This window comes from Streptomyces sp. NPDC007205, from assembly GCF_040634095.1.
GTDB lineage: Bacteria > Actinomycetota > Actinomycetes > Streptomycetales > Streptomycetaceae > Streptomyces.
The window spans coordinates 1-111693 of sequence record NZ_JBEYEW010000023.1 but is presented as its reverse complement, the minus strand read 5'-3'; the positions used below and the strand labels follow the sequence as shown (position 1 = coordinate 111693).

The window sequence follows — 111693 nt, the reverse complement described above, 5'->3', positions numbered from 1 at the left end:
GGCGGTGCACGAGCAGTTCCCGGGGTTCGTCTTCCGTCCGCTCGGCGCGGTGGACGGACACCACGACACCGCGCGCTTCGGCTGGGAGCTGGTGAACGAGGCCGAGGGATCGGCGCCGGTGGCGGGGTTCGACGTCGTCACGCTGGACGGGGAGGGCCGGATCCGGCAGGTCCTGGGCTTCCTGGACCGGGTCCCGGCGGGCGCCTGACACCGCCCGGCAGAGCCGGGTCTCCGGCATCCGCGGCACGGTCGACGGGGCGGAGAGGGGGCGGCCCTTCGCCGAGCATTCCGCAGCCCCGTCGAGCCTGCCCGGCGAGACAACTGTCGCCGGGCAGGCCGGCGTCCACTGCTGGAACACCGGCGTCAGCCTCCGCGGAAACCGAACGAACGCACCTCGCTCCCCGGACCCGGCTCAAGAGCATCCAGGTCCGTCCGGGACGGTTTCCGGGCGGGCCGGAGCCGGGGACCCGACTTCGGGGTGTTCAGGGGTTGACGATCGCGTCGATCCGGGCCAGTTCCCCGGCATCGAAGTCCAGGTTGCGGATCGTGCCGACGCTGTCCTCGACCTGCTGGGGGCTGCTCGCGCCGACCAGTGCCGAGGTGACCCGGCCGCCGCGCAGCACCCAGGCCAGGGCCAGCTGGGCCAGGGTCTGGCCGCGGGACTTGGCGATCTCGTCGAGGGCGCGCAGCCGGGCCACCAGGTCCTCGGTGACCGCGTCCGAGTTCAGGAAGGGGCTGTCGCTCGCCGCCCGGGAGTCCTCCGGGATGCCGTCGAGGTAACGGCCGGTGAGCAGGCCCTGCTCCAGCGGGGAGTAGACGATGGAGCCGACCTGCAGTTCGTCCAGGGCGTCGAGCAGTCCCTCGTCCTCGGGGCGCCGGTCGAGCATCGAGTAGCGCGGCTGGTGGATGAGGAGCGGGGTGCCGAGGCCGGCGAGGATACGGGCGGCCTCGCGGGTCTGCTCCGCCGAGTAGTTGGAGACGCCGACGTAGAGGGCCTTGCCCTGCTGCACCGCGGTGTGCAGCGCGCCCATCGTCTCCTCCAGCGGGGTGTCCGGGTCGGGGCGGTGCGAGTAGAAGATGTCGACGTGGTCCAGGCCCATCCGGGTCAGGCTCTGGTCGAGCGAGGAGAGCAGGTACTTGCGCGAGCCCCATTCGCCGTAGGGGCCGGGCCACATCAGGTAGCCGGCCTTGGTGGAGATCACCAGCTCGTCGCGGTACGGCGCGAAGTCGGCCTTGAGTGCCTCGCCGAGCGCGGACTCGGCGGCGCCGGGCGGTGGGCCGTAGTTGTTGGCGAGGTCGAAGTGGGTGACGCCCAGGTCGAAGGCGCGGCGCAGAATGGCCCGCTGCGTCTCGACGGGCCGGTCCGGGCCGAAGTTGTGCCACAGACCGAGGGACAGCGCGGGGAGTTTCAGCCCGCTGCGTCCGGTGCGCCGGTGCGGCATGTCGGCGTAGCGGTCGGGGTGTGCGGTGTACAACGCGGCTCCAGAGGGGTTGGCACACGGTCACGGTCGTCCCGGCTCCCGGAAGCCTGCGCTCCGGGCAACCGCTTCCCACTCTTCCCCGCCCGCCGGGCAGCGGTCCAACAGAAGAATCCGATGGAATTCAGCGGCTAGGCTTCTCAATCATGGAACTGCGCCATCTCCAGCACTTCGCCGCCGTCGCCGAGGACCGGCATTTCACCCGGGCTGCCGAACGCCTGATGGTGTCGCAGTCAGGGCTGTCGGCGTCCATCAGGGCGCTGGAGCGGGAGCTGCGGGCGCCGCTGTTCGTGCGCACCACCCGCCGGGTGACGCTCACCGAGGCGGGGCGGGCGCTGCTGGTGGAGGCCGAGCGGATCCTGGCGCAGGTGCGGGCGGCGCACGAGGCGGTGGCGGCGGTGCAGGGTGTGGTGCGCGGCACGCTGGCGCTGGGCACCGAGCAGTGCATCGCCGGGGTGCAGGTGGCCCCGCTGCTGGCCGCGTTCCGGGGCCGGCATCCGGACGTGGAGATCCGGCTGCGGCAGGCCGGTTCGGGCGCGCTGGCCGAGGAGGTCGGGGCCGGCCGGCTCGACCTGGCCTTCGCCTACCGCACCCAGGCGGACACCGACCGGCTGCGCTCGGTGTCGCTGACCAGTGAGCCGATGACCGTGCTGTGCCATCCCGGCCACCGGCTGGCCTCGGCCGGCGCGGTGCCGGCCCCGGACGACCTGGCCGGTGAGGTGTTCGTGGACTTCCACCCGGACTGGGGCCCGCGCCGCGCCACCGACGCCGCGTTCACCGCGGCCGGTGTCCGGCGCACGGTCGCGCTGGAGGTCAACGACGTGCACAGCCTGCTGGACCTGGTGGACGAGAACCTGGGGATCGCGGTCGTACCCCGGCACTTCCGGCACAAGCGGCCCTCGCTCACGGCGCTGCCGCTGAAGGGCACGCGGGAGGCGGAGTACGAGACCGTGGCCCTGCTGCCGCCGGAACGGGCCACCAGCCCCGCGGCCCGCGCGCTGGTCACGCTGCTCGAAACAGAGGACCTGGCACCGCCCCAGGGGCCCCGGGCCACCTCCTGATTCCGGCCGTCCGCCGTCGCAGACTCAACTCACGGCCGCCCGCCACGATCTGCTGCGCGGCACCACCGAGGTGCACCGGCTGCCGACGGGCCGAGGACGACGGGTATGCGGTCGCGTACGTCCACGACCCGGACCGGGGCGGGTGCCGCTCGGTTCCACGGCAGCTGGATTCCGGACGCGTGGGCGCCCGCTGTTTGGGATGGTGGACGGTATGCATGCAAAGGACATCCTCATCAACGGCTACGGCCGCATCCAGGAAGAAGTCCATGCCGCCCTCGACGGCCTCGGGCCGGAGGAGCTGCACCACCGCCCGGCCCCCGGCGCCAACTCCGTCGCCTGGCTGGTCTGGCATCTCACCCGGGTGCAGGACGACCACATCGCCGACGCCTTCGACCTCGACCAGGTGTGGCTGTCCCAGGGCTGGGAGAAGCGCTTCGGCCTCGACCTGCCCCGCCATGACACCGGCTACGGGCACAGTCCCGCGAAGGTCGCGAAGGTGCGGGTCGAGTCGGCCGGCCAGCTGACCGGGTACTACGACGCCGTGCACGAGCAGACGCTCGGCGCGCTGCGCTCGCTCGCCGCCAAGGATCTGGAGCGGATCGTGGACGAGCGCTGGGATCCCCCGGTCAGCCTGGGGGTGCGCCTGGTGAGCGTCCTGTCCGACGATCTTCAGCACGTCGGACAGGCCGCCTACCTCAGGGGGCTCGTTCAGAGCGCTGCCGCGTAACCCGGCAGGACCACGTCCTCGATGAGGGCCTTGCGCTCGTCGAACGGGAGGAACGCGCTCTTGAGGGCGTTCACCGTGACCGTGCGCAGGTCCTCGACGGTCCAGCCGGCCTCCTCGACCAGCAGGGACATCTCGCGGGTCATCGTCGTACCCGACACCAGACGGTTGTCGGTGTTGAGGGTGACCCGGAAGCCCAGGTCCTTCAGGGCCGTGATCGGGTGCTCGGCGATCGAGGTGGCACAGCCGGTCTGCAGGTTGGAGGTGGGGCACATCTCCAGGGCGATACGACGGTCGCGCACCCAGGAGGCGAGCCGGCCGAGCTTGCCGGCCGCGAGGTCGGGGATGTCCTCGGTGAGGCGCACGCCGTGGCCGATGCGCTGAGCGCCGCACACCTGCAGGGCCTGGTGGATGCTGGGCAGCCCGTGCGCCTCACCGGCGTGGATGGTGAAGGGCACGCTCTCGCGGCGCAGGTGCTCGAAGGCGGCCAGGTGGTCGGCGGGCGGGAAGCCGTCCTCGGCACCGGCGATGTCGAAGCCGACGACCCCGGCGTCGCGGTAGGCGACGGCCAGCTCGGCGGCCTCGCGGACCCGGTCGAACATCCGCATGCCGCACAGCAGGGTGCCGACCCGGACGGGGGTGCCCGCCGCGGCGGCCTTGGCCATACCGGCGGCCAGGCCCTCCTGCACGGTCTCCACGACCTCGCTCATCGTCAGCCCGCCCCTGGTGTTCAGTTCGGGGGCGTAGCGCACCTCGGCGTAGACGACACCGTCGGCGGCGAGGTCGAGGACGTACTCCTCGGCGGTGCGCAGCAGGCCCTCACGGGCCTGCATGACGGCGAGGGTGTGCTCGAAGGTGGCTATGTAGCGGACCAGGTCACCGGAGTTGGCGGCCTCGAAGTACCAGGCGGCCAGCTCGTCGGGGTCGGTGGTGGGCAGGGTGTGACCGATCTCCGCCGCGAGTTCGACGACGGTGGCGGGGCGCAGGCCGCCGTCGAGGTGGTCGTGCAGCACGGCCTTGGGGAGCCGGCGGAGGGTCTCGGTGTCGATGCGGGACGCGGTCATGGCAGGGCTTTCCTCAACAGGGGGTCGCAGGCGGTTCTCAAGGGGTCAGGCGGCGGGCTGGAGCAGGTCCCAGCGGTTGCCGTGGAGGTCCTGGAAGACGGCGACGGTGCCGTACGGCTCGTGGCGCGGCTCCTCCAGGAAGGTCACGCCGGCCGCGGTCATCCGGGCGTGGTCGCGGGCGAAGTCGTCGGTGTGCAGGAAGAACCCGACGCGTCCGCCGGTCTGGTCACCGATCCGGGCCCGCTGGTCCTCGCCCTTGGCACGGGCCAGGAGCAGACCGGTTCCGGCTCCGTCGCCGTCCGGCTCCACGACGACCCAGCGGGAGCCGTCGGGGCGCGGGGCGTCCTCGGCCAGCCGGAAGCCGAGGGCCTCGGTGTAGAAGCGGATGGCCTCGTCGTAGTCGTCGACGACGAGGGTGACCAGGGCGACGCGTCGCATCGGGACCTTCCGGTGGGGGTGGTTAGCGGGTGAGGTTATACGTAAAACCCCACGGACGCCAGTCCTGTTCTACGCGCGTTGTCATGGGGCGTTGCCGAGGCGCGGGCCGTAGGCCCTGTCGGCACATCCCCGCCTGCCCGGCGGCGGGGTCAGGGCGTCTCGTCGCCCTGGGCGATCTCGACCCGGTGGTGCACGTCGGCCATGCCGGCGGCCGAGGCCACACAGGAGACGGCGGTGCAGGCGATGAGGAGGCCGGCGATCGTCCGGCCGGCCCGGGGCACGAGCGGAGCGGCGAGCAGGGCCTGAACGCGCTGCGGGACGGGGCCGGTGGTCGCGGCGGCAGCGAAGCCGGGGCGCTCGGAGCGGGCGGCCTGTCCGGCGAGTGCCGCGCGGGCGATGGCGCGGGCGATCAGGCGCCGGTCGCCGACCCGGGCGGCGGCGGCCTCGTCGGCGGCGCGCTCGGCGGCGAGGCGGATGGTCTCGCGGACCGGGCGCAGCGCCGGATGACAGTGCGCGGCGAGTTCCGCGGCGGCGAGGAAGTAGTGGTGGCCGCCGTCGTTGTGCGCCCGCTCGTGCGCGAACAGCGCCTCCCGCTCGGGCCCGTCCAGGCTGCGGAGCATCGCGGTGGTGACGACGATGCGGTGCGGGCGGCCGGGCAGCGCGTAGGCGTCGGGGCGGGGCGAGTCCACCACGCACAGGTCGCCGGCCGCGGGGCCGCGCCCGGCCTCGGTCCGGGCCGCGCGGAAGGCGCGGCTCTGGTGCAGCACCGAGCGGACGAGGGTCCAGCCGCAGACGGCGAGCGCACCGACGGAGGTCGCGGCGGCCGGCAGCACGACGAGGTCCGAGGCGGTGCGCAGCGGGTGGATCAGCTCGCCGAGCGCGGCGAACAGCGGGATCTTGAGGAGGCCGGTCAGGACGAACGCGCCGAGAGCGGCCAGCGAGCAGCCGGCGAGGAGGACGGTACAGGCGGTGACGGCCCACAGCGCGGCGACCGGGACCAGCCGGTCCAGCGCCCGGCGGGCCAGGGCCGGCAGGGCGAACGGCAGCAGCAGGGGCAGCAGGAGCAGTACGGTCATCGGTCGCCGGGTTCGAGCAGGTCCCGCAGAATGCGTTCGTCGTCGGGACTGAGCTGGGCGACGAAGCGGGCGAGGACCGTCTCGCGGTCGCTGTCCCGGTCCAGTTCGCTGTGCATCCGGCGGGCGGTGAGGCCGTGGGCGTCCTGGACGTCCCGGACGGGGATGTAGGCATAGCCCCGGCCCTGGCGGTGGCGCTCGACGACGCCCTTGTCGTACAGGCGGGTGAGGATCGTGGTCACCGTCGTACGGGCCAGGTCCGTGCCGAGGCTCCGCTGTACCTCGCCGGGCGTCCGGGGGCTGCCCGCGGCCCAGAGCGCGGCCATGACGCTCGCTTCGAGTTCGCCCGCCGGCCGGCGCTCGTCCTTCGCCTCGGTCATGGAACGTTCCTCACCCCGTCCTCGTCTGCGGCCCGTACGACCGTCTACACGATGGTAGTCAATCGGACCTTCGTACGGCCGTGCCCGGGCACCCATTATGGGAGGGGCGACCGTCCGGACCGCCCCTCGGGGCCGGTCAGCCGGTGAAGGCGTCCAGCGCGTCCAGCCGCTTCCGTTCGTCCGCCGTGAGGCGCAGGGCGCCCGCGGCGACGTTCTCCACGAGGTGGTCCGGGTTGCCGGTGCCGGGGATGGCGAGGACGTGCGGACCCTGGTGCAGGGTCCATGCGATCCGGATCTGCGCGGGGCTCACGCCGTGGGCGCGGGCGATGTCGCGCACGGTGTCGTCGTGGGTGTCGGCCGCCGCGTGGGCTCCGGCCTCGCCGGCGACGGCGTAGAACGGCACGAAGGCGATGCCGTGTTCGCCGCAGAGGCGCAGCATCCCGGCGTCGGCGGGGTCGCGGCGGTCCAGGGCGTACCGGTTCTGCACGGACACCACCGGGGCGATCTCGAGTGCCTCGGCGAGGTGGCGGGGTTCGACGCCGGAGATGCCGAGGTGCCGGATCAGGCCGGCCTCGCGCAGTTCGGCGAGCGCGCCGAAGTGCTCGGCGATGGAGTCCTGGCGCATCCGCCGCAGGTAGACCACGTCGAGGTGGTCGCGTCCCAGCTGGCGCAGGTTCTCCTCGACGTGACCGCGCAGCTGGTCGGGGCGGGCCGAGGTGCCCCACTCGCCGTGGTAGTCACGGAAGGGGCCGACCTTGGCGGCGATGACCAGGTCGTCGGCGTACGGGGCGAGGGCGGTGTTGATCAGTTCGTTGGCCGAGCGCGTGGCGGAGAAGTAGAAGGCGGCGGTGTCGATGTGGTTCACGCCCAGTTCGACGGCCCGCCGCAGTACGGCCATGGAGCGTGCGCGGTCGCTGGGGGTGCCGAGGTGGAACGCGGCGCTGCCCGTCAGCCGCATGGCTCCGAAGCCGACGCGGTGGACGGGCAGGTCGCCCAGTGTGAAGGTGCCGGAGGCGTCCGCGGTGATCGTCTGAGCGGTCATTCGGCGGAGTGTCGCACATCTGGCGTGCCGCGCACGGCACTTCAGCTCAGCGGCTTCTCCAGGACCGCCTTGCGGTGGCTGAACGTCTCGATGGAGTAGTGGCCGTGGTAGCTGCCCATGCCGCTCTCCCCCACGCCGCCGAACGGCAGGTCGGAGACGGTGAGATGGGCGAGGGGCAGGCCGTGGCCCAGGCCGCCGGAAGAGGTCTCGGCGGCGATGCGCGCCCGGGTCTGCTGGGACTCGGTGAAGACGTACAGCGCGAGCGGCTTGTCGCGGTCGTTGATGAAGCCGATCGCCTCGTCCAGGCCGGACACGGTGACGATGGGCAGGATCGGGCCGAAGATCTCCTCCTGCATGACGGGCGACTTCGGGTCGACGTCCGCGAGGACGGTGGGCGCGATGTACCTGGCCGTACGGTCGCTCGTGCCGCCGACCGCGATCCGGCCGGCGCCGAGGAGGCCGGTGAGCCGGTCGAAGTGCCGCTCGTTGATGATCCGGCCGTACTCGGGCGAGGCCGCCGGGTCCGTGCCGTACAGCACGTCCACGGCCCGGACGAGCGCCGTCTCCAGGGCGGCGGCGGTCTCCGGGTCGGTCAGCACGTAGTCGGGGGCGACGCAGGTCTGCCCGGCGTTGAGGAACTTGCCGCGCGCCAGCCGGTCCGCGACCACGTCGAGATCGGCGTCGCGGTCCACGAACACCGGGGACTTGCCGCCGAGTTCGAGGGTGACCGGGGTGAGGTGCTCGGCGGCGGCGCGCATCACGATCCGGCCGACGGCACCGTTGCCTGTGTAGAAGATGTGGTCGAAGCGCTCGGCCAGCAGGGCGGTGGTCTCCGGGATGCCGCCCTCGACGACGGCGACCGCGTCGGTGTCGAGAAAGGCCGGGATCAGCTCGGCCAGCGCGGCCGAGGTGGCCGGGGCCAGCTCGCTCGGCTTGGCGACGACCGCGTTGCCGGAGGCCAGCGCGCCGACCACCGGGGCGAGCAGCAGCTGCGCCGGGTAGTTCCAGGGCGCGATGACGAGGACGACGCCGAGCGGGTCGTACTGCGTCCAGGCCCTGGCGTCGGCGCCGAGGTGGGCGGGGACCGGCGCGGGCTCGGGGCGCAGCCAGTCCGCGAGGTGGTCAAGGGTGTGGTCGATCTCGCGGACGGTGAAGTCGATCTCGGTGCGGTAGGCCTCGGTGCTGCTCTTGCCGAGGTCGGCGTGGAGGGCGGCGGCGAGGTCGGCGCCGCGCTCGGTGAGCATCGCGCGCAGGCGGCGCAGCTGGCCGGTGCGCCACTCGACGGGCCTGGTGCGGCCGGTGGCGAAGGTGGCGCGCAGCCGGGCCACGATGTCGGCGGGCTGCTCGGTGGCGGGGTGGTTCACGGGTGCCTCGCTGCTCGTGCACGGGCTGATTCGGCCCGCGCCTGGGTCTCGGTAGATGCATTTACCAACCTTTCAGGTCCTCAAGTTCATTCCGGCGCCTCAGGGTGACAGGGGTCACGTCTGCGTGGGGGCGGTCTCGCGTCGGCGTCGCTCCAGGTAGGCCCGCTCTGCCTCGCTTGCGGCCAGTTCGGCGGCCAGGCCGTATTCGGTCGCCGCCTCGGCGGTGCGGTCCAGGCGGCGCAGCAGGTGGGCGCGGACGGCGTGCAGCACGTGATAGCGGCCCAGGCCGAGGGCGTCGACCACGTCGAGCGCCGTGGCCGGGCCCTCGGTCTCGGCCAGGGCGACCGCGCGGTTCAGGGCCACGACCGGGGACGGCGCGACGGCCATGAGCTGGTCGTACAGACACAGGATCTGACGCCAGTCGGTGGCGGCGGCGCTGGATGCGTCGCTGTGCACGGCATTGATGGCCGCCTGGATCTGGTACGGCCCGGGCCGGTCGCGGCGCAGACAGCGCCGGACCAGGTCCTGGCCCTCGGCGATCAGTGCCCGGTCCCAGCGGGAGCGGTCCTGCTCGGGCAGCGGGACGAGAACGCCGTCCGCGTCCTGCCGGGCTGGCCGCCGGGACTCGGTGAGCAGCATCAGCGCGAGCAGGCCGGTGACCTCGGCCTCGTCCGGCATCAGGGCGGTGAGCAGCCGGCCGAGGCGGAGCGCCTCCGCGCAGAGGGCAGGGTCGCCGGTGCAGCCCTCGTTGAAGATCAGGTAGAGGACGGCGAGCACGCCGCCGAGCCGCTCGGGCAGATCGGCGTCGCGGGGCAGGCGGTAGGGGATGCCCGCGTCCCGGATCTTGGCCTTGGCCCGGACCAGCCTCTGGGCCAGCGTCGGCTCCTGCACCAGGAAGGCGCGGGCGATCTGGATGGTGCTCAGGCCGCCGAGCAGGCGCAGGGTCAGGGCGACACGCGCCTGGAGGGCGAGCGCGGGGTGACAGCAGGTGAAGATCAGGCGGAGCCGGTCGTCGCGCACGGGGCCCTCCTCGGGCGGTGCGTCGGGCGTGTACGGGTCGGGCGCGTACAGGTGGGGCGCGTACAGCCGGGCGGCCCCGGCGTGCCGGGCGCCCCGGGAGGACTCGCGGCGCAGCCGGTCGATCGCGCGGTTGCGTGCGGTGGTGATGATCCAGCCGGCCGGGCTCGGCGGCACGCCGGTCCCGGGCCAGGTGCGCACGGCGGTGGTGAAGGCGTCCTGCACCGCTTCCTCGGCGAGGTCGATGTCGCCGAGGAAGCGCACGAGGACGGAGACCGCGCGCCCGTACTCGGCGCGAAAGACGGCCTCGACGTCGGGGGCCCCGTACATGTCAGTGCTGGTCGACGAACGGCCGTACCTCGATGGGCAGGGTGGTGGCGAGGGCGGCCTTGCGGCCCCACTCCAGGGCCTCGTCCAGGTCGGCGGCCCTGATCAGGCAGAGTCCGCCCAGGTACTCCTTGCCCTCGGCATACGGACCGTCGGTGATGAGCACGTCGCCGTCCTTGGGGCGGAGCACGGTGGCGGTCTCCGGTCCGTGCAGACCGCCGGCGAACACCCACGCTCCGGCCGCGCGCAACTCGTCGTTGAAGGCCTCGACGTCCCGCATGATCGCGGCGAGCGCGTCGGGGGCGGGCGGGGTCACGCCGGTCGGCTGGACCACGCTGAGCAGGTACTGCTTCATGATGTCCTCCTCGGTGAGTTCAGGGTCTCTCTGATGCCTGTCACCTCCCACACGAACGACCGGCCCCCGGATCGACACGGCACCTGAGGAAATCTTCGACAGAATCCTCCGTATGACAGCCACCACGCCGCATCCGCTCCTCGGCCACGCCCACCGGCTCGCCACGGACCTGCTGATACCCGAGGCAGAGCGGGTCGACCAGGAGGGCGTGCCGGTGAGCCACATCGAGGCGGTGAAGAGGTCGGGGCTGCTCGGGGTGGGCGCTCCGGTCGCGTACGGCGGCTCGGGCGCCCCGCCGGACGTGGTCCGCCGGACCGCGGAGATCCTGGCCGGGGCCTGCTGTTCGACGTGGTTCGTGCAGGCCCAGCACCACACGCCCGTGCAGATTCTGGCACAGAGCGAACTCCCGGTCCGCGAGCGGCTGTTGGGCCCGCTGTCGCGGGGCGAGCTGATGTCCGGGGTGGCGTACGCGCATCTGCGGTCGTATCCGCGTGTCCCGGTACGCGTGCGCCGGGAGGGCGGCGGTTGGCGGTTCGACGGGACCGTGCCCTGGTACACCGGGTGGGGCCTGAACGACGTGATGCTGCTCGCCGGGGTGACCGACGCGGGCGAGGCGCTGCTCGCCTTCGCCGAGGCGCGCGTCCAGCCGGGGCTGCGGGCCTCGGAACCGATGCGCCTCGCGGCGCTCACCGCCGCGCGCACGGTGTCGCTGGAGCTGACCGGACTGTGGCTGCCGGAGGAGTCGGTTGCCCTGCGGACGCCGTACGAGCGGTTGGCGCCCCGGGACCGGGCCAGGACGCTGAACGCCAACCCGGCGGTCTTCGGCCTCACGGAGGCCGCCCTGTCCCTGCTGGACGCGGAGACGGCCGCTCCGCTCACGGCCCGGCTCGCCGATGTCCGCCGCCGCGCCTACGCCCTGGCCGACCATCCGGCACCGCTGGAGCGGGTCGCGGAGCGGCTGGCGTTGCGCGTGGAGTCGTACGAGGTGCTGCGGACGGCCACCACCGCGGCGGTGGTGGCCGGCGGCGGCCGGTCGATGACCCTGACGAGCCGCGCCCAGCGCCTGGCCCGGGAAGCGCTGTTCCTGCTGGTTCAGGGACAGACGGCCGAGTCCCGGGCAGCACATCTGCGAGCCCTGGGAGCCGCCTGAGCCGGTGATCGCCGTCCGCACCGACACCGTGCCCGGGGCTGAGAGCCACCGGTGCCGGGCTCCCTGGGCGTGCGGGCTCAGCAGCCAGGGCCGCCCTCAACGGCGACGCGGCTACGGGGCTACGGGGCTACGGGGCTACGGGGCTGGCCGAGCCTGAGCCAGGAGCCTTGCCGTCATCCTCGGCGCGGCTGCGGGCGGCTGTGATGCCGGAGCCGGCTCTTGACGCTAGAGCCGGCTCTTGATGCGTGAGCCGGGGCGCCCGGCGTCACCGCCGGCGTAGTAGGCCCTGGGCCAGTGCGTGGGTGCCGACCGCGGCCGTCGCGGCGAAGGCGAGGCCCTCGGCCAGTTGCCGCGGCCGGGTGGGGCGCAGGGCGCCGGAGCGGCGGAGTCGGCCGCGGGCCCACGCGGTGAAGGGGAGGACCACCAGGGGGGTCGTCGCGGAGCCCGGAGTGTAGCCGCGCATCGCGGCTGCCTGGGCCAGGTGGACCAGGCCGTGCAGGCCGAAGGCGTTGAGCGCCGTCTGATAGACGGCCGAGCGGCCCCCGGTCCGGTGGCCATCGGCCGCCGCGGCGGCCAGCACCACCGCCATGGCGGCGACAGCGGTGCTGAACTCCCGCGCGTCCACGGCCTCCAGCCGCCGCCACACCGTCTCCGGCACCCGGGGGAACTTCTTACGCAGCTCCGGTACATGAGTGCGCACCCAGCGCGGCACCATCACCACTTCCTCGGTGTCGTGCACGGCCCACGCGGCCAGCAGACCCCAAGTGACGGCTCCGGAGACGTCGTTCGGTTCTCGTGTCATGAACCCGTAGTCTGCCAGGGCCGTTTGGTCAGCTCGCGAACGGCACCTGGGCGCAGACGGCGGGCGTCGTACCGCCGGGATGCGTCCACAGCCCCTGCCCGGCGAGCCGGGGCAGCACGCCCTCGCCGAACCAGTACGCCTCCTCCAGGTGCGGATAGCCGGAGAGGACGAACTCGTCGATGCCGAGGGCGTGGTACTCCTTGATCCGCTCGGCGACCTCCTCGTGGCTGCCGACCAGGGCGGTGCCCGCGCCCCCGCGCACCAGGCCGATCCCGGCCCAGAGGTTGGGGTGGATCTCCAGGCTCTCGCGGCTGCCGCCGTGCAGGGCGAGCATGCGCTGCTGCCCCTCCGACTCGCTGCGGGCGAGGCCCGCCTGGACGGCCCGTACGGTCTCCGGGTCGAAGCCGTCGAGCAGCCGGCCGGCCTCCGCCCAGGCCTGCTCGGAGGTGTCCCGGGTGATCACGTGCAGCCGGATCCCGAAGCGCGGGGTACGGCCGTGTCCCGCGGCGAGCTTCCGGATCCAGGCGACCTTCTCGGCGACCTGCGCGGGCGGCTCGCCCCAGGTGAGGTACACGTCCGCGTACCGGGCCGCGACCTCGCCGGCGGCGGGCGAGGAGCCACCGAAGTACACCTCGGGCACCGGATCGGGCACCCGGCTGAGCTGTGCCTCCTCGACCTTGAGGTGTTCCCCGTGCAGGTCGACGCTCTTGCCGTCCCACAAGTCACGGACGATGTGCAGGAATTCGCCGGTACGGCGGTAGCGGGCGTCCTTGTCGAGGAAGTCGCCGTAGGCCCGCTGCTCGCGGCTCTCGCCGCCGGTGACGACGTTGAGCAGCAGCCGTCCGCCGGTGTGCCGCTGGAAGGTGGACGCCATCTGCGCGGCGAGCGTGGGCGAGACGGAGCCGGGCCGGAAGGCGACCAGGAACTTCAGCCGCTCGGAGTTCTGGCTGACCATCGCGGTGGTCAGCCACGCGTCCTCGCACCAGGCACCGGTCGGGGTGAGCGCGCCGACGAAGCCGAGGTCCTCGGCGGCCCGGGCGATCTGGCTCAGATAGGCGACCGTCGGGGGCCGGTCCCGGCCGGAGGCGGTGGCCGGGGTGCCGTGGCCGCCGCCGACGACATGACGGCTGTCGCCGTTGGTGGGCAGGAACCAGTGGAAGGTGAGGGACACAGGGGGTCTCCGATCGCGAGTGTCCGTGGGAGCAGACCGTGCCGGGGCGGCCGGGTTCCGTTCAGCACGTACCGGCCGATGTGCTGGATCCGCCGGCGGGGAGTTCAGCGCAGAGCGGGAGCGGCCCACGTCGTACAGAGGGCTCACGTCCACCGCGGCCTCGGCCGGTCATGGGGTCGGCTCGCCGCCGCCGGCACCGGGGCGCGGTCGAATTCAGGCGGTCCCGGAACGGAGCGGGGAGCGGCGGAGGAGGCGGGCGATCAGGCCGCGGCGCAACAGGAGGCACTGGAAACACGCGCGAGGTCGACATGGCGTCGCCGCGTGAGGTCCAGTCGCATCGTCATGCCGGTGATCGTGGCAGCCGCCGGGGATGACCGTCAAGGAAATCCCGACCGGTCTCGTATCGCGGATCATCGCATCGACCGCATGGTGCGCGTCGGCACGATCGCCTGCCGGCCGATCGACTACGACACCGCCCGGATGCTGCTGATGTTTCAGCGCCGGCGAGCGGAGTCGGTGCCGCGGGCGGTCCGGGACTGCACGCGGCCTTCGTACGCCGGACACGGGAACTGACGGCGGCCTGACGCCCGGAGCCCGGCTCAGGTGGCGGCCTGACGCCCGGGGCCCGGCTCAGGTCTGGCCGTCGTCGTCCTGCGCCTCGGCCAGGACGAGGAAGGCGTCGGAGTCCAGGTCCATCACCACGGTCACCCGCTCGCCTGCGGCACGGCGCGCGGCCGCGTACTCCTCCGCGGGCCAGGATCCGCGTGGGGCCCCGGCGGGGAACCGCTCCAGCACCTTCGCATCCATGACGGTCGGTCACCTCCGAGATCGCGAGCCGGACTGATCGTACGTCCCGTACTCCTTCGGCTGCCCTGTGTCAGTCCCGGCATGTCACCCGATGCGGGTCTACACATAAAGAATAAATAAGAGCAAACTGGGAACATACCGGGATATCCGCACACCGCACCAGTGGCGGTCTGGCCTGCGAAGTCAAAGGAGACGAGTCATGGCCAACCTGCACAGGGGTGATATGACAACCCACCCCGATGTCTCCGAAATGCGGGACCGCTACGCCCGCATGCTCGGCGGTCGTGATGTGGCGCTGGTGGACGGGCCGGTCTTCCTGCTCGGTCTCTACTGCGCGGCATCGCCGTGGATAGTCCACTACACGGCGAGCCAGCCCGCCCTCATGACCCACAACCTGATCATCGGTATCGCGATAGGGCTGCTGGCACTGGGATTCACCCGGGCCCCCGAGCGGATGTACGGCCTCAGCTGGGCCATGTGCGCCATGGGCATCTGGATGATCATCGCCCCCTGGATCGTGGGCAGCGGCCCGGACGCGGGCGTGATCATCAACAACGTCGTCATCGGCGCACTCGCGCTCGTGCTCGGACTCGTCTGTGCCGGTACGGCGGCGAGGAGCACCCCCAGGCCGTAGCCGGGGACGGCGAGGAAAGGAAGACACGGAAGACACGGAAGACACGCATGAGGTGAGGCCGGTCCGCCCGGGCGGACCGGCCTCCGCCGTGCCCACTCAGCGTCCCGGCACCAGCCAGGGCTCCTGCGGCAGCGTGCGGCCGGTCTCCAGCAGCGACTTACTTGCATGCCAAGGAGCCCCGCTGCGCACCGTCGGTCACGGCGAGCGAGAGCCACACGTCCGGGGGCAGCTCGGGCCGGTCCGGCACCGGCCGCAGCTCACGTGTCCAGGCCTCCGCGGCCAGCTCCCGGGCGACGCGCGGCCAGAAACGTACGGCGGCCGGGTTGGTGTCCTGGAAGGCGATCTCCCAGGTGCCGGGATGCCGGCGCAGCACGTCCTGCGCGAGGCGCGTGCCGACACCACGCCGCCGTGCGCCGCGCACGACGAAGAAGCTGTTCAGCACCCGCACCGGTCCGTCCAGCCCGCGCACGAACGCGAAGCCGGCCGGATGCTCGTCCTTCAGGAACAGGTACGGTGCCCAGCCCGGCCGGGTGAAGGCGTACTCGACGCGCTCGCTGCGGAAGGTGCCGTCCGGGCCCGGCAGGGTGCCCCCGAACTCGGACAGGTCGTGGCGGAACAACAGCCACAGCCGTTCGACGGTGGGCCGGTCCTCTGGGGTCGCGGGGCGGACGGTCACGTCCGCCGGGAATGTCCGGGTCATAAACGCAGCCTCCCCGGCGGACATGGAGTCCGGTCCGGGGAGGCTCACGAAGACTGCCGTAACTCTAGCTCATCTCAAGGGCCTTGTACTCCTCGGCGATCTCCCTTTCGCCGAACGGCCACACCTTCTCCAGCCACGCCCAGACGACGAAGGCCGCACAGCCGAGGGCCAGCCAGGCCAGCGACCACTCGATGGGGTGGCGGCCCGGGGAGTTCTTGTCGGCGTAGCCGTAGATCACGCACCAGCCGGCGAACGCGACGATGCTCGGCAGGGGGTAGAGCCACATCCGGTAGGGGCGGCGCAGGTCCGGCCGGCGCCGGCGCAGCACGCTGAGCGCCACGATCTGGGCGAGTGCCTGGACGATCACCATCACCGTGGTCAGCAGCTGGATCAGGGTGGCGAGGTCGGTGTGGCGGCCGATCAGGAAGCCGACCGCGGTGATCACGCCCATGGTCGCCAGGCCCAGCATGGGGAAGCGGTGCCGCGGGTGCAGCTTCTCGTACGGCCGGAAGAAGACGCGGTCACGGGCGGCGTCGTAGGGCACCCGGGAACCGCCGAGCAGGCCGGTGAAGACCGAGGCGAAGGCCGTGACCAGGATCAGTACCGTGACCGTGTCGGCGGCGCCCTTGCCCCAGGTCTTCTCCAGCACCGCCGAGGCGACCGAGGTGGAGGCGATGTCGTGCGGGTCGGTCATCCGCTGCCAGTCGACGACGCCGAGGGTGCCGATCTGCAGCAGCAGGTAGATCGCCATGATGCCGAGGGTGGAGAACAGGATCGAGCGCGGGAGCGTCCGGCCGGGGTCCTTGATCTCGGCGCCCATGTACGCGGTGGTGTTGTAGCCGAGGTAGTCGTAGATGCCGATGGTCAGGCCCGCGGCGAAGCCGAGCCAGAAGCGGTCGCCGGTCAGGTCGAAGGCGCCCGACGGGTAGGTGAAGGCCAGGTGCGGGCTGAAGTCGGTGGCCGCGGCGACGATCACCAGCAGCACCGAGGCGATCATCACGGCCCACATCACGGTGGTGATCCGGGCGATGTGCTCGATGCCGCGCCACAGCAGGAGCACGACCAGGGCGATGACGCCGAGGCCGGTCAGGTCGCCCGCCGTCCGCCCGAGTCCCGGGGCCAGGTAGCCCAGGTACTGCACGAAGCCGACCACGCCCGTGGACATGATCAGCGGGATGAAGAGCATCGCCGTCCACACGAACAGGAACGGCATCAGCCGGCCCGTGCGGTACTGGAAGGCCTGGCGCAGATAGACGTAACTGCCGCCGGAGCCGGGCATCGAGGCGCCGAGCTCGGCCCAGACCAGTCCGTCGCACAGCGCGAGGACGGCGCCCGCGACGAAGCCGATGACCGCCTGGGGGCCGCCGAAGGCGGTGACCATCAGCGGGATCGTGACGAACGGGCCGATGCCGCACATCTGGCTCATGTTGATGGCCGTGGCCTGGAACAGGCCGACACGGCGGACAAAACCACCCGTGGGTGGCGGACTACCGGACATGGGGACTCCTGACGCCACGGGCGGCCTCGGCGGCACCCGGCGGGCTGACTGGCCGATAAAGTTAAGGAGCCTTACTAGGGGCGTCAAGTATGCGCCGGGAATACCTGAGAATGGTCCGATGACCGCCAGTGACGTCGAAGAGCAACAGGAACAGCCCTGGAGCCGCCGGCGGCTGCGCAGTACCAACGAGCGGCTGCTGCTGAACCGGCTGCGCGCCCTCGGCGCCGCCTCGCGCGCCCAACTCGCCCGGGAGACCGGCCTGTCGAAGCCGACGGTCTCCAGCGCGCTTGCCTCGCTGGAGACGGCCGGCCTGGTGCACGAGGTCGGCACCCACGCCCCGGAGCGCGGACGCACCGCGGTGCTCTACGCCCCCGACCCGGCCGCCGGGTACGCGCTCGGCGTGGACATCGGCCGGGGCTGGCTGCGGGTGGCGGTGGCCGACCTGGACGGCACGGTCGTCGCCCGGTCCGACGTACGCAACCGGGCCCGCGCCTCCGCGGCGCTGGCCGACCTGGTCGTGGGCACCGCCCGCCAGGTGATCGCCAATTCGGGTGTGGACCCGGCCGAGGTGGTGCACGGAGTGGTCGGCACGCCCGGCGTCTACGACGCGGAGCAGCGGCGGGTGCGGTACGCGATGCATCTGCCCGGCTGGGGGCGGCCGGGGCTCGTCGACCGGCTGCGCGAGGAGCTGGGCGTACCGCTGGAGGTGCACAACGACGCCAATCTCGCCGCACTGGGCGAGTACACGTACGGCGTCGGCACGGGCAGCCGGCTGTTCGCGTACATCCTGATCGGCACCGGACTCGGCATGGGCGTCGTCAGCGAGGGGCGGCTGTTCACCGGGGCGCACGGACTGGCCGGCGAGATCGGCTTCCTGCCCTGGCCGGGCCGGCAGAAGCCGGAGCGGCTGGAGGACGCGGTGTCCGGGGTGGCCGTGGTGGAGGCGGCCCGGGAGTTCGGGATGAGCGGGCAGCTGACGGCGAAGGCGGTCTTCGACGCGGCCCGGCGGGGTCATCCGGCTGCCGCGCGGGCGGTGGAGCTGGAGGGCGAGCGGATCGCGCACACCGTGGCGGCGGCCGCCGCCGTGCTCGACCCGGACCTGGTGGTGCTCGGCGGTGGCGTCGGCCACAGCGTCGACCTGCTGCTGCGCCCGGTCCGGGAGCATGTGCGCGCCCTCACCCCGCTGCGCCCGCGGATCGCGCCGAGCCGGCTCGGTGAGGACGCGGTGCTGCTCGGCGCGGTCGCCACGGCCCTGGACACGACCCGCGACCTGGTGTTCGAGCGCCGGGCGGCCGGAAGCTGACCCCGTCAAGGCCTACCATGGCCACGGTCGTTGACACGGCCCGCGCGGCGTCCTAGCTTGAGGCGCGTTAGTAAAGTTTCCTAACTTTACGAGGCCGGTGCTGCTGCCATGTTCCCTCGCCCCGTCCCCGCCCGCCGGTACGCCGTCACCGCACTGGTCCTCGGCCTGCTCGGCTCCCTGACCAGCGGTGCCTGGGCCGGCGCCCGGCATCCGGCGCCGCCGCACGGGCCCGCCCCGGCCACCCGCGTCCCTTCGGCGGCCGGCACCGGCACCCCGCTCGGCGGATACGCCATCCAGTCCTCGGCGAAGGTGAGCGACTCACCGGCGGCCGTCTCCTCCCCCGGCTATCCGGCCAAGGGCTGGTTTCCGGCAGGCCCCCGTTCGACGGTCCTGGCCGCCCTGCTCACCGACGGCGTGTACGCCGATCCGTTCTACTCCACCAACCAGCAGAAGATCGCGAAGGCGGACTTCCAGGTCCCCTGGTGGTACCGCTCCGACTTCACCGTCGAGGACACCACCCGGCGCACCTTCCTCGACTTCAGCGGGGTGATCTCGGCGGCCGACGTCTATGTCAACGGCCACCGGGTGGCGAAGGCCGCGGACGTCACCGGCGCCTACCCGCGCCACGAGCTGGACGTCACCTCGCTGATCCGGTCCGGCACCAACACGGTCGCCTTCCGCGTCCAGCCCAACGACCCGACCAAGAACCTCACCATGGGCTGGATCGACTGGCTCCAGCCGCCGGCCGACCGGAACATGGGGATCGTCCGGGACGTCGTGGTCCGCAGAAGCGGCCCGGTGGCGTTGCGCGACGCGCATGTCGTGACCGAGCTGGCCGTGCCGTCGCTCGCGTCCGCCGACCTGACGGTGAAGGCGCAGGCCCGCAACGACACCGGCGCCGCGGTCACCGCCGAGGTCACCGGACGCATCGGCGCGACGACGTTCACCCGGCAGGTGCCGCTCGCCGCCCACGAGACGAAGACCGTCACCTTCTCCCCCGCCGACACCCCGGGCCTGCGTCTCACCTCGCCGAAGGTGTGGTGGCCGGCCGGGATGGGCGGGCAGCCGCTGTACGACCTCGACCTCACCGCGTCCGTCGCCGGTACGACCTCGGACACCGCGCACGAGACCTTCGGCATCCGTGACGTCCGGGCGCCCCTGAACGCCGACGGCGCACGCCAGTACCGGATCAACGGCCGCAAGCTGCTGATCAAGGGCGGCGGCTGGTCCCCGGACGAGTTCCTGCGCTGGGACCGCACCTATGTCGAGGACCGGCTGCGGTACGCCCTCGACCTGGGCCTGAACACGATCCGTCTGGAAGGACACCTGGAGCCGGACGAGTTCTTCGACCTGGCCGACCGCTACGGCCTGCTCACCCTTCCCGGCTGGGAGTGCTGCGACAAGTGGGAGGGCCAGGTCAACGGCGGCGAGACCGGGGACAAGTGGACCGACGCCGACTACCCCGTGGCGCAGGCGTCCATGGCCGCCGAGGCCGCCCGGCTGCGCGGCCACCCGAGCGTGATCTCCTTCCTGATCGGCAGCGACTTCGCCCCCGACGCGAGGATCGAGAAGACCTACCTGGACGTCCTGAAGGCCGCCGACTGGACCCTTCCGGTGGTCTCCGCCGCCTCCGAGAAGCCCTCGCCCCAGCTCGGCGGCTCTGGCATGAAGATGACCGGGCCGTACGACTGGGTACCGCCCGCCTACTGGTACGCCAAACGCGAGGGCGGGGCCACCGGTTTCAACTCCGAGACCAGCGCGGGCCCGAGCATCCCCACCCTCGACACCCTGCGCCGGATGATGACCCCCGCCGAACTGGACACCCTCTGGAAGGACCCGGACGCCAGGCAGTACCACCGCTCGCCGTCCCCGGTCTTCGGCACGCTCAAGATCTACGACGCCGCCCTCAGCGGCCGCTACGGCGCCCCCACGAGCCTCGCCGACTATGTGCGCAAGGCCCAGCTGGCCCAGTACGAGAACGTCCGCGCCCAGTTCGAGGCGTACGACCGCAACGCCACGGACTCCGCCAAGCCCTCGACCGGGGTCATCCACTGGATGTTCAACAGCGGCTGGACCTCCCTGCACTGGCAGCTGACGGACCGTTACCTGGATCAGGGCGGAGCCTACTTCGGCGCGAAGAAGGCGAACGAGCCGCTGCATGTCCAGTACTCCTACGACAACCGCTCGGTCGTCGTCGTCAACCATCGGCACACCGCGGCGAGCGGACTCACCGCGCGTGCCACGCTCTTCGATCCCGACGGCACGCAGAGGTACGACAAGACCGTCAGCGGGCTGAAGGTGAGCGGCGACGGGGCCCACGGCACCGCCCTCACCCTGCCGTCCTCGGTGAGCGGACTGTCGTCGACGTATCTGCTCCGGCTGGTCCTGACGGGCGCGGACGGCAAGGAGGTGAGCCGGAACGTGTACTGGCTCTCCACCCGGCCCGACACCCTCGACTGGAACGGCACCACCTGGTACTACACGCCGACGACGAGCTACGCCGACCTCAAGGGGCTCGCCTCGATGGCGCGGGTACCGGTGTCGGCGACAGCGGCCACCGAGTCGTCGGAGGGCACCTCGACCACGGCGGTCACCTTGCGGAACACGGGCAGCGGGAGGACTCCGGCGCTGCTGACGGACGTGCACCTCGTGGACGGGCAGGGCAAGCCGGTGCTGCCGGTGCGCTGGTCGGACAACGAGGTGAGCCTGTGGCCGGGCGAGTCGGTGACGCTGACCGCCACCTGTCGGACAGCCGATCTGCACGGCTCGGCGCCGGCTGTGCGGGTATCCGGCTGGAACACGCCGGAGCGGACCGTACCGGCGGCGTGACGGAACGGGGGCGGCCCCACGCGGCCCGCCCCCGGCCGGTTCAGCTGACGTCCAGCGCGGTGTCGTCCACGACGAACGAGGTCTGGTACTTGGAGCCCTCGGTGCCGGTGAACTTCAGGGTGACGGTCTGCCCGGCGTAGCCGCTGAGGTCGAAGCTGCCCTGGGTGTAGCCGGAGGCCGCGTTGAGGTTCGAGTACGTCGCCAGGGTGCCCAGGACCGTGCCGGAGCCGTTCAGCACCTGGACCTTGAGGGTGTCGTAGGCCGTGCTGGTCGTGGTCTCGGCCGTGTCGACGTGCAGAGAGAAGCTGAGCTTCGCCGACGTGCAGGCGGACGGAATCGTCACCGTCTGGGAGAGGGTGTCGGTGGTGGCGGTGCCGTTGCCGTCGAGCCAGGCGTAGTACGAGCCCGAACGGGCCGGCTCACCGGTGGAGTCGGTGATGACTCCGCTGGTGGCGCTCCACGTGCTGTTGCCCGACTCGAAGCCGCTGTTGCCGAGGAGCTGGGCGGCCGTGCAGCTGCCGGTGCCGCCGCCTCCGCCTCCGCCGCCGCTGCTGGTGCCCGAACCGGCCAGCCAGGCGGTGGCGTTGAGGGCGAGGGCCGCGTTGGTGGCGCCGGAGTCGTTCCAGCCGTCGTACAGGGTGTTGCCGGACTGGCCGGTGCCGTCGTCGATCGGGGAGCTGTCGCCCCAGAAGGCGACCCGGCCGCTGCCGAAGGTGCTGGTGAGGAAGAAGGCCCCGGTGCTGCCGGAGTAACCGCTGCGGTAGAGCAGGCCCTTGACGGAGGAGTTGTCGGCGGGCTTCAGGGTGGCGGTGGTGCCGTTGGCGATCAGGCTCTTGGTGACGGTGCCGAAGGAGCCGTGCAGGACCGGGTCGGTGCTGTCGCTGATCGCCGCCGGGTAGCCGGAGGTGATGTTCAGCGAGTCGATCGAGAAACCGAACGGGTCGGTGGAGTCGACGCTGTTGTTGGTCATCAGGTCGTTGAGGATCTTGACCGCGTCGGCTCCGTCGTTGTTGCGGTCGGAGCCGGTGTGGTCGGAGATCATGAACAGACCGCCGCCGTTCTTCACGAAGTTCATGATCGCCGTCTTCTCGGCGCTCGTGAACAGCGTGTTCGGCTCCGGCAGGACCAGCGTGTCGAAGTTCGACAGATCGGTCGAGGACGAGCCGCCGTAGCTGAGGCCGGAGCCCGAGGGCAGCGTCTTCAGGCTGTAGTCACCGGTCTTCTGCAGCGCCACGCCCCAGGAGGACAGGGCACCGGTCCAGTCCGTCTCGGCCGACGGGGAGGAGTCCTGGCCGAGCGGGTCGGGCTGGCTGGTGGAGATGATCCAGTCGGCGTTTCCGGCCGTCTCTGCGTGGGCGTTGTCGAACAGGATGCGGTGCGTGGTCGCCGCGTGGGCGGCGGTGCCGCTGCCGACCTGTACGGCGGCTCCGGTGAGGAGCAGCCCGAAACCGGCCAGGGCGGTGGTGAGTCTGTGGCGGGATCTCCTGGATCGAAGCATCCGGCGAACCTCCGTGAGGGGTGGGGAGAGGCGGTGCGGGCGCCAAGTCTGCGCGCGTAGAACCCGCTTGAGGGTTCTACACGCGTCGATTGATTGAAAGGTACATGGCATGAAGGCCGGATGAACAGAAAGTCCCGGCAATAAGCGGAGCGGACTGGCTCCGCCCACAGCGGGCAGATGATGAGCGGGAAGGACGATGAAAAGGGGTGGACATGGAGATCTCGGGCATCATCAGCGCCATCGTCATCGGGCTCGTCATCGGCGTGCTGGGGCGCCTGGTCGTCCCCGGACGCCAGCACATCGGCATTCTGTGGACCATCGTGGTCGGCATCGTGGCCGCGCTGCTGGGCTCGGCCATCGCCGCCGGGTTCGGCGTCGCCAACACCAAGGGGCCCGACTGGATCGAGTGGTTCATCCAGATCGCCCTGGCCGCGGTCGGCGTCGCGGCACTGGACCGGGCCCGGATACGCCACTGACGCCGGCATCAACTCCCGTACACGTAGGGGGTCGTGGTGCTCAGCGCGTGGAAGCCGAGGCGCTTGAGGACCGGGCGGCTCATGGGTGAGGCGTCGACCTGGAGGTAGCGGCAGCCGTGGGCGGCGGCGACGCGGGCACGGTGGGCGACCAGGGCTCGGTAGACGCCCCGGCCCCGGAAGGCCTCGACGGTGCCGCCGCCCCACAGCCCGGCGAACGGGGTGCCGGGCACCAGCTCCATCCGGGCGGCGCTGACGGGCTCGTCCCCGGCGAGGGCGACCACGGCGACGACCGTGCCGGGGTCGGCGGCCAGGCGGGCGAGCAGCCGGTGCCGCAGCCGGGTGCCGTCGGTGCCGAACGCTTTCTCGTGGACGCCCACGACGAGGTCGACGCCGGCCGGGTCGGTGACCCGCACGATCCGGATGCCCGGGGGCGGTTCGGCGTCCAGGGCGAGCCGGTCGGTCTCGCCGATCAGCAGCGTCTCCTCGGGCTCGGCCAGGAATCCGGCGGCGGCGAGCCGGGCGCCGAGATCCTCCGGCCGGTCGTGGCCGTAGAGCTTCCATTCGAAGTCGCGGCCGAGGCCGGTGAAGTGGGCGATCTGCTCCCGGATCACCCGGTCCGCACTCCTCCGGTCCAGGTCGGACCAGAGCACGCCGTTCCACCCGTACGGGTCCGCGACCTGGCGCACGACCGCACCGGCCCGCTCGATCCGGGCACCGGGGCCGTCGGGGGTCGCGTTCTCACGCATGTCACGGTCGTAGCGGGCGAGCACTGCCGAGTGATCCATGAACCCAGCTCAGCAGGGACACTCCGGCCGGGCAAGGCGATTACCGGGTGTCCGGCAGTACGGCGGCCAGGTAGGCGCTGAGCCGGTCGCGGTTGCGGGCCAGGCAGTCGATGCGGGACTGGATGCGCTGGATGTGCCTCTGGAGCAGAGCGGCCGTCTCGGGGGCCACGCACTCGGCGGGCGGGTGGAGTTCGCCGGGGCCGCAGAGGTACGGCAGGATCGCGCGGATCATCTCGGTGGTCAGGCCGGAGTCCAGCAGGCCGCGGATCTGCTGGACATCGGCGACCGCGGACTCCGGGTAGCTGCGATAGCCGTTGGCGGCACGTTCGGGGTGGAGGAGATCCTGTTCCCCGTAGTAGCGCAGCAGGCGGGTGGGGACACCCGTGCGGCGTGAGAGTTCACCGATCCGCATGTCTGCCTCCCCGTTCCCTGCTTGACCTTCACACTGATGTCAGGCTCCGACCATGGTCGCATGACCGTGTCCTCCACTTCTTCCCAGGTCAAGGGTGGTGCGCTGCCGTGGTCGGGGCTGCTGGCCCTGTCCTGCGCCGCGTTCACCGCCGTCCTCACGGAACTCCTGCCGGCGGGCCTGCTGCCCGTGATGGCAGCCCCGTTGGGGGTCGCCGAGTCCCGGATCGGTTTCCTGGTCACCGCCTATGCGGCGGCCTCCTTCCTGGCCGCGGTGCCGGTCACCGCGGCCCTGCGCGGGCTGCCACGGCGGCCGGTGCTGTGCGGCGCCCTGCTGGGTTTCGCCGTCAGCAACGCGCTGGTGGCGCTGTCGTCGTCGTACCCGCTCACGTTCGTGGCGCGGCTGCTGGCCGGTGCGATGGGCGGCACGCTGTGGGCGATGCTGGCCGGTTACGCGGCCCGGATGGTGCCGGCCGAGCGGCGCGGGCGGGCCATCGCGATCGTGCTCGCCGGCATCACCGTGGCCCTGGCCCTCGGAGTGCCCGCGGGGACCGCGCTCGCCGGGGCGGTGGGCTGGCGGGCGGCCTTCGGGACGCCGGCCGTGCTCGCCCTGTTGCTCGTGGCCTGGATACGGCTGCGGCTGCCCTGCTTCCCCGGCGAACCGGCACACGCGCGCGTGCCGCTCGTCCGGGTCGCGCTGCGCCCCGGGATCCGGCCGGTGCTGTCGGTGACCCTGTTCCTTCTGGTGGGACACCAGGTCATGTACACCTACGTCGCCCCGTTCGCCCGGCATGCCGGGTACGGGCGTACGGGCCTGCTGCTCGCGCTGTTCGGAGCGGCCACGGTGGCCGGGATCTGGGTGACCGGAGCGCTGATCGACCGGTATCCGCGCGTCACGCTGCTCGCTGCGCTCGCGCTGTTCGCCGGGGTGCTGCTGGTGCTGGGCCTGGGCGCGCGGGCGCGTGTGCTGCTGGCCGGGGCGGTGGCCCTGTGGGGCGTGGCCTTCGGTGGGGCGCCGACACTGATCCAGACCGCGCTGGTCCACGTCTCGGGGCCGGCCGAGTCCGATGTGGCGACCTCGTTGCAGACGACGGTCTACAACGCGGGCATCGCCGCCGGTTCCCTCACCGGCGGTGTGGCCTTGGACGCGCTGGGCGCCGGGGCCTTGCCGTGGACCGCGCTGGTACCGGCCGTCCTGGCGCTGGCGACGGTCGCGGCGGGCCGGCGGTATGCCTTCCCACCGCGGCGGCACGCCGTTGCCCCGGCGGAAGAGGCGCTGACCGAGCCGGTGCCGTAGCGCTCCGCTCGGCGGGCCGCGCTGTGCCGTCGGCCGTCCGCGGCGCCGTCGCGGCTGCTCGCTCCCCCATCGCGGCGGAGCCGTATGTCGAACGCGGCCCCGCCCCCGCGCGTCAGCCGAGTTCGAGCGTGGTGACGCCGAACACGCGGTCCTGGGCGTGCGGGCGGACGGGCCCGGTGTACATGCGGGCGGTCTCGAACGAGGCCCGGAATCCGGCCTGTTCGGCGAGCGCGACGCCGGCCGCGTTCGGCTCGGGCACGTCGATGGCGACCTCGCGTCCGGCGACGTCGGCCGTGAGGGCGGCGAAGAGGGCGCGGGCGTCGTCGGCGGTGTCCGCGAAGAGGGGTCCGACGCGCAGGGTGTCCCGGCCGGGGCGGAGCACGCCGTAGCCGGTGAGGCGGGCGCCGTCGTGGCGGACGAAGGCCCGGTGGCCGGGGCCGGTGAGCCACTCGGCGAGGAAGCGCGGACGGTCGGCCGGGGAGCAGGCGCTGTCGTAGGCGGTGATCGCGGCGAGGTCGGCGGGACCGGCCGGACGGACGCCCGCGGGTGTCTCGCCCCGCGGTGCGGTGCCGGTGAACCGGATGGTGCGGTACGCGAGTTCGAAGCCGGACTGGCGGTAGTTGTCCTGCTGGGCGACGACGCCGTCCAGGCCGACAATACGGTCGCCGGCGTGGGCGAGGGCGGTCTTCCAGGTGGTGAGGCCGTGGCCGTGGCCGCGCAGGTCGGGGCGGACGAGGTAGCAGCCCAGGAAGGCGTAGTCCGCGCCGTAGTTCACGACCGATATGGCCGAGACCGGCTCCCCGTCGATCCGGCCGAGGAAGAACCCGTAGGGGTCCTGCGCGAAGAACGCGGGTCCGTCGGACAGTCCGGGATTCCAGCCCTCCGCCGCCGCCCATCCGGCGATCACCGGCCAGTCGGTGAGGGTGGCCTGCGTGACGACGAGGTCGTGGGGGGCCGCAGAGGTCATCGGTGCGCTCCATTTCGTCGGGACCGGACTGCCGCACCGCATCCTTCCGGATCAACGGGGGCCGCGCCACGGCAAGATCAGCCGTTGGGCGGGCACGGCTTGACTTCGAGCACACTCCAATTCGTAGCGTTCGCGCATGAGCACTGCACAGCACAGGATCGGATCCGGTTTCGGCGCCACCAGCACCGCCGACGACGTCCTGCGGGGCATCGACCTGACCGGAAAGCTCGCCCTGGTCACGGGCGGTTACTCGGGCATCGGCCTGGAGACCACCCGCGCGCTCGCCAAGGCCGGCGCCCACGTGGTCGTGCCCGCCCGGCGCCCGGCCACTGCCGAACAGGCGCTGGCCGGCATCCCCGGGGTCGAACTGGACGAGCTGGACCTCGGCGACCTGGAGAGCGTGCGCGGCTTCGCCGAGCGGTTCCTCGCCTCCGGACGGAACATCGACATCGTGATCGACAGCGCCGGGATCATGGCGTGCCCGGAGACGCGGGTGGGGCCCGGCTGGGAGGCCCAGTTCGCCACCAACCACCTCGGTCACTTCGCCCTCGTCAACCGTCTGTGGCCCGCGATCGCGCCGGGCGGTGCCCGAGTCGTCTCCGTCTCCTCCCGTGGCCACCACTTCTCCGGCATCCGCTGGGACGACATCCACTGGCGGCAGGGCTACGACAAGTGGGAGGCCTACGGCCAGGCCAAGACCGCCAACGTCCTGTTCGCCGTTCAGCTCGACAAGCTAGGCCGCGACGCCGGCGTCCGCGCCTTCGCCCTGCACCCCGGCGGCATCATCACCCCGCTGCAACGGCACCTGCCCAAGGAGGAGATGATCGAGCGCGGGTGGATCGACGAGGACGGCAACGTGCTCAACCCCGAGGGCTTCAAGACCCCGCCGCAGGGTGCGGCCACCCAGGTGTGGGCGGCGACCTCGCCGCAGCTGGACGGGCTCGGTGGCGTCTATCTGGAGGACTGCGACATCGCCGAACTCACGCCGGAGGGCGACGAGCGCGTCGGCGTCAAGGACTGGGCGATCGACCCGGAGCAGGCGGCTCGGTTGTGGCAGCTGTCGGCGGAACTGACCGGCGTCGACGCGTTCGCCGCGTAGGACTTCCCGCCGGCCGAGGGCAGTGGTCACCTCGCGGCCGGGCGGAAGCACGGTGTGCACCGGACGGCTCAGGAGTGAGCGCATTCCGCAGGGGGAACGCCGTCGCGGCGGTGAACAGGCCCACCGGGAATCCGCCGGCGTACACCACGAGAGCCCGGCGCGCCGGGCGTGGCAGGGCGCCGTCGCTCGGGTATGCCGTCATGCCGTCCGTCACTTGAGCAAGTCAGCGCGCCTCTGTGGCACCGCTGGAAGGTGCGGACCCCACCGGGCCGGTGTCCGGTGGGGCCCGCCCTTTCCAGGGGTGGCGGGTCAGCTGGTGTGACCGGAGCGGAAGCGGCGGTAGAGGGCCGTGCCCGCGAGGAGGAGCGTGGCGCTGCCGGCGATGGCGGGGGCCGTCACGTCCATTCCCGTGTGGGCCAGCGCCGCCGACTGCGTGACGGGGTGTGCACGCGGGCTGGGACGGTGCTTCGTGGTGGCGGGTGGCTTCGGGGCCGGCGTGCGCGGACGGCGGGGGGTGCCGGGCGCCTCGCCGTTGACGGACTGGTTGCCCTCGGCGGGGTTGCCCACTCCGACCACGTTGACGCTGTTGCCGCTGACGTTGACCGGCAGGTCGACGGGGAGCTGGATGTCGTTGCCGGACAGCCCGCCGGGCGAGCCCTGCGCGCCACCGTGGGCGGACGCCCCGCGCGACGCGGACGACCCGCTCGTGCCGGTGCCGCGGTTCGCGCAGGCGTTGCCGGCGGCCGGATTGAGCAGCCCCAGCACGTTGGCGGTGTTGCCGCACACGTTGACCGGCACGTGTACCGGGAGCTGGATGCCGTTTCCGGAGATCAGCCCGGGCGAGCCGGCCGCGGAGCCGTCGGCGCCCGCGCCGTCGGCCGCGAAGGCGGCGGACACCGGCAGCGCCAGGGCCATCGCCCCGGAGGCGGCGGCGACGGCGATCACACCGTTTCGGGTAGCCCGTCTCATAGGTTCCCTGCTTTCCAGACGTCGTCGCGGGCACTCACCCGCATCTCATACAACGCAGGCGAACCATCCGAGTTATGGCTTATCGGTCTTTCACCCCGTCGAGCGACACTGTTATCGAACTGCATGTAAAGCCGCTCAATGATCGCCAACAGACGCGAAGGGTACGGCACCGGGCGCCGTCCCGCTCGTCCGGAGGCGGGCCCTGCGGAGCCCGCTTATGGTGAGTCGAGGGCGCCGGCCCCCGGTCCGCGACAGGCGTCCCGGGAGGCGATTCGATGCTGGCCAAGCTGTCCAGACGGCCCGCCGTGCGGCGTTGCGCGGGCGCCGGGGCCCTCGCCCTGGCACTCCTCGGAGCCGGGCTCCCCCGGGCCGGCACCGACCGGCCGCAGCCGCAGCCCGACCTGTCCCGGTTCTACCGGCAGAAGGTCACATGGGCGGCCTGCAAGGGCCCGGACATGCCGAAGGACCTCCAGTGCGGGAAGGTCACCGTGCCGCTCGACTACGCCCGCCCCCGCGCGGGCACCCTCGACCTGGCCCTGGCCCGCTATCGGGCGACCGGGAAGTCGCAGGGCTCGGTGCTGCTGAACTTCGGTGGTCCGGGCGGTGCGGGCATACCCGAACTCGCTTCCGGCGGCAAGGAGTACATGGACCTGACCAACGGCTACGACGTGGTCACCTTCGACCCGCGCGGCGTCGGCCGGTCCTCCCCCGTCAGCTGCGGCGAGGGCAGCGACGAGGCCGCGGCCGCGACGGGCGGCCACGCCGACCTCGCCCATCCGCGGGCGCTGCTCACGAAGTTGCGGAAGGCCGCCGACGAGTGCGCCCGGCACTCCGGCCCGGTGCTGCAGCACATCGGCACCGTGAACGCCTCCCGCGACCTGGACGTCATCCGCCAGGCCCTCGGCGACAAGAAGCTCAACTATCTCGGTTTCTCCTACGGCACGCGGCTCGGCGCGGTGTACGCGGCACAGTTCCCGGACAAGGTCGGCCGGCTCGTCCTGGACGGCGTGGACACCCTGACCGAGTCGCTGGCCGAGCAGGGGGTGGCCGGCGCGCAGGGGGAGCAGACCGCGCTGGACGATTTCCTGGACTGGTGTACGACGGACGTCGCCTGTCCGTTCGGCCAGGACCGGCGCGCGGCCGGAGACCAGGTGACCGGGCTGGTCCACTCGCTCGACGAGAACCCGGTCCCGATGGACTTCGGCGGCACGTTCTCAGGACAGGACCTGGTGGGCGCCATCGGCCAGGCCCTGTACAGCAAGGAGCTGTGGCCCGCCCTGGAGCGCGCCCTGGCCTCGCTGACGGAGGACGGTGACACGCGTGGCGTGCTGAACTTCGCCGACGGCGGCGCCGCTCCGCCCCGCGGCAAACACCCCGGTAAAGACCCCGGGAAACACGCGGAGAACGGCGGTCTCGTCGATCCGCAGAACGTTCCGTCCGACAACCTGGCGTCCGCGCTGATGGCGGTCGACTGCGCGGACGACCCCGACCGGCCCGACGCGGACCGGCTCACCCAGGACCTCAGGAACCTGGGGCCGGCGTACGAGGAGGCCTCGCCGGTCTTCGGCCGTTACCGGCTCGCCCAGCTGCTCATGTGTTACGGCCGGCCCAAGGGCACCGACTTCATCCGCGACCGGGTGAAGGACGTCCACTCGGCGAAGATGCTGCTCGTGGGCACGCGCGGCGACCCGGCGACGCCGTACCGGTGGACCGTGGAGACGGCCGCGCGGCTCGGCCCGTCGGCCGTGGTGCTCGACAACAAGGGCGACGGCCACACCGGGTACGGCTCGTCCAGGTGCGTCCACCGGAAGGTCGACGACTTCCTGCTCTACGGCACCCTGCCGCCGAGCGGCAGCTCCTGCCCGGCGAACGGCGGCGACTGGAGCAGCAGCGCGACCACCGCCAACTGATGACGGCGGCGACGCAACCGGGTAACAGGTGCGAATCCGGCACAACCTCTCCCGCATCCCGGCCGTCACACTGGGCAGGCGTGCTCAGGCCGCCGCATCCCGTACGTGACCACGACAGGGGGAGCCACCATGCGCATCCGCGCCGCCGTCGCCGTACCCGCCGCCTCCGCCGCCACGGCGGTCCTGCTGCTGACCGCGCCGCAGAGCCAGGCCGCCACGGACCCCGCCCGGCCCGTCCGCTGTGCCGACAAGTCGCTGGCGGTCCGGGCGAAGGCCGTGGCCGGCGACCCGACCGTGGTGCGCATGAGCGTCACCAACCGCGGCACCCGCGCGTGCGTCGTCGACCGCGTGCCCACGGTGACCTTCGGGGATCTGGACGGCGCCGCCCTGCCGACACCGAAGGGCGGCACCGGCGACTACCGGCTCGCGGCGGGCCGGACCGCCTACGCCGACGTCCGCACCATCGGCGACCCGGCGGACCCCGAGGCCCGCCGGGTGGACACCGTGACCGTGGCCGCCTCGGCCGCGCAGTGGGGCCGCTCCTTCACCGCCGCGCGGCTCGGCACCGGCAGGCAGGTTCTGGTGTGGGAGCCGGTGACGACGTGGTGGCTGGCCACGGCGGCGGCCGCGGACCGGGCCGTCGGCCTCAGCTGAGCGTCACCTCGGGGGTGTAGAGCTCCAGCCACTGTGCGAGGTCCAGGGCGCGCTCCAGGCCTCGCCGGGCCACCTGGGTGCTGACCGGCTCCTCGCGTTCGGCGGCCCGCCTGAGCCCGTCGCGGTCGACGAGGTCGAAGACCTGGTGGGAGGGCCGGGACAGCAGCTCCTTGGCCTGTTCCTGGAGGGCACGGGCGTACTGCGGGTCCTGTGTGGACGGGTAGGGGCTCTTGACCCGGTCGTACACCGAGCGCGGCAGGACGTCCGCGGCGGCTTCCCGGAGCAGGCTCTTCTCCCGGCCGTCGAAGGACTTGAGCGCCCAGGGGGCGTTGTAGACGTACTCGACCAGCCGGTGGTCGCAGAACGGCACCCGGACCTCCAGGCCGACGGCCATGCTCATCCGGTCCTTGCGGTCGAGCAGGGCGCGGACGAAGCGGGTGAGGTGCAGATGGCTCATCTGCCGCATCCGGTACTCGAAGTCGCTCTCGCCGTCCAGCCGGTCGATGGCGGCGACGGCGGTGCGGTAGCCGTCGGCGGCATACCCCTCCAGGTCCAGGGAGGTGCCGAGGTCGGCGCGCAGCACCTCGGCGTCGTCGCCCATGAGCCGGCGATTGCTCGCCAGCCAGGGGAAGGTGTCGGCGCGGCGCGCCTCCTCGTCGAAGAACTGCACGTAGCCGCCGAAGACTTCGTCGGCGGACTCGCCGGACAGGGCCACCGTGGACTTCTCGCGGACGGCGCGGAAGAGCAGCAGCAGCGAGGTGTCCATGTCGCCGAAGCCGGCCGGCAGGTCGCGGGCGCGGATCACCTGCTCGCGCACGGCGGGGTCGGCGAGGGACTGTGCGTCGAGGACGATGTCCTGGTGGTCGGTGCCCGCCAGTTCGGCCACGTCGTGCACGAAGGGCGTGTCGGGGGTGCGGCGCAGTTCGTCGGCGACGAAGTTGTCGGTCTGGCCGACGAAGTCGACGGCGAAGCTGCGCACCTTCTCGCCCTGCTCGCCGAGTTGCCGGGCGGCGATGGCGGTCATCGCGGAGGAGTCGAGGCCGCCGGAGAGCAGGGTGCAGCGTGGGACGTCGGCGACCAGCTGGCGGCGCACGATGTCGTCGAGCAGCGAGCGTACGGTGGCGACGGTGGTGTCGCGGTCGTCGGTGTGCGGACGGGTCTGGAGCCGCCAGTAGACGCGGGTGGAGAGGCCGGAGCGGCCGACGGTGACGACCGTGCCGGGTTCCACCTCGCGCATGCCGTCCCAGATCGCGTGTCCGGGCGTCTTGACCATGACGAACAGTTCCCGCAGCCCGTTCATCGCGACCCTCCGGCGGGCGAGCGGGTTGGCGAGGATCGCCTTGGGCTCGGAGCCGAACAGGACGCCGTCGGGGGTGGGGTAGTAGTAGAACGGCTTGATGCCCATGCGGTCGCGGATCATCACGAGCTTGCCGTGGCGGCCGTCCCAGACGGCGAACGCGTACATCCCGTTGAGCCGTTCGGCGACCGCGTCCCCCCATTCGAGGTAGCCGCGCAGCACGACCTCGGTGTCGGAGTCGGTGGTGAACCGGTGGCCGCGGCCCTCGAGTTCCCGGCGCAGCTCGGTGAAGTTGTACGCCTCTCCGGAGTACACCAGGGCGACGGCCCCCTCGGCGGTGTCGAGGGACATCGGCTGCCGGCCGCCGGGGAGGTCGATGATCGCGAGCCGGCGGTGTCCGAGGGCGGCCGGGCCCTGGACCCAGGTGCCGCGGTCGTCCGGGCCGCGGCAGGCCATCGTCTCGGTCATCGCATGCAATGTGGGGGCCTCGGTGGTGAGGTCACGGTCGAAGGAGACCCACCCGGTGATGCCGCACATGCGCTACCTCCTGCCTCCGGCGCGAGACCGACTCCCCCGCTCACCTCAGCTTTCCCAGGTGAACCAGGGACCGGCCCGCAAACCAGTTGTATCTAGCACCTATATGACCAGCCTCCGGCAGTTGCCCGAGGCAGTCAACGCGCCGGTAACACGGACAGCTTCCCCCGCCCTCATGAATTCGGCCGTTTTTTGCTCGCGCGAGATCCCGCGCGGCCCACACCACCGGGCCGGTGCCGCGCGGAACCGGCCACGGGCAAAAACTTCCTCAAACGCCGCAAGAAGTCAGACCTTGTCGGTCACGAATCGATCCAGTACGGCGGTCAGCTCGGCCGGCTTCTCCAGCGGCAGTTCATGGCCCGCGTCGAGGATGCGCACGACCGCGTCCGGGTAGGCCTTGGCCATCCGGAGCATCTGCCGCACCGGCAGCTGGACGTCGTGGTAGCCGTGCACCATCAGGGTGGGGGTGCGGATCTCGCCGGCCCGGTCCAGCACGTCGAAGGCACGCATCGCGCCGTACAGCGTCATCACGACCTCGCGGGGGGTCGCGGCGGAGGCGCGGAGGTGCGCGCGAATCTCCTCACGCGGATAGCCGGGCGCGAAGGCGCGCTGGATGTTGGCGGCGACGAACAGCCTGTACGGCACGAGGGTGGAGACGGCCATGAGCAGCCCCCGGCCGCGGCTGTACGCCATCCGGCCGATGGAGCCCACCAGCGCCATCCGCTCCACCCGCCCGGGCTGGGCCAGGGCGATGGTCTGCGCGATCATCCCGCCCATCGAGTGGCCGACCAGCACGAACCGTTCGACCTTCAGGTGATCGAGCAGGGCGAGGACGTCCTGCGCCAGCTCCGCGATGGTGCGCACCCCGGCCCCGGTGCTCTCGCCGTGCCCGCGCAGGTCCAGCCGGATCACCCGGCGCCCCGGCGAGAAGTGCGCGATCTGGTGATCCCAGCGGTGCCGGTCGGCGGTCCAGCCGTGGACGAACACGAGGGGCACCTCCAGTGCGTCACGGGGACCCTCGTCGTCGTACGTCAGGGCCGCTCCGTCGAGTTCGAGCTGCGGCATGTCAGGCCTCCGGGGTGCGCCGGGATTCGGTTACTGGCCGGTACGGTAACGGTCCGCAGGCAGTCGCGTCACCGTGGTGCGGCAGAGAGACCCGCGGACCTTCGTTCCGGATTACCCCGAATGCCGGACATGTGAATCGGACCTATCGTGCTGTCATGGAGCACGCACTGAGTCCCGCGACCCTCGCCGAACTCCGGCGCCCGCGTCCGTATCCGGCGGTGTCGGTGCTGACCCCGACACACCGCCGCGAACCCGAGAACGGCCAGGATCCCGTCCGGCTGCGCAATGTGGTCAGCGAGGCCCGCAGACGCCTGGAGTCCGACCCCGCCGTCACCCGTGAGCGGCGCAACGAGGTGGTGGCGCAGCTCGACCGGGCACTCGCGGAAGTGGATCTGGCACACGCCGAGGACGGCCTGGTGATCTTCGCCGCGCCGGGAGAGCACCAGGTGTGGTCCCTGGCCCGCACCGTCCCCGAGCGGGTGGTGCTCTCGGACACCTTCCTCACCCGCAACCTGGTCGCCGCACAGGCCGCCGGACGCCCCTTCTGGGTGCTGTCGGTCTCCGCGGACCACGTCACCCTGTGGAGCGGCGGCGACGACCGTGTGGTGCAGGACCGCTCGGGCGGCTTCCCGCTGGAGCGCCGACAGGAGAACTTCGACCCCGAGCGCCAGATGCGCACGGGCGGCCTGCCGAGCACCTTCAGCGACGAGGGCACCCGGCAGTTCCTGCGCGAGGCGGACACCGCCATGAACACGATCCTGCGCGACCAGCCCCGGCCGCTGTACGTCACCGGCGAACAGGCGGCGCTGTCCCTGCTGGACGAGGTCGGCAGCGTCGCCAAGTCCGCCGTCCACGTCCCGCACGGCGGCCTCGCGCACGCCGGTCCCGAGGCGGTGTGGCAGGCGCTGCGGCCGGTACTGGAGGCCGAGGCCCGCAAGGACACCACGGACGTGGTCCGGGAGCTGACCTCGGCCCGCGGTCACCGGACCTTCGCGGCGGGTCTGGACGAGCTGTGGCAGAGCGCCCGCGAGGGCCGGGTCCGGCTGCTCGCCGTGGAGGAGAACTTCCGGCCGAGCGTCCGCGGCCTCGGCGAGCATCTGGTGCCGGCCGAGCCCGGTGATCTGAACGCCCGCGAGGACATCGTGGACGAGCTCGTCGAGCAGTGCCTGGAGACCGGCGCGGACGTCCGCTTCGTACCCGACGGCATGCTGGGTGACGCGGACGGGATCGCGGGGGTCCTGCGGTACTGAGGCCCGCTGCGGCAACCGGTGCCCCGACGGGGCACCTTGAGGAAGCGCTCTCTCGTCGGCGTACGCCACCGCCGTCATCGCCGGCGAGGGGGAGCGCACATGGGCGACCTGCTGGGAGTGGCGGTGCTGGGCGCCGGCCACCTGGGGGCCGACCCTGTACGACGGCTCGACCAGGTGGTCAGCCGAGCCAGGGCCGCGGCGGTGGCCGACCCGATGCCGAGCGGGCCGAAGAGGCCACGGCCGGCCTCGCCGGGGTCACACCAGCCGCCGTGTGTCCAGGGCGGGATGACGATCACCGGGAACTCCCCGGCAGTTCCGGCGGGCGGCGCCGGCGGGGGCACGTGGTCGAAGTCCTTGGTCGCGGCAGCCGCCGCCGTCGTGCGTGGGCCGGCGCCGCACCCGCCGCCGCGGAGGCGCCGAGCCCTGCGAAGCCTCTTCTGCTGCTCGGGGTCATCGGCCCCGACCCCGTCACCGGAGTGGCCCTGCGGCACACCGCGCGCCAGGGTGCCCGTCTCACACCCCGCCGAACAGGGCGCTCAACCCCCGCTCCACCACCCCGGCCATGTCCTCCTGTCCGGCCGCCACCACCGTGTAGGTGCGCAGCAGGAAGAGGCGCAGCGCCGAGGCGGGGAACTGCAGCAGGGCCAGGCCCTGGGGCGAGTGGAACTCCACGACGGTCCGGGTGCGGCCGTACGGCCATATCTGCACGTCCCCATGGCCGGCCGGGGCCCGCAGCCCCTGGTCGAGCAGGGAGCGCGCGAAGATCCAGGTGACCTCCTCGCCCTCCAGCGCGGCATCGGCGGGGAAGTCCACATGGACGGCCAGGGGGTCTTCCGTGGTGTAGCGCAGTGTGGCCGGCACGGGGATCTCCAGGTCGTCGGCGGTGATGAGCCGGGCCTGGGCGGGCTGTTCGACTGTGATGGCGTCCATGCCCTTATGGAGTACTCGGGGGCGCCTCGCATGCCGCCAAATCCGGTCAGAGTTCGACGTGTACAAGACGATCGGACCATGTGCGAACACGCGAGCGACGAACACCCGACTGGGTGTCGGCGAAAAACGTCCGCAATGAGGCAAGTCCCGTAGCTTGTCTACGACTTGAACCGCCGGATGCGTACATCATTCGTGCGCCGGGATCACTCCGGGAAGACTCTGGCATATGCCGAAAGCACCACCGTATCGTGTGTTGCCAAATCCCTTACGGGGCGTCGCGGGCTGTGCGAGAGTCGTAACGGTCCCCCGTCTTCCCCGGCCGTACCGTCCCCCATCGGAGTGCGTCATGCCGTCCCCAGTCTCCGCGGACCACCCAGCCGCCCAGCCACCCGGACGCGGCTCGGTCGAGGCGTTGATCACGCAGACGCGACGGCTCAAGGGCGACGTGGACGCCGTACGGCGGGACACCCAGAACGACGGTGCGGACCCGGAGGAACGCTGGCAGCGCGCCCTGTACGACCTCGCACTGCACCAACTGGAGGACCTGGACGCCCACTTGGCCCAGCTGCGGGACGGCCCCGAGGCCGCGCCCGCCGCCCCTGCCGAACCGGTCGAGACGCCTGCCGACCCGGGCGGCTCGCTGCTCAGCCGGGTCGGCAGCGCGGAGTGGAACCTGCTCACGGACGAGGCGACCTGGTCCGGGGAGCTGTACCAGATCCTCGGCCTCGCCCCGGCCGCCCCCGCCCTCACCCTGGACGAACTGCCCTCACTGGTCCTGGAGGAGGACCGGCCGAAGGTGACCGCAATGGTCACGGACTGCCTGGTCGACGCCAAGCCGATCGACGGCGAGTTCCGGATCGTCCGGCCGGACACCTCCGTGCGGACCGTGCACATGATGGGCGAGCCCGTGCTCGGCACCGACGGCAGCACGACCTCCATGTGGGCCGTGCTGCGGGACGTCAGCGAACTGCGCCGCTGCAGGCGGACGGTGCACGAGACCAGTGACTCGCTGCAGCGCCACCGCCGGCAGGAGCAGACCGAGCACCGGATCGCGGCCGAGCTGCAGGAGGCCGTGCTACCGCCCTGGCGCGGCTCCCTGCGGCTCCCGCACCAGGGGCCACGCGCCCTCGACCTCGCCGCCCGCCGTCTGACCGCGACGGCGACCACGCCGCTCGGCGGTGACTGGTACGACGCACTGGAACTGTCCGACGGCGAGACCCTGCTCAGCGTCGGCGATCTCACCGGGCACGGGGTGGCCGTCGCCACCGGCATGGCGACGCTGCTCGGCGCCGTACGCGGCATGGCCCTGGCCGGCGCCCAGCCCGGTGAACTGCTCGGCATGCTCAACCAGTTACTGGATGCCACCGTGCAGCCCGCCCTCGGCAGCGCCGTCTGCTGCCGCTACCGGCCCGCCACCCGCACGCTGGTCTGGGCACAGGCAGGACACCCCGCCCCGCTGCTGTACCGCGACGGGACGGGGCGCATGCTGAACGCACCGGACGGCGTCCTGCTCGGCGCCACCTCGGGCGCCGTCTACGGGCAGGCCGAGGCGACCCTGAAACCCGGTGACCTCCTCCTGCTGCACACCGACGGGGTGGTGCCCGGGCACAGCTCGGCCGACGCCGTGGACCGCCTGCTCGGCCTCGCCCCGCGGTTCGACGCGGCGCGCAGCGCGCAGGACTGCGTACGGACGGTGGTCGAGGAGTTCGGCGGAGCCGGACGCGAGGACGACGCGTGCCTGCTCGTCGCCAAGGTCACCGCATGAGCTGAACGGTGCGGTGGGTGAGGTGGTAGGCAGACCGGCGCACAGGCCCCTGGCCCGTGCGCTCACACCTGTGCGCTGCTGCCGCCCTTGCCTCTCGGCTTCGGCAGGGCGAGCCGGATCTCCTCCCGCAGTTCGTGGATCTTCGGATAGCCGGCGTACTCCGCGGTCAGCCGGTACATCTGGCGCAGCCGGTCCCAGGTGCGCCGGGAGGAGTTCGAGCCCATCGACATCAGGGCCAGCCGTGCGTAGCGGGCGGCCTGTTCTGGATCGTCGGCGATGAAACAGGCCGAGGCCATGGACAGATGGTCGAAGATCTTGGACCGCTCCCGGCCGTCGACGCGCAGGGCCAGGGCCTTCTCCGCGTAGTGCTGGGCGTGCACGGCCGCGCCCGGGTCGAACTCGGCCAGTGTGCGGTAGGCGAGGGCCTGCATGCCGTAGAGGTCCTCGTCCTTGAAGGTCTGCATCCAGTCCGGTGTCCGCGCGTCCTGCCGGTCGGAGACGAAGAGGTCCTCCGCCTGGCCGAGGGTGCGGCGCATCGCCTGGCCCTTGCCCATCGACGCCTGCGCCCAGGCCTCGATGGTGTGGAACATCGCCTTCGTGCGCGGCTGCAGACCGTCGCCGGCGCCGGACTGGGCGAGCTTCATCAGGTCCAGTGCGTCATCGGGCCGGCCGAGGTGCACCATCTGCCGGGCCGCCCGGGACAGGGCCTCACCGGCGCGCGGCCGGTCCCCGCCCTCGCGGGCCGCGTGGGCGGCGATGACGAAGTACTTCTGTGCCGTGGGCTCCAGGCCGACGTCGTGCGACATCCAGCCCGCGAGGACGGCCAGGTTGGCGGCGACGCCCCACAGGCGTCGCTGGAGATGGGGTGGGTGGTGGTAGGCGAGCATGCCGCCCACCTCGTTGAGCTGGCCCACGACCGCCTTACGCTGAAGCCCGCCGCCACGGGCCGCGTCCCAGGCACGGAACACCTCGACCGAGCGCTCCAGTTCCTCGATCTCCTGTGACCCGATGGGGGCGGCCTCATAGCGGTCGAACCCAGCGGGGTCGGCGTGCAGGGGGTCGTCCAGGACGGGGGCGTCGGCCTTCAGGGCCGGGTCGGTGTGCAGCCAGTCGTACATGGCGCTGCTGAGTGTGGATCCCGCGGCGAGCGCGGCACCCGCGCCCACCAAGCCGCGTCGGTTGAGCATGAGGTCCATTCCCGTGAATTCGGTGAGGACCGCAGCGGTCCGTTCGGGCGCCCACGGCACGCCGTCGGGATGTTCCTCGATCCCGTCGCCCTGCCGTTTCCCCGCACGCCCGTGCCGCACCAGACCGAGGTCCTCGATGGTCACGACACGGCCGAGACGCTCGGTGAACAGAGCCGCCAGCACCCGCGGTACGGGATCGCGCGGGATCTCTCCCATGTCGATCCACCGACGGACCCGGGAGGTGTCGGTCGACAGCTGGGGGTGGCCCATGGCCGCCGCCTGCTTGTTGACCAGCCTCGCGAGTTCACCCTTGGACCAGCCGGCCAGGCCGAACAGGTCCGCAAGGCGGGTGTTGGGTTGTCCGCTCACGTCAAGCCCCCAGGTTCTCGGCTGAGTTGACAGTAGCCCGGTGGAGGTTGCCGGGCGACTATTCGCCAGGGTTCGCCAGGGTCCGCCAGATGGTGTGCCACGGGACATCGGGTGTCGAGTAGGAACGCGCCACCCCGACCCGGTCGCAGCTCGGCCTCGTCGGGCTGTCGGATGCACTCCCCAGGGTGCACCCGTGCGGCCGGGCCGGGCAGGCGCACGCTCGCAGTGCATGCGATCGGAGTACGGGCTCCTGGAGCGACCGGCCCCGCGCATGTGCGCCGAGCAAGGAACCACCAGGCAGGCACCGCAGGCACACGAAGGGATCTGTATCTCCCATGTACGCAGCATCGTCCTCCGTGTCCGCCCCGCCACGGCCGCTGCGCTCCCGCCCGGCGGGCGGCGGACCCTACCTCGACCCGGTGGCGCGACCGGGCGGACCCGTGCCGGTCGCGGGCCGGCCCCGGCGGGTGCCGGGCCAGCCCGGCACCCCACCGCTGAGCGGGAGAGTCGACTTGTCCGGCCCCCAGGGCGCGCAGCTGCGCACCGCGATCGCCTCGGTGCACCGGATCTGTCCGGAGTTCGCTCCGGTGCAGGTGCTGCGGCGCAGCGGACGGTCCGTCCTCCTCGTCGGGACGACGGGGCGCAGCACGGCCGTGGCCAAGTGTCTGCTGGACCACTCGCCGGCCTGGGCCGAGCGGTTCCGCCACGAGATAGCCGCATACCGCTCGTTCGTCCGGCACCGGCCACCGGTCCGTGTGCCCCGGCTGATCGCGGCGGATCCGGACAACTGCACACTGGTGATCGAGCGTTCGCCGGGCCGGGTGGCGGCGCTGCAACGGCATCCGGTCGAGGCGCCGCCCCGCGCGGACATCCGGGCCGCGCTCGGCGCGATCTGCCGGGTGAACGCCTGGCGGCCCCCGGCGGGCACGTTCGAGAGGCCGCTGGACTACGGCGTCCGGATCTCCCGGTATCACGAGCTGGGCCTGCTCACCGACCGGGACCTCGGCGACCTGCAGAAGCTGCTGCACGGCATCGCCCACGAGGTGGGCCGCCACGGCATGCTCCAGTTCAACCACGGCGACGCCCTGCTGTCGAACATCCTGCTGTCACCGGCCGGTCCAGTGCTGGTGGACTGGGAGCACGCGGGCTGGTATCTGCCGGGGTACGACCTGGCGACGCTGTGGCTGGTCCTCGGGGACGCGCCGGCGGCCCGGCGGCAGATCAGCCAGATCGCCCAGTCGGCGGGCCCGGCCTCCCGGGACGCCTTCCTGGTGAACCTGATGCTGCTGCTGACCCGGGAGATCCGTACGTACGAGACGGCCGTGCAGCGTTCGATGCACGACGCGGCCCCGGCGGCACACGGCCCGGCCCTCCCCGGTGCCGCGCCGTCCGGCGAGGAGCAGCGGCTGCTGCTGAGGCGGCTGCACGACGACTGCCAGATGGCCCGCAGGGCCGTCCGCGCGGCGGTCGGCACTCGCTGAGAAAGAAGCACGGAGGTCCGCGGTGCGCCAGAGCGGCGGCGCACCGCGGACCTTCGTGTGTCCGGGGCTGCGGGACGTCACTGGCGTACACCGGTGACGCCCCGCAGGCCCGCGCACCGCCACTGCGAAACTCGCCGAAATCCCTCCGTGCCAAGGCAAATCCCCGCTGTGACGGCATCATTGACGGATCGTCGGCAAGCCGGTACCACTGACCCAGCTCGGCGCCGCACGCCCCGCCACGCCCGCCCGGCACAGGAGGCCGCATTGCGAGGTTCCGCCACCGACCCCACGTCCACACCCGGCCACAGACACCTGCGGCGGGCTGCCGTCCCCCTGGCCTCCGCGGCCCTGCTGCTGCCGCTGCTCGGCGCGGCCCCCGCCCCGGGTGCCTCGGACTCCACCGACCAGCTGCAGCAGGCGTTCGCCGCCGCGGCGGCCGACTACCACGTGCCGCAGAGCGTCCTGCTGGCCGTCTCCTACCTCCAGTCCCGCTGGGACTGGCACGCGGGCGCGCCGAGCGTGACCGGCGGCTATGGCCCGATGCACCTCACGGACGCCCGGACCGCGCTCGCCACCACGGAGCACCTCGCCGAGGGCACGGGAGACGCCCGTGGCGACACCGCCCGCGCCGCCCTGCACCCCGACGTCAAGGTGCCGGCCGCCTCGACGCTCCCGCCCCGCCTGAAGACGCTCCCGAAGGCGGCGGAGCTGACCGGTCTCCCGGCCGGGAAACTGCGCACCGACCCGGCGGCGAACGTGGCCGGCGGTGCCGCCCTGCTCGCCGCCGCGCAGCAGGAGCTGGGCGAGCCGCTGAGCGCCGACCCGGCCGACTGGTACGGCGCGGTGGCCCGGTTCTCCGGCGCCGACGACACGGCGACCGCAGCGGCGTACGCGAACGACGTGTACGACGTTCTGCGCACCGGCGAGGAACGCACCACGGACGACGGCCAGCTGGTCGCGCTCGCCGCCCAGCCGGGGCTGACCGCCGACACCACCCAGCTGAAGCGGGCCGGCCTGCGCACGCTGCCCACGGACGGCGTCGAGTGTCCGCGGTCGGTGTCCTGCGAGGCGGTCTGGGCGCCGTACGCGCAGTTCGGGAACGACGACTACGGCAACCACGACCTCGGTGACCGTCCGGTGTCGCAGCGCATCAAATACATCATCATCCATGACACGGAGGGCGTCTGGGACGGGGTGCTGCACCTGATCCAGGACCCCACCTATGTGTCGTGGAACTACACCGTGCGCTCCACCGACGGGCTGATCGCCCAGCACGTCAAGGCGAAGGACGTGGCCTGGCACGCGGGTAACTGGGACATCAACGCCCGGTCCGTCGGCATCGAGCATGAAGGTTTCCTCGCCGACCCGGACGCCTGGTACACGGAGGCGATGTACCGGTCCTCGGCACGGCTGGTGAAGTACCTGGCCGGGAGGTACGGCATCCCGCTGGACCGGCAGCACATCCTGGGCCACGACAACGTGCCCGGTCCGACCACGTCCACCATCCCCGGCATGCACACGGACCCGGGCCCGTACTGGGACTGGCGGCACTACTTCCAGCTGCTGGGCCACCCGTTCAGGCGCACGGCCGGCAGGTCGGCCGGGCTGGTGACGATCCTGCCGGACTACGCGGCGAACCAGCCGGCGTACACGGGCTGCACCACCGGCGGTGCCGCGTGCCCGGCGCACGGCTCCAGCGAGGTGCGCCTGTACACGGACCACGACGTGAACGCGCCACTGGTCAGGGACATCGGTCTGAAGAAGGACCCGACCACCGACGTGAACGACCTGTCCTCCCGGGTGTCCACGGGCCAGCAGTACGTGGTGGCCGACCGCTGGGGCGACTGGACCGCGATCTGGTACCTGGGCCAGAAGGCCTGGTTCCAGAACCCGCACAAGGCGCCGACGGCGGTGCCCGCCAGGGGGCTGGTGATCACACCGAAAGACGGCCTGGCGAGCGTCCCGGTGTACGGCCGCGCCTACCCGGAGAAGGAGGCCTACCCGGCGGACGTCCCCGCCCAGTCGGTCGTCCCGCTGCCGTACACGATCCCGGCCGGGCAGGAGTACGTGGTCGGTGACACGGTGCCGGGCGAGTACGACTACTCGGTCACCTTCACCACCGACTCGCACCGGGTCGTGGTGGGCAAGGACCTGTACTACGAGATCCAGTACGGCCACCGGGTCGCCTTCGTCCGCGCCGCGGACGTGACCCTGGAGGGGTCGGCCGGCTAGCCGCGGCCGGCCCGGCCTCAGCCCTGCTGGAAAAGCTCCGCCGGGAGCGGCTTCAGCAGGGCGTACAGGTCGTCGGTGATGGGGCGGTCCCAGGCGGCGATGGTGACGAGGACGCCGTCGCTGCGGTCGAACTGGACGCAGGAGATCCGGGACTCGGACAGCTTCAGCCGCCGCACGATGAGGAGGTTGTCGCCCTGCAGGACCGGGGTGTCCTCGACGCCGACGACGGTGACCTCCTCGTCGTTCTCCAGCGCGAGCAGCAGCTGGCCCACCTCGAAGGGGATCTCGCCCTCGACTACCTCGCGGGCCGGGGAGCCCTCGGGGAGGTTGCCGATGATCATGGCGGGGCCGCGGCCGCCGAACAGGTCGTAGCGCAGGAAGACGCCCTGGCAGGTGCCGTCGGGGGCGGGCAGCAGGCCCGCGCCGAGGTTGCCCGGCCAGTCGCCCGGGTCCATGGCCAGCACGTCGAAGTCGGGTCCGGCAGGGGTGGCGCTGCGGCGGCGGAGGAACGACATGCGGCCATGGTACGTGCCCGGGCTGCGGTGGGTGACCCGTGGGCGCCGGGGGGATCGTCAATGCAGGGGGCAGCTGGTGAGGAGCGTGGCCGGGGTGGCGCCGGCCGGGGGATGGACCGTGTGGTCGGCGGGCGGGAGGGCGGTGCCGGTGATCCAGTGTTCCAGGGCCTCGAAGGCCGCGTGGTGGCAGGGCACCATCGGGCGCAGCTTGTCGGGGAAGGCGTCGACGAGGGAGTCGGTGTGGGTGCCGTTCTCGATGCGGTAGTAGCGCAGCAGCGAGCCCCGTCCGGCCGCGTGGACCATGCGGGCGTAGACGTCGGAGTCCTGACTGATCGGCAGCAGCACGTCGAGGGTGCCCTGAAGGGTGATCAGCGGTTTGCCGATGCGTCCGGTGAGGGCGATCCCGTCGACGGCGCGGTGGACGGCCGCAGGCCGGGCCGCGTAGTCGTAGTCGGCGTCGCAGGCGGGGGTGCCTGAGGTGCAGAACGGGGTGCCGGCCTCGGTGGCGCCGTCGTAGCCGGGGTCGAGTTCCTCCCGGTAGATGCGCTGGGTGAGGTCCCAGTAGACCTGATGGTGGTACGGCCACAGGAACTCCGAGCCGGCCGGGAAGCCGGCCCGGTGCAGGGCGTCGCGGGCGTCGGCGGCTCCGGGACCGCCGGCGGCGTACACCGGGTAGTCGCGCAGTGCGGGCGGCAGAAAGGTGAGCAGGTTGGGGCCGTCGGTGCGCCAGAGGGTGCCTTCCCAGTCGACTCCGCCGTCGTACAGCTCGGGGTGGTTCTCCAGCTGCCAGCGGACGAGGTAGCCGCCGTTGGACAGGCCGGTGGCGAGGGTGCGGGCCGGGGGCCGGTGGTAGCGCTGGGTGACCACGGCGCGGGCGGCACGGGTGAGCTCGGTGAGTCGGGTGTTCCATTCGGCGATGGCGTCGCCGGGCCGCCGGCCGTCGCGGTAGAAGGCGGTGCCGGTGTTGCCCTTGTCGGTGGCGGCGTAGGCGTAGCCGCGTGCCAGCACCCAGTCGGCGATGGCCTTGTCATTGGCGTACTGCTCACGGGTGCCGGGGGTTCCGGCGACGACCAGGCCGCCGTTCCAGTGGTCGGGCAGGCGGATGACGAACTGGGAGTCGTGGTGCCAGCCGTGGTCGGTGTCGGTGGTGGAGGTGTCCGGGAAGTAGCCGTCGATCTGGATGCCGGGGACACCGCTGGGGGTGGGCAGGTCCTTGGGCGTGAGGCCGGCGTAGTCGGCGGGGTCGGTGTGGCCGGAGGCCACGGTGCCGGCGGTGGTCAGGTCGTCCAGGCAGTCTGCCTGCTGGCGGGCGGCGCCGGGGACCCGGAGCTGGGTGCGGCCGGCGCAGTGGCCGTCCGGTGTGCCGGTGGGTGCCGCCGCGGCCGGTGTGGTCAGGAGCAGGCAGGCCGCGGTGAGCGAGAGGGTGTGCAGAAGGGCTCGGCGTGTGGGCCGTCCGGGCGGTGTGGCGGGCATGGGGGTTCCTCCGGCTGTGGGTGGACGCGCTGGAGGTTAGGGGTGGACTGGGCGCGAACCGTACGTACGCGTGGGGGCCGCCACCATGGCGCGGAGCACCACAGCCGGGTCCGTGCCGGTCGGCGCCGCAGGGATTGCGGCGTGCCGTGCGGTCTGCTAGGCCGGTTCGGCCGCGTCCCGGCCGGCTGCCGGGCTCATCCCTGCGGCGGCGCCTGCGGCGGCCCCGGCGGCACGACCGCGATCGGGCTCGCGGCGTGCAGCAGGACGGCCTGGGTGACCGAGCCCATCATGCGGGCCGGTGCGAGCAGGCGCCGCCGGTGCCGGCCGACGACGACCAGTTCGGCGTCCTTGGAGGCGGCGACGAGGTGTCCGGCCGCGTCGCCGGGCAGCGCCTCGGCGTCGGCGCGGACCTCGGGGTGCCGTTTGCGGTGCGGGGCGAGGAAGCCCTCGGCGAGGGCGCGGGTCTCGTTCTCGACGGTGGCCTGGTCGGCCTGTGACGGCACCGGCTGGCCGGGGTCCGACCAGGTCTGCACCGGCCACGGGTAGGCGGCGATCACCTGGACGCGGGCCGCGCGCAGGGCGGCCTCGGCGAAGGCGAAGGCGAGGGTGGCCTCGTCGGGGCTGTCGGCGTGCAGGCCGACGACCACGCGCGGCCCGGGCTCGGCCGGGCCGTCGCCGTGCACCTGACGGCCGGGCCGGGGTACGACGACCACCGGGCACTCGGCGTCGCGGGCGGCGGCCAGTCCGTTGGAACCGAGCAGCAGGCTGGCGAAGCCGCCGCGCCCCCGGGAGCCGAGGACCAACAGCTGGGCGTCGGTGCCGAGTTCCGGCAGCACGGCGCCCGGCACGCCCTCCGGGGCGACGTACTCCACGGCGGGCTGCGCGCCGCGGCCCGCGAGCCGGGTGTGGACGTCGTCCAGGACGGGGTCGCCCTCCGCCTCGGGCGGCCCGGCGACCAGCACGTCGGCCTGGCCCCAGGCGGCGTACTGCCGTACGTGCACCACCCGCAGCGGTGCGGCACGGCGGCGGGCGGCGTCGAAGGCCCACTCCAGCGCGCGCAGGCTGTCGTCCGATCCGTCGACCGCGGCGATGACCGGCGCAGTGCTCATCGTCCCTCACCTTCCGCAACACGGCTTTCCCCGTGCTGGGGTCAGCCTGACGCAGGCAGCGGTCCCAGCGGGGCCCTGCTGGTCGCGTGTCCGGAAATCGGCTCGGAACACCCCCGGTTCAGGTCACGTGGGCTCGGATCAGGTGAGGTCGAACTCCCCTTCGCGGGCCCCGGAGACGAAGGCGCCCCACTCCGCCGGTGTGAAGATCAGGGACGGGCTTTCCGGACGGCCGCTGTTGCGCATCGCGATGAAGCCCTCGACAAAGGCGATCTGGACATCGCCCAGACCTCGGCTGCCGGACTGCCAGTCGGCCTCGCTGAGGTCCAGCTCCGGTTTGTCCCAGCCCGCGAGCGGCTGCTGCTGGATCGTGCTCTCGGCCACGTCCGTGCTCCTCCCGGTTCGTCGTCCGCGGGCCAGCCTAGCGACCGCTCACGATGCCCGACAGGCCACGTGGGGACGACTTTCAGGACTCCGGTGGCCGCGCTCCCACCAGCCACATGGAGAAGAACTGGGAGCCGCCGCCGTAGGCGTGTCCGAGCACCCGGCGGGCGCCGTCCACCTGGTGTTCCCCGGCCTGGCCGCGCACCTGGAGGGCGGCCTCGGCGAAGCGGATCATGCCGGAGGCGCCGATGGGATTGGTGGACAGCACACCGCCCGACATGTTGACGGGCAGGTCGCCGTCGAGTTCGGTGACCCCGGACTCGGTGAGCTTCCAGCCCTCGCCCTCCTCGGCGAAGCCCAGGTTCTCCAGCCACATGGGTTCGTACCACGAGAACGGCACATACATCTCGACGGCGTCGATGTCCCGGCGCGGGTCGGCGATGCCGGCCTGCCGGTAGACGTCGGCGGCGCAGTCCTTGCCGGCCTGCGGGGAGACGAAGTCCTTGCCCGCGAAGAGGGTGGGTTCGCTGCGCATGGCGCCGCCGAGCATCCAGGCGGGCGGCCGGGGCGCGCGGGCGGCACCGGCGCGGTCGGTGAGCACCATGGCGCAGGCACCGTCGGAGGACGGGCAGGTCTCGGAGTAGCGGATGGGGTCCCACAACATGGGCGCGGCCTGGACCTTCTCCAGGGTGATGTCGTGCTCGTGGAGGTGGGCGTAGGGGTTCTTCAGGGCGTTGCGCCGGTCCTTGTAGGCGACGAGGGAGCCGACGGTGTCGGGGGCGCCGCTGCGTCGCATGTAGGCGCGCACGTGCGGGGCGAAGAAGCCGCCGGCGCCGGCGAGCAGGGGCTGCTGGAAGGGGATGGGCAGGGACAGGCCCCACATGGCGTTGGACTCGGACTGTTTTTCGAAGGCGAGGGTGAGGACGGTGCCGTGGACGCGGGCGGCGACCAGGTTCGCGGCCACGAGCGTGGTGGATCCGCCGACGGAGCCGGCGGTGTGCACCCGCAGCATGGGCTTGCCCACGGCGCCGAGTGCGTCGGCGAGGTACAGCTCGGGCATCATCACGCCCTCGAAGAAGTCGGGCGCCTTGCCGATGACGACGGCGTCGATGTCGGCCCAGGTCAGCTCGGCGTCGTCCAGGGCCCGCTGGGCCGCCTCCCGGACGAGTCCGGCGATCGACACGTCCCGGCGGGCGGCCACGTGCTTGGTCTGGCCTATGCCGACGACGGCCACGGGCTCCTTGCTCATCGTGGATCCCCTTCGAGTACGGCGACCAGGTTCTGCTGCAGACAGGGGCCGGAGGTGGCGTGGGCGAGGGCGCGGTCGGACGCGCCGCGGTGGATGCGGGCGGCGGCCTCGCCGATGCGGATCAGCCCGGCGGCCATGACGGGGTTGGCGGCCAGCGCCCCGCCGGAGGGGTTGACGCGTACGTCGTCGCCGAGGCGGAGCGCCCTGCGCAGGATCACCTCCTGGGAGGTGAAGGGTGCGTGCAACTCGGCGGTGTCGACGGGACGTTCGAAGGCGCCCGCCCGCTCGGCGGCGAGCCGGGTGGAGGGCGAGTCGGTGAGGTCCCGGACGCCCAGGCCGTGCGCCTCGATGCGGTGGTCGATGCCCCGGATCCAGGCGGGCCGCTCGCACAGTTCCCGGGCCCGTTCCCCCGCCGCGAGGATCACCGCGGCGGCGCCGTCGGAGACGGGCGGGCAGTCGCCGGTGCGCAGTGGGCGTACGACGTAGTCGTCCCGCGGCGTCCGGCCCCTGAGCTGGGCGTGCGGGTTGCTTTCCGCATCCGCGCGGCTGCGGGCACCGATGGCGGCGAGCGCCGGCTCGTCGGTGTGGCCGGCGTCCACGAGGGCCTGTGCCTGCAGGGCGGCGAGGGCTATGGAGTCGGGCCACAGGGGGGCGACGTAGTACGGGTCCAGCTGGCGGGTGAGCACATCCCGCACCGAACCGGGCGAGCACTTGCCGTAGGAGTACACGAGCGCGGTGTCGGCGTCGCCGGTGAGCAGCTTGGTCCAGGCCTCGTACAGCGCCCAGGCGCCGTCCGTCTCGACATGGGACTCCGAGATCGGCGGCCAGGCGCCGACGCCGTCGAGGGCGAGGGTGAAGGAGAAGGCGCGGCCGGCGAGGTAGTCGCTGGAGCCGGAGCAGGTGAAGCCGATGTCGGCGGTCCTCAGGCCGGTCTGCGCGAGGACCTGGTGCAGCACCGGCATGAGCATCTCGACCTCGGAGGACTCCTCGGTGGAGCGCCGGTGGTCGGTCTGGGCGAAGGCGACGACCGCGATCTCCCGGGTCACAGCAGCTCCTTGAAGGTGTCGTAGTCGGCGTCGGGTTCGCCGGTGGGCCGGTAGTGGTCGGGGTAGCGGGCGCCCTCGGTCCACACGGGCTCGACACGCAGGCCCATGCGTACCTGGTCGTAGGGGATGCCGCCGATCCGGGCGTGCAGGGCGAGGTCGGCGCCGTCGAGCGCGATGTGCGCGTAGACGTAGGGCACCTCGATGTCGAGATTCGCCGTGTGCGCGGCCTTGATGTTGACGATGCAGAAGGTGGTGACTGTGCCGCGCGGACCCACCTCGACCCGTTCCGCTGTGGCCAGGCCACATGTGGGGCACGCACCCCTCGGCGGGACGTACACCTTGCGGCAGGAGGGGCAGCGTTCGCCGACGGTGCGCCGGTCGGAGAGGGCGTGGATGTAGTCGGACTGGGCGCGGCCGGGTGAGTAGGTGTAGTCGAGGCGGGCGGGGGCGACGATGCCGGTGAGCGGGTCGGCGAATTCGCCGCTGTGGTCTCCCGGTTGCCCGGGCTCGCCGTCGTACGGCTCGAAGCAGGCGATGTCGGTGATGGCGCCGGTGCGTTCCCCGGCCCAGCGGACGCGGACCCGCATGCCGGTGCGGACGGCGTCGGGGCCGGGGGCGTCGAGGGCGTGCAGCAGGGCGGTGTCGGCGCCGTCGAGCCGGACCAGGGCCCAGGCGAAGGGGGTGGTGAGGGGCTGGCCGCGGCGCGGCTCGTGGTTCCAGGCCCAGGTGGTGACCGTGCCCGTGGGGGCTACCTCCACCAGGTCGCGGATCTCCTCGGCGGTGACGGGGTCGTACTCGACGGGCGGGACGAGGGTGCGTCCGTCCGTGGTCTTCACCCCGAGGACGACGCGTTCGCGCAGGCCGGTCAGGAAGGCGCTCTGGACGGGGCCGAGGGAGCGGGTGAAGGGGAACTCGACGACGAGGGGGGCTTTGAGGACTTCGGGCATCCTTGGTGACTCCTTCGGCGGTTCAGGCCCGCCTGTAGACGGGTGGCCGTTTCTCCGCGAAGGCGCGGGCGCCTTCCTTGGCGTCGGCGGTGTCGAAGACCGGCCAGCCACGGGCGAGTTCGGCCGCGAGTCCGTCGGTCTCCGTCATCTCGGCGGTCTCGTACACCGACGCCTTGACGGCCTCGACGGCGAGCGGGCCGCAGGCGTTGATCTGCTCGGCGATCTCCAGTGCCCTGGCGAGGGCGGTGCCCTCCGGGACGACATGGCCGATCAGGCCGGTGCGGGCGGCTTCCTGGGCGGTGTACGGCCGTCCGGTGAGCAGCATCTCCAGGGCGTGGGTGCGCGGGATCTGGCGTTGCAGCCGGACGGTGGAGCCGCCGATCGGGAACAGCCCGCGTCTGACCTCGAACAGGCCGAAGGTCGCGGACTCGCCCGCGACCCGGATGTCGGTGCCCTGGAGGATCTCGGTGCCGCCCGCGACGCAGTACCCCTCGACGGCGGCGATGACCGGTTTGCGCGGCCGGTGGTGGCGCAGCATCGCCTTCCAGTGCAGATCGGGGTCGGCTTTGAGCCGGTCGCGGTAGTGCTCCCCTTCCATGCCGTTCCCGGCCAGCGCCTTCAGGTCCATACCGGCGCAGAAGGAGCCGCCGGACCCGGTGAGCACGACGGAGCGGATCTCGTCGTCCGCGTCGGCCTCGACCCAGCCGTCGTAGAGGCCGACGAGCATCGGGAGCGACAGAGCGTTCCTTGCGTCGGGCCTGTTGAGCGTGAGCACCAGCGTGGCGCCCTCGCGCCGCACGGTGAGGTGTTCCGTCCCGCCCATGGGCTTTCTCCCCTCGGTGAGAACGAGAACAGGTTGCAGGAGGCGGGGAGGCACTTCAAGGGAGCTTCAGAAGTTTTCTGACAGTCAGTCAGATTTATCGGCGCGGGCCCTTCACACTTGCCGCCCGCTTTGCTCTGATGACCGGCGAACCGACCGTTGCGCCTTTGTTCGTCAGGACTGCCGGGGTCAGGAGGAGCGGTGGAGTACAACCTTGCCGACCTGTTCGAGTCGGTCGTCGACGTGGTCCCGGACCGCGAGGCGCTCGTGTACGCGGACCGTCCCGGCACCGGCGCGGAGCGCCGCCTGACGTACGCGGAGCTGGACACGGCCGCCAACCGCATCGCCCACCACCTCATCGACAGCGGGATACGCCCCGGCGAACACCTCGGCCTGCACCTGTACAACGGCGTCGAGTACCTGCAGACCGTACTGGCCTGCCTCAAGGCACGGATCGTCCCGGTCAACGTCAACTACCGATACGTGGAAGCGGAGCTGGTGTACCTCTACCGGGACGCCGATCTGGTCGCGCTGGTCTTCGACGCCGAGTTCGCAGACCGCGTGGCGGGCGCGCTGCCGCGGGTGCCGAAACTGCGGCATCTGCTGCGGGTCGGTCCGGAGACGGCCGGGGTGCCGGGCGCGGTGGCGTTCGCCGGCGCGGAGGCCGCCGGCTCACCCCGACGGGACTTCCCGGTCCGCTCCGGCGACGACCAGTTCATCATCTACACCGGCGGCACGACCGGCATGCCCAAGGGGGTGATGTGGCGGCAGGAGGACCTGTTCTTCGCCGGGCTGGGCGGCGGGGCGCCGACCGGCGAGCCGGTGAAGACGCCTCAGGAGCTGGCCGAGCGGGTCGCCGCCGGCGGCTCCGGGATCACCTTCTTCCCCACTCCCCCGCTGATGCACGGCACCTCCACGCTGACGGCGTTCATCGGTTTCAACTTCGGCCAACGCGTCGTCCTGCACCGCAAGTTCGTACCCGAGGACGTGCTGCGGACCGTCGAGAAGGAGAGGGTCACCAGCATGTCGCTGGTCGGCGACGCGATGCTCCGGCCGCTGATCGACGCACTGAGCGGGCCGATGAAGGGCACGGACTGCTCGGCCCTGTTCAGCGTGTCCTCGTCGGGCGCGATCATGTCGGAGACGGTGCGCCGGCAGTTCCGGGAGCTGGTCCCGAACGCCATGCTGCTCAACAACTTCGGCTCCTCCGAGTCCGGTTTCAACGGTACGGCGACGGAGGACTCGGGACCCGAGCGCGGCTTCCGCATCCGGGTCAACTCCCGTACCCAGGTGATCGATCCGGCGACGCACGAGCCGGTCGCCGCGGGCGGGATCGGCCGGGTCGCCCAGTGCGGCCATGTGCCGCTGGGCTACTACAACGATCCGCGGAAAACGGCCGAGACCTTCTTCGAGAAGGACGGACAGCGCTGGGTCCTGCTGGGCGACATGGCGACGGTCGACGAGGACGGCGTGGTCACCGTGCTCGGCCGGGGTTCGCAGTGCATCAACACCGGGGGCGAGAAGGTGTACCCCGAGGAGGTCGAGCAGGCACTGAAGGCGCATCCGGACGTGTACGACGCGCTGGTCGCCGGCGTGCCGGACGCCACGTGGGGCAACCATGTGGCGGCCGTGGTGCAGCTGCGCCAGGGAGCGGCACGTCCGTCGCTCGCCGACATCCAGAACCACTGCCGTACCCGGCTGGCCGGTTACAAGGTCCCCCGCCAGCTGGTCGTCATGGAGTCCATCCAGCGGTCCCCGAGCGGCAAGGCCGACTACCGGTGGGCCAGGGAGGTGGCGGCCGCGGCCGACCAGCGGTAGCGCGCCGGGGTGGCCGGACCCGCCGCTGCCGGTATCACCGGTCGAGGAACTCCCGCACCACCGCGAGGAACTCCTCCGGGCGGGACTCGTGCACCAGGTGGCCCGCGTCCACGGTCACCAGCGAGGCGTCCGGGATCAGCCCGGCGAGCTGCGCGACCTGGTCCTGTGGGATCAGGCTGGTGGGACCGCCCCCGATGACCAGCGTCGGCATGGTGATCCGGTCCATGTGGTCCCACCACACAGGATCGGGCGCGTTGCGTTGCGCGTCGGCGGCCCGCACCATCGCCCAGTCGAACGGCAGCTCTCCCGCGGGACGTTCGGCGGGTGGCCGGGGCGGGTCGAGCGGCACGGGTGCGCAGACGTCCTCCAGCACCAGGCGTCGTACGGCCCCGGGGTGGCGCTGCGCCAGCAGGTAGGCGACGGTCCCGCCCAGCGAATGGCCCACGACATCGGCGCTGTCGAGGCCGAGGGCGGACAGCAGGCCATGGACGTCGTCGCTCATCGCCTCGGCCCGGTAGTCCCCCGGCCAGTCACTGTGTCCGTGGCCGCGCAGATCGGGGGCGTACACCCGGTGGGGGCGCGGGGGCGCCGCGAGCCGCTCGGCGATGTGCGTCCAGTCCCCGCCGTCGGCCCCCCGGCCGTGCAGCAGCACGACGGGCGGGGCGTCCGCCGGTCCCCAGGCCCGGCAGGCCAGGCTGATGCCGTTCGCCTCGACGGTGCGCAGCGCGGTGGTGGCCATGCCGGACACGCTAACCAGGCCCGTCCAGGAAGGCGAGGGTGCGCCGCACGAACCACTCCGGGTCGTCCAGCCAGGGGTAGTGACCGGCGCCGGGCTGGACGACGAGCTCGGCCCGTGCGAAGGCCTCGGCGGCACGGCGGGCGAGGCTCGGGCGCGGACCGCCGTCGAGTTCCCCGGCGTGGACGAGGACCGGCGCGGTCAGCGCGGCGAGGGCGCTCCGCGTCGCGTCCGGGGTGAAGGCACCGCCGGCGAAATAGCGCTCCCCCGCCTCCTCGTTGGTCTGCTCCGGTTCGGCGCCGGCGTGCGCGCGGGCGGCGTCGTCCCAGCGGCCGTAGAAGAACGGCAGGAACGCGTCGTCGAAGTCCGCGTCGCCCGCCAGCCAGGCCCGGAAGGCGGGGAACGCCTGCGCGAACCACGGCTCGCCCGCGCGCAGCCGGGCCGCGGCCAGCCGGTCCTCGGGGGCCGCCCGCAGCCCCAGGGCGGACGGGTTGGGTGTGATGAGCAGCAGCCGCCGGATCCGCTGCGGATGGCGGGCCGCGTAGAGCATGGCCAGGGCCGCGCCCGCCGAGTGGGCGAGCAGATCCATGTGCTCCAGCCCCGTGTCTGCGCGCCATACCTCCACGTCCTCGACCATGCGGTCGCAGCGGTACGTCGCCGGGTCCGCCGGCAGCGCCGAGTCACCGGTGCCCCGCAGGTCCAGCAGGGCCAGGCGGCGGTGCGCGGTCAGCCCGCCGAGGTCGCCGAGATAGGTGGAGGCACGCATGGGCCCGCCGGGCAGGACGACGAGGGGTTCGCCCCTACCCCGCAGGTGGTAGGCGAGCCGGGTCCCGTCAGGAGTGGTGAAGTGCAGCATGAGCATGATCATGCCCGGTCTCCGGCGCGGCTGGTGCGGAAAATCCCCGCAGCCCTCTTGCCTGGAGTCGCATGGCCTGAATTACTGGCCCCGACGGATCGACCGAATGATCGGTAGTCCGGAATGTAAGGATGCGAGGGAGACCACGCGATGGCGGACGCGACGGACCTGTTCGACGCGGGCGAACGGCTCGGGCCGGAGGAGCTGCGGGAGCTCCAGCTGCAGCGGCTGCGCACCTCGCTGCGGCACGCGTATGACAACGTGCCGTTCTACCGGGAGTCCTTCGACAAGGCCGGCGTCCGCCCCGAGGACTGCCACTGCCTGGCCGATCTGGCCCGGTTCCCGTTCACGGCCAAGGCCGACCTCAGGGAGAACTATCCGTACGGCATGTTCGCCGTACCGCGCGAGCGGATCCGCCGGCTGCACGCCTCCAGCGGCACCACCGGGCGCCCCACGGTGGTCGGCTACACGGACAATGACCTTTCCCTGTGGGCCGACATGGTGGCGCGGTCGATCCGGGCGGCCGGCGGGCGGCCCGGTGACCTCGTGCATGTGGCGTACGGCTATGGGCTGTTCACCGGCGGTCTGGGCGCCCACTACGGTGCGGAGCGCCTGGGCTGTACGGTCGTGCCGGCGTCCGGCGGTATGACGGCCCGGCAGGTGCAGCTGATCCAGGACCTGGAGCCGGCCGTCATCATGGTGACGCCCTCCTACATGCTCACGCTGCTCGACGAGTTCGAGCGGCAGGGCGTGGACCCGCGCGCCACCTCACTGCGCGTGGGCATCTTCGGGGCCGAACCCTGGACCGAGCAGATGCGGCGCGAGATCGAGGAGCGGTTCGCGATCGACGCCGTCGACATCTACGGTCTGTCCGAGGTGATCGGCCCGGGGGTGGCTCAGGAGTGCGTGGAGACCAAGGACGGGCTGACCGTGTGGGAGGACCACTTCTATCCGGAGGTGGTCGATCCGATCACGGGTGAGGTTCTGCCGGAGGGCGAGCGGGGCGAGCTGGTGTTCACCTCGCTGACCAAGGAGGCCATGCCGGTCATCCGGTACCGCACCCGCGACCTCACCCGGCTGCTGCCGGGCACGGCGCGGGCGTTCCGTCGGATGGAGAAGATCACCGGACGCAGTGACGACATGGTGATCCTGCGGGGGGTCAACCTGTTCCCGACCCAGGTCGAGGAGATCGTGCTGCGCACGTCCGGCGTGGCGCCCCACTTCCAGCTCAGGCTGACCCGGGAGGGCCGGCTCGACCGGCTGACCGTCCGCGCCGAGGCCCGGCCGGACGCGGGCCCGGAGACACGGGACGCGGCGGCCCGGTCCATCGTCGCGGCGGTGAAGGAAGGGATCGGGGTGTCCGTCGACGTGGAGATCGTGGAGCCGGAGTCGCTGGAGCGGTCGGTCGGCAAGATCCGGCGGATCGTGGACCTGCGCCCCAAGGACGCCGGGTAGCGCCGACGCCTGTCCAACCCGATGCACCTGCAGATGCTGCGCCGGCTGCGCAGCGCATCGCCGGCCTAACCGCCGAAGCGAGTGCGCAGTTCGCGCTTGAGGATCTTCCCGCTGGCGTTGCGCGGCAACTCGGCCACGAACAGCACCCGCTTGGGCGCCTTGAAGGGCGCGAGCTTCTCCTTCACGTGCTCGATGAGCTGATGCTCCGTCACCTCGCCGCGCGGGACGACGACCGCCGTCACCGCCTCGATCCACCGCTCGTCGGGCAGGCCGACCACGGCGGCCTCGGCGACGGCCTCATGAGTGTAGAGGGCGTCCTCGACCTGGCGCGAAGCCACCAGGACACCGCCGGAGTTGATGACGTCCTTCACCCGGTCCACGACCGTGAGGTAGCCGTCGGCGTCACGCACCGCGAGGTCGCCGGAGTGGAACCAGCCGTCCCGGAACGCCTCGGCGGTCTCCTCGGGCTTGTCCCAGTAGCCCTCGCACAACTGCGGTGAGCGGTAGACGATCTCGCCGGGCGTGCCGTCGGGCACGTCCGCGCCCTTGTCGTCCACGACGCGTGCGTCCACGAACAGCACGGTACGTCCGCAGGAGTCCAGCCGGCCCTCGTGTTCGCCGGGGCCGAGCACCGTGGCCAGCGGGCCGATCTCGCTCTGCCCGAAGCAGTTGTAGAAGGCGAGTCCCGGCAGGCGCTCGCGCAGCCGCTGCAGGACCGGGACGGGCATGACCGACGCGCCGTAGTAGGCCTTGCGCAGGCCGTCGAGGTCGCGGGTGGCGAAGTCGGGCCGGTTCGCCAGGCCGATCCACACCGTGGGCGGCGCGAACAGGCTGTCCACGCGGCCCGCTTCGACGAGATCGAAGAGCCGGTCCCCGTCCGGTGCGTCCAGGATGATGTTGCTCGCGCCGACGGCGAGGTACGGCAGCAGGAACACATGCATCTGCGCCGAGTGGTACAGCGGCAGCGCGTGCACCGGCAGGTCCCCGGCGCTCAGGTCGAGTGCGGTGATGGCGCTCAGGTACTCGTGCACCAGGGCCCGGTGGGTCATCATCGCGCCCTTGGGCAGGGCGGTCGTACCGGAGGTGTACAGCAGTTGCACCAGGTCCTCGGTGCGGGGTTCGGGCCCGTCGTACGGCGGTGTGTCCGGCAGCCGGGCGAGGAGCGAGTCCTCGGCGTCCCGGAGCGGCAGCACGCGTACCCCGTCCGGGAGCCGGCCGGCGAGGTCGGGGTCGGCGAGGACCAGGGTGCTGCCGGACTGGCCGACGAGGTACGCGAGGTCGTCCCCGGTGAGGTTCTGGTTGACCGGCACATGGACCAGGCCCGCGCGGGCGCAGGCGAGGAAGCCGATGAGGTAGGCGTCGGAGTTGTGGCCATAGGCGCCGACCCGGTCGCCGGGCGTGAGGCCCTGCGCGAGCAGGAGCGAGGCCGCGCGGGAGACTGCCTCGTCGAGTTCCTCGTACGTCCAGCGGCGTTCGCCGTACTCCACCGCGAGGCGGGCCGGGGTACGCCGGGCACTGCGGCGCAGCACCCCGTCGACCGTGCTGCCGTGTCCCTGCGTCATGGCTCATGATCCTCGGTGGGTCGGGGAGACAGGTCAAGCATCAACGGACATTCATCGAGTGCAACTTTCTGCTTCCGCGTGCTCCTGTGCGCCCCTTTGGAAAAAGGATTCTGGACACCGTGCACCGTTGAACCTGGGCAGGACATTCCACGAGTCAAGTCCGTAGCGAGTTCGCACATTTCACGTCGCCCGGAGGTACCCATGACCCGTGCTGTGCCTGAACAGAAACGAACCTGGAGGACAGGTACTGCTCCCGGCATATTCCCACTCCTCGGCCACGGTATCGCCTTATACCGCCGGCCGCTGGCGTTTCTGAATTCTTTGCCCGCGCACGGGGATCTGGTCGAGATACGGCTGGGTCCGCTGCGCGCCTGGATGGTGTGCCACCCAGAGCTGACCCACGAGGTGCTCATGGATCCGCACACCTTCGACAAGGGGGGCCCGCTGTACGACCGGCTCGGAAATCTGATGGGGGACGGACTCGTCACCTGCCGCCAGCCGGCGCACCGGACCAAGCGGGGGCTGCTGCAGCCCGGCTTCCGCCCCTCCCACGTCGCCCACTACACGGACCTCGTCACCGAGGAGGCCGAGTCGGTGTGCGACGCGTGGCCGACGGGGCAGACGGTTCCCGTCACCGAGACGATGATGACCCTCACGACCCGTGTGATCAGCCGGGTCCTCCTCTCCGACTCGCTGGACGACACCACGACCGCCGAGGTACGGGACTGTCTCACCGCCGTCGTCCGCGGCCTGTTCGTCCGCACCGTCGTACCGATCGACGCCCTGTTCCGCCTGCCCACACCCGCCAACCGCCGCTACCGGTATGCGCTCTCCCGCCTGCACGCGATCATCGACGCGGTGATCGCCGAGCGCCGCCGGGGTGCCGACCGCGACGATGTGCTGGGCACGCTGCTGGCGGCCGCACGCGGCGACGGCGCAGCAGCGCCGATCACCGACCAGGAGGTCCACGATCATCTGATCACGCTGCTGCTCACGGGCGTCGAGGCCCCGGCCCTGTGCCTGGCCGACGCCTTCAGCCTGCTGGCCCGCCATCCGGAGGCGGAGCGGCGCCTGCACGCCGAGCTCGACACCGTCCTCCCCGGCGGCCGACGGCCCGGCCCCGACGATCTGCCGCACCTCGTCTTCACCCGCTGCGTCATCTCGGAGACGCTGCGCCACTCGTCACCCGGCTGGCTCTTCACCCGCGTCGCCACCAAGGAGACGGAACTCGCCGGGTGCCGCCTGCCCGCGGGAGCCACCGTTCTGTACAGCCCTTACCTCCTGCACCACGATCCCTCGTCGTTCCCCGACCCCGAGCGTTTCGATCCCGGCCGCTGGTTGCCGGGGAAGCCCACCGCCGAGCAGCGCCGGGCGCTGATCCCCTTCTCGGCGGGCAACCGCAAATGCCTCGGCGACGAGTTCGCCATGGTGGAGGCCACTCTGGCGCTCGCGACCCTGGCCGGCCGGCGGCGCCTGCGCCATCTGCCCGGGTATGTCGCAGGGGTACCGCGCCCCGCCATCACGCTGGGCCCGCGGTCCCTGGTCATGGCCTGCGAAGCCCGTTCCCGGGCCACAGCCGCCCCTCGCGCATCGGACTCCCGGACGGCAGGTGACCACGGTGTCGACAACACATGAGGAAATCCCGCTCCGCGTACCGGACCGGACTCCGGTCCTCACTCTCAGGGACCTGATCGACAGCCACCTTCTCATGCCCTTCCCCTTTCTGCGTAACCCCCATGAATCCGAAGCGGCGGCCGGCGTCGACGCATGGCTGAGCATGCGGGGGCTGACCGACGAACCAGGTGTGGCGGCGATGATCGCCCGTACTCGGCCTGCCGAACTCGCGTCGTACAACAGCCCGTCCATGGATTCCGGTCTCCTGCAGATCATGGCGAATCAGATCGCCTATCAGTTCGTCTTCGACGACCGTGCGGAGGACGTCGGCCGGCGCTCCCCGGGCAGGCTGCTGCCCATGCTCGGCGAGAGCATCGCGATTCTGCGGGACGGGCGGCCGCCCACCGCACCCCTCGGAGCCGCCCTGGCCGATCTGTACCGACAGGTCCGGGAACGGTGCACACCCGCGCAGGCCGCGCGGTGGGCCGAGAAGAGCCTCGAGTACGTGCACGGCCTGTTGTACGAGGCGGTGGCCCAGGCCCATCCCTTCCTCCTGCGTACCGGGGACTGCACCTCGATACGGTCGCTCACGGCGGGCGTCGAACCGTTCTACCCGCTGTGCGAGGCCGCGCAGCCGCACGAACTGTCCCCCGCCGAACTCCACCACCCCGTCGTACGGCGGCTGAGCCGGCTGTCGGCCGACGCGGCGGTATGGATACCCGACCTGTACTCCGTGGTGAAAGAAGAACGCGCGGGCGAAATGATCAACCTGGCCCTTGCCTACCAGCGCGAGCACCGGTGCACTCTCCAGGACGCCGTCCTCCTGGCCATCCAGGAGATCAACGGCACGATCGAGGAGGTCCAGAGGCTCTACGCGGAGATCGAACCAAGCCTGAGCCCCGCGGGCATCGGCTATGTCGAGGGCATGATCGGCTGGATCCGGGGGTGTTACCACTGGTCGCGCACCGTGCCGCGGTACGCGGACGTGGCGTCGGTGCCCGCCGTGCCGTAGGCCATCCGGGTTTCATACCCGGCGGGCGGGCTTTCTCCCGGCCGCAGTCGATGATTCACCCTATGGTGCTTTTTACGGCCTGCCATACCGTCGCCAGGCGTACGCTCGGCTCCCCCCGGGCCGAACGACAGAAGGCGGTACGGCACATGGCGACGGAGCCGTGGCAACCGATCACCGAGCAACGGACACTGATCGAACGCCGACGGGAACTTCAAGCCCTCGACGCCGCGTTCAAGGAGCTGCGACGCGCCGCGGACGGCGTGCCCCGAGCGAGGAGCAGGGGGCTGCTCGCTTTCACCGGACCGGCCGGACTGGGCAAGACGGCACTCATCACGGAGGCACGGGCCCGGGCCACGGCCTACGGGTTCACGGTGCTTTCGGGCAGGGGCGGAGAGACGGAACGGGGCTCGGCGTTCCGTGTGGTGCGCCAGTTGGTGCAGCCTTCGCTCGCCACCATGGACGGTGCGGAACTCCGCGCATTCCTGGGCAGTTGGTACGACATCGTCGCCGCCGCACTCGGTCTCGAAGCGAGGGGTCCCGCTCCCGCGCCGGACCCGACCGGGGTCCGCGAAGGTCTCGACTGGGTCATGACGCGCCTCACCGTGAAGAAGGCACCCGTCGTGCTGCTCCTGGACGACCTGCACTGGGCGGACGCCGAGTCCCTGAGCTGGCTCGCCTCCTTCGCTCCACGGGCCGACGGCCTTCCGCTGCTGATCGTGGTTGCCTACCGGCCCGACGAGCTGCCGTCCGAGGCGGGCGAACTCCGCGCGCCGGCCGGACACCATGGGGACCGCCCGCGCGACCTGACGCTGCTCACCGTCGACGGTGTTGCCCAGATCGTCAGAGGCGAGATCGGGGAGGCGGCCGAGGACCGGTTCTGCAAGGAGTGCTGGTCGGCCACCGGTGGGAGCCCCTTCGAGGCGGTCGAGCTCGCCATCGGACTCGCCGAGCGGAAGCTGAGCGGCGCCGAGGACGACCTGCCCACGATGCGTGAGCTCGCCGCGGCGATCAAGGGCCCGGGACTGATCGAGCGTCTCGAACAGCTGGACACGGCGACCGTCCGCTTCGCGCATACCGCGGCCGTACTGGGTTCGCCCTTCTGTCCGGAGCTCGCCGCGACCATCGCGGTGCTCGGCGACGAGGCTGTCGCCGAGGCGACCCAGAAACTGCGCGCTGCCCGGATTCTGGCCGACGGCCACGGCCCCGGCGGTGAGCTGGAGTTCGTGCACCCGTTGATCGCCACGACCATCTACCGGTCCATCCGCACGGCCTTCCGGGTCGGTCTGCACAACACCGCCGCGCAGGCCGTGCTGAACGCTGGATACGGCCCCGCGGCCGCCGCCAGGCACCTGCTGGAGGTCCCCTGCGAGGGTGTTCCCGAGACGGTCGACTGTCTGCGTGAGGCCGCTCGCGACTACCTCCGCGCCGGGGCGACCGAGGCCGCCCGGCGGCTGTTGACCCGTGCGCTGCAGGAGCCGCCCCTCCCCGAGCACCGCGCCGCACTCCTGCATGAACTCGCCTGCGCCACGTTCCTCATCGAGCCCACGGCCACGGTGCGGCATCTCCGCCAGGCGCTGGCGGAGCCCGACGTCGATCCCGAACTGCGTGCGTCCATCGTCTTCCGGCTGACCCAGGCTCTGGCTCACACCGATCAGCTGGCCGAGGCCGTGCAGGTGGCTGCCGACGAGGGGCGCCGGACCAGGAATCCGCGGCTCAAACTGCGTCTGCAGGCCGACCAGTTCGTCTGGAGCATGGTCCGCACGGACGACCCCGACTCAGCCCAGCGCTCCCGGACCCTGACGCGTCTGGCCGAGCGGTTGCCCGGCCACGGTCTGGAGGAGCGATACATCCTGGGGCTGCGCGCCTGGGACGCCGTCAAGCGCGGTGAGCCGCGGGAGACCGCGCTCAGGTATGCCGGGAAGGCCCTGCGCGGCGGCATGAGCTGGACCGACGAGAACCACGGTTTCGAGGTACCCGTTTCGGTCGCCCTGGTGTTCATGTACGGCGACCAGCCGCGACGGGCCGAGGAGTTGTTCAACAAGGGGATCGCCGCATGCGTGGCCAAGGGCTGGCGCGGCTCCCACCTCGCCCTCGGCCAGACCCTGGCCGGCTACATCCGCTACCACCGCGGCTGCCTGGCCGAAGCCGAGGATCTCGTACGGGAGGGTCTGCGCATCGCCGGCAAGGTGGCAGGGGCCGTACCCGCCCAGTGGTTCGCCGTCGGCATCCTGATCCAGACCCTGCTGGCCCGTGGGCGCATCGCCGAGGCGCGTGCACTCGCCGACGAGCACCGCTTCGGGGAGATGACTTTGAACGCCGTCATCTATCCCGACCCGCGCACCGTGTACGCGGAACTGCTCCTGGCGGAGGGACGGCACACCGAAGCGGCGCCGCTGCTCTCGTCGGTCGGGGCCTGGCTGGACAAGCGGGCCTGGCGGAATCCGGCCTGGTGCCCGTGGCAGCTGCGGCTGGCGTCCGCGCTTGCCCGCACCGCCCCGGACGAGGCGGTCGGCCACGCCCGGGACGCCGTGCGGCGCGCCCGGGAATTCGGCGCCGCCTCCACCGTCGGGCAGGCCCTGCACACCCTCGCCGAAGTGACCGGCGGACCGGCGGCGCTCGACCTGTACGCGGAGGCCGTCGAGCACCTGGAACAGTCACCCGCCGCTTATGAGCTCGCCCGCGCCCAGGTCGGCCACGGCGCGGCACTGTCCCGCAACGGGCGGTTGCAGGAGGCCGCCGAGCGGCTCTACCAGGGTCTGGAAGGCGCCGTCCACTGCGGGGCGGAGGCACTCGCCGCCCGGGCCCGGGAGGAACTCTCGGCGGCCGGACTGCGCCCGCTGCCGCTGCGTTACGTGCCGGCGGACACCCTGACCGCCAAGGAACGCCGTACCGCTGAACTGACCGCCCACGGACACCCGATGGCAGTGGTCGCCAAGGAGATGCACCTCCCCGAGCAAGGCGTGCGGCAGTTGCTGTCCAGCGTCTACCGCAAGATCGGCACCGACGCGGCGGGCCTTGCCGGGTTCCTGGAGAACTGTCCGCGCCTTCATCCCTGAAGCCGTCGGTCCCGGCGCCGTGCGGGCGGTGGTCACACCGGCCGGGTGCGCCCCTTCCAGTACGGGTCGCGCAACCGCCGCTTGTACAGCTTGCCGTTGGGATCGCGGGGCATCTCGGTGATGAAGTCGACGCTCTTGGGCCGCTTGTAGCCGGCGAGCCGCTCGGCGCAGTGGTCGAGGAGGGACGCGGCCAGGTCCGGGCCGGGGTCGTGTCCGGGGGCCGGCTCGACCACGGCCTTGACCTCCTCCCCCCAGTCGTCGTGCGGGATGCCGAAGGCGGCGGCGTCGGCGACGGCCGGGTGGGAGAGCAGCACGGACTCGATCTCGGCCGGGTAGATGTTGACCCCACCGGAGATGATCATGTCGATCTTGCGGTCGCGCAGGAAGAGACAGCCGTCCTCGTCCAGGTAGCCGAGGTCGCCGACGGTGAAGAAGTCGCCGATGCGGTTCTTGTGGGTCTTGGCCTCGTCCTTGTGGTACGAGAAGCCGCCGGTGCTCATCTTCATGTAGACGGTGCCCAGTTGTCCCGGCGGGAGGCGGTTGCCGTCGTCGTCGAAGACCGCGAGTTCGCTGATGGGCCAGGCCCTGCCGACGGTGCCGGGCTTCTTCAGCCAGTCCTCGGCGGTGGCGAAGGCGCCGCCGCCCTCGCTGGCCGCGTAGTACTCCTCCACACAGTGGCCCCACCAGTCGATCATGGCCCTCTTGACGTGGTCGGGGCAGGGGGCGGCGCCGTGGATGGCGTGCCGCATGGACGAGACGTCGTAGCGGGCCTTCACCTCGTCCGGGAGGGCCAGCAGACGGTGGAACTGGGTGGGGACCATATGGGTGTGCGTGCACCGGTGGGTGTCGATGCGGCGGAGCATCTCCTCGGGTGTCCACTTGTCCATCAGCACCAGACGGTGGCCGAGGTGCAGGGACGCGCCCGCGAACTGCAGGACGGCCGTGTGGTAGAGCGGCGAGCAGACCAGGTGGACGTTGTCGTCGAACGGCTTGATGCCGAAGATCCCGAGGAAGCCGCCCAGGTAGGAGTCCTCGGGCGGCTTGCCGGGCAGTGGGCGGCGGATGCCGCGCGGGCGTCCCGTCGTACCGGACGTGTAGTTCATGACCCAGCCGAGTTCGCGGCCGGAAGGGGACGACGTCGGCTGTCCGTCGAGGAGTTCGGCGTACGGCCGGAAGCCGTCGGCCGCGCCGACCCCGTACCGGTGCGTGGCCGGCAGCCCTGCCTCGTCGGCGGCCCGGCGGGCCGCGTCGGCGAACCGCTCGTGGGCGACGAGCACCTTGGCGCCGGAGTCGGCGACGATCCAGGCGATCTCGGGGCCGACGAGGTGGTGGTTGACCGGCACCAGGTAGAGGCCGGCCTGGGTCGCGGCCAGGTAGGCGGTGACGAACTCGACGCCGTTGGGCAGGACGACGGCGAAGGCGTCGCCGCGCTCCAGGCCGGCCGCGCGCAGTCCGTGGACGAGCCGGTTGGCGGCGGAGTGCAGGCGTCCGGCGGTCCACTCCTCGCCGTCGGGGGCGACCAGGACGGTGCGGTCGGGGTTCTGGGCGGCCTGGGCCCAGAATCCGGCAGGGTGTGTGCTCACGACTGGCCGCTCCTTCCGGCGATGCGGTTGATGCGGTCCACGGCCTCCTCGAAGCCGCGGGTGAGGTCGTCGAAGACGGCCTGGACGCTGCGTTCGCTGCTCATCCGGCCGACGATCTGGCCGACCGGGGTGCCGAGCAGGGGCTCGACCTCGTACTTCTGGATGCGGGAGACCGCCTCGGCCACCAGCAGGCCCTGCAGCGGCATGGGCAGGGTGCCGGGTCCGGCCGGGTCGTCCCAGGCGTCGGTCCACTCGGTACGGAGCTGACGTGCGGGCTTGCCCGTCAGGGCACGGGAGCGGACGGTGTCGCCGGAACCGGCGGCGAGGAGCTTGCGGGTCAGTGCGGCGGAGTGCAGGTCCGCCTCTGTGGTGGTCAGCCACAGGGAGCCCAGCCATACTCCTTGGGCGCCGAGGGTGAGGGCGGCGGCCACCTGCTGTCCGCAGCCGATGCCTCCCGCGGCCAGCACGGGCAGGGGGGCGACGGCTTCCACGACCTCGGGGGTGAGCACCATGGTGGCGATCTCGCCGGTGTGACCGCCGGCCTCGTAGCCCTGGGCGACGACGATGTCGATGCCCGCCTCGCGGTGCTTGCGGGCGTGCCGGGCGCTGCCCGCGAGCGCGGCGACCAGCACGTCCCGGTCGTGGGCGCGGGCGACGACATCGGCGGGCGGGGAGCCGAGGGCGTTGGCGAGGAGCTTGATCGGGTAGTCGAAGGCGACGTCGAGCTGGGTGCGGGCGACCTGCTCCATCCAGCCCGTGATGCGCCACCCGGACGCCTCGCCCTCGGCCAGCTCCTGGACGCCGTACTTGGCGAGGGTCTCGCGCACGTACTGCCGGTGCCCGTCAGGGATCATGGCCTCGACGTCCGCCTCGGTCAGTGTGTGGTTGTTCGGGGCCTCGGCCTTCTTGGCGGGCATGACGACGTCCAGCCCGTAGGGCCGGCCGCCGGTGTGTGCGTCGAGCCAGTCGAGGTCGCGTTTGAGGTCGTCGGGGGCGGTGTAGCGGACCGCGCCGAGCACGCCGAAGCCTCCGGCCCGGCTGATGGCCGCGGCGACGGCGGGGAACGGCGTGAAGCCGAAGACGGCGTGCTCGACTCCCAGTTTCCTGCTCAGCTCCGTCTGCATGGGCGCAGGATGCCGCAGCCGGCCGGACGACGGAAGGGTTTTCTGACGTCCCGTCAGATTTGTTGGGGGCGGGGCCTTACGAGATGGCCTCCAGTACCGCCATCGCCGCGTTGTGTCCCGGTACGCCGCTCACCCCTCCCCCGCGCACCGCGCCCGCGCCGCACAGCAGGACGTTCGGGTGCCGGGTCTCCACTCCCCAACGGCCCGTTTCCTGCTGGGCGTAGGGCCAGGACAGGGCGCGGTGGAAGATGTTGCCGCCGGGCAGCCGCAGGTCCCGTTCGAGGTCGAGCGGGGTCTTCGCCTCGATGCAGGGGCGGCCGTCGGCGTCGGTGGCCAGGCAGTCGGCGAGGGGTTCGGCGAGGTGGGCGTCGAGCTGGGCGAGGGTGGACTTCAGCAGTTCCTCGCGTACGGCGTCGTTGTCCCGGTCGAAGAGCCGGGCCGGGGTGTGCAGGCCGAACAGGGTGAGTGTCTGGTAGCCGCGCGCGGCGAGGCCGGGGCCGAGGATGGTGGGGTCGGTCAGGGAGTGGCAGTAGATCTCCGACGGCGGGACGGCGGGGAGTTCACCGGCGGCGGCCTGGGCGTGGGCGGTGGCCAGCTGCCGGTAGCCCTCGGCGATGTGGAAGGTGCCGGCGAAGGCCTCGCGCGGGTCGACGGCCGGGTCGCGCAGCCTGGGCAGCCGGGTGAGCAGCATGTTGACCTTGAGCTGGGCGCCCTCGGCGGGTTCGGGCGCCGTGTCGCCGGTGAGCGTGGCCAGGTCCTGCGGGGAGGCGTTCACCAGGACGTGCCGGGCGGCGGCGACGCCCTCGCCGTCGGCCGTGCGGTAGGTGACCTCGGCGGTTTCGCCGTCGGTGGCGATCCGGACCGCCTCGTGCCCGGTGGCGATGACCGCGCCCGCCGAGCGGGCCGCGGCGGCCAGGGCGTCGGTGAGGGCGCCCATGCCGCCGACGGGCACGTCCCAGGCGCCGGTGCCGCCGCCGATGACGTGGTAGAGGAAGCAGCGGTTCTGGGCGAGGGACGGTTCGTGGGCGTCGGCGAAGGTGCCGATGAGGGCGTCGGTGAGGACCACTCCGCGGACGAGGTCGTCCTTGAAGTCCTCCTCGACCGTGACGCCGAGCGGCTCCTCGAACAGGGTGCGCCAGGCGGTCTCGTCGTCGATGCGGCGGCACAGCTCCTCGCGGGTGGGCAGGGGCTCGGTGAGGGTCGGGAAGACGCGCTCGGCGACCCGCGCGGTCATGCCGTAGAAGCGCTGCCATGCCGTGTACTCGCGGTCGTCGCCGGTCAGCCGGGCGAAGGCCTCCCTGGTGCGGGACTCGCCGCCGCCGACGAGGAGTCCGGTGGGCCGGCCGTCCCGCTCCGCCGGGGTGTAGGAGGAGATCGTTCGGGAGCGGACGCGGAAGTCCAGTGCGAGGTCGCGCACGATCTTCTGCGGCAGCAGGCTGACCAGGTACGAGTAGCGCGACAGCCGGGCGTCGACCCCGGCGAAGGGGCGGGTGGAGACGGCGGCGCCGCCGGTGTGGCCGAGCCGTTCCAGCACCAGCACCGAACGGCCGGCGCGGGCCAGGTAGGCGGCGGCGACCAGGCCGTTGTGGCCGGCGCCGACGATGACGGCGTCGTACGCGCGGGTGCCCTCGTTGGCAGACATGGTTCTTGGTAGCACGGAAGGATCCCGGTCGGCGAGAGCACGTGCGGTGGTCCTCGCGGATCCGGCGGCGCAAGGCCTGCGTGGGGGGTGATTCCACGGTGGCCGCTTGGCCGGTGCTGTCACCGCCCGTCAGAAGCCCGCTGCCGGCTCAGTACGGCGACCCTCCGGTACAGCTCCACCGCTTCGACGCCGCGGCCCAGGCGTTCCAGGCAGTGCGCCTCGTCGTTGCGGCCGGCGAGGGTGTCGGGGTGGTCGGGGCCGAGGATCTGCTCGCGGGCCGCGGTGATCCGCCGGTACTCCGTGAGGGCCTCCGCCCAGCGGCCCAGCCAGCCCAGGGCGACCGCGACCTCACGGCGGCTGACGAGCGTGTCGGGGTGCGCGGGCCCCAGGGTCTGCTCGCGGAGCAGGCACACGTCCCGGGCCTCGGTCAGGGCGTCCTCCCAGCAGCCGAGGCGGCCGAGGTTGACCCCGAGTCCGTGCCGGGCGCGCAGGGTCTCGGGGTGGGTGGAGCCCTGGACGCGGGCGCGGTCCCCGACCAGCTCGCGGTACACGCGCAGGGCGTCCGCGCTGCGGCCGAGGCGGCCGAGGCTGAGGGCGGTCTCGTAGCGGGCGGCGAGCGTGTCGGGGTGGTCGGCGCCGAGGACGCGCGCTCTGGCCTCGGCGACCTCGCGGTAGATGCGCAGCGCCTCCTCCCAGCGGCCCGACTGGCCCTCGGCGTAGGCGGCTTCGCAGCGCGAGACCAGGGTGTCGGGGTGGTCGGGACCGAGGACCCGGGCCCGGGCGGCGGCCACCTCCAGGGCCGTGCGGCAGGCGTCGTCCAGGCGGCCGAGCCGGCCCAGGGCGCAGGCGAGGTTGTGGCGGCAGCGCAGGGTGTCGGGGTGGTCGGGGCCCATGACGCGCACCCGGGCGGCCAGCACCTCCGCGTACACCTGGTGGGCCTCGAAGTGGCGGCCCAGCCGTCCCAGCGCATAGGCCGTCTCCTGGCGGGCGGCGAGCGTGTCGGGATGGTCGGCGCCGAGCACACGGGCCCCGGCCTCCGCGAGGTCCGTGTAGGCGGCCAGCGCCTCGGCGACCCGGCCGGCGCGCAGGAGGGCCAGGGCGGCGGTGCGCTCCGCGGGATATGCCGTGGGCGCCGCGGGAAGTGCCGGTGGGGGTCGAAGGGCGTCTGCGGGACCGTCATGTCCGGGCGCGGAGTTCCCCGCGCCCCTTCGGGGCGCCGCGGCCCAGCGGGCTGACAGGGCCGCGCCGGAGTCCGGCGGCAGTGCGCCGAAGCCGGCGCCGAGTGCCTTGTGGCCGGTGGTCATGCCCCGGGTCCAGGACGGCAGACGGGTTCCGTCTCTCACGTCCGGGACCCGAACGGCCAGGAGGGCGGCATCCGTTGTGCGTCCGCCCAGGATGCGGTGGGCCAGCTCCCCGGCATCCTGCGGCCGTTCCTCGGGGCGTTTCGCCAGGAGGTCGAGGATGATCCGCTCCAGGTGGACGGGCAGCTCCGGGCGTTGTTCGCGTGGGGGGCGGGGTGGGGTGTCGCGGTGGCCGATGAGGATCGCCCAGGCGTCCTCCAGGTCGAACGGCGGTGCTCCGGTGGCGATTTCGTACAGCACGCAGCCCAGCGAGTACAGGTCGCTGCGCTGGTCGACCTCGTCGCCGCCGATCTGCTCCGGGGACATGTAGTGCGGGGTGCCCAGGGCGACGCCGGTGCCGGTGAGCCGGGCGGTGAAGCCGATGTCGTGGCCGAGGCGGGCGATGCCGAAGTCGCAGATCTTCACGGTGCCGTCGGCCAGCCGCACGATGTTGGCCGGCTTCAGGTCCCGGTGGACGACGCCGTGTTCGTGGGTGTAGGCGAGGGCGGCGGCGACCTGGGCGGCAATGTCCGCCACGTCGTCCACGGGCAGCGGATGGCCTTTGTTGTCCTCCAGCAGCCGGCTCAGGTCGCGGCCCTCCAGCAGTTCCATCACCAAATAGGGGATTCCGTCGGACTCGCCGAAGTCGTGGACGACGGTCACCCCGCGGTGCGAGAGGGCGGCGGCCACCCGGGCCTCGCGGCGGAAGCGCTCCCGCAGGGCGCGAGTGAGGGACGCATCAGGGTAAGGGCCGAGCGGCTTGAGGCACTTCACCGCGACCTGTCGGCCGAGGGACTCGTCCCGGGCCCGCCACACCTCGCCCATGCCGCCCCGCCCGATCAGGTCGAGCAGCCGGTACCGGCCCTGAACCAGCCTGTTCTCCCCCATAGGGATCCGCCGCCCCCGTCGCCGCCCGCCCCGCCGCCCCGGGGGGCCGGCTCGGAACCGCGCCCCACCGCGCCGTCCCGATCCGCGCCACACCCCCCTGCTCATCCAGTATGGCGGCCTATCGTCCGACTTTGTACGGTGCCGGACGCGCCTGCGGGCCGAGCCTCGCCATGGCCCGCAGGATGTGTTTGGGCGGCAGTTGCCAGCGCACACGTGCCGGAACGCGGCGCAGCAGCGCGCCCGTGGTCCGCAGCCGGCGGGTGACGACGGCGGGTGCGGGGGCCGGTCTGCCGTACAGCTCGTGGGCGTACGGTGGCAGAGCGGCGTACGCCAGGTGCGCCACGCGCCGCCACAGCACCTCGCGCGCCGGGACGAGGAGGGGATGCGTCGGCGGACGGAGCAGGAAGTCGTCCACCTCGCGTGCCTCGCGTCCCGCCGCCAGCTGCGGCCGCACCTTGTCGAAGTACGCGGCGAGTTCGGCCCGGCTCGCCGGTACGGTCTCCGGGTCCAGGCCCACCAGGCGCGCGCTGACGAGGTGTTCGGCTATGTACCGGTCGGCCTGGGTGTCGGTGAGCGGGAAGCCGGAGCGGCGCAGCACGTGCAGATAGGAGTCGATCTCCGCGCAGTGCACCCACAGCAGCAGCTCGGGCTCGCCGACGCCGTAGCGCTCGCCGGTGTCCGGGTCGGTGGCCGTCAGCATGCGATGGATCTTCCGTACGCGCGCGCCGGCCCGCTCGGCGGCCTCCGTGGTGCCGTACGTCGTCGTACCGACGAAGTTCGCGGTGCGCATCAGCCGGCCCCAGGCGTCACGCCGGAAGTCGGAGTTCTGCATGACTCCGCGCACCGCGCGCGGGTGCAGTGCCTGGAGGTAGAGCGCGCGGACACCGGCGACCCACATCATGGGGTCGCCGTGCATCTGCCAGGTCACGGAGTTCGGCGTGAACAGCCCTGGATCACCCATGCCCGATCAATACCTGCCCAGATAGTCAGTGGATCATTCACTCGAAAGGGTAGTCGTCTATCTCGCACGCCGTGCCTTGCCCATACGTGCAGAGCGAAAGATCGGTTCACCACCTGCGACGAGATCGCCCGCCACATAGCACAGTCACTCTGATCGACATTGCGGTCCGATGAGACGAGTTGCAGCATCAGGACACGTCTCACGATGATCAATCGAATTTCCACCTCACCGCTTTGAGCACAAGGCAGAGACATACCGTTGCCCATGCGACCCGGCTGGGGCGACGAAATGGAGTGGGCGTGCCCTGGGGTCCCCGGCACAGTTGTGGCCGGTTTCGCCGGCGGTAGAGTCGCCGGTCTGCCGTTCTTCGCGCCCGAGGCCGTTACGACGGACCATGGTTCGGTGTACAAGAATCACCATCTGATCGACACCACCAAGATCCGCCAAGCGGTCATATCTCAAAGCCGGTATCACATCGAAGGCTGAAGGATGTCCCGCACAGAATTTGCGAGTGCCGGGTCGAGTGCAGGAAGCGGTCGCCAAGGCGGGTCTGTGCTGCGATCGGTCAGGACACCGCTTGGCGAGTCACGCGCCGCACGTCCCTTCAGCCGTCCCACGTCCAGTCCGCCACTTCCGGTAGATCCATCCCGTGCTCTCGGATCCAGACGTGGTGGCGCTGCCGGGCGTCCTCCATCTGCTGCCGTACGGCCGCCGCGCGGACCGCGAGGCCCGGGACGCGGTCGATGACGTCCATGACGAGGCGGTAGCGGTCGAGGTCGTTGCGGACCACCATGTCGAAGGGGGTGGTCGTGGTGCCGATCTCCTTGTACCCGCGTACGTGCAGGTTCGGGTGTCCGGTGCGGCGGTAGGCCAGGCGGTGGATGAGCCACGGGTAGCCGTGGTAGGCGAAGATCACCGGCTTGTCCGCGGTGAACAGGCCGTCGTACTCGAAGTCGCTCATGCCGTGCGGGTGTTCCTCGGTCGGCAGCAGCCGGGCGATGTCGACGACGTTGATCACGCGCACGGCCAGGTCGGGCAGGTGGCGGCGGAGCAACTGGGCCGCGGCGAGGATCTCCTGGGTGGGTACGTCGCCCGCGCAGGCGAGGACGACGTCCGGTTCGCGGGTGCCGTCCTCGGTGCCGGCCCACTCCCAGATGCCGGCGCCGCGGGCGCAGTGGACCTTCGCTTCCTCCATCGACAGCCAGTCGAAGCAGGGCTGCTTGCCGGCCACGACGACGTTGACGTAGTCCCGGCTGCGCAGGACGTGGTCGGCCACGGACAGCAGGGTGTTGGCGTCCGGCGGGAAGTAGACTCGCACGGCCTCCGGACTCTTGTTGAGGATGTGGTCTACGAAGCCGGGGTCCTGGTGGGAGAAGCCGTTGTGATCCTGCCGCCATACGTGCGAGGTCAGCAGGTAGTCGAGGGAGGCGATGGGGGCGCGCCACGACAGGCGGCGGGTGGTGCGCAGCCATTTGATGTGCTGGTTGACCATCGAGTCGACGATGTGGACGAAGGCCTCGTAGCAGGAGAACAGTCCGTGCCGGCCGGTGAGCAGGTAGCCCTCCAGCCAGCCCTGGCAGGTGTGCTCGGAGAGGATCTCCATGACCCGGCCGTGCGGGTCGAGGTGTTCGTCCACCGGCAGGGTCTCGGCCTGCCAGGCCTTGCCGCTGGCCGCGTAGACGGCCTGGAGCCGGTTGGAGGCCGTCTCGTCGGGCCCGACGAGGCGGAAGTCCCGCCGGGCGGCGGTGGCGGCCATGACGTCCTGGAGCATGTCGCCGAGGACCCGGGTCGGTTCGTGCAGGGTCGCGCCGGGCTTGTCGACCTCGACGGCGTACTTGTCCAGTGGCGGCAGGGGCAGTTCACGCAGCAGCAGGCCTCCGTTGGCGTGCGGGGTTGCGCCGAGCCGGCGGCTGCCCTGCGGGACGCAGGCCAGCACCTCCGGACGCGGGGCGCCGTGCTCGTCGAACAGTTCCCCGGGCCTGTAGGAGCGCAGCCACTGCTCCAGTTGCCGCAGGTGCTCGGGGGTGTCCCGGACCGCGGCCAGCGGGACCTGGTGGGCGCGCCAGGTGCCCTCCACGGGCAGGCCGTCGACCTCCGCGGGTCCGGTCCAGCCCTTGGGAGTGCGCAGCACGATCACCGGCCAGCGCGGCCGCTCGGTCGCGCCGTCCTCACGGGCGGTGCGCTGGATCGCCGCGATGCGGTCCAGCGCGGTGTCCATCGCCCCCGCCATCGCCCGGTGGACGGCCGGGGGGGCGTCGCCGGTGACGTGGATCGGGTCGTGGCCGTAACCGCGCAGCAGTTCGTCGAGTTCGCTCTCCGGGATCCGGGCCAGCACGGTCGGGTTGGCGATCTTGTAGCCGTTCAGGTGCAGGATCGGCAGCACCGCGCCGTCGCGGACCGGGTCGAGGAACTTGTTCGAGTGCCAGGAGGCGGCCAGCGGGCCGGTCTCGGCCTCCCCGTCGCCGATCACGCAGGCGACGACCAAGCCGGGGTTGTCGAAGGCGGCGCCGTAGGCGTGGGAGAGGGAGTAGCCGAGTTCGCCGCCCTCGTGGATCGAGCCCGGCGTCTCGGGAGCGACGTGGCTGGGCACCCCGCCCGGGAAGGAAAACTGCTTGAAGAGCCGGGCCATGCCGGCCACGTCCCGGGTGACGTCCGGGTACGTCTCAGTGTACGAGCCCTCCAGCCAGGAGTTGGCGAGGACCGCGGGTCCGCCGTGGCCGGGGCCCCAGATGCACAGGGCGTCCAGGCCGCGGGCCTTGATGACGCGGTTCAGGTGGGTGTGCACCAGGTTCAGGCCCGGAGAGGTGCCCCAGTGCCCCAGTAGCCGCGGCTTGACGTGCTCGGGCTGCAAGGGCTCGGTCAGCAAGGGGTTGGCCATGAGGTAGATCTGGCCGACGGCCAGATAGTTCGCGGCGCGCCAGTGGGCGTCCAGCGACCTCAGCTCCTCCTCGTCCAGCTGAGCGGATTCCTGCTGCGTGTCGAGGGCCATCGAGATTCCTTCCCTGCCGGGGCAGCGTTCACGGTGCCGTGCGTGTCGGCCGCTGTACGCCCCACCTTCCACCGGGGCACGGGGTACCCGACAGGGCCGTTCGGGCCACCCGGCAGAGCGAGTCATCCGATCGAGTGCACAGCCATCTGAGCTTCGTGGTCGCTGGAACATCCACCACGCTGGTCCTGCGCTTGACTCGCCCTGTCCGCCTGCGACGTCGGGCCTCTCAACCAGAGCTGTCTCCTCTTGCTCAACGCCAACCAGAGCGAAGGTCGTCACGGTTGCCTTCCCGCAGGACGGTCAGCCGTCGCCGGTATTCGTCCTCGTCGATCTCCCCACGGGCGAAGCGTTCGGCGAGGAGCTGCTCGGGGGAGGTCCCCTGCTGCCTGCTGCCGGCCCGGTTACTGCCCTCCCCCGGCCTGGCCAGGGAGCGATACAGGAGAACACCGAGGGCGATGATCAAAGCCCAGAAGAGGACCACGCCCACCGACATGGCGAACCAGCCCCATCCACCAACACCATGGCCGTACCAGAACATCACGGTGACTCACCTCCTGATGGGCCCGGGAGCCAAGGGACCGGAGCCTGTCACGTTCGAAGGTCTGCTCCTCACTCTCACTGTCGAGCTTGGAACGCGTCATGAGCCGGTCGGGCCGATGCGAGGGGCCGATGGGCCCTCGTCGCAGATGAGGGGTGGTCCGTGCAGTTACAGCCGAACGACTGCGGAGACGTGAACAGCGTCCGGCTCGGCGCGTCACCGAACGACAGGAGCGACGCCTCTCCCGCCGCATCGCCAGCATCTGGAGCCGGCTTTTGCCGAGCGTGGTCTGCCCCCTGGCCAGCCCGTGGGCCTGCGCTGCCGGAGCACTCCGTCCGGAGGGCCACTCGGCCCCCGGAGTGCCCGGTCAGCCCCTGCGCCACCGGGCCACGCCGCTGGACGCTGTCACAAGTCGGGGCCGCATACCGCGATCTCCTGACGCGGTTCGGCGACCGGATGACCGGGGTGGTGGTGCAGCCGCTCACCGAACGCGGCACCGAACTGTTCGCCGGTGTCGTTCAGGACGAGGTCTTCGGTCCGCTCGTGCTCTTCGGGCTCGGCGGAACGGCGACCGAACTGCTCGCCGACCATGCCGCCCGGCTCGCGCCGCTGACCGACCTGGACGTGCACGACCTGCTCGCCCCCCACGCTGCAGTCCCCTGCTGTTCGGCTATGCAGGCAGCCCTGCCGTCGACCTCGACGGGCTGGGGCAGCTCCTGCACCGCCTCTCCCGGATGGCCGCGGACCTCCCGCAACTGGCGGAGGCCGACCTGAACCCCGTACTGGCCGGCCGACGCGGTGCCACCGCCCTCGACGCCCGCGTACGACTGGTCCCGCGTCGGCCCTACGACCCGTACCTGCGCCGACTGCGCTGATGGGGGTCTCGAATGCCGCGACGGAGGCAGCGATCTTACTTAACTTACCGCTTCGAACGGCTACGGACAGCCGTCCGGGGCGACTTGTGCTGCGTCGCCGATGATCGGTTGCGCCTCTTGCTCAGTACGAAGGGCAAGTCCCTGAGGTATGAGCCGAAGGGCCCAGGACCGGGTCCGGGCGGCCCGTGGTGCCGGCTATCGAGGACGCGCACGCTGGGATCGACAGCTCAGGCTCAATGAAGGGAGCCGGTGCGATGACCTCCGCAACCACCATGAGCACGGCGCTCGAACCCGTGCACCGCGAACGGCTGATGGGCCTCGCCCGCGAGGTCTCCTTCGATGCCGGGACCCGTCTGTTCGAGGAGGGCCGGCACGCCGACCGCTTCTGGATCGTCCGCACCGGAACCGTCGCCCTCGATCTGCACGTGCCCGGCCGCCGCTCGGCCGTCGTCGAGTCGCTCGGACACGGCGAACTCGTCGGCTGGTCCTGGCACTTCCCGCCCTACCTCTGGCACCTGGGCGCCGAGGCGACGACTCCGGTGCGGACCTGGGAGTTCGACGCCGAGGCGGTGCGCGCGATGTGCGCCGCGGACCCTGCCTTCGGACGGGCCGTAGCGGTGTGGGTGGGACGTGTGGTCGCCCAACGGCTGCACGCCACCCGGGTCCGGCTGCTCGACCTGTACGCCCCCTACGGCAGCGGTGATCAGTGGTGACGGCGCGCCCGCTCCGTCCTGCCGAACGCCCTTGGGAGGAAAGCATGGGCAGCAGCCCACACCGGGTGAGCGACGTGATGACCCGGGCCGTCGTCGCGGTGGGCCGCGAGGCCCTCTTCAAGGACATCGTCGAACGGATGGAGGAGTGGCAGGTCAGTGCCCTTCCCGTTCTGGAGGGCGACGGGCGGGTGATCGGGGTGGTCTCCGAGGCCGATCTGCTGCCGAAAGAAGAGTTCCGGGACAGCGACCCGGACCGGTTCACCCAGCTGCGCCGGCTGTCCGACCTGGCCAAGGCCGGGGCGGTGTCCGCCGAGGAGCTGATGAGCACCCCGGCGGTCACCGTCCACGGGGACGCCACCCTCGCCGAGGCGGCACGGATCATGGCCCTGCGACATGTGAAGCGTCTGCCCGTGGTGAATGCCGAGGGCGTCCTCGAAGGGGTGGTCAGTCGCGGGGATCTGCTGAAGGTGTTCCTACGTCCCGACAACGACCTGGCGAACGAGATCCGACGAGACATCGTCGACGTTCTCTTCCCGGCCCCGGTCGAACCCGTTCACGTCATCGTCAGCGACGGCGTCGCGACCCTCACGGGACGCGTCGGAGACGCCGCAGCCATCCCACTGGCCGCGCAGCTGGCCCGGGGTGTTGAAGGGGTCGTAGGTGTGGACTGCCGGCTTACCGCCGCCGACTCCGACGCCGGGTGATGCCGCCGACGCACCCGGTACAGCCATCAGGCAGGAGCCGTCGGCCGCGGGTCCGGCAGGTCCGGGTCGAGATCGGGGTGGCGTGGCGGGCCGGTGAGGGCGCAGCGCACGTCCACCACGCCCGGCACGGCTCGCGCGAGGCGGGCGGCGATCGGGACCAGGGCCGTCTGGCGCACTCGGCCGGTGAGAGTGACGACACCGTCCTGCACCTGGATCCGGACGGTTTCGGCGTGCGCGCCGAAGAGCCATGTGATGACCTCACGCCGTACCGCTTCGGCGATGTCCGTGTCGTCCCGAAGGAAGACCTTCAGCAGGTCGGACCGGCTGACGATGCCCTGCAGGGTGCCGTCGTGGCGGACGACCGGCAGTCGCTTCACCGTCCTGTGGGCCATGAGGCGCGCGGCATGGGCGAGAGGGGCTTCCGGCGTCACGGTGACGGCCGGAGCGGTCATCAGCTCACCGGCGGTCACCGCGTCGGCCTTGACCATGTCGGCGGGGTGCCGCACCTGGCCGTAGTGGCCCACAAGGTCCTCTCCGTATTCCTCCTTGAGCAGCAGGTCGGCCTCGGAGACGACGCCGACGACACGTCCGCCGTCGTCCAGGACGGGAAGGGCACTGACCCCCCACTCCTGCATGGTCCGCACGATGTCCTTGAAAGCGGCCCCCATGCGCAGGGCGACGACCTTGCGGGTCATCACGTCGTTCACGACGCTGGGAGTGCCGCTCATGGCGTCCTCCAGGGGCTGGTAGCGGGACACCTTCAGAATGCGTCGGCGACCGTTGTTCGGACAGGGGCCGAACGGCCCGTGCGGGGGTCCCCGGCCACGCCGTTACGTCGACTGCGAACGAGTGAGGGGCACTCGCCAGCGCAGGAGGGCGCCCCCGTCGGGGCCGGAGACCTCCAGCTGCCCTCCCAGCTGTTCCGCGCGCTCCGCCATGTTGCGCAGACCGCTGCGCCGGCCGCCGGGTGGGATGCCCACACCGTTGTCCGAGACCGTCAGGGAGACGTCGCGGGCGTCGGTGGTCAGGACGACCTGTGCCCGGTCGGCGTGGGCGTGCCGAGCGATGTTGGTGAGGGCCTCGGAGAGGACGGCCATGATCTGGTCGGCGATCTCGTGCGGCACGTCCGTGTCGAGGAGGCCTTCCATACGCACGCTGGGCGCGAATCCCAGCACCGCTGCCTCCTCGCCGACCAGGCGCACGACCCGGGCTCGCAGTCCGGCGTCGGCTGTGCCCGCACGCGCTCGCAGCCCGAAGATGGCGGAGCGGATGATGCGGATGGTCTCGTCCAGGTCGTCCACGGCCCGAAGCACGCGCTCGGCAGCCTCCGGATGTTCGATGAAGCGGCCGGCGCTCTGCAGGGTCATGCCGGTGGCGAAGAGCCGCTGGATGGCCAGGTCGTGCAGGTCCCGGGCGATCCGGTCGCGGTCCTGGAGCACCGCGATCTGCTCGGCGTCCTTGCGGCGCTCGGCCAGTTCCATGGCGATGGCGGCCTGGGCGGCGAATCCGCCCAGCATGTCCGCCTCCTGCTCCGAGAACTCCGGTCTGCCGGCTTCGCGGGACACCAGCACCGCGCCTCGTACGCCGCCGCCTGCGGTGCCGATGGGGACGGCGACAGCGGGGCCGAGCCCGTGGAAGCGCGGAGGCTCTTGGGAGATCCGCTGGTCCTGGTGCACGTCGTCGCTGGTGACCGGGGCGGCAGTGGAGAAGGCAAGGCCCATCAGCGTCTCCGAGAGGGACAGCACCAGGCCCTGGTGCGCCTCGGCGTCCACACCGACGGCGATCTCCACAGTGAGGGACTTCGTGTCCCGTACGGGCAGCGCCACCGCCGCCAGCGCCGATCCCATGATCTCGCGGGCACGTTCCGCGATCAGTTTCAGGGCCTCGGCGCGTTCGCTGCCGGACATCAGGCAGTGCGTGATCTCGGCGTTCGCCCGCAGCCACCGCTCCCGCAGCCGGGACTCCTCGTACAGGCGAGCGTTGTCGATGGCCACACCGGCTGCCACGGCCAGTGTGGACAGCACCGACTCGTCCTCCTCGTCGAACTGCACACCTCCACGCTTCTCGGTCAGATAGAGGTTGCCGAAGACCTGGTCGCGGACCCTGATCGGGACGCCGAGGAAGCTGTTCATCGGAGGGTGGTGGGCCGGGAAGCCGTACGAGGCCGGGTGCTGGGATATCTTCTCCAGCCGGAGCGGCTCCGGGTGCCGGATCACTTCACCGAGGATGCCGTGCCCCTCCGGGAAGTGACCGATCGCGGCGATCTGCTCCTCCGCAACCCCGACCGTGTGGAAGGCCGACAGGGTCGTGCCACCAGGACCGATGACCCCCAAGGCGGCGTATTCCGCGTCGACCAGGACGGCGGCGGCCTCCACGATGGAGCGCAGGGCCTGTTCGAGCTCCAGCTCACGGCCGACGGAGAGCAGCGCCTCCAGCAGACTGTGCACCCGGTCCCGGGTGCCACGGGCCGCATCGATCCGGGCCTGCAACTCCTCCAGCAGCTCGTCGAGTTTCAGCTCCGGCAGGCGTACCCGGGGCTCTTGCGAGTTCGCCACGACGCTCCTCCATGTCCCCTCGTACGCGAGTCCGGACGGTCGCGGTCATTGCCCACGGTAGTCATTCTGCGCGCGCAGGGCAGCCCAGCCGCATGGGTGACGGCGGTTTTCAGCGACAGGACGTGTGCCCCGGGGCGCAGCGAGGGCCGGTCGGCCCACCCCCTGGGGGCCGGGTGCACCTGCCCTGGCACGCGGGTCCGCCCCAGGCTGGGAGGTACGGAGTCCGCACAGCCGAGGAGTGGCGCCATGGCCCGCTATGTGTACGGCTTTCAGGACGGTGGCCGCGACCGCGTCGACCTGCTCGGCGGGAAGGGCGCGAACCTGGCCGAGATGACCCGGCTGGGCCTGCCGGTGCCGCCGGGTTTCATCGTCACCACCGAGGCGTGTTGCTCCTTCCTGGCCACGGGTGAGGAGCCGGAGGGCCTCTCCCTGGACGTTTCCAGGCACCTGTCCGCGCTGGAGTCGGCCGCCGGACGGCTGCTCGGGCAGTCGGACGACCCGCTGCTGGTCTCCGTCCGCTCCGGGGCCCGCTTCTCGATGCCCGGCATGATGGAGACCGTCCTGGACATCAGCCTGAACGACGCATCCGTGCGCGGCCTGGCCAAGGTGTCCGGCGACGAACGCTTCGCCTGGGACTCGTACCGCCGGCTCGTGCAGATGTACGGCACCACGGTGATGGGCGTCGAGCAGGCCCTCTTCGACGAGGCCATGACCCTGCTGAAGGAGGCACGTGGTGCCCCCGACGACCTCCGCCTGGATGCCTCTGACCTGGCCTGTCTGGTCGAGACGTACAAGCGGGTGATCCGGAACGAGACCGGCCGGGACTTCCCCCAGTCTCCGGCCCAGCAGATTGAGGAGGCGATCCGCGCCGTCTTCCGGTCCTGGAACGCCGAGCGTGCCCCTCTGTACCGGCGGCGCGAGCACATTCCGGACGACCTGGGCACCGCCGTCACCGTCCAGCGCATGGTGTTCGGCAACCTCGGCCCTGTCTCGGGCAGTGGTGTCGCCTTCACCCGCGACCCGGCCACCGGACGGCCCGGCCTGTACGGCGACTACCTGCCGAACGCCCAGGGCGAGGACGTGGTGTCCGGTGTGCAGGACACCGTGCCGCTGGCCGAACTGGAGCGGCTGGACCCGCACTCGTACCGGCAGCTGCGCGATCACGCCCGGACGCTGGAACGGCATTACCGCGACCTGTGCGACCTCGAGTTCACCATCGAACGCGGGACGCTGTGGATGCTGCAGACCAGGGTGGGCAAGCGCACCGCGGAAGCCGCCATCGCCATCGCCACCGAGCTGGTGCAGGAGGGTCTCATCAGTCACGACGAGGACCTGGCGGGGGTGAGTGGCGATGGGCTGGCCCGGCTGATGTTCCCCCGTTTCGACGCCTCCGCCACCGGTACGGTGCTCGCCCGCGGCGTGCCGGCCTCGCCCGGCGCCGCGGTGGGCGCGGCGGTGTTCGACTCCACGGAGGCGGTGCGGCGCGCGGCGGCCGGCGAGAAGGTGGTGCTCGTCCGGGAGGAGACCACACCGGATGACCTGCCCGGGACGGTGGCCGCGCAGGCGGTGCTGACCGGCCGCGGCGGCAAGACCAGCCACGCGGCCGTCGTCGCCCGCGGTATGGGCAAGGTCTGCGTCTGCGGAGCGCAGGACATCACCGTCAGCACGGAGGCACGTCGCTTCACCGCCCGGGACGGCAGCGTCGTCGAGGAGGGGACCGTCATCTCCATCGACGGCTCCACCGGCGCCGTCTATTCCGGAACGATCCCGTTGGTGGCGTCGGCAATGATGCGCTACTTGGAGAGCGGTGAGCAGGCCGACGACGTCGTCTCCGCGGTTGCCCAGGCACTGCACCACGCCGACTCGGTCCGGCGGTTGGAAATCCGCGCCAACGCCGACACACCCGAAGACGCGGCCCGGGCCCGCGGGTTCGGAGCCCAGGGAATCGGGCTGTGCCGCACCGAACACATGTTCCTCGGTGAACGGCGCAAGCTGGTCGAGGAGATGATCCTGGCGCGGACGGATGCCGAGCGCCTTCGGGCGCTGGCGGCCCTCCTGCCGCTCCAGCGAAGTGACTTCACGGCCATCCTGGAGGCGATGGACGGCTTCCCGGTCACCATCCGGCTCCTCGACCCGCCGCTCCACGAGTTCCTTCCCGACCGCACCGACCTGGCCGTCCGCATCGCAGCCACCGAGGCTGCGGGTGGACAACCGCCTGCCCATGACCTGGAGTTGCTCGACGCGGTGAGCCGGATGCACGAGGAGAACCCGATGCTCGGACTCCGGGGCGTGCGGCTCGGCCTGGTGGTTCCGGGCCTGGTAGCAATGCAGGTCCAGGCGGTCGCCGAAGCTGTCGTCGAGCGCACCCGGGCTGGTGGCTCTCCGCGGGCGGAGATCATGGTGCCGCTCGTCGGCGCCGTCGAGGAACTGCGGCTCGCCCGCAAGGAGGGGACGCGGGTCCTGGCCGAGGTCGGCGAGGAGACCGGCGTGCCCGTCCAGTGCCCGGTCGGAACGATGACCGAACCGCCCCGGGCCGCGCTCACGGCGGGGCGGATCGCCGAAGAGGCGGAGTGCGGCGAGCACGGGGGCGATCCTGAGTCGATCCACTTCTTCCACCACGTCGGCCTGGACTACGTCTCCTGCTCGCCGTACCGGGTTCCGGTGGCACGCCTCGAGGCCGGCCGGGCGGCGCTGGAGCGCATGGATACGAGTGACAGCAGATGACGAGAGTACGCGGTCGCTCCATCGGTACGGGGCCGGCCGGCAGCGGAAGGAAGGCACGTCATGGCAGGCAGTCAGATGCGAGCACATCGGCGCATCGACCTCGACCACGCCGAGGCGCTGCGGTTGTTGGGCAGTGTGTCACTGGGAAGGATCGTTTTCACCCGGCAGGCCCTGCCCGCCGTCCGCCCGGTCAACCACGTCCTGGACAACGGGGACATCGTCATCCTCACGCACGAGGGCACCGCTCTGGCCTCGCACGCCCAGCAGTCCGACGGCACGGGTGTCGTCGTCGCGTACGAGGCCGACGTCATCGATCCGGACACCCACCTCGGATGGAGCGTCGTCGTCACCGGATACGCCCACGTCGTGAGCGATCCGCTGGAACTGACGCGTGTGCGGGCGCTGTTGCAGCCGTGGGCGCCGATGGAGGGCAGGGAGCAGGCGGTGCGCATCCACCCAGAACTGGTCACCGGTGTCCTGCTCACAGAGGCGGGTGGCACGGAGGCGGGTGGCGCGGCGAGAATCACTGACTGACGTCCGTCGCGAGCCCAGGTGCATGGTGCGGGCGGTACGAGAAACGGGATTCTCGTACCGCCCGCACCATGACGGGGCGCCGGCTCACACAGTGATCCGGCGTCCGGTGACCATGCCCGGTTCGATCCGCAGCCACAGCTCGCGGTCGCCGCCCGCCCATGGTCCGCTGTGTGCCTTCCCGGCGTACCGGCGTAGCTGCTCGGGGTCCGTCACCGCCCGGGCGACACCCCTTACCAGAACGCTCCACCCCTGGCTGAACGCGTCGTCGATCCGGTCGACCTCCAAGGCCACCGGGCGGCCGTCGGCAAGCGCCGGTGTGGTGCCGGTCGCGGTCCGGAAGACGATCGCCTCGTCCACGACGCTGTAGTTGACCGGCACGATCTCCGGCCCCGTACTCGTGGCCACGGCCAGCCGCCCGACTCCGTGCGACCCCAACAATGCCTGGCACTCAAGGGCGGTCAACTCTGTGAAGTGGGGCTCTCACGCGGCTCGCCCGGGCCCGGGCGGCATGTCGGCGGCGCCACCGGTCAGTTCGGTGACCGTGGTTTCCAGCACCTGGGCCAGCCGGTGCAGGACGGCCGGGCGGGGTGCGGCGCCGGGTTGCTCCTCCACGTACCGCAGGTAGCCGATGGCCATGCCGGCTCGGGTGGCCGCCTGCCGCCGCGTCATGCCGAGCCGGGCTCTCTGTGCCGCCAGCCGCCGGCCCAGGTCACCCAGCGGCGCCTCCGCCACCGTACGCGCGCTCGTCTGTTCGGTCATGGCCATCACGCTCCTTCTCGTTCAGGCCGCGGGAACGGCCACTTCCGCGTGCTGCTCCCCACCGAGCACCACCTTCAGCGCACCGGTCTCGGCGGCCTTGGAGAAGACGTCGTACGCCTCTTCCATGTGGTCCAGCGGGAAGGTGTGGGTGACCAGTTGTCCGGTGGGCAGCCGGCCGGCGGCGGCCATTCGCAGCAGGGTCGGGGTGGAGTAGGTGTCCACCAGACCGGTCGTGATGGTCACGTTCTTGATCCACAGGTCTTCCAGGTGCAGCGTGGCGGGCCTGCCGTGCACGCCGACGTTGGCGACACGGCCTCCGGGCCGGACCATGCGGGTGCACAGCTCGAAGCTCTCCGGCACACCGACCGCCTCGATCGCCACGTCGGCGCCGAGCCCGTCCGTCAGGTCGGCGACCAGCTGGCCTGGATCCTCGTGGACGTCCGCGATCGCGTCGGCGCCGAGCCGGTGAGCGGCCTCCAGCCTGGCCCGGGCCAGGTCGACGGCGATGATCCGCTCCGGGGAGAACATCCGGGCCGTGGCGATGGCCGCGAGCCCTATGGGACCGGCGCCGACGATGGCGACGGTGTCGCCCGGACGCACGTGCCCGTTGAGGACGCCGACCTCGTAGGAGGTCGGGAAGATGTCCGCGAGCAGGACGGCGTCCTCGCTGCGTACGGCAGCGGGCAGGGGGTGGACGGAGAGGTCGGCGTAGGGCACACGGACGTACTCGGCCTGGGTGCCGTCGACGAGGTGGCCGAGGATCCAGCCTCCGCCGCCCCGGCACTGGCCGTAGGAGCTCTCCCGGCAGAACCGGCATCGCCCGCAGGAGGTGATGCAGGAGACCAGCACCCGGTCGCCGGGACGTACGGTACGCACGTCGCTGCCCACCTCGACGATCTCGCCGACGGCCTCGTGGCCGAGCACCGTCCCGGGACGGACCTCGGGCACGTCGCCCTTGAGGATGTGCAGGTCCGTTCCGCAGATCGTCACCGCGTCGACCTTGACGATCGCGTCGGTGGGTTCCTTGATGCCGGGGTCCGCGACGTCCTGCCAGGAGGCCTGACCGGGACCGTGGAAGACGAAGCCCTTCATCGCACTGCTCACCCAGTTTCGGTCTGCTGCGGGACCGGCGATCCGGCGCGTACGACAGGGCACGGGCCGGGCTCCGGCACGGTGCCGGGAAACGCCCCGCACCCCCAGGCTGCGTGGTGCGCGGGAGCCGCGCTTGGGCCATCCGACCCTTGTGCACGGCCGGCAGGGTCCCGGTCGACTCCCAACAAGGCGCTCCGTTGGGATCTATGGCCCCCACCAGCAGGGAAACCGGGCCCGGGGGGACCGTCGGAGAGGTCCCTCGACCCCTCGACCCCTGTGGACGCGGGCCGGCCGGGGCCACCGTCGTAGTAGTCACCACGACGAGGAGGTGTTCCGCTATGGGCACCACACAGCGGAAGTGGCGGTGGCGGAGCAATCCACTGCGACGGCAGGAAGACGTCGTCGAGGCGTGGATCGTCCTGATCGTCTGGACACCGGCCCTCGTCGGCGGTGCCCTTGCGGCACTGGTGACGGCCGGCGCGGCCGAAGATCAGTACGCGGAGCAGCGCGCCCACCGGCACGCCGTTCGAGCGGTCCTCCTCGCCGACTCGCCGCACGGCGTCACGGCGGACTGGTCGACGGACGGCCGCCGCCTCCTGCTCTCACCACCCATGGGCCGAGCCGAAGGGCACGTCGAAGCGGGTCTCTTCGGTGCCGCAGCCGCCCTCGCCGTCGCAGCCCCGGTCTTCGGGGCGGGCGCGGTCACACGGGCATGGCTCGACCGGCGCCGCCCGGCCCACTGGGACCAGGAGTGGGACCTCGTGGGACCGCAGTGGGGCCCGAGGACGGGTTGAACGGATCTTGGCCGAACCGGCTGAGGGCTGCAACCTGGAAAATGGCACTGGGCTGGCCGCGCTGACCGCGGTCGTCTTCCTCGCTTCGCTGCTGGTACACGAATTGGCACACGCCGTGGTGGCCCGCCGCAACGGCGTGCAGGTGGACGGGATCACCCTGTGGATGCTGGGTGGCGCCGCCCGGCTGCACAGCCGAGGTCGCGACCCCCGCAGCGGAACTGCGCATCGCCGCCGTGGGTCCGCTCACCAGTCTGCCGGCCGGCGGTGTGCTCGCCGGCGTCGCCGCAGGGTGGACGCGCTGCAGGCGTCCGGACTGATGGTGGAGCGGTTCACAACCGGCACTGGCCGAGGCCCTCCAGCAAGGGCTTCGGCCAGGGGGAACAACGGAGGCCCAGACGCCGTGTCTCAGCCGGATTCCGGTACGACGGCCACCGGGCAGGCCGCGTGATGGAGCACCCCGTGGGCGACGCGGCCGAGTTGGAGTCCGAAGTGGCCGTGGCGGCGCCGGGCGCCGACGACGAGCAGGTCGGCTTCACGGGAGACGGCCAGCAGGACGTCCCGGGCGAAGCCCTCGATCGTACGGCGTTGCACCTGCAGATCGCCCGGAACGGTCGCCAGCGCCTCCTCGACCAGTTCCGCGGCCAGCGCCTCCTCGAAGTGGGCCGGCTCTCCGGTGATCAGCGGGTGTGCTCGAGGTTCGTGCAGCGGCCGGCGCCAGGCCCGTACGGCGTCCAGCGTGACTCCGCGCAGCAGGGCCTCCTCGACCGCGAACCGCAGGGCGGCCGAATCGGCCGGCTTCCCAACCACCCCCAGGACGATGCGACCGTGTGCCTCCGAACGGACCCTGTTGTCATGGCTTCCGCGCAGCACGATCACCGGGCAGTGCGCGTGCCCGGCCACCGTGAGGCTCACGGAGCCGACCAGTGCCTCGGTCACACCGCTGCGGCCACGGCAGCCGAGGACCATGGCGAGGGCGCTGCGGCTCTCCCGGATCAGTGCGTACTCGGCTTCCTCGGGCAGCACGTCAGTGGTGACCTTCACGCCTGGCTGCCGGTGACGGGCGCGCCGCTCGGCGGTGTCGACGATGTCCTCGGCCATCACCTCCTCCGAGGGCTTGCCGAGGTCCTGGGCAAGGGACACGCCCTCGTAGCGCTCCCAGAGCGAGGCGTACACCAGTCGGAGCGATGCCCCGCGCACTGCTGCCTCGTCGGCGGCCCACTCCACGGCTCTCAGGCTCGGCTCCGAGCCGTCGACGCCGACGACGATCGGGAGATCCACGAGCTCGCCGAAGGCCCGTGTGGCTGCTGATGCCTTCATGGGGTATCTCCTCGGGGATGCCTGCTCAGCTGTGCGCGACCACCGCGACGGGCGCGGCGACGTGGTGAAGGGCCGAGTGGGTGACGTGGCCGATGTGAGCGCCGAACGAGCCGGTGCGGATGCGACGGCCGACGACCAGGAGGGAGGCGTCGCGGGAATCGTTGACGAGGACCTCGGCGGCGCTCCCGCATCGGCTCCCCTCGATCACCTCGACGTCCGGAAACTTCTCCCGCCAAGGACGCAGCACCTTGCCGAGGAGCGCGGCCTGCCCGCGCCCGAGAGTGTCATAGAGCTCGACGTCACCGGGGAAGCGGTAGAAGGAGGTCGGCGGCTCCGGCCAGGCGTGCACAGCCCGCAGGGCGGCATTGCGGCGAGCGGCCGCGTCGAAGGCGAACTCCAGCAGCGTGTCGTCCGGCGCACCGACGTCGAGGCCGAGCACGACGGGACGGAAGGGCGCCGCAGCGGAGGGCACCCCCGCCGGGTCCATCCGGTGCTCGTCCGCAGCCTGCTCACCCGCCCGTACCAGCACCACCGGGCGCTCGGCGCGGGCCACCACGCCCAGGCTCACCGAACCGACCATGAAGCCGCCGAGCCCGCCAAGGCCCCGCGAGCCCAGCACCAGCAGCTCGGCGAAACCCGCCGCCTCGCACAGGACGTCGGCCACGGTGCCCGTGAGCTGCTCGGTGGTCACCTCGATGCCCGGGTGGCGAAGCCGGAGGCCGTCCGCGGACTCGCGCGCCAGTTGCTCGCCCCACTGCCGGTAGCTGTCCAGGTCCAGCAGTGGCGTCCGGGCCACATACCGGGGCGTCGGCTCCAGCACGTGCACGATCTTCAGGGGCAGACCGCGGAGCAGCGCTTCGCGCGCCGCCCACTCGGCTGCGGCACGGCTCTCGGGTGAGCCGTCGAGGCCCACGGTGACGGTGCGGGACACGGTCTCCACCTCCCGGTGCGAAGTTCCTGACATCAGGGTGGCTGCCCGGCGCCTCCGTCAGCAGGGGCCATACGGCCCGGTCGGGGACCGACCGACCCTCTGCGGGTCCGATGCCGGAGGAGCCGGTCCCAGGGGCCGGACGGCCCCTGGCACGCCACCGCTCGCGCGGCACACCCTGGAAGGAGCCCGACATCCCGGCGAGGCCCTTACGGAGTCACCATGTACGGCACCCCGCGCACCGTCAGCGACGTCATGACCCAGACGGTCGCCGCCGTCGGCCGACGGGCTCCCTTCAAGGAGATCGTGCAACTGATGCAGGACTGGCAGATCAGCGCCCTGCCCGTCATCGAAGGCGAGGGCCGGGTGGCCGGCGTCGTCTCCGAGGCCGACCTGCTGCCGAAGGAGGAACTCCGGGACGACCCCGACGCGGGCTACCTGCAGCTCCGTCAGCCCGTCGACGTGGCGAAGGCCGGCGCCCTCACCGCGGAAGAACTCATGACCTCCCCGGCCGTCACGGTGCGGGCGAACGCCACCCTCGCCGAAGCCGCACGCACCATGGCGCGCCAGGGGATCAAGAGGCTGCCGGTCGTGGACGACGCGGGCCTGCTGGCGGGCATCGTCAGCCGCGCCGACCTGCTGAAGATCTTCCTGCGCGGGGACGAGGAGATCGCCGAGGAGGTCCGGCGGGAGATCGCCTCCCATCTCTTCCCGCCGCCGTCGTCGGCTGTGCGGGTGGAGGTGGAGGACGGCGTGGTGACGCTCACCGGCCGGATCCGTGACACGGCCCTCGTTCCCACCGCCGCGCGCCTGGTCAGAGCCATTGAAGGGGTCGTGGACGTGGAGTTCGACCTGACGCATGACGGAGGACCGCAATAGCGAGAGCGGTGAATCCGTCGGCCGACCGGGGGCCGGTCGGCCCTAGCGCGACGGGCACGGGCGGTTGATGATCGACCCCTAGGGCAGTCGGCGGAGCGCCGTCCGCGGAATGAGGTCACCATGACCGAGACACAGGTCTTCAGCGAGCAGAACCCGATCCGCGTGTTCCTGCTCGACGACCATGAGGTCGTACGACGCGGCCTGACCGACCTCCTCGACGCGGAACCGGACATCACGGTGGTCGGCGACGCGGACACCGCGGAACACGCGCTCACCCGGGGCCCCGCTCTGCGACCGCACGTCGCCGTGCTCGATGTCCGCCTGCCCGACGGCGACGGCATCACGGTCTGCCGTGAACTGCGCGACCGCATGCCGGGACTGGCGTGTCTCATGCTGACCTCCTTTGACGACGACGAGGCCCTGCTGGACGCCATCATGGCCGGGGCGTCCGGATACGTGCTGAAGCAGATCAAGGGCTCCGACCTGGTGTCGGCCGTACGCACCGTCGCCTCGGGGCAGTCGATGCTGGACCCGGCGACGACCGCCCGGCTGATGCGGTCCCTGCGGGCCGACCCGGTCGAGGTGCCCTCGCTGCCCCCCGAACTGGCCGCGCTCTCACCCCGGGAAACCGACATCCTCGCGCTGATCGGCGACGGTCTGACCAACCGGGAGATCGGTAAGAAGCTGTACCTGTCGGAGAAGACCGTCAAGAACCACATCTCCCGGCTACTGGCCAAACTTGGCGTGCAGCGCCGGGTCCAGGCGGCGGTCCTCGCCTCCCAACTGGATCCGCACGGCTCCGCCGACCATGCCCCCCGCTGAAAGCGGTCAGGCAGCGGTCACGTGTCCTCGGCGGCCGTTCGAACCGGAGAATCACGACACCCGGCGGTGATCACCATGTCCGACGTCATGACCACCGACCTCTACGAAGCGACCATGGCCATGTCCTACCTGCGGGAGGACATGCGGGCGCCGGCCGCCTTCAGTCTCTTCGTCCGCGACCTGCCGCCCGGCCGAGGGTGAGGTGCGCGCCGTACCGGAGGGCCGTCTGGTGTTCGCCGGTGAGCCGCTCCTGGAGGTGACCGCCCCGCTCCCTCAGGCGCAGCTGGTGGAGACGTACCTGCTGAACCCGCTCTGCCATCAGACGGTCGTGGCGTCCAAGGCGGCGCGCTGCGTCCTGGCCGCGGCCCGAAGGCCGGTCGTGGACTTCTCGCTCCGCCGCACACACGGCCCGTGGGCGGGGCTGCAGGCCGCCCGGCTGGGTGCTCTGGTCGGGTTCGCGGGCACGAGCAACGTCTCCGCGGCGGCGACCCTTGGCATCCCTGCCTCGGGGACCGTGGCCCATTCCTACATCGAGGCGTTCCCCGGCGAGGAGGAAGCGTTCCGCGCCTTCGCCCGCGCCCACCCCGGCCCGGTCACCTTCCTCGTCGACACCTACGACACGGAGGAGGGTGTACGCATTGCCGCCCGGGTTCTGGCCGATCTCCCCGGCGCGGCCCAGGCTGCGCGATCCGCCTGGACAGCGCGGACCTCGACACACTCTCACGGCGCGCAGGCGCCACCCTGGACGCTGCCGGACTGGCCGACGTACGGATCGTGACCAGCGGTGGACTGGACGAGTACGGCGTGGACCGGCTGGTACGCGCGGGCGCGCCGATCGACGTGTACGCGGTGGGCACGCGCGTGGGCGTGGCCGCGGACGCCCCGTACCTGGACGCCCCGTACAACTCGTCGAGTCCGACGGCCACCCGGTGATGAAACTGTCCTCGGCCAAAATCACGGCTCCGGGCCGCAAACAGTCTTCTCGCGTTGGCGGAGGAAGAAGCTCCGGATTCCGCTCAGCCTCTGCTGCGCACGGTGATGCGGCGCGGTCGGCGAACCTGGCCGCCGGACCACTGGCGAGACGCCCGCGGGCGGTTCCGCGAAGACCTCGCCGACCTGCCTGAGCCGACACGCCGCATTGGCGACCCCGAGCCGGTCCGGCCAGAGCGGTCCACGGAACTGGAACGGCTGACCGCCTCGGTACGCGGCGACATCGAAGCCCGACTGCGCCCCGAGCAGGGCCTCGCATCCGCGCGCACAGCTGTGCGCTGATCACGATCCGTTGCCGACGGAGGGTCGGCCGGTCCGCCGTCGGGACCATTGGCCCCTGGCAGGCCGACGGGATACGAGCCTTCCATGGAGTCGGCGGCGGCAGCCCCCCACGCCACCGCCGGGAGGAGGCGAGGGCGATGGCCGCTCCCGCGCCAGTGACGAAGAACGACCGGGCCCTGACGCTCACCGGCCCTGAAGAGACGAACGCCTCGATGCGCGACCGCGTCGGCGACGAGATCGTCGTACGCGGGACCCGGCCGAGGCATCTGGTCAACGGAGACGACCATGACCCGGCCCGGTGACCCCCGGCCGATCGTGGTGGGTGTCGGTCCCGACGCGACCCAACGGATGGCACTGGCCTGGGGAGCCGACGAGGCTGCTCGTAGGCGGTTGCCGGTACGGCTGGTACACGCCGAGGGCGGCCCCACGAGAGGCTACCGTGGGCAGGAGATACCACCGTCCTGGGAGGGATGGAACGACGCGCTGCACAAGGCCGGTCGACGGGTGCTGGAGGAGGCGAACGCCTTCGTCGCAACGCGGCACCCACAGCTCGAAGTGGACGCCCTGCTCGCCGAAGGCGAGCCGGTGTGGGTACTGCGTGAGCAGAGTCGCGACGCCACCGCCGTCGTGCTCGGATCGCGGCACCTGAGCCGGTCGCAGGAGCTGTTCGGCTCCGCCTCGGTCGCCCTGCCGGTCATGGCCCACACGCGCTGTCCCCTCGTGGTCGTCCCCGAGCCGGAACACATCACCCAGGAGCCCGCGCATTACGTCGTCGGTGTCGACGGCAGCGAACACTCCGCGGCGGCGGTCGACGTGGCCTTCGAGGAGGCAGCTCTGCGTGGCGCCGAGGTGCGGGCCCTGCTCGTGTGGGAGCCCGGACCGCTCAGGATCTTCGACGAGTACGAGCCCCAGCAGGAATGCCGGCGCCTGCTCTCAGAGGTGGTGGCGGGCCGCCACGCCCGCTACCCGGAGGTGGACCTGCGTCACGAGGTGGTCCTCGGGCACCCCGTCAAAGTGCTCACCGACGCCTCGGCCCACGCACTGGGCCTGGTGGTGGGCACTCGGGGCCGTGGAGGCTTCACCGGCATGCTCCTGGGCTCGGTCAGTCAAGGCGTGCTGCACCACGCCGGCTGCCCGGTCATCGCCGTACCGGCTCGCGGGTGAGCGGCCGGACCTGCACGAAGGGAAACCATCGTGACTGCACGAGCTCCCGGCGTGGAAACCGTCACCGCGCTCGTGGCGGACGCCGCCACCGCTCCCTCGCTGCACAACGTGCAGCCCTGGACCTTCCGCTACCTGCGGGACATCGGCGTCCTGCGCCTGTACGCCGACCTGGAGCGCGCACTGCCGCGAACCGACCCCGAGCACCGTGGCCTGCACATCGGTTGCGGCGCGGCGCTGCTCAACCTGCGCGTGTCCGCCGCGGTGGCGGGCCTGGCGCCGCTCGTCCGGTTGCTGCCCGAGCCCGCGTACCCGGAACTCCTCGCCGAAGTGCACCTGTGCTGCGCAGGACCGCCCGACGGGGCGCTCGCCCAGCTCGGCCCCGCCATCCGGCGTCGGCACTCCAGCCGTCTGCCCTTCCGTGACGAGGCGGTTCCCACGGCAGTGAGGGAGAGGCTGTCCGAAGCGGCCGGCGTGGAGGGTGCTCAGCTGTTGTTCCCCGGTCCCTGGCACGTTCAGTCGATCCTGGACCTGGTGCGTGACGCCGAGGGCAGGGAGGCGGTCGACCCGGCAGTACGTGCGGAAACGGTGCGGTGGACGCACACCGAGTCGTCAGGTGTCGCCGGGGCGGCCGACGGTATCTCCGGCGAGGCGTTCGGTCCCCGGCAACGCGGTGCCTCCACCCCGGTGCGTGACTTCGCCGTCGGCCGTCCGATGCCAGGGCGCGATGCGGCACCGTTCGAGAAGAGTCCGAACATCGCTCTGCTGGGTACGGCTCGCGACGAGCCGGTGGACTGGCTGTGCGCCGGTCAGGCACTGGAGCGGGTTCTCCTGCGGGCCACCACCGACGGACTCGTCGCTTCGGTCACCTCCCAGCCTCTGGAGTGGCCGCAGATCCGGTGGGCCGTCCGCGACCCCGTCTCGGCCATGGCACATGTGCAGATGGTGATCCGGCTCGGCTACGGCCCCGCAGGCCCGGCGAGCCCCCGTCGGCCGGTGACCGACCTGCTCGACGTCCTCTGACCTGCATCCACCGGGGAGTAAGGAGTGGCCGTATGAAGGTCGCCGAGGAGATGACCGTTCCTCCGGTGTGTGTGCCACCCGGCGTTCCCCTGGCCGAGGTGGCCCGGCAGATGGCCGAGTACGCCGTCGGCTCGGTTCTCGTGGTCGAGGACGGAGAACTGTGCGGCATCGTCACCGACCGGGACCTCGCCGTGCGCGGCGTGGGGAACGGCCTGTCCGTTCAGGCGCGGGTGGAGTCAGTCATGTCATCGCAGGTCGTCTCGGTGGGAGCCGCCGACGACCTGCAACAGGCCTACCTGATGTTCCGCCGCACGGGCGTCCGTCGGCTTCCGGTCCTCGCCGCGGGACGCGTGGTGGGCGTGCTGACGGTCGACGACCTCTTCCTCGACCGTCTTCCGGCACCTTGCCGACCTGCTGGGACCGGTCGCCTGGAGCGTCCTGCACGAGCGTCCGGGTCCTCCCTCGGAGACGCGAGCATGAGCCCGTCCCCGGCTCGGCAGCGGACGGCAGCCGTCCACGGGGTCGGGCCGCCGAAGGCCGTCGCGGCGACGGTACCGGCCCCGGAACTGCAGGACGTCGCCGCATCCGTCACCACTCTTGACGTACCCGCCGTCTTCACCGCCACCGACAGCTCCCCACGCGGCCTCACGACGACCGAGGCAGCCCTACGGCGGGGCCGATACGGCTCCAACGAGTTGCCCGGCGTAAAACGCGGCCAGGTGTGGCGTCGGCTCGTCGCGCAGTTCACCGACCTCTTCGCGGTCGTCCTGCTCGTCTCCGCGGCGATCACGTTCCTCGCCTACTGGCTCGGCCGGCCCCGGGATCCGGCGACCCTCCAGCTGGCCCTGGCGATTCTCGGGGTGGTACTGCTCAACGCGGGCATCGGTTTCACCAGGAGTACTCCGCCGAGCGCACGGCGGAGTCCCTGCAGAGCATGGTGCCGCACACCTGCCGCGTGTTGCGCGACGGGGAGCGACGGGAGCTGTCCGCCCGGGAACTGGTGCCCGGCGACGTGGTGGTCCTGGAGGCCGGGGACGCGGTGCCGGCCGACTGCCGGCTGGTCGAGGCCCAGGAAGCCGCCGTCAACAATGCCGCGCTGACCGGTGAGAGCGTTCCGGTCGCCCGCGTCGCACAAGCCGTGCCGCCCGGGCCGTCACTGGAGGCGCGCAACTGCGTGTGGATGGGCACCGACCTGGTCGCGGGCACGGGCAAGGCCGTCGTGCTCGCCACGGGTACGGGCACCGAGTTCGGGCGGATCTTCCGGCTCACCGCTGCCGCCCCGAGGCGGAAGACCCCGTTGCAACGGCAGGTCGCCGTCATGGCCCGCCGGGTCGCGGGGCTGGCACTGGTGAGCGGAGCCGTCGTGTTCGCCGTGCGCGCGCCCAGCGGGCAGCCGTTCGTCGACACGTTCGTCTTCTCGCTCACATCGCCGAGCTCGTACCGATCCTCGCCGCGACCTTCGCCGGTTTCCCACTCGTGCCGATCACAGCCGTGCAGATCCTGGCCATCGACCTCGGCTCGGACGTACTGCCCGCTCTGGCGCTCGGCGCGGAACCGATGGAGCCCGACGTCATGAACAGCCCGCCACGGCCCCGCCGGGAGCGGCTCTTCTCGACCACCGTCATGGGCCGCATCGTCTTCCTCGGCGGCATCCAGTCCATCGGCGTGTGCGCCGTCTTCTTCTGGCACATCCACGCCTCCGGCATCCCCTACGCGGACTTCACCAGGAACGATCCCGTCTACCGGGAAGCGATCACCATGGTCCAGGCCGGCATCGTCGTCAGCCAGTTCTTCAATGCGCTGGCCGTGCGCACCGACCGGCAGAGCGTCTTCCGGATCGGTCTGCTGACCAACCCCTGGCTGCTGGCCGCCGGCTGCTTCGGCATCGGGCTGATGGCCGCCATCAGCTACGCCCCGCCGCTGCAGGCGGTATTCCACACCGCGCCTCTGGTCCCCGCCGACTGGGCGGTCCTGGCAGCGTTCGGAGCGCTGCTGCTCATCGCCGAGGAATGCAGGAAGTGGACGCTGCGGCGCCGGAGGACACCCCCGTTGGGAGGAGTGCGATGAGAGTGATCATCGCGGGCTGCGGGCGGGTCGGGGCCACCCTGGCCACGCAGCTCGTCGCCGAGGGTCACGACGTACGGCTCGTCGACCGGCAGCCCAAGGCGCAGAAGAATCTGTCACCCGGCTTCCCCGGCGCCTTCCACGTGGGCAACGGCTTCAGCCGCCCCGTCCTGGAGACGGCCGGAATCGCCCATGCGGATGCCTTCGTCGCCGTCACGTCCGGGGACAACAGCAACATCGTCAGCGCGCGGACCGCCAAGGAGACGTATCGGGTACCGATCATCCTCGCCCGCATCCACGATCCGCGCCGCGCCGACATCTACCGGGAACTGGGCATCCCGACGATCTCCAGCGTCCGCTGGGCCGTCAACCGCATCCACCAGATGCTCCTGCACCGCCACCTCACCCCCGAACTCGCCTTCGGGAACGGCGAAACCCTTCTCGTCCGCTCCCAGCTGCCGCCCTACCTCACCGGACGGCAGACGACCGGGTTCGACGTCGACGGCGAGATCCGCGTCGTGGAGATCACCCGTGCCGGATGTTCGCTGCTCCCCGCCCGCGGTGTCCTCGCCGAGCCCGGTGACCTGGTCACCTTCAGCGTGGCGGCGACGGCCCTGGGACGGCTGAGCGGCTTCCTCGACAAGGAGCTGGGAACGTGAAGGTCCTGATCGCGGGCGCGGGCCGACTCGGCACCCAGGTCGCCCACGTCCTGTCCGCAGCCCGCAATGACGTCACCCTCGTAGAACACGACGACGACCGGGTGGCCGAACTCGGCGACCTGCCGCACGTACGGGTCGTCGCCGGGGACGCCTGCGAGCCGGCACTCCTGGAGCACGCGGGAGCCTATGCCTGCGATCTGGTCGTCGCCGCCACCGGCCGCGACGAGGACAACCTCGTCATCAGCCTCCTGGCCAAGCGGCAGTTCGGCGTGGGACGGGTGGCCGCGCGCGTCAACGAGGAGGAGAACGCCTGGCTCTTCGACCAGCGGTGGGGCGTGGACGTGGCCGTGCCCGCGGCCACCCCGCTGATCTCCCTCATCGAGGAGGCCACCGGTGCCACAGACACGGTGGCGCTCCTGCGGCTGAGCAAGGCAGGCGTCGAGGTCATCGAGACCGCGATCACCGTGGAGTCCCGGGCCGCCGGGCGCACTCTCGACGAGATCGTGCTGCCCACAGGCACCGTCGTCGCCACCGTCGTACGCGACGGCCGCCCCACGGTCCCCCACCCCGGGATACGACTGCTGCCCGGCGACGAACTCCTGCTCGTCTCCCACGAGGCGACGGAGCAGGAGATCCACGCGGCCTTCCAGTGACAGGGCCCGGCCGAGTCCGGGTCATGTCTCACTCCTTGTCGGAACGAACGATCACGACCGGGCAGCTCGCGTGCTGCGACACGTGCTGGCTCACCGAGCCGAGCAGGGCACGCGCGAAGCCGCCCCTGCCCCGGCTGCCGACAACCAGGACCTCGGCTCCGTCCGCGGCCCGCAGCAGAACGTCCGCGGGGTTGCCGTGCACCACCCGCGTGCGGACCGAGCCGGCGGCGTCCGCGCCGAGCACGTCGGCCAGCTCCTGGTCCATCTTCTGCCGGGTCTCGTCCTCGTCGACGTCCATGTCCACGGCGGGGGCCGACCAGCCGTACAGGCCCGGCAGCTCCCACACCGCGACGGCCTCCACGCTGCCGCCGACCAGGCCGGCATAGCGCACGCCCCAGCGCAGGGCCTCGTAGGAGGACCGCGACCCGTCCACGCCGACCACCACGCGGCGCTCGGAGGCATCCTTGTCCATGCGTCCCACCTCTGTCCTTCGGTGTCTGTGCCCGGCGGACCGGTCCACCACTGCTGTCCACGCTGCGGGACCCGTCGCCGCACCGCCAGAGATACGCATCCGGCGGCATGACGGGTGACGGTGGTTCGTCAGCATCCGCCGCCCGGTGGTCCGCCAAAGTTCGGACGCTGTTGCCCGACGGCAGGTGGCGGCGTGTCGAGAGCATCCGAGTGCGGAGCCTGTCCGGCAGTCACTGCCGTTGCGGCACGACTGCTACCGGACACAGGGCATGGTGCAGGAGCGTGTGACTCACGCAGCCGAGCTGGAATCCGAAGTGTCCCTCTCGGCGCCGTGCACCGACGATCACGAGATCCGCGGCCGCCGACCGCTCCACCAGGATCTTGCCGGCCGGTCCCTCGAGCGTCGCCGGTCGCGTCCGGACCTGTGGATGCTCGGCTGTCGCTGCCCTGAGCAGAGCATCGACCGCGGCGGACGCCTGCTCCTCGTAGGTGTCGTCCGGTCCTCCGGCCTGTATCCGGTCGTCGCTCCTGTCGTAGGCGGGCCTGCGCCATGCGCGCACCACGTCAAGGACGCAGCCGCGTACCTCGGCCTCCCGGAAGGCGAACCGCGCGGCCTCCGTGCTCATGCCGGCGTCGCCCAGCCCCAGCAGGATCCGCTCGTGCGTACCCGCCAGGCCCGCCCGGTCGCCGCGGACCACGATCACCGGGCAGTGTGCGCGAGCGGCGACGGCCAGCCCGACGGACCCGAGCAGCGCCCCCTTGAGTCCCCCACGGCCACGCGAGCCCACCACCAGCGCGAAGGCCTCGTCACCCGCACGCACGAGAGCGGCCGTAGCGTCCTCCGGAATGATGTCCGTGGTGACCTTCAGGTGCGGGTCGCGCCGTTCGACGCGGTCGGCCGCCGAGGCGACGATGTGCTCGGCCAGCACCCGCTCATCCGGGCGCCCGGAGCTCACCGACGGGATGCCCGTCTCATAGCGCTCCCACAGGGAGGCGTACACGATTCTGAGCGGAAGCACCTGACGGGCGGCCTCGTCGACAGCCCAGTCGACCGCCGACAGGCACGAGTCCGAACCGTCTACGCCCACCACCAGAGGAAGTGTCATCGTCCCCACCGCCTTTCATGGGGGCCGCCCACAGCGCGCGGCACAGCGGGATGAACTTCACCGTCGCACCCGGGGGCCGTAGCAGGGAGGGCTTTTCGGCTCGGGTCGGAGGGACCTTCGACCCCCCTAGGTCCGCACCTGGGGCCACTCGCGGTGCAGCACGACTTTGAGGGCGCCCGTGCTGGTGCCGTGCGCGAACACCTCGTAGGCGTCCTCCATCCGGTCGAGGGCGAGGGTGTGGGTGACCAGCGGTGAGACGGGCAGACGGCCGAACCGCATCAGCTCCAGCAGCCAGGGTGTGGAGGACGTGTCGACCTGGCCGGTGCTGATGGTGAGGTTCTTGCGCCAGAGAGACTCCAGGTGCAGGGTCGCCGGTCTCCCGTGTGTCCCGATGTTGGCGATGTGCCCTCCCGTGCGGACGGCGCGCGTGCACAGCACGAAGCCGTCCGGATCCCCGGACGCCTCGATGACCACGTCCGCGCCCGGCCCCTCGGACAGGTCGGCGATCATCTTTCCCGGCGATTCGGCGGCATCCGCGCCCAGTCGGGCGGCGGTCTCCAGGCGGGCATCGGCCTGGTCGACGACGATGATCCTGCGGGGCGAGTACAACCGCGCGACGACGACCGAGGCGAGGCCGACGGGACCGGCGCCCACCACGACGACGGTGTCTCCGGGGCCGACATGTCCGTTCCGGATCCCGACCTCATAGGCGGTGGGGAGGAGTTCGGCGAGCAGTACGGCGTTGTCGAGAGGGAGGTCGGAGGGCCGTCGGGTGGTGGAGTGGTCGGCGAACGGCACGCGCACCAGCTCGGCCTGTGTGCCGTTGATCAGATTGCCCAGGATCCATCCCCCGCCGCCCCGGCACTGCCCGTACCTGGCGTCGTGGCACTCCCTGCACCCGCCGCAGGCCGACACGGCCGACACGATCACCTGATCGCCGGGGCGCAGGTGGTGAACCTGTCCACCAGTTTCCACCACCTCTCCGACCGCCTCGTGGCCGAGCACCGTCCCCGGGCTCACCTCGGGGAAGTCACCGCGGCGGATGTGCAGGTCAGTACCGCAAACGGTGGTCGCGTCGACGCGCACCACGGCGTCGGTCGCCTCCTCGATCACGGGGTCGGGGACGGTGTCCCAGGAGGTGTGTGCCGGGCCGTGGTAGACGAGCGCTCGCACCGAACTCACTCCCTCGCTTCCTTGAAAACACGGTCATCCCAGTGCTGCTCCCTCCCACGGGACGCGGCCCGCTCGGCTCAGTCCGGCTCCATGTAGGGGCGGCGGAAAACCGGGGCCTGGCCGGTGCCCCACGGACGTACGACCGTGAGCGCCTGTGCGACCGCGCGCTCCAGCGCACCGCTGGTGTCGATGGGGACGGCCGCCGGCCACGGCGGTTCCCTGGCCGCCATGGCGGCGGCGATGTCGGGGCCCGCGTCGGAGGGACCGGCGGTTCGTGTGCTCAAGCGGGCCGCGGACACGGTGTCCGGCACATGGCAGTGCAGCGCCACCAAGTCGGCGCTGGTGCGTTCGGCCACGTGTGCGGCGGCTTCCCGCTGGGTGGCATCCGCCCAGGTGGCGTCGAGGACGACGGACTCGCCGGAGGACAGCAGCAGGGCCGCGCGGTCGAGCAAAGCTGCGTAGGTCCTGGCCGTCCACTCGGGCGTGTAGAGACCCTCGCCGTAGCCGGCGGAGGCGGACTGTTCCGCGGGGATGCCGGCGAGTTCCTTGCGGATGCGGTCGCTGCTGAGCAGGGTGACTCCCAGCCGGTCGGCCAGCGCTCCAGAGAGGGTGGACTTCCCGCTTCCGGGGAGGCCACCGACGACGGTGAGGCAGACGGCGGAGGTGCGCAGATGGCGCAGCGCCAGGGAGGCGAGCCGTCGTGCCGCAGCTTCCGCGCCGGGCGTGCCCTGGCGGGCCTGGATCACCGAGACCTTGGCGCGGACGAAGGCGCGGTAGGCGACGTAGTGGTGCCACAGGGAGGCGGGCGCGGGGTCCGCGGAGTACTCGCCGTACCGGGCGAGGAAGTAGGCCGCGGCTTCCGGGGCGCCGAGCTGCTCCAGATCCATGGCGAGGAAGGCGGCGTCGTCGAGGCCGTCGACATAGCGGAGATGGTCGTCGAACTCCAGGCAGTCGAGGACACGGGGGCCGTCGTCCAGGCAGAAGACGTCCTCGGCGAGCAGATCTCCGTGGCCGTCCACCACCCTGCCCTGCTGGATACGGGCGTCGAACAGCGGGGCGCGACCGGCGAGATAGCGGCGTACCAGCCGCTCGGTCTCGGGCAGGCAGTCCGGCACGGTGCCCTCCGCGGACAAGGCGTGCAGCTGCGCGAAGCTCGCCTCCCATCGTCCCGACAGTGCGTCGCGCGAGCCTTGTTCGTCCACGTCCCGACCGCGGGGCGCGGCCGCGTGCCACACGGCCAGGTGCCGCGCGACCGTGCGTAGGGTGTCGTCCACGGTGGCCCCTGCCCGTACGAGGCGGGAGAGGCGGCGGTCCTCCGGCATGCGGCGCATCACCACGACCGGTTCGGGCGCCTCCGCATCGGGGCTGCGGAACTCGCCCAGGCCCACGTAGACATCGGGTGCGAACCGGCGGTTGAGGGTGATCTCGCGCTCGCACGCGGCCTGTCGGGCAGCGACGGTGGTGTAGTCCAGGAAACCCGGTGCGACCGGCTTCTTGCACTTGTAAGCCCGGTCGCCGACGAAGAACAGTGTCGCGGTGTGGGTCTCGCACACCCCGGCGCGTGGGAACGGCTGTGTCGCACCCGGGTGGACCGTGGACGCGTCGGCTCCGGAGGAGCGAAGGCTGGGCCGGTTCACCGGACCGCCCACTCGGTCGGGTGCGTTCACCGTCCCTCCAGGTTCTTACGTGACGGAGGCCGACGTCGCCTGCAACAGGGTCGCTCCGAGCCTCTCCCTTCGAGGATCCTCCGGTCCTCGCCCCGGCGCATGCCGATCGGGCCGCAGGGCCCGGCGCGAGTCGTGGAGCCCGGCCGAGAGGAGACAGGCGCTGTTTGGACGTCATCCGCGCTGCCTCCGTGGGCGCCGGGGAGTGTGCTCCGGCACCACCGCTGTCCAGCTGAATCTCGCATTGAGGTGGGAGGGCTGTCGCCCCGTGCGGTCCGGTGGCCCACGTGGCAGGTTGGATACAGCACCATCCTGCGGAGAGGGCGGCGATCATGCGAGCTCACCTCGGCGACCAACTCGTCATCGAACGTCCGGCGACCGGCGGCGCCAGGCGCGACGGCGAGATTGTCGGACTGCATCACGAGGACGGAACACCCCCCTACGACGTGCGCTGGTCGGACACGGACGAAGTGACGCTCGTCTTCCCCGGGCCCGATGCTCACATCCGCCATCTGGAGCATGCGCAACCGGTGTCGACGGAGGAGGGGCGGTTGGGGGTCCCTACCGCCGCGACGCGTTCGACCGGGGCAGGCAATCCCGGCGACATCGGTCGACGTGTGGAGGCGGAGCGCCGCAGACTTGGGCTCAGCCGAGTGGAAACAGCGGGCCGCGCCCGCATGTCACACGACTACCTCGCGTATCTCGAAGAAAGCCCCGCCGACCCGACTCTGGCAACGCTCGTCAGGCTGGCCGACGCACTCGGCACCACGGTCGCCGCACTGCGAGGCGGAGGCATGGATCTCCCACCCGGCCAGGGCCACGCACTGCTCCACCCCCAGCTGCGAGACCTGGGCCCAGAGGAGTGCCGCACCCTGCTCTCCACACACGGCGTGGGCCGCGTGGCGGTGTCGGCGCCCGACGGCCGCCCAGTAGTCGTCCCGGTCAATTACGAGGTGGTCGAAGACACCATCGTCTTCCGGACCACGCCCGACTCCGTGACCGCCACGGCCGCGGAAAAGGAGGTCGCCTTCGAGGTCGATCACGTGGACGAGACCCTGAGCCAGGGCTGGAGCGTGCTTGCCGTCGGCCCGGCACGCGTGGTGACCGAGCCGGAGGCCGTGCGCAGGCTCAGCCGACACGCGCACACGACACCGTGGGCCGGCGGGCAGCGCGACATGTGGGTGTCGATCCGGCCCACGAGGCTCACGGGCCGCCGGATCACTCCGGCCGACCAGTAGACGGCCACCGTGCACGTGGCTCCCTGGGAGCCGCTTCCCGGTAGGGCCCCGCCGGCGCCTGCAGGCGCCCGTCACTTCGCTGCGCTCGGTTGGCCCGATCCGGAGCCCTCCTCACCCAGCCGGGACTCGACACCCACCACGCCTTCTTGTCTCGCGAGGTAGAGGCAGCGCCCTGTCCAGGACGTGCGGCACGCCCCGGAGCTCGCCAACCCGAGGGTCGGACGCCGGCGCCACTGGCGGCGGTCACGCCTCGCGTGGCCGCAGAACCCTTACTCCGGACGCCGGCAGTTGTTCTTGAATGGTCACTCATGTATGTTTGCCCCATGCCCAGACCTCGAGAGTTCGAGCCCGACACCGTCCTGAACGCGGCCATGCTGCGGTTCTGGGAACGCGGGTACCGGGCGACGTCCATCGAGGATCTGGTGACGGCGACCGGGGTCAAGCCGGGGAGCCTTTACAGCGCCTTCCCGGGCGGTAAGCACGCGCTGTTCCTGAAGTCGTTGGAGCGTTACTCGAGGCTGGTCGTCCCCGAGAAGCTGGGCGAGTTGGAGGCTTCGGGCGCCTCGGTGGCCGAGATCCGCGGCTACTTCGACGGGCTGGTGCGCGACCTGCTCAGCCCCGAGGGTCGACGAGGCTGCCTGCTCGTCAACACGGCGATCGAGAAGGCCGCCGAGGACGACGAGGCAGCGGCCGTCGTGCGTGGCCACATGGCCCGGCTCGAACGGTGCATGACCCACGCGCTGGAGAACGCGGCTCGCAGGGGTCAGGTGCGCGCCTCGCTGGACTGCGCCGGCAGCGCCAAGCTGCTGGTCGCGACATGCCAGGGGCTGATGGTCGTCGGGAAGGCGAATCCCGACGAGACGCTCCTGCGGGCGATCGTCGACAACGCCTTCGCTGCTCTCGCCTGACGGCCGGGCACACGGGCCACCGTACGCGGTGGCTCTTTCTTTGCATCAATAGTTGAATAAGTACTCAAGAATGGAGCTGGGACATGAAGGCCATCGTCATCTCCGCCTACGGCGGCCCCGAGGTTCTCACCCTCACCGAACTGCCCGACCCGGCGCCCGCCGATGACGAAGTGCTGATCCGGGTCAAGGCGTTCGGCCTCAACCACGCCGAGGCGTACATGCGCAGCGGCGCCTGGGGGAAGGTCGCCGCCGTCCCCGGGATCGAGTGCGCCGGGGTGGTCGAGGCAGACCCATCCGGTGAACTCCCCGTCGGGACCAGGGTGGTGGCGATCCTCGGCGGCATGGGACGGACCCGCAACGGAAGCTACGCGGAGCTGGTGACCGTGCCGGCGACCAATGTGGTGGCCGTGCGCTCGTCGCTGGACTGGGCCGATCTGGCAGCGGTGCCCGAGGTGTACGCGACGGCGTGGAGCGGCCTGTTCGGCAATCTGGACCTACGACCGGGTGAGACCGTCCTGGTGAGGGGAGCGACCTCCTCGCTCGGCCAAGCCGCCGTCAACCTCGCGGTCGACCACGGCGCGACCGTGCTTGCCACGACCCGGGACCCGCAGCGAGCGCCACTGTTGAAGGAGCTCGGGGCCGCTGACGTGCTCATCGACGACGGCGCGCTCGCCGACCAGGTCTCGGAACGGGAGGTCAGCGTCGACGCGGTGTTCGACGTCGTCGGCAACAGCGCCCTGCGCGACTCGCTGGCCCTGGTCCGGCCACGCGGCCAGGTGTGCCAGCTCGGCTTCCTGGGCGGATTCGAGCCGGTGCGGGACTTCGACCCGATCGCCGATCTCCCCAGCGGAGTCCGACTCAGCTTCTTCGGCAGCGCCTTCGTCCTGGGCACCCCTGCATTCCCGCTCACCGACGTACCGTTGGACGAGATCTACGCCAAGGTCAACGTAGGTGCCCTCCGGGCCCGCCCCACCCGGGTGTTCCGGTTCGACGAGATCGTCGAAGCCCACCGGACCATGGAGGCCGGAGAAGCCCTCGGCAAGATGGTCGTCACCCTCGACTGACCCCCGGACCCTCCGTCAGCCGCCAAGGAGTCCTGCCGCGCCAGAGGAAATCGGCGGGGTTCTCCCCGCGCCGACAACACGGACCGGCCCGACGGGGGTACGGGTGCGGCTTGCTGCCCGCCCGTGCCCCGACGATCGGCCGCCTTCATTCCGTGCCCCTCGCCCCCGCCGTGCCCGTCGCGCTCACCGCCTCCGAGCGCCACCGGGTGACCGCCGAGCCAGTTGCCTGCTGGCCTTTCACCAAGGCGTAGCGCCACCGTCGATCGCGGCGTGCGCCTCGGGCTGCGCACCCTGAGGAAACCCGGTGATCTTGGTGCCAACTATCCCCGGTTTGTGACAACTAAAGGTGGTGGTCGCAGCAGGCTAACGCCGTACCCTCGGCATCCCCAGGCCGATCCAGGAGATGATCTCGCGCTGGATCTCGTTGTTGCCGCCGCCGAAGGTGAAGATGACCGCCGAGCGGTAGCCGCGCTCCAGCTCGCCGTGCAGGACGGCACCCGCCGAGCCCTCCTTCAGCGGTCCCGCGGCCCCGACGATCTCCATGAGCCAGGCGTAGGCGTCGCGGCGGGCCTCGGAGCCGTAGACCTTGACTGCGGAGGCGTCCTGCGGGGTGAGCGTGCCGTCCTGGACGGCCGTGACCATCTGCCAGTTCAGGAGCTTCAGCGCGTCGAGCCGGGTGTGCGTGCGGGCGAGCAGCCGGCGCACCCAGCCCAGATCCACCACGCGTCGGCCGTCGGCGAGTTTCGTCTCCGTCGCCCAGCGCTGGACGTCGTGCAGGGCACGGACGGCCATGGTGCCGTGCGCGGCGAGGGTGACGCGTTCGTGGTTGAGCTGGTTGGTGATCAGCCGCCAGCCCTGGTTCTCCTCGCCCACGCGGCGGGAGACCGGGACGCGGATGTTCTCGTAGTAGCTGGCGGTGGTGTCGTGGGAGGCGAGCGTGGTGATGAGTGTGCAGGAGTAGCCCGGGTCGGAGGTCGGCACCAGCAGCATGGTGATGCCCTTGTGCGGCGGGGCGGCGGGGTCGGTGCGCACGGCGAGCCAGACCCAGTCCGCGGTGTCGCCGTTGGTCGTCCAGATCTTCTGCCCGTTGACGACGTACGCGTCCCCCTCGCGTACGGCCCTGGTCTTCAGGGAGGCGAGGTCGGTGCCGGCATCCGGTTCGCTGTAGCCGATGGCGAAGTCGATCTCGCCGGAGAGGACGCGCGGCAGGAAGTACGCCTTCTGCTCCTCGGTGCCGAACCGCATGAGCGTCGGGCCCACCGTGTTCAGCGCCATCAGCGGCAGCGGTACGCCGGCCTGGGCGGCCTCGTCGAAGAAGATGAACTGCTCCATCGCCGTCATGCCGCGCCCGCCGTACTCCTCCGGCCAGCCGACGCCGAGCCAGCCGTCGGTGCCGAGCCGGCGGATGGTCTCCCGGTAGAACCGCTTCTGCGCGGCCGGGTCGGCGTACCGGGCGTAGGCGTGGTCCGGAACCAGTTCCGCGAAGTAGGCGCGCAGTTCCGCGCGCAGTCGCTGCTGCTCGGGCGTGTGGTCGAGATGCACGGCGCCTCCAGGCTCCCCAAGGGCGGTCCTGACGGCGCACACCGTAGAACGTGTTTCAGAAATAGGGAATGAGGAGTCCCGGGGGAATCCCCGGATTCCTCACGACCCGGATTCCCCGCGAACGGTCACACGAGACTCCGCAGGAACTCCGCGCAGGCGTCGGCGCAGGCCCTGCAGGTGCCTGCGGCGGACTCGGCGCCCGGCTGGTCGTCGAAGGCGCGGGCGCACTCCAGACAGGCGGAGCGGCACCACTCCAGCCGGACCCGGATCTCGTCCTCGTCCTGCCGGCTCTCCTCGCACAGGGTGCGGCACGTGGAGTCGCACACCTCTGCGCACATGATGCCCAGTCTGCGCACCCGCTCCTGCCGCTCGGTGCCGTCCGGGTCGACCAGGCTCGCGCGCACCGCACAGGCCCTGGCGCACTCGGTGCACGCCTGCGCACAGGCGAAGCGGTCTTCCAGGAACCGGTACAGCTGCTGCGAAGTGGGCGATGTCACATCATGCGGGTAGCCGGGGTACAGGACGGCAAACCACCGTACGGGCGGAGCGGCGCCCGTGTCCAGAGATCGCCCTATGTGCGCCGCCGTCACGCATTGCGTCCGGTTCGTCCGGTTCTGGGCGGGGTATCTCTCTCCTATGAGTACCGCATCGATGCAGCTGGCCGCAGCGAGCGGCCTGATGAGCCTTGTCCTGTTCATCGTGGCCGTGGGCGTCCTGGCGCTGCTCGCCGGCGGCTTCTGGATGAACTCCCGCGTCAAGTACCGCGAGTCTCCCCGGCCCCGGCCCGAGGAACAGCCCAAGCTGCCGCCGGACGGCCCGGTGCGCGAACTACGGGAGAACAGAGAGTCCCAGGAAGTTCCCCAGACCCCCAAGGGCGGCCGACCGCTCACCCCCTACGAGCTGAGCAACATGGACTCCAAGCCGAGCGAGTCGAAGGACCGTCCGCGCTGGAGCAAGGGTTCCAGCGGTTCGTTCGGTGGCGGCGGACTGGGCGCCCACTGACATCCCGACCCGGCCCGCGCCGGACCGCCGTACGCCCCCAGGCCCTAGGAAACCTTCCGGGCGGCGTCCAGGCGGCCGACGCGGGCCACGTTCTGCCGGTCCTCGGGATCCTGGCTGGGCTCCGCCGCGAACCAGGCGTCGAGGATCTCCTTCAGCAGCGGTTCCGAGGTCAGCCGCAGGCTCAGCGCGAGGACGTTGGCGTCGTTCCAGCGGCGCGCGCCGTCCGAGGTGACGGCGTCCGTGCACAGCGCCGCGCGTACCCCGGGCACCTTGTTGGCCGCGATGGACGCGCCCGTGCCGGTCCAGCAGCACACCACCGCCTGATCGGCGGTGCCCTCGGCCACGTCCCGGGCAGCCGCCTCGGAGCAGACCGCCCACTGCGCGTCGGCGCCTGGCCGCAGCGCGCCGTACGCCCGCACCTCGTGGCCTCGGCGCTGCAACTCGGCGACCAGGAGACGGGCCACGGGCTCGTCCATGTCGGAGGAGACGGAGATCCGCATATCGGGGAGCCTAGCTGTGCCTAGCTGTACTGACCTGAAGCGTTGTACAGGCCGCTGACGGGGGGTGTGACGGCTGGGTGGCCGCCGAGCGCGGCGGACGGCTCGGGCCCCGGCGGGCGCTCAGGCGCCGGCCGGGGCCCGGGAGCAGGGCACGTGGGAGGTCAGGGGTGGTCGGGGCGCTGGGACGGAGGTACGCCGCCGCCCTCGCCGCCGCCCTTCTGGCCCTTGTCCGAGCCGTGCGGGCGCCCGCTCCGGTCGGCCGTCTGGCGGGCCTTCCGCTCGCCGCTGTCCTGCGGGGTGGCGCCTCCCTTGTCACTGCGCCGCTGTTCGGGCTGCTGCGGATTGGACATGCGCCGGACTCCCTCCGGGTGGTGCGGGATGCGTGCACGGGCCGGGTTCCCAGAGCCGTGCGGATCATCCGCGCCCTCCTCGACGGATGCGGCGGGCGAGGGGGCGGAACCGCTCGCCGCCCGGTGGAGGTGTTCGAGGGCGTCGAGGAGTACCGAGCGGTGGTACCAGCTCAGCCAGGCCGCCGTCTCGCAGGCCAGCAGGCCGAGGGCCTCGGCCTGGGGGGCGGTCGGCCGGTGGCCGGCGTCGGGCCAGTGCAGGGTGATCACGCCGGTGCAGGAGCCGGCCGAGGACAGCACCGGCACGCTCTGCAGGGCGCCGGTGCCCGTGGTCAGCAGGACGCGCCGGAACTCCTCGGAGAGCAGCGCGTCGGCGGCCACCTCGGGCACGCTCACCGGGCGTCCGCGCAGTCGCGCCACCGCATCGGCCGTACCCTCGTCCCGGCCGCGCACGAGGTGGTCGACGAACGTCTCCGGGCAGCCGTGGTGGGTCTCCAGCATCAGCGTGTTCGCGGCCGGGTCGACGAAGCGCACGTACCCGGCCGGCGCCCGCCCGATGGACAGCGCCTCGTGCAGCACGGCGTCGGTCATCTGCCGGCGGTAGCGGGGATCCCGGCCGTCGCGGGCCAGGATCCGCAGCTGCGGCACGGGCAGGGAGCGCCGGCCCGGGAACCACACCTCGCCGTCCGGGGGCCGGGCCACGACCACCGCGGAGACCAGGACGCGCAGCGGCACGTTGAACCGCTGCGAGGCCTCGCGCAGCACCCGGAAGGCGCTGCCGGAGTCGGGCAGGCCGTAGCGGACCATGAGCACGCCCTGCGCCATGCCGATGACCGGCGCGGTGCGCACCCGGGCACGCAGCGCGCGCACCTCCTTGCGCAGGTCCTCGTAACTGGGCCGCAGCGGATCCGCCATCTGCGACCGCCAGGCGGGCAGGTCCTCCACGCGGGAGGCGGTGCGGGCGAGCTCCCGCAGCGCCTCGTCGAGGGTGGCGTAGAGCCGTACGCCGTTCAGCCGGGCCAGGTGCACCGCCTCGCGCACTCCGGGCCGGGCGCGGACGATGATCAGGTCCGGGCGTCCGGGGCGCGACCGGGTGGTCTCGCTGAGCGTGTGCAGCACGGCGGCACCGCCGAGCTGCACATGGGCCATGTCGAGGACGGGGCGCAGGCCCGCGCGGTCCGCCTTTTCGAGGTGGCCGCGCAGCTCCGCCGACCAGGCCTCGGCCCCCGCGGCGTCGAGGCTGCCCGACATGCGCAGCAGCAGCGCTCCCTCGGCGGGCAGTCCCTCCACGACGGACGACTCGATGACGAGCGGGGCCGGGGCGGCGGGCGGGTCGGAAGAGGGTTTCATGGCATCACCGGGATCAGGACGTCGCAGAAGACTCGAGAGGCCTCTTCCTGACCACTGTGCACGGTAGGTGTCCGACCCGCGATCGCGCCATGCACCGCGCCGGACGGGCGCCCGCCGGTGTGCTCACCAGGCGGCGCCGCCGGGCCGCGGGCTCGCGCGTCGTGCCGCCTCCAGGGGTTCCTGCAGGGAGCTCAGTGCGGACGCCATCGTGGCGTGGGCCCGCACGCCCGGCAGCCCGGCGGCGCGCAGCGCCTCGCGTACATGCGGCCGGGGCTGTACGACGGGCAGGGCGCGGCCGGAGAAGGCGAGGATCCCGGTGGCCCGGTCGACGGCGCGCACCGCGGCAGCGCAGCCGAGGTACAGCTCGGTCATGTCCAGCACGGGGTGTTCGCCGGCTCTGTCGGCCTGGGCGATGTGCTCGGCGAGCGCCTCGGAGAACTCCCCGGCGTTGGAGGCGTCGACCGTGCCCCGGGCCTTCAGGACGCTGACCGCGCCGAGTTCGGGGCGGTGCTCGTGCACGGTCTGCAGGAGTATCGGGGCCGGGCCGCCGGGGCGGAACCGGGCACGGGGGCGCTGACCGTCATCCATGGGGATCGGGCTTCCTGGGCGGGGAAGGATCGGAGCAGCCAGCCGCGTCTTGACCGGGGAGTTCACTGTGCCTGCGCCCCGCGCCCGGCGCAACGACTCGGGCCGGGCGTGTCGCGCCGGATGCGGTTCAGCCGACATACCGCCGTGCGGGCGAATTCCGGCGGGCCCGCTCCAGCGCCGCGAGCCGACGTTCCAGGTCCGGCGGTACGGGGTCGCGCTGGCGCAGCACCCAGGGCAGTCCGGCGGTGGCGTGGGCGAAGGCGCGGGCGGAGGCGGCGTCCCGGGGCACGGTCCGCATCAGGTGCCCGGTGCGGCGCAGCGCCGGCAGCAGCGGGCGGCGCAGCCAGGTGAACCACAGCGTGTTGCGCAGGCCGAGGACGCGGCGGGCCGTGCTGTCGCGCAGCCGGGAGGCGTGGTGGTGGACGGTGAGGTCCTCGGCGTAGGCGAGCCACCAGCCCTGTCGCAGCAGGTCGCAGGCGAGGAGTTCCTCCTCGCCGCCGAGCCACAGCCCTGGGTGGAAGCCGCCGCCCGCGCGGAAGGCCTCGGTCCGCAGCACGGTGGCGGCGGCGAGGAACGAGCCGAGGGCGGGGCCCGGGAGCCAGTCGGGTCCGGGCAGCGGGGACTCGCGGAGTTCGCGTACGACGGGGTCCTCGGTGCCGTCGGGTTCCACGACGATCCGCGCGGTGACGGCCGCGAGGCGGGGCCGGGCGTCGAGCAGGTCGGCGGCGCGGCGCAGGCTGCCGGGCTCCCACCAGGTGTCGTCGTCGCAGAAGGCGACGTAGGGCGTGCGGACGTGCCGGACGGCGAGGTTGCGGCCGATGGCGCCCAGGTTGCGGCCCGGGCGCAGCAGCGTCACCTGGGGGAACTCGTGGGCGACCGCTTCGGCGGTGCCGTCGGTCGAGGCGTTGTCGGTGACGATCACGCGGGGGCGCTCGGGGAGCCGGTCCAGCAGGGCGAGGGTGTGCAGCAGTTCCTCGCGGCGGTTGTGGGTGATCACGACGACGGTCGTGCGGTCGTCGGGGGCGGTCCGGGTCATCGTGCGGGGTCTTCCTGCGGGCGTACGGCCGCCTGCCGGTCGAGCAGGCGGGCGGCGTGTTCGACGTGCGGGGGCAGGGTGCGGCGGCGGGCCAGGGCGGCCGGCAAGCGCACGAGGGTCTCCTTCAGGGCGCGGCGCGCACCGGGGCGGCCGGCCGCGGCGGCCACGGCGAGGTCGGTGCCGGCTCGCAGGGCCACGGGCCAGGGGCGGCGCAGACAGGTGGTCAGCACGTGATTGCGGCGGACGAGGAAGGGGCGTCCGGTGCGGCCGTGGTCCTCGGGGTGGTGGCGGGCGCGCAGCGTGGGTTCGTAGGCGACGCCCCAGCCCTCGGCGGCCAGGTCGTAGGCGAGCAGGGTCTCCTCGCCGCCGAAGAAGAGCAGCGGGTGGAAGCCGCCGACGGCGAGGAAGGCCTCCCGGCGCACCACGCAGGCGCAGCCGAGGAAGCCGAGCACCGGGCGGCCGCACAGGTCGGGTTCGAGGGGCAGGGGCGAGGCGGCGAGGACGGCGTTCAGGGGGTCCTCGGCGGCCTCTTCGCCGACCAGCGTGCGGGCGGCGAGCAGACCGAGGCGAGGATGGTGGTCGAGGAGGTCGGCGGCGCGGCGCAGGCTGCCCGGCTCCCACCAGGAGTCGTCGTCGCTGAAGGCGACATAGGGGGTGCGGGCGTGCCGGACGGCCAGGTTGCGGCCGAGCGCGCCGGTGTTGGCCGCGGGCCGCAGCAGACGGGTGAGGGCCGGGTGAGCGCGCACGGCCCTGCGGGTGGTGTCGTCACGGGAGTTGTCGACGACGATGACCGGGGGCCGCTCGGGCAGCTCGGCCAGCGCGTCGAGCGTACGCAGCAGGCTGGCGGCCCGGTCGCGGGTGATGACGGCGACGGTGATCCGCGGGTCCGGCGCGGCGGTGGCCCTGCGGGTGCGGCCGGCGGCGGGCTCAGTGGACATGCGCCACCTCCGGTCCGGCCGGCCGGGAGCCGCTGCCGGCCGGCCGGAGCAGCGTCAGGCAGGCCGCGGCGACCTCCCCGGAGCCGATGCGCAGCAGGCGGGCGTCGGGGGTGCGGCCGTGCGGGTCGCCGGGCGGGCCGGGCTTCCACAGGGCCAGGTGGGCCGGGCTCGCGGGCGGCCCCCACAGGTGGGGGGAGACGGGGCCGAAGAGGGTGACGGAGCGGGTGCCGTGGGCGACCGCGAGATGCGCCAGACCGGTGTCGCCGCTGAGCACCAGGGACGCCTCGGCCACCAGTGCGGACAGCTCCGCGTACGGCAGGCCGCCGGTGAGCACGTCACGGGCCCGCTGTCCGCTGCGCTCGGCGACGGAACGCACGAGGGCGTCCTCACCGGGTCCGCCGGTGAGCACGACAGGGTGTCCGGCCGCGCGCAGGCACCGTACGACGGCGGCGAACCGCTCCCCCGGCCAGCGGCGGGAGCCCGAGGCCGCGCCAGGGTGGACGACCACCGCGCCCGGCGCCGGGGACGGCGTCGCGGGCCGGGGCAGACGCAGGTCCAGGGGGTCGGCGGGGATGCCGTAGGCGTGCAGGAAGGCACACCAGCGGTCCCGTTCGTGGAGGCGGGCCTGCCAGGGCGGACCGTCCGGGCCGGCGTGGGCGAGCAGCCTGCGCGGGTGTACGGCCGCGAGGGCGTCGCGGCTCTCGGGGCCGTTGCCGTGCAGGTCGATCGCCACGTCGGGCGGCGGGCCGGTCCAGTGCGTGAGGGAGGGCACCGCCCGCCCCGGGGCCTCGGCCGGGAACACGGCGTCGACCGCCCCGGTGGCGAGCGCCGGTTCGGCGAGGCCCGGCGGCAGGGCGAGGACGGTCCGATGGCCGGGAAAGGCCCGCCGGACGCCGCGCAGCGCGGGCACACCGGCCAGCAGATCGCCGAGCCCGAGCGCGCGCAGCACCAGGACGACCGGGGGGTGGGACGAGGGCGTGCGGGTCACCGGGTGGCTCCTCCGAAAGGTGCGGCTGCCGTCGCGGGACGACGGTCGGGTACTACGTCGCGGGCGGGGGACGCGTACCGGAGGGCGGCGCGCGGGCCGGGGCCGGTGCCGTGCGGCGGACGCCGGGTGCCGCCCTTGGCGGGCCA

The 111693-nt window shown here is 71.9% G+C and carries 101 protein-coding genes and 5 pseudogenes (1 of these 106 only partly in view); 46 read left to right on the top strand and 60 right to left on the bottom strand.

The features are described 5' to 3' along the window. Positions 1-208, top strand: the 3' portion of a protein-coding gene (locus tag ABZ624_RS30200; RefSeq protein ID WP_360095813.1) for a nuclear transport factor 2 family protein. 176 nt of this gene lie to the left of the window's left edge; only the last 208 of its 384 coding nucleotides appear in the window; its start codon lies off the left edge, out of view; its stop codon occupies positions 206-208. A 274-nt stretch (positions 209-482) separates the two neighbouring features. On the opposite strand, the gene mgrA is transcribed toward ABZ624_RS30200, so the two are convergent. Continuing rightward, positions 483-1475 carry an L-glyceraldehyde 3-phosphate reductase gene (gene mgrA / locus ABZ624_RS30195; RefSeq protein WP_360095810.1) on the bottom strand — a complete coding sequence of 331 codons (993 nt, stop codon included), beginning with the start codon at positions 1473-1475 and terminating at the stop codon, positions 483-485. A gap of 149 nt (positions 1476-1624) precedes the next feature. Between mgrA and ABZ624_RS30190 the strand changes: the two genes are divergently transcribed. Together ABZ624_RS30190 and ABZ624_RS30185 are read left to right on the top strand one after the other, a co-directional pair. Beyond that, positions 1625-2539 (top strand): LysR substrate-binding domain-containing protein, encoded by a 915-nt coding sequence (locus ABZ624_RS30190; protein ID WP_360095807.1) that lies wholly within the window; start codon positions 1625-1627, stop codon positions 2537-2539. Positions 2540-2750: 211 nt separating this feature from the next. After that, positions 2751-3266: a DUF664 domain-containing protein gene (locus ABZ624_RS30185; protein WP_360095804.1), complete on the top strand. Its 516-nt coding sequence runs from the start codon at positions 2751-2753 to the stop codon at positions 3264-3266. Here the strand turns inward: ABZ624_RS30185 and ABZ624_RS30180 are convergent. The 8 genes from ABZ624_RS30180 to ABZ624_RS30145 form a co-directional block, all read right to left on the bottom strand. After that, on the bottom strand, positions 3248-4327 hold the full coding sequence (locus tag ABZ624_RS30180; RefSeq protein WP_360095801.1) for an adenosine deaminase: 1080 nt from the start codon (positions 4325-4327) through the stop codon (positions 3248-3250). The genes ABZ624_RS30185 and ABZ624_RS30180 overlap by 19 nt on opposite strands. A gap of 45 nt (positions 4328-4372) precedes the next feature. Next, complete coding sequence (locus ABZ624_RS30175; protein WP_360095799.1) at positions 4373-4765, bottom strand: VOC family protein; 393 nt, start codon at positions 4763-4765, stop codon at positions 4373-4375. Between the two features lie 149 nt (positions 4766-4914). Next, positions 4915-5841, bottom strand: a complete 927-nt coding sequence (locus tag ABZ624_RS30170) for a M48 family metalloprotease (RefSeq protein ID WP_360095796.1) — start codon at positions 5839-5841, stop codon at positions 4915-4917. Continuing rightward, positions 5838-6218, bottom strand: coding sequence for a BlaI/MecI/CopY family transcriptional regulator (locus ABZ624_RS30165; protein WP_360095793.1), 381 nt, complete (start codon positions 6216-6218; stop codon positions 5838-5840). Before ABZ624_RS30165 ends, ABZ624_RS30170 begins: the two co-directional genes overlap by 4 nt. A gap of 136 nt (positions 6219-6354) precedes the next feature. Next, positions 6355-7260: an aldo/keto reductase gene (locus ABZ624_RS30160; RefSeq protein WP_360095790.1), complete on the bottom strand. Its 906-nt coding sequence runs from the start codon at positions 7258-7260 to the stop codon at positions 6355-6357. A 41-nt stretch (positions 7261-7301) separates the two neighbouring features. Continuing rightward, positions 7302-8624, bottom strand: coding sequence for an aldehyde dehydrogenase family protein (locus ABZ624_RS30155; protein ID WP_360095787.1), 1323 nt, complete (start codon positions 8622-8624; stop codon positions 7302-7304). Between the two features lie 114 nt (positions 8625-8738). Further along, complete coding sequence (locus ABZ624_RS30150; RefSeq protein WP_360095784.1) at positions 8739-9971, bottom strand: RNA polymerase sigma factor; 1233 nt, start codon at positions 9969-9971, stop codon at positions 8739-8741. A 1-nt stretch (position 9972) separates the two neighbouring features. Further along, a complete protein-coding gene (locus ABZ624_RS30145; protein ID WP_360095781.1) occupies positions 9973-10323 on the bottom strand; it encodes a YciI family protein in 351 nt (116 codons plus the stop codon). Positions 10324-10435: 112 nt separating this feature from the next. On the opposite strand from ABZ624_RS30145, the gene ABZ624_RS30140 reads away from it, so the two are divergent. Further along, positions 10436-11473 carry an acyl-CoA dehydrogenase family protein gene (locus ABZ624_RS30140; protein WP_360095778.1) on the top strand — a complete coding sequence of 346 codons (1038 nt, stop codon included), beginning with the start codon at positions 10436-10438 and terminating at the stop codon, positions 11471-11473. A 265-nt stretch (positions 11474-11738) separates the two neighbouring features. On the opposite strand, the gene ABZ624_RS30135 is transcribed toward ABZ624_RS30140, so the two are convergent. The 3 genes from ABZ624_RS30135 to ABZ624_RS30125 all read right to left on the bottom strand — a co-directional run bounded on the left by ABZ624_RS30135 (position 11739) and on the right by ABZ624_RS30125 (position 13784). Then, positions 11739-12275, bottom strand: a complete 537-nt coding sequence (locus ABZ624_RS30135) for an HXXEE domain-containing protein (RefSeq protein ID WP_360095775.1) — start codon at positions 12273-12275, stop codon at positions 11739-11741. A 28-nt stretch (positions 12276-12303) separates the two neighbouring features. Next, positions 12304-13446, bottom strand: coding sequence for an LLM class flavin-dependent oxidoreductase (locus ABZ624_RS30130; protein WP_360095772.1), 1143 nt, complete (start codon positions 13444-13446; stop codon positions 12304-12306). Between the two features lie 260 nt (positions 13447-13706). Next, positions 13707-13784 carry a putative leader peptide gene (locus tag ABZ624_RS30125; RefSeq protein WP_350786652.1) on the bottom strand — a complete coding sequence of 26 codons (78 nt, stop codon included), beginning with the start codon at positions 13782-13784 and terminating at the stop codon, positions 13707-13709. On the opposite strand from ABZ624_RS30125, the gene ABZ624_RS30120 reads away from it, so the two are divergent. Next, the gene (locus tag ABZ624_RS30120; protein ID WP_360095769.1) at positions 13768-14019 is read left to right on the top strand and encodes a hypothetical protein; all 252 of its coding nucleotides are present in this window, start codon (positions 13768-13770) and stop codon (positions 14017-14019) included. The two genes, ABZ624_RS30125 and ABZ624_RS30120, sit on opposite strands and share 17 nt — an antisense overlap. Before the next feature lie 57 nt (positions 14020-14076). Here the strand turns inward: ABZ624_RS30120 and ABZ624_RS30115 are convergent, their stop codons facing one another. Then, the gene (locus ABZ624_RS30115; RefSeq protein WP_360095766.1) at positions 14077-14253 is read right to left on the bottom strand and encodes a hypothetical protein; all 177 of its coding nucleotides are present in this window, start codon (positions 14251-14253) and stop codon (positions 14077-14079) included. Between the two features lie 199 nt (positions 14254-14452). Here ABZ624_RS30115 and ABZ624_RS30110 point away from each other — a divergent pair, with 199 nt between their 5' ends. After that, positions 14453-14887: an SPW repeat protein gene (locus ABZ624_RS30110; RefSeq protein ID WP_351249134.1), complete on the top strand. Its 435-nt coding sequence runs from the start codon at positions 14453-14455 to the stop codon at positions 14885-14887. A gap of 157 nt (positions 14888-15044) precedes the next feature. Here the strand turns inward: ABZ624_RS30110 and ABZ624_RS30105 are convergent, their stop codons facing one another. Beyond that, positions 15045-15587 (bottom strand): GNAT family N-acetyltransferase, encoded by a 543-nt coding sequence (locus ABZ624_RS30105; RefSeq protein WP_360095763.1) that lies wholly within the window; start codon positions 15585-15587, stop codon positions 15045-15047. 64 nt (positions 15588-15651) lie between these two features. Beyond that, complete coding sequence (locus ABZ624_RS30100; RefSeq protein ID WP_360095760.1) at positions 15652-17085, bottom strand: APC family permease; 1434 nt, start codon at positions 17083-17085, stop codon at positions 15652-15654. A gap of 118 nt (positions 17086-17203) precedes the next feature. Between ABZ624_RS30100 and ABZ624_RS30095 the strand changes: the two genes are divergently transcribed. Beyond that, positions 17204-18388, top strand: a complete 1185-nt coding sequence (locus ABZ624_RS30095; protein WP_360095757.1) for an ROK family transcriptional regulator — start codon at positions 17204-17206, stop codon at positions 18386-18388. Positions 18389-18496: 108 nt separating this feature from the next. Next, complete coding sequence (locus ABZ624_RS30090; RefSeq protein WP_360095754.1) at positions 18497-21217, top strand: sugar-binding domain-containing protein; 2721 nt, start codon at positions 18497-18499, stop codon at positions 21215-21217. Between the two features lie 40 nt (positions 21218-21257). Here ABZ624_RS30090 and ABZ624_RS30085 read toward each other — a convergent pair whose 3' ends face one another. Beyond that, positions 21258-22715: a hydrolase gene (locus ABZ624_RS30085; RefSeq protein WP_360095751.1), complete on the bottom strand. Its 1458-nt coding sequence runs from the start codon at positions 22713-22715 to the stop codon at positions 21258-21260. Between the two features lie 212 nt (positions 22716-22927). Here ABZ624_RS30085 and ABZ624_RS30080 point away from each other — a divergent pair, with 212 nt between their 5' ends. Beyond that, positions 22928-23191, top strand: coding sequence for a GlsB/YeaQ/YmgE family stress response membrane protein (locus tag ABZ624_RS30080; RefSeq protein ID WP_360095748.1), 264 nt, complete (start codon positions 22928-22930; stop codon positions 23189-23191). Positions 23192-23199: 8 nt separating this feature from the next. Here the strand turns inward: ABZ624_RS30080 and ABZ624_RS30075 are convergent, their stop codons facing one another. Both ABZ624_RS30075 and ABZ624_RS30070 read right to left on the bottom strand, forming a co-directional pair. Continuing rightward, positions 23200-23976 carry a GNAT family N-acetyltransferase gene (locus tag ABZ624_RS30075; RefSeq protein ID WP_360095745.1) on the bottom strand — a complete coding sequence of 259 codons (777 nt, stop codon included), beginning with the start codon at positions 23974-23976 and terminating at the stop codon, positions 23200-23202. Positions 23977-24016: 40 nt separating this feature from the next. After that, complete coding sequence (locus ABZ624_RS30070; RefSeq protein ID WP_360095742.1) at positions 24017-24388, bottom strand: MerR family transcriptional regulator; 372 nt, start codon at positions 24386-24388, stop codon at positions 24017-24019. Between the two features lie 60 nt (positions 24389-24448). Here ABZ624_RS30070 and ABZ624_RS30065 point away from each other — a divergent pair, with 60 nt between their 5' ends. Further along, a complete protein-coding gene (locus ABZ624_RS30065; protein ID WP_360095739.1) occupies positions 24449-25681 on the top strand; it encodes an MFS transporter in 1233 nt (410 codons plus the stop codon). Positions 25682-25793: 112 nt separating this feature from the next. Here ABZ624_RS30065 and ABZ624_RS30060 read toward each other — a convergent pair whose 3' ends face one another. Beyond that, positions 25794-26648 (bottom strand): GNAT family N-acetyltransferase, encoded by an 855-nt coding sequence (locus ABZ624_RS30060; RefSeq protein ID WP_360095736.1) that lies wholly within the window; start codon positions 26646-26648, stop codon positions 25794-25796. 136 nt (positions 26649-26784) lie between these two features. Here ABZ624_RS30060 and ABZ624_RS30055 point away from each other — a divergent pair, with 136 nt between their 5' ends. Continuing rightward, positions 26785-27747: an SDR family NAD(P)-dependent oxidoreductase gene (locus ABZ624_RS30055; RefSeq protein WP_360095733.1), complete on the top strand. Its 963-nt coding sequence runs from the start codon at positions 26785-26787 to the stop codon at positions 27745-27747. A 309-nt stretch (positions 27748-28056) separates the two neighbouring features. Here ABZ624_RS30055 and ABZ624_RS30050 read toward each other — a convergent pair whose 3' ends face one another. Then, complete coding sequence (locus ABZ624_RS30050; protein WP_360095730.1) at positions 28057-28716, bottom strand: chaplin; 660 nt, start codon at positions 28714-28716, stop codon at positions 28057-28059. Between the two features lie 275 nt (positions 28717-28991). On the opposite strand from ABZ624_RS30050, the gene ABZ624_RS30045 reads away from it, so the two are divergent. Together ABZ624_RS30045 and ABZ624_RS30040 are read left to right on the top strand one after the other, a co-directional pair. After that, on the top strand, positions 28992-30626 hold the full coding sequence (locus ABZ624_RS30045) for an alpha/beta hydrolase (protein WP_360095727.1): 1635 nt from the start codon (positions 28992-28994) through the stop codon (positions 30624-30626). Between the two features lie 129 nt (positions 30627-30755). Then, positions 30756-31280, top strand: coding sequence for a DUF4232 domain-containing protein (locus tag ABZ624_RS30040; protein WP_360095724.1), 525 nt, complete (start codon positions 30756-30758; stop codon positions 31278-31280). On the opposite strand, the gene asnB is transcribed toward ABZ624_RS30040, so the two are convergent. Both asnB and ABZ624_RS30030 read right to left on the bottom strand, forming a co-directional pair. Continuing rightward, on the bottom strand, positions 31273-33114 hold the full coding sequence (asnB, locus tag ABZ624_RS30035) for an asparagine synthase (glutamine-hydrolyzing) (protein WP_360095721.1): 1842 nt from the start codon (positions 33112-33114) through the stop codon (positions 31273-31275). The genes ABZ624_RS30040 and asnB overlap by 8 nt on opposite strands. A 282-nt stretch (positions 33115-33396) precedes the next feature. After that, on the bottom strand, positions 33397-34176 hold the full coding sequence (locus tag ABZ624_RS30030; RefSeq protein ID WP_360095719.1) for an alpha/beta fold hydrolase: 780 nt from the start codon (positions 34174-34176) through the stop codon (positions 33397-33399). Between the two features lie 155 nt (positions 34177-34331). On the opposite strand from ABZ624_RS30030, the gene ABZ624_RS30025 reads away from it, so the two are divergent. Together ABZ624_RS30025 and ABZ624_RS30020 are read left to right on the top strand one after the other, a co-directional pair. Continuing rightward, complete coding sequence (locus tag ABZ624_RS30025; RefSeq protein WP_360095716.1) at positions 34332-35426, top strand: chemotaxis protein; 1095 nt, start codon at positions 34332-34334, stop codon at positions 35424-35426. A gap of 99 nt (positions 35427-35525) precedes the next feature. Then, positions 35526-35680 (top strand): annotated as a pseudogene (locus tag ABZ624_RS30020) (inositol 2-dehydrogenase); the annotation flags it as partial. 259 nt (positions 35681-35939) lie between these two features. On the opposite strand, the gene ABZ624_RS30015 reads toward ABZ624_RS30020, so the two are convergent. Next, positions 35940-36356: an SsgA family sporulation/cell division regulator gene (locus ABZ624_RS30015; RefSeq protein ID WP_360095713.1), complete on the bottom strand. Its 417-nt coding sequence runs from the start codon at positions 36354-36356 to the stop codon at positions 35940-35942. 346 nt (positions 36357-36702) lie between these two features. On the opposite strand from ABZ624_RS30015, the gene ABZ624_RS30010 reads away from it, so the two are divergent. Next, positions 36703-38121 carry a SpoIIE family protein phosphatase gene (locus tag ABZ624_RS30010; RefSeq protein WP_360095710.1) on the top strand — a complete coding sequence of 473 codons (1419 nt, stop codon included), beginning with the start codon at positions 36703-36705 and terminating at the stop codon, positions 38119-38121. 62 nt (positions 38122-38183) lie between these two features. Here ABZ624_RS30010 and ABZ624_RS30005 read toward each other — a convergent pair whose 3' ends face one another. Further along, positions 38184-39677 carry a hypothetical protein gene (locus ABZ624_RS30005; RefSeq protein WP_360095707.1) on the bottom strand — a complete coding sequence of 498 codons (1494 nt, stop codon included), beginning with the start codon at positions 39675-39677 and terminating at the stop codon, positions 38184-38186. Between the two features lie 335 nt (positions 39678-40012). Between ABZ624_RS30005 and ABZ624_RS30000 the strand changes: the two genes are divergently transcribed. Together ABZ624_RS30000 and ABZ624_RS29995 are read left to right on the top strand one after the other, a co-directional pair. Continuing rightward, entirely contained in the window at positions 40013-41158 is a 1146-nt protein-coding gene (locus tag ABZ624_RS30000; protein WP_360095704.1) for an aminoglycoside phosphotransferase family protein, read from the top strand. A gap of 264 nt (positions 41159-41422) precedes the next feature. After that, positions 41423-43390 carry an N-acetylmuramoyl-L-alanine amidase gene (locus tag ABZ624_RS29995; RefSeq protein ID WP_360095701.1) on the top strand — a complete coding sequence of 656 codons (1968 nt, stop codon included), beginning with the start codon at positions 41423-41425 and terminating at the stop codon, positions 43388-43390. Between the two features lie 17 nt (positions 43391-43407). Here ABZ624_RS29995 and ABZ624_RS29990 read toward each other — a convergent pair whose 3' ends face one another. The 8 genes from ABZ624_RS29990 to ABZ624_RS29955 form a co-directional block, all read right to left on the bottom strand. Beyond that, positions 43408-43905 (bottom strand): hypothetical protein, encoded by a 498-nt coding sequence (locus ABZ624_RS29990; protein ID WP_360095698.1) that lies wholly within the window; start codon positions 43903-43905, stop codon positions 43408-43410. A 57-nt stretch (positions 43906-43962) separates the two neighbouring features. Then, positions 43963-45378, bottom strand: coding sequence for a 3-hydroxybutyrate oligomer hydrolase family protein (locus ABZ624_RS29985; RefSeq protein ID WP_360095695.1), 1416 nt, complete (start codon positions 45376-45378; stop codon positions 43963-43965). Between the two features lie 194 nt (positions 45379-45572). Then, positions 45573-46487 carry a universal stress protein gene (locus ABZ624_RS29980; RefSeq protein ID WP_360095692.1) on the bottom strand — a complete coding sequence of 305 codons (915 nt, stop codon included), beginning with the start codon at positions 46485-46487 and terminating at the stop codon, positions 45573-45575. Between the two features lie 138 nt (positions 46488-46625). After that, positions 46626-46868, bottom strand: a complete 243-nt coding sequence (locus ABZ624_RS29975; RefSeq protein WP_360095689.1) for a DUF397 domain-containing protein — start codon at positions 46866-46868, stop codon at positions 46626-46628. An 82-nt stretch (positions 46869-46950) separates the two neighbouring features. Continuing rightward, a complete protein-coding gene (locus ABZ624_RS29970; RefSeq protein ID WP_360095686.1) occupies positions 46951-48117 on the bottom strand; it encodes a thiolase domain-containing protein in 1167 nt (388 codons plus the stop codon). Next, complete coding sequence (locus ABZ624_RS29965) at positions 48114-49163, bottom strand: thiolase domain-containing protein (protein WP_360095683.1); 1050 nt, start codon at positions 49161-49163, stop codon at positions 48114-48116. Before ABZ624_RS29965 ends, ABZ624_RS29970 begins: the two co-directional genes overlap by 4 nt. Continuing rightward, on the bottom strand, positions 49160-50110 hold the full coding sequence (locus ABZ624_RS29960) for an OB-fold domain-containing protein (RefSeq protein WP_360095680.1): 951 nt from the start codon (positions 50108-50110) through the stop codon (positions 49160-49162). Before ABZ624_RS29960 ends, ABZ624_RS29965 begins: the two co-directional genes overlap by 4 nt. Before the next feature lie 22 nt (positions 50111-50132). Further along, positions 50133-50933, bottom strand: a complete 801-nt coding sequence (locus tag ABZ624_RS29955; protein WP_360095677.1) for a crotonase/enoyl-CoA hydratase family protein — start codon at positions 50931-50933, stop codon at positions 50133-50135. A 198-nt stretch (positions 50934-51131) separates the two neighbouring features. Between ABZ624_RS29955 and ABZ624_RS29950 the strand changes: the two genes are divergently transcribed. Beyond that, on the top strand, positions 51132-52748 hold the full coding sequence (locus ABZ624_RS29950) for an acyl-CoA synthetase (protein WP_360095674.1): 1617 nt from the start codon (positions 51132-51134) through the stop codon (positions 52746-52748). Between the two features lie 34 nt (positions 52749-52782). On the opposite strand, the gene ABZ624_RS29945 is transcribed toward ABZ624_RS29950, so the two are convergent. Both ABZ624_RS29945 and ABZ624_RS29940 read right to left on the bottom strand, forming a co-directional pair. After that, positions 52783-53487: an alpha/beta hydrolase gene (locus tag ABZ624_RS29945; protein ID WP_360095671.1), complete on the bottom strand. Its 705-nt coding sequence runs from the start codon at positions 53485-53487 to the stop codon at positions 52783-52785. 10 nt (positions 53488-53497) lie between these two features. Beyond that, the gene (locus ABZ624_RS29940; protein WP_360095852.1) at positions 53498-54340 is read right to left on the bottom strand and encodes an alpha/beta hydrolase; all 843 of its coding nucleotides are present in this window, start codon (positions 54338-54340) and stop codon (positions 53498-53500) included. Positions 54341-54490: 150 nt separating this feature from the next. Here ABZ624_RS29940 and paaK point away from each other — a divergent pair, with 150 nt between their 5' ends. Then, a complete protein-coding gene (paaK, locus tag ABZ624_RS29935) occupies positions 54491-55795 on the top strand; it encodes a phenylacetate--CoA ligase PaaK (protein WP_360095668.1) in 1305 nt (434 codons plus the stop codon). A gap of 65 nt (positions 55796-55860) precedes the next feature. Here the strand turns inward: paaK and ABZ624_RS29930 are convergent, their stop codons facing one another. After that, on the bottom strand, positions 55861-57357 hold the full coding sequence (locus tag ABZ624_RS29930; RefSeq protein WP_360095665.1) for an acyl-CoA synthetase: 1497 nt from the start codon (positions 57355-57357) through the stop codon (positions 55861-55863). A gap of 201 nt (positions 57358-57558) precedes the next feature. Between ABZ624_RS29930 and ABZ624_RS29925 the strand changes: the two genes are divergently transcribed. From ABZ624_RS29925 to ABZ624_RS29915, 3 genes are all read left to right on the top strand, one after another. Further along, positions 57559-58992, top strand: a complete 1434-nt coding sequence (locus ABZ624_RS29925) for a cytochrome P450 (RefSeq protein WP_360095662.1) — start codon at positions 57559-57561, stop codon at positions 58990-58992. Beyond that, a complete protein-coding gene (locus ABZ624_RS29920) occupies positions 58976-59983 on the top strand; it encodes a (-)-alpha-amorphene synthase (protein ID WP_360095659.1) in 1008 nt (335 codons plus the stop codon). Before ABZ624_RS29925 ends, ABZ624_RS29920 begins: the two co-directional genes overlap by 17 nt. Positions 59984-60129: 146 nt before the next feature. Continuing rightward, positions 60130-63039, top strand: a complete 2910-nt coding sequence (locus ABZ624_RS29915) for an AAA family ATPase (RefSeq protein ID WP_360095656.1) — start codon at positions 60130-60132, stop codon at positions 63037-63039. Between the two features lie 32 nt (positions 63040-63071). Here ABZ624_RS29915 and ABZ624_RS29910 read toward each other — a convergent pair whose 3' ends face one another. The 5 genes from ABZ624_RS29910 to ABZ624_RS29890 all read right to left on the bottom strand — a co-directional run bounded on the left by ABZ624_RS29910 (position 63072) and on the right by ABZ624_RS29890 (position 70577). Beyond that, on the bottom strand, positions 63072-64622 hold the full coding sequence (locus ABZ624_RS29910; RefSeq protein ID WP_360095653.1) for an acyl-CoA synthetase: 1551 nt from the start codon (positions 64620-64622) through the stop codon (positions 63072-63074). Next, positions 64619-65746: a nitronate monooxygenase gene (locus tag ABZ624_RS29905; protein ID WP_360095650.1), complete on the bottom strand. Its 1128-nt coding sequence runs from the start codon at positions 65744-65746 to the stop codon at positions 64619-64621. The genes ABZ624_RS29910 and ABZ624_RS29905 overlap by 4 nt, the downstream gene beginning before the upstream one ends. A gap of 76 nt (positions 65747-65822) precedes the next feature. Next, complete coding sequence (locus tag ABZ624_RS29900) at positions 65823-67388, bottom strand: NAD(P)/FAD-dependent oxidoreductase (RefSeq protein ID WP_360095647.1); 1566 nt, start codon at positions 67386-67388, stop codon at positions 65823-65825. Positions 67389-67507: 119 nt separating this feature from the next. Further along, a complete protein-coding gene (locus ABZ624_RS29895; RefSeq protein WP_360095644.1) occupies positions 67508-69616 on the bottom strand; it encodes a serine/threonine-protein kinase in 2109 nt (702 codons plus the stop codon). Between the two features lie 118 nt (positions 69617-69734). Beyond that, positions 69735-70577 carry an oxygenase MpaB family protein gene (locus ABZ624_RS29890; RefSeq protein ID WP_360095641.1) on the bottom strand — a complete coding sequence of 281 codons (843 nt, stop codon included), beginning with the start codon at positions 70575-70577 and terminating at the stop codon, positions 69735-69737. A 252-nt stretch (positions 70578-70829) separates the two neighbouring features. On the opposite strand from ABZ624_RS29890, the pseudogene ABZ624_RS29885 reads away from it, so the two are divergent. Further along, positions 70830-71015 (top strand): annotated as a pseudogene (locus ABZ624_RS29885) (hypothetical protein); the annotation flags it as partial. 166 nt (positions 71016-71181) lie between these two features. Here ABZ624_RS29885 and ABZ624_RS29880 read toward each other — a convergent pair. Together ABZ624_RS29880 and ABZ624_RS29875 are read right to left on the bottom strand one after the other, a co-directional pair. Then, positions 71182-73566 carry a phosphoketolase family protein gene (locus ABZ624_RS29880; RefSeq protein WP_360095638.1) on the bottom strand — a complete coding sequence of 795 codons (2385 nt, stop codon included), beginning with the start codon at positions 73564-73566 and terminating at the stop codon, positions 71182-71184. 250 nt (positions 73567-73816) lie between these two features. After that, a complete protein-coding gene (locus ABZ624_RS29875) occupies positions 73817-74104 on the bottom strand; it encodes an SHOCT domain-containing protein (protein ID WP_360095849.1) in 288 nt (95 codons plus the stop codon). Positions 74105-74509: 405 nt separating this feature from the next. Between ABZ624_RS29875 and ABZ624_RS29870 the strand changes: the two are divergent. The 3 genes and pseudogenes from ABZ624_RS29870 to ABZ624_RS29860 all read left to right on the top strand — a co-directional run. Then, positions 74510-74979 (top strand): annotated as a pseudogene (locus tag ABZ624_RS29870) (acetate--CoA ligase family protein); the annotation flags it as partial. Between the two features lie 254 nt (positions 74980-75233). Next, the gene (locus ABZ624_RS29865) at positions 75234-75692 is read left to right on the top strand and encodes a cyclic nucleotide-binding domain-containing protein (protein WP_360095636.1); all 459 of its coding nucleotides are present in this window, start codon (positions 75234-75236) and stop codon (positions 75690-75692) included. Positions 75693-75736: 44 nt separating this feature from the next. Continuing rightward, a complete protein-coding gene (locus ABZ624_RS29860) occupies positions 75737-76396 on the top strand; it encodes a CBS domain-containing protein (RefSeq protein ID WP_360095633.1) in 660 nt (219 codons plus the stop codon). 26 nt (positions 76397-76422) lie between these two features. Here ABZ624_RS29860 and ABZ624_RS29855 read toward each other — a convergent pair whose 3' ends face one another. Further along, positions 76423-77124 carry a CBS domain-containing protein gene (locus ABZ624_RS29855; protein WP_360095630.1) on the bottom strand — a complete coding sequence of 234 codons (702 nt, stop codon included), beginning with the start codon at positions 77122-77124 and terminating at the stop codon, positions 76423-76425. 102 nt (positions 77125-77226) lie between these two features. Then, the gene (locus ABZ624_RS29850) at positions 77227-78951 is read right to left on the bottom strand and encodes a GAF domain-containing protein (RefSeq protein ID WP_360095628.1); all 1725 of its coding nucleotides are present in this window, start codon (positions 78949-78951) and stop codon (positions 77227-77229) included. A gap of 246 nt (positions 78952-79197) precedes the next feature. Between ABZ624_RS29850 and ppdK the strand changes: the two genes are divergently transcribed. Both ppdK and ABZ624_RS29840 read left to right on the top strand, forming a co-directional pair. Further along, the gene (gene ppdK / locus ABZ624_RS29845) at positions 79198-81675 is read left to right on the top strand and encodes a pyruvate, phosphate dikinase (RefSeq protein WP_360095625.1); all 2478 of its coding nucleotides are present in this window, start codon (positions 79198-79200) and stop codon (positions 81673-81675) included. A gap of 60 nt (positions 81676-81735) precedes the next feature. Continuing rightward, complete coding sequence (locus ABZ624_RS29840) at positions 81736-82209, top strand: pyridoxamine 5'-phosphate oxidase family protein (RefSeq protein WP_360095622.1); 474 nt, start codon at positions 81736-81738, stop codon at positions 82207-82209. Positions 82210-82293: 84 nt separating this feature from the next. On the opposite strand, the pseudogene ABZ624_RS29835 reads toward ABZ624_RS29840, so the two are convergent. Next, a pseudogene (locus ABZ624_RS29835) lies at positions 82294-82968 on the bottom strand (pyridoxamine 5'-phosphate oxidase family protein). Positions 82969-82989: 21 nt separating this feature from the next. Beyond that, complete coding sequence (locus ABZ624_RS29830) at positions 82990-84060, bottom strand: zinc-dependent alcohol dehydrogenase family protein (RefSeq protein WP_360095846.1); 1071 nt, start codon at positions 84058-84060, stop codon at positions 82990-82992. A gap of 338 nt (positions 84061-84398) precedes the next feature. On the opposite strand from ABZ624_RS29830, the gene ABZ624_RS29825 reads away from it, so the two are divergent. Next, the gene (locus ABZ624_RS29825) at positions 84399-84854 is read left to right on the top strand and encodes a hypothetical protein (protein ID WP_360095619.1); all 456 of its coding nucleotides are present in this window, start codon (positions 84399-84401) and stop codon (positions 84852-84854) included. 115 nt (positions 84855-84969) lie between these two features. Continuing rightward, positions 84970-85302: a hypothetical protein gene (locus ABZ624_RS29820; protein WP_360095843.1), complete on the top strand. Its 333-nt coding sequence runs from the start codon at positions 84970-84972 to the stop codon at positions 85300-85302. Here ABZ624_RS29820 and ABZ624_RS29815 read toward each other — a convergent pair. Continuing rightward, positions 85260-86171 (bottom strand): universal stress protein, encoded by a 912-nt coding sequence (locus tag ABZ624_RS29815; protein ID WP_360095616.1) that lies wholly within the window; start codon positions 86169-86171, stop codon positions 85260-85262. The genes ABZ624_RS29820 and ABZ624_RS29815 overlap by 43 nt on opposite strands. 25 nt (positions 86172-86196) lie before the next feature. After that, entirely contained in the window at positions 86197-87102 is a 906-nt protein-coding gene (locus tag ABZ624_RS29810) for a universal stress protein (protein WP_360095613.1), read from the bottom strand. Between the two features lie 219 nt (positions 87103-87321). Here ABZ624_RS29810 and ABZ624_RS29805 point away from each other — a divergent pair, with 219 nt between their 5' ends. The 11 genes and pseudogenes from ABZ624_RS29805 (at position 87322) to ABZ624_RS29755 (ending at position 95632) form a co-directional block, all read left to right on the top strand. Beyond that, the gene (locus ABZ624_RS29805; protein ID WP_360095610.1) at positions 87322-87978 is read left to right on the top strand and encodes a CBS domain-containing protein; all 657 of its coding nucleotides are present in this window, start codon (positions 87322-87324) and stop codon (positions 87976-87978) included. A gap of 120 nt (positions 87979-88098) precedes the next feature. After that, on the top strand, positions 88099-88800 hold the full coding sequence (locus ABZ624_RS29800; protein ID WP_360095607.1) for a response regulator transcription factor: 702 nt from the start codon (positions 88099-88101) through the stop codon (positions 88798-88800). A 75-nt stretch (positions 88801-88875) separates the two neighbouring features. Further along, positions 88876-90072 (top strand): annotated as a pseudogene (locus ABZ624_RS29795) (nicotinate phosphoribosyltransferase). A 137-nt stretch (positions 90073-90209) separates the two neighbouring features. Beyond that, complete coding sequence (locus ABZ624_RS29790) at positions 90210-90374, top strand: hypothetical protein (protein ID WP_360095604.1); 165 nt, start codon at positions 90210-90212, stop codon at positions 90372-90374. Continuing rightward, entirely contained in the window at positions 90358-91236 is an 879-nt protein-coding gene (locus ABZ624_RS29785) for a universal stress protein (protein ID WP_360095601.1), read from the top strand. The genes ABZ624_RS29790 and ABZ624_RS29785 overlap by 17 nt, the downstream gene beginning before the upstream one ends. A 30-nt stretch (positions 91237-91266) precedes the next feature. Beyond that, positions 91267-92256, top strand: coding sequence for a nitroreductase (locus ABZ624_RS29780; RefSeq protein ID WP_360095598.1), 990 nt, complete (start codon positions 91267-91269; stop codon positions 92254-92256). A gap of 32 nt (positions 92257-92288) precedes the next feature. Beyond that, entirely contained in the window at positions 92289-93356 is a 1068-nt protein-coding gene (locus tag ABZ624_RS29775) for a CBS domain-containing protein (RefSeq protein WP_360095595.1), read from the top strand. Next, the gene (locus ABZ624_RS29770; protein ID WP_360095840.1) at positions 93239-93832 is read left to right on the top strand and encodes a hypothetical protein; all 594 of its coding nucleotides are present in this window, start codon (positions 93239-93241) and stop codon (positions 93830-93832) included. Before ABZ624_RS29775 ends, ABZ624_RS29770 begins: the two co-directional genes overlap by 118 nt. Continuing rightward, complete coding sequence (locus ABZ624_RS29765; protein WP_360095592.1) at positions 93733-94323, top strand: cation-translocating P-type ATPase C-terminal domain-containing protein; 591 nt, start codon at positions 93733-93735, stop codon at positions 94321-94323. The genes ABZ624_RS29770 and ABZ624_RS29765 overlap by 100 nt, the downstream gene beginning before the upstream one ends. Further along, positions 94320-94979 (top strand): TrkA family potassium uptake protein, encoded by a 660-nt coding sequence (locus tag ABZ624_RS29760; RefSeq protein WP_360095589.1) that lies wholly within the window; start codon positions 94320-94322, stop codon positions 94977-94979. Before ABZ624_RS29765 ends, ABZ624_RS29760 begins: the two co-directional genes overlap by 4 nt. Continuing rightward, a complete protein-coding gene (locus ABZ624_RS29755) occupies positions 94976-95632 on the top strand; it encodes a TrkA family potassium uptake protein (RefSeq protein WP_360095586.1) in 657 nt (218 codons plus the stop codon). The genes ABZ624_RS29760 and ABZ624_RS29755 overlap by 4 nt, the downstream gene beginning before the upstream one ends. Before the next feature lie 28 nt (positions 95633-95660). Here ABZ624_RS29755 and ABZ624_RS29750 read toward each other — a convergent pair whose 3' ends face one another. The 4 genes from ABZ624_RS29750 to ABZ624_RS29735 form a co-directional block, all read right to left on the bottom strand. Further along, positions 95661-96104: a universal stress protein gene (locus ABZ624_RS29750; protein ID WP_360095583.1), complete on the bottom strand. Its 444-nt coding sequence runs from the start codon at positions 96102-96104 to the stop codon at positions 95661-95663. A 229-nt stretch (positions 96105-96333) separates the two neighbouring features. Beyond that, the gene (locus tag ABZ624_RS29745; protein ID WP_360095580.1) at positions 96334-97209 is read right to left on the bottom strand and encodes a universal stress protein; all 876 of its coding nucleotides are present in this window, start codon (positions 97207-97209) and stop codon (positions 96334-96336) included. 126 nt (positions 97210-97335) lie between these two features. Next, positions 97336-98382 carry an alcohol dehydrogenase catalytic domain-containing protein gene (locus ABZ624_RS29740; RefSeq protein WP_360095837.1) on the bottom strand — a complete coding sequence of 349 codons (1047 nt, stop codon included), beginning with the start codon at positions 98380-98382 and terminating at the stop codon, positions 97336-97338. A 77-nt stretch (positions 98383-98459) separates the two neighbouring features. Further along, a complete protein-coding gene (locus ABZ624_RS29735) occupies positions 98460-99935 on the bottom strand; it encodes an AAA family ATPase (RefSeq protein ID WP_360095834.1) in 1476 nt (491 codons plus the stop codon). Between the two features lie 443 nt (positions 99936-100378). On the opposite strand from ABZ624_RS29735, the gene ABZ624_RS29730 reads away from it, so the two are divergent. The 3 genes from ABZ624_RS29730 (at position 100379) to ABZ624_RS29720 (ending at position 103256) form a co-directional block, all read left to right on the top strand. Then, positions 100379-101284: a pyridoxamine 5'-phosphate oxidase family protein gene (locus ABZ624_RS29730; RefSeq protein ID WP_360095577.1), complete on the top strand. Its 906-nt coding sequence runs from the start codon at positions 100379-100381 to the stop codon at positions 101282-101284. A gap of 323 nt (positions 101285-101607) precedes the next feature. After that, on the top strand, positions 101608-102192 hold the full coding sequence (locus ABZ624_RS29725; protein ID WP_360095574.1) for a helix-turn-helix domain-containing protein: 585 nt from the start codon (positions 101608-101610) through the stop codon (positions 102190-102192). A gap of 83 nt (positions 102193-102275) precedes the next feature. Continuing rightward, complete coding sequence (locus ABZ624_RS29720) at positions 102276-103256, top strand: zinc-binding dehydrogenase (RefSeq protein ID WP_360095571.1); 981 nt, start codon at positions 102276-102278, stop codon at positions 103254-103256. 363 nt (positions 103257-103619) lie between these two features. Here the strand turns inward: ABZ624_RS29720 and ABZ624_RS29715 are convergent, their stop codons facing one another. Then, on the bottom strand, positions 103620-104798 hold the full coding sequence (locus ABZ624_RS29715; RefSeq protein ID WP_360095568.1) for an acyl-CoA dehydrogenase family protein: 1179 nt from the start codon (positions 104796-104798) through the stop codon (positions 103620-103622). Positions 104799-104923: 125 nt separating this feature from the next. Next, positions 104924-105295 carry a ferredoxin gene (locus ABZ624_RS29710; RefSeq protein WP_360095561.1) on the bottom strand — a complete coding sequence of 124 codons (372 nt, stop codon included), beginning with the start codon at positions 105293-105295 and terminating at the stop codon, positions 104924-104926. A gap of 139 nt (positions 105296-105434) precedes the next feature. Here ABZ624_RS29710 and ABZ624_RS29705 point away from each other — a divergent pair, with 139 nt between their 5' ends. Next, positions 105435-105800, top strand: a complete 366-nt coding sequence (locus ABZ624_RS29705) for a DUF6479 family protein (RefSeq protein ID WP_360095558.1) — start codon at positions 105435-105437, stop codon at positions 105798-105800. Positions 105801-105844: 44 nt separating this feature from the next. Here the strand turns inward: ABZ624_RS29705 and ABZ624_RS29700 are convergent, their stop codons facing one another. The 6 genes from ABZ624_RS29700 to ABZ624_RS29675 form a co-directional block, all read right to left on the bottom strand. Next, complete coding sequence (locus ABZ624_RS29700; protein WP_360095555.1) at positions 105845-106300, bottom strand: RpiB/LacA/LacB family sugar-phosphate isomerase; 456 nt, start codon at positions 106298-106300, stop codon at positions 105845-105847. A 161-nt stretch (positions 106301-106461) separates the two neighbouring features. Further along, a complete protein-coding gene (locus ABZ624_RS29695) occupies positions 106462-107997 on the bottom strand; it encodes an ANTAR domain-containing protein (protein WP_360095552.1) in 1536 nt (511 codons plus the stop codon). 123 nt (positions 107998-108120) lie between these two features. Continuing rightward, a complete protein-coding gene (locus ABZ624_RS29690; RefSeq protein ID WP_360095549.1) occupies positions 108121-108585 on the bottom strand; it encodes an anti-sigma factor antagonist in 465 nt (154 codons plus the stop codon). Positions 108586-108712: 127 nt separating this feature from the next. Beyond that, positions 108713-109621 carry a glycosyltransferase gene (locus tag ABZ624_RS29685; RefSeq protein WP_360095546.1) on the bottom strand — a complete coding sequence of 303 codons (909 nt, stop codon included), beginning with the start codon at positions 109619-109621 and terminating at the stop codon, positions 108713-108715. Then, positions 109618-110559 carry a glycosyltransferase gene (locus ABZ624_RS29680; protein ID WP_360095543.1) on the bottom strand — a complete coding sequence of 314 codons (942 nt, stop codon included), beginning with the start codon at positions 110557-110559 and terminating at the stop codon, positions 109618-109620. The genes ABZ624_RS29685 and ABZ624_RS29680 overlap by 4 nt, the downstream gene beginning before the upstream one ends. Then, entirely contained in the window at positions 110549-111547 is a 999-nt protein-coding gene (locus ABZ624_RS29675) for a glycosyltransferase family 9 protein (protein ID WP_360095540.1), read from the bottom strand. Before ABZ624_RS29675 ends, ABZ624_RS29680 begins: the two co-directional genes overlap by 11 nt. Positions 111548-111693 lie beyond the last annotated feature (146 nt).

What these genes read in the sequence shown, in the direction of transcription:
- ABZ624_RS30190 (WP_360095807.1), top strand. Translation starts at nt 1,625, where the DNA reads ATGGAACTGCGCCATCTCCAGCACTTCGCCGCCGTCGCCGAGGACCGG.
- ABZ624_RS30185 (WP_360095804.1), top strand. Translation starts at nt 2,751, where the DNA reads ATGCATGCAAAGGACATCCTCATCAACGGCTACGGCCGCATCCAGGAA.
- ABZ624_RS30180 (WP_360095801.1), bottom strand. Translation starts at nt 4,327, where the DNA reads ATGACCGCGTCCCGCATCGACACCGAGACCCTCCGCCGGCTCCCCAAG.
- ABZ624_RS30175 (WP_360095799.1), bottom strand. Translation starts at nt 4,765, where the DNA reads ATGCGACGCGTCGCCCTGGTCACCCTCGTCGTCGACGACTACGACGAG.
- ABZ624_RS30170 (WP_360095796.1), bottom strand. Translation starts at nt 5,841, where the DNA reads ATGACCGTACTGCTCCTGCTGCCCCTGCTGCTGCCGTTCGCCCTGCCG.
- ABZ624_RS30165 (WP_360095793.1), bottom strand. Translation starts at nt 6,218, where the DNA reads ATGACCGAGGCGAAGGACGAGCGCCGGCCGGCGGGCGAACTCGAAGCG.
- ABZ624_RS30160 (WP_360095790.1), bottom strand. Translation starts at nt 7,260, where the DNA reads ATGACCGCTCAGACGATCACCGCGGACGCCTCCGGCACCTTCACACTG.
- ABZ624_RS30150 (WP_360095784.1), bottom strand. Translation starts at nt 9,971, where the DNA reads ATGTACGGGGCCCCCGACGTCGAGGCCGTCTTTCGCGCCGAGTACGGG.
- ABZ624_RS30145 (WP_360095781.1), bottom strand. Translation starts at nt 10,323, where the DNA reads ATGAAGCAGTACCTGCTCAGCGTGGTCCAGCCGACCGGCGTGACCCCG.
- ABZ624_RS30140 (WP_360095778.1), top strand. Translation starts at nt 10,436, where the DNA reads ATGACAGCCACCACGCCGCATCCGCTCCTCGGCCACGCCCACCGGCTC.
- ABZ624_RS30135 (WP_360095775.1), bottom strand. Translation starts at nt 12,275, where the DNA reads ATGACACGAGAACCGAACGACGTCTCCGGAGCCGTCACTTGGGGTCTG.
- ABZ624_RS30125 (WP_350786652.1), bottom strand. Translation starts at nt 13,784, where the DNA reads ATGCGACTGGACCTCACGCGGCGACGCCATGTCGACCTCGCGCGTGTT.
- ABZ624_RS30115 (WP_360095766.1), bottom strand. Translation starts at nt 14,253, where the DNA reads ATGGATGCGAAGGTGCTGGAGCGGTTCCCCGCCGGGGCCCCACGCGGA.
- ABZ624_RS30110 (WP_351249134.1), top strand. Translation starts at nt 14,453, where the DNA reads ATGGCCAACCTGCACAGGGGTGATATGACAACCCACCCCGATGTCTCC.
- ABZ624_RS30105 (WP_360095763.1), bottom strand. Translation starts at nt 15,587, where the DNA reads ATGACCCGGACATTCCCGGCGGACGTGACCGTCCGCCCCGCGACCCCA.
- ABZ624_RS30100 (WP_360095760.1), bottom strand. Translation starts at nt 17,085, where the DNA reads ATGTCCGGTAGTCCGCCACCCACGGGTGGTTTTGTCCGCCGTGTCGGC.
- ABZ624_RS30095 (WP_360095757.1), top strand. Translation starts at nt 17,204, where the DNA reads ATGACCGCCAGTGACGTCGAAGAGCAACAGGAACAGCCCTGGAGCCGC.
- ABZ624_RS30090 (WP_360095754.1), top strand. Translation starts at nt 18,497, where the DNA reads ATGTTCCCTCGCCCCGTCCCCGCCCGCCGGTACGCCGTCACCGCACTG.
- ABZ624_RS30085 (WP_360095751.1), bottom strand. Translation starts at nt 22,715, where the DNA reads ATGCTTCGATCCAGGAGATCCCGCCACAGACTCACCACCGCCCTGGCC.
- ABZ624_RS30080 (WP_360095748.1), top strand. Translation starts at nt 22,928, where the DNA reads ATGGAGATCTCGGGCATCATCAGCGCCATCGTCATCGGGCTCGTCATC.
- ABZ624_RS30075 (WP_360095745.1), bottom strand. Translation starts at nt 23,976, where the DNA reads ATGGATCACTCGGCAGTGCTCGCCCGCTACGACCGTGACATGCGTGAG.
- ABZ624_RS30070 (WP_360095742.1), bottom strand. Translation starts at nt 24,388, where the DNA reads ATGCGGATCGGTGAACTCTCACGCCGCACGGGTGTCCCCACCCGCCTG.
- ABZ624_RS30065 (WP_360095739.1), top strand. Translation starts at nt 24,449, where the DNA reads ATGACCGTGTCCTCCACTTCTTCCCAGGTCAAGGGTGGTGCGCTGCCG.
- ABZ624_RS30060 (WP_360095736.1), bottom strand. Translation starts at nt 26,648, where the DNA reads ATGACCTCTGCGGCCCCCCACGACCTCGTCGTCACGCAGGCCACCCTC.
- ABZ624_RS30055 (WP_360095733.1), top strand. Translation starts at nt 26,785, where the DNA reads ATGAGCACTGCACAGCACAGGATCGGATCCGGTTTCGGCGCCACCAGC.
- ABZ624_RS30050 (WP_360095730.1), bottom strand. Translation starts at nt 28,716, where the DNA reads ATGAGACGGGCTACCCGAAACGGTGTGATCGCCGTCGCCGCCGCCTCC.
- ABZ624_RS30045 (WP_360095727.1), top strand. Translation starts at nt 28,992, where the DNA reads ATGCTGGCCAAGCTGTCCAGACGGCCCGCCGTGCGGCGTTGCGCGGGC.
- ABZ624_RS30040 (WP_360095724.1), top strand. Translation starts at nt 30,756, where the DNA reads ATGCGCATCCGCGCCGCCGTCGCCGTACCCGCCGCCTCCGCCGCCACG.
- asnB (WP_360095721.1), bottom strand. Translation starts at nt 33,114, where the DNA reads ATGTGCGGCATCACCGGGTGGGTCTCCTTCGACCGTGACCTCACCACC.
- ABZ624_RS30030 (WP_360095719.1), bottom strand. Translation starts at nt 34,176, where the DNA reads ATGCCGCAGCTCGAACTCGACGGAGCGGCCCTGACGTACGACGACGAG.
- ABZ624_RS30025 (WP_360095716.1), top strand. Translation starts at nt 34,332, where the DNA reads ATGGAGCACGCACTGAGTCCCGCGACCCTCGCCGAACTCCGGCGCCCG.
- ABZ624_RS30015 (WP_360095713.1), bottom strand. Translation starts at nt 36,356, where the DNA reads ATGGACGCCATCACAGTCGAACAGCCCGCCCAGGCCCGGCTCATCACC.
- ABZ624_RS30010 (WP_360095710.1), top strand. Translation starts at nt 36,703, where the DNA reads ATGCCGTCCCCAGTCTCCGCGGACCACCCAGCCGCCCAGCCACCCGGA.
- ABZ624_RS30000 (WP_360095704.1), top strand. Translation starts at nt 40,013, where the DNA reads ATGTACGCAGCATCGTCCTCCGTGTCCGCCCCGCCACGGCCGCTGCGC.
- ABZ624_RS29990 (WP_360095698.1), bottom strand. Translation starts at nt 43,905, where the DNA reads ATGTCGTTCCTCCGCCGCCGCAGCGCCACCCCTGCCGGACCCGACTTC.
- ABZ624_RS29985 (WP_360095695.1), bottom strand. Translation starts at nt 45,378, where the DNA reads ATGCCCGCCACACCGCCCGGACGGCCCACACGCCGAGCCCTTCTGCAC.
- ABZ624_RS29980 (WP_360095692.1), bottom strand. Translation starts at nt 46,487, where the DNA reads ATGAGCACTGCGCCGGTCATCGCCGCGGTCGACGGATCGGACGACAGC.
- ABZ624_RS29970 (WP_360095686.1), bottom strand. Translation starts at nt 48,117, where the DNA reads ATGAGCAAGGAGCCCGTGGCCGTCGTCGGCATAGGCCAGACCAAGCAC.
- ABZ624_RS29960 (WP_360095680.1), bottom strand. Translation starts at nt 50,110, where the DNA reads ATGCCCGAAGTCCTCAAAGCCCCCCTCGTCGTCGAGTTCCCCTTCACC.
- ABZ624_RS29955 (WP_360095677.1), bottom strand. Translation starts at nt 50,933, where the DNA reads ATGGGCGGGACGGAACACCTCACCGTGCGGCGCGAGGGCGCCACGCTG.
- ABZ624_RS29945 (WP_360095671.1), bottom strand. Translation starts at nt 53,487, where the DNA reads ATGGCCACCACCGCGCTGCGCACCGTCGAGGCGAACGGCATCAGCCTG.
- ABZ624_RS29940 (WP_360095852.1), bottom strand. Translation starts at nt 54,340, where the DNA reads ATGCTGCACTTCACCACTCCTGACGGGACCCGGCTCGCCTACCACCTG.
- paaK (WP_360095668.1), top strand. Translation starts at nt 54,491, where the DNA reads ATGGCGGACGCGACGGACCTGTTCGACGCGGGCGAACGGCTCGGGCCG.
- ABZ624_RS29930 (WP_360095665.1), bottom strand. Translation starts at nt 57,357, where the DNA reads ATGACGCAGGGACACGGCAGCACGGTCGACGGGGTGCTGCGCCGCAGT.
- ABZ624_RS29925 (WP_360095662.1), top strand. Translation starts at nt 57,559, where the DNA reads ATGACCCGTGCTGTGCCTGAACAGAAACGAACCTGGAGGACAGGTACT.
- ABZ624_RS29915 (WP_360095656.1), top strand. Translation starts at nt 60,130, where the DNA reads ATGGCGACGGAGCCGTGGCAACCGATCACCGAGCAACGGACACTGATC.
- ABZ624_RS29905 (WP_360095650.1), bottom strand. Translation starts at nt 65,746, where the DNA reads ATGCAGACGGAGCTGAGCAGGAAACTGGGAGTCGAGCACGCCGTCTTC.
- ABZ624_RS29900 (WP_360095647.1), bottom strand. Translation starts at nt 67,388, where the DNA reads ATGTCTGCCAACGAGGGCACCCGCGCGTACGACGCCGTCATCGTCGGC.
- ABZ624_RS29895 (WP_360095644.1), bottom strand. Translation starts at nt 69,616, where the DNA reads ATGGGGGAGAACAGGCTGGTTCAGGGCCGGTACCGGCTGCTCGACCTG.
- ABZ624_RS29890 (WP_360095641.1), bottom strand. Translation starts at nt 70,577, where the DNA reads ATGGGTGATCCAGGGCTGTTCACGCCGAACTCCGTGACCTGGCAGATG.
- ABZ624_RS29880 (WP_360095638.1), bottom strand. Translation starts at nt 73,566, where the DNA reads ATGGCCCTCGACACGCAGCAGGAATCCGCTCAGCTGGACGAGGAGGAG.
- ABZ624_RS29875 (WP_360095849.1), bottom strand. Translation starts at nt 74,104, where the DNA reads ATGTTCTGGTACGGCCATGGTGTTGGTGGATGGGGCTGGTTCGCCATG.
- ABZ624_RS29865 (WP_360095636.1), top strand. Translation starts at nt 75,234, where the DNA reads ATGACCTCCGCAACCACCATGAGCACGGCGCTCGAACCCGTGCACCGC.
- ABZ624_RS29860 (WP_360095633.1), top strand. Translation starts at nt 75,737, where the DNA reads ATGGGCAGCAGCCCACACCGGGTGAGCGACGTGATGACCCGGGCCGTC.
- ABZ624_RS29855 (WP_360095630.1), bottom strand. Translation starts at nt 77,124, where the DNA reads ATGAGCGGCACTCCCAGCGTCGTGAACGACGTGATGACCCGCAAGGTC.
- ppdK (WP_360095625.1), top strand. Translation starts at nt 79,198, where the DNA reads ATGGCCCGCTATGTGTACGGCTTTCAGGACGGTGGCCGCGACCGCGTC.
- ABZ624_RS29840 (WP_360095622.1), top strand. Translation starts at nt 81,736, where the DNA reads ATGGCAGGCAGTCAGATGCGAGCACATCGGCGCATCGACCTCGACCAC.
- ABZ624_RS29830 (WP_360095846.1), bottom strand. Translation starts at nt 84,060, where the DNA reads ATGAAGGGCTTCGTCTTCCACGGTCCCGGTCAGGCCTCCTGGCAGGAC.
- ABZ624_RS29825 (WP_360095619.1), top strand. Translation starts at nt 84,399, where the DNA reads ATGGGCACCACACAGCGGAAGTGGCGGTGGCGGAGCAATCCACTGCGA.
- ABZ624_RS29815 (WP_360095616.1), bottom strand. Translation starts at nt 86,171, where the DNA reads ATGAAGGCATCAGCAGCCACACGGGCCTTCGGCGAGCTCGTGGATCTC.
- ABZ624_RS29805 (WP_360095610.1), top strand. Translation starts at nt 87,322, where the DNA reads ATGTACGGCACCCCGCGCACCGTCAGCGACGTCATGACCCAGACGGTC.
- ABZ624_RS29800 (WP_360095607.1), top strand. Translation starts at nt 88,099, where the DNA reads ATGACCGAGACACAGGTCTTCAGCGAGCAGAACCCGATCCGCGTGTTC.
- ABZ624_RS29790 (WP_360095604.1), top strand. Translation starts at nt 90,210, where the DNA reads ATGGCCGCTCCCGCGCCAGTGACGAAGAACGACCGGGCCCTGACGCTC.
- ABZ624_RS29785 (WP_360095601.1), top strand. Translation starts at nt 90,358, where the DNA reads ATGACCCGGCCCGGTGACCCCCGGCCGATCGTGGTGGGTGTCGGTCCC.
- ABZ624_RS29775 (WP_360095595.1), top strand. Translation starts at nt 92,289, where the DNA reads ATGAAGGTCGCCGAGGAGATGACCGTTCCTCCGGTGTGTGTGCCACCC.
- ABZ624_RS29760 (WP_360095589.1), top strand. Translation starts at nt 94,320, where the DNA reads ATGAGAGTGATCATCGCGGGCTGCGGGCGGGTCGGGGCCACCCTGGCC.
- ABZ624_RS29750 (WP_360095583.1), bottom strand. Translation starts at nt 96,104, where the DNA reads ATGGACAAGGATGCCTCCGAGCGCCGCGTGGTGGTCGGCGTGGACGGG.
- ABZ624_RS29745 (WP_360095580.1), bottom strand. Translation starts at nt 97,209, where the DNA reads ATGACACTTCCTCTGGTGGTGGGCGTAGACGGTTCGGACTCGTGCCTG.
- ABZ624_RS29730 (WP_360095577.1), top strand. Translation starts at nt 100,379, where the DNA reads ATGCGAGCTCACCTCGGCGACCAACTCGTCATCGAACGTCCGGCGACC.
- ABZ624_RS29725 (WP_360095574.1), top strand. Translation starts at nt 101,608, where the DNA reads ATGCCCAGACCTCGAGAGTTCGAGCCCGACACCGTCCTGAACGCGGCC.
- ABZ624_RS29720 (WP_360095571.1), top strand. Translation starts at nt 102,276, where the DNA reads ATGAAGGCCATCGTCATCTCCGCCTACGGCGGCCCCGAGGTTCTCACC.
- ABZ624_RS29705 (WP_360095558.1), top strand. Translation starts at nt 105,435, where the DNA reads ATGAGTACCGCATCGATGCAGCTGGCCGCAGCGAGCGGCCTGATGAGC.
- ABZ624_RS29700 (WP_360095555.1), bottom strand. Translation starts at nt 106,300, where the DNA reads ATGCGGATCTCCGTCTCCTCCGACATGGACGAGCCCGTGGCCCGTCTC.
- ABZ624_RS29695 (WP_360095552.1), bottom strand. Translation starts at nt 107,997, where the DNA reads ATGAAACCCTCTTCCGACCCGCCCGCCGCCCCGGCCCCGCTCGTCATC.
- ABZ624_RS29690 (WP_360095549.1), bottom strand. Translation starts at nt 108,585, where the DNA reads ATGGATGACGGTCAGCGCCCCCGTGCCCGGTTCCGCCCCGGCGGCCCG.
- ABZ624_RS29685 (WP_360095546.1), bottom strand. Translation starts at nt 109,621, where the DNA reads ATGACCCGGACCGCCCCCGACGACCGCACGACCGTCGTCGTGATCACC.
- ABZ624_RS29680 (WP_360095543.1), bottom strand. Translation starts at nt 110,559, where the DNA reads ATGTCCACTGAGCCCGCCGCCGGCCGCACCCGCAGGGCCACCGCCGCG.